115 protein-coding genes and 1 pseudogene (1 of these 116 cut by a window edge) are annotated in these 115,343 nt (G+C 45.6%); 41 read left to right on the top strand and 75 right to left on the bottom strand.

Translation table 11 applies throughout. The features are described from left to right. Positions 1 to 532, top strand: the 3' portion of a protein-coding gene (locus E8Q33_RS03905) for a TIGR01620 family protein (RefSeq protein WP_136552936.1). It extends 506 nt beyond the left edge of the window; the window shows 532 of its 1,038 coding nt (coding positions 507-1,038); the start codon falls outside the window, past its left edge; its stop codon occupies positions 530 to 532. On the opposite strand, the gene E8Q33_RS03900 is transcribed toward E8Q33_RS03905, so the two are convergent. Then, positions 529 to 3,207, bottom strand: coding sequence for a PAS domain S-box protein (locus tag E8Q33_RS03900; protein WP_168800137.1), 2,679 nt, complete (start codon positions 3,205 to 3,207; stop codon positions 529 to 531). The two genes, E8Q33_RS03905 and E8Q33_RS03900, sit on opposite strands and share 4 nt — an antisense overlap. A 385-nt stretch (positions 3,208 to 3,592) precedes the next feature. On the opposite strand from E8Q33_RS03900, the gene E8Q33_RS03895 reads away from it, so the two are divergent. From E8Q33_RS03895 to E8Q33_RS03880, 4 genes are all read left to right on the top strand, one after another. After that, entirely contained in the window at positions 3,593 to 3,970 is a 378-nt protein-coding gene (locus tag E8Q33_RS03895; protein ID WP_069296942.1) for a DUF6627 family protein, read from the top strand. 12 nt (positions 3,971 to 3,982) lie between these two features. After that, entirely contained in the window at positions 3,983 to 4,981 is a 999-nt protein-coding gene (locus tag E8Q33_RS03890) for a PA2778 family cysteine peptidase (RefSeq protein WP_136552932.1), read from the top strand. Positions 4,982 to 5,071: 90 nt separating this feature from the next. After that, positions 5,072 to 5,566 (top strand): BLUF domain-containing protein, encoded by a 495-nt coding sequence (locus E8Q33_RS03885; RefSeq protein ID WP_136552931.1) that lies wholly within the window; start codon positions 5,072 to 5,074, stop codon positions 5,564 to 5,566. A 50-nt stretch (positions 5,567 to 5,616) separates the two neighbouring features. Next, entirely contained in the window at positions 5,617 to 6,387 is a 771-nt protein-coding gene (locus E8Q33_RS03880; protein ID WP_136552929.1) for an EAL domain-containing protein, read from the top strand. A 54-nt stretch (positions 6,388 to 6,441) separates the two neighbouring features. On the opposite strand, the gene azu is transcribed toward E8Q33_RS03880, so the two are convergent. The 4 genes from azu to E8Q33_RS03860 all read right to left on the bottom strand — a co-directional run bounded on the left by azu (position 6,442) and on the right by E8Q33_RS03860 (position 9,448). Then, the gene (gene azu, locus E8Q33_RS03875) at positions 6,442 to 6,891 is read right to left on the bottom strand and encodes an azurin (protein WP_136552927.1); all 450 of its coding nucleotides are present in this window, start codon (positions 6,889 to 6,891) and stop codon (positions 6,442 to 6,444) included. 399 nt (positions 6,892 to 7,290) lie between these two features. Beyond that, on the bottom strand, positions 7,291 to 8,283 hold the full coding sequence (locus E8Q33_RS03870) for a hypothetical protein (protein WP_136552925.1): 993 nt from the start codon (positions 8,281 to 8,283) through the stop codon (positions 7,291 to 7,293). 346 nt (positions 8,284 to 8,629) lie between these two features. Next, positions 8,630 to 8,701: a pyrroloquinoline quinone precursor peptide PqqA gene (gene pqqA / locus E8Q33_RS03865; RefSeq protein ID WP_084003089.1), complete on the bottom strand. Its 72-nt coding sequence runs from the start codon at positions 8,699 to 8,701 to the stop codon at positions 8,630 to 8,632. A 120-nt stretch (positions 8,702 to 8,821) separates the two neighbouring features. Further along, on the bottom strand, positions 8,822 to 9,448 hold the full coding sequence (locus E8Q33_RS03860; RefSeq protein WP_168800136.1) for a hypothetical protein: 627 nt from the start codon (positions 9,446 to 9,448) through the stop codon (positions 8,822 to 8,824). 174 nt (positions 9,449 to 9,622) lie between these two features. Here E8Q33_RS03860 and E8Q33_RS03855 point away from each other — a divergent pair, with 174 nt between their 5' ends. The 5 genes from E8Q33_RS03855 to E8Q33_RS03835 all read left to right on the top strand — a co-directional run bounded on the left by E8Q33_RS03855 (position 9,623) and on the right by E8Q33_RS03835 (position 16,887). Continuing rightward, the gene (locus E8Q33_RS03855; RefSeq protein ID WP_136552923.1) at positions 9,623 to 10,177 is read left to right on the top strand and encodes a sigma-70 family RNA polymerase sigma factor; all 555 of its coding nucleotides are present in this window, start codon (positions 9,623 to 9,625) and stop codon (positions 10,175 to 10,177) included. Between the two features lie 2 nt (positions 10,178 to 10,179). Beyond that, positions 10,180 to 11,154 (top strand): FecR family protein, encoded by a 975-nt coding sequence (locus E8Q33_RS03850; protein ID WP_136552921.1) that lies wholly within the window; start codon positions 10,180 to 10,182, stop codon positions 11,152 to 11,154. A gap of 119 nt (positions 11,155 to 11,273) precedes the next feature. After that, positions 11,274 to 13,709, top strand: coding sequence for a TonB-dependent receptor (locus E8Q33_RS03845; RefSeq protein WP_136552919.1), 2,436 nt, complete (start codon positions 11,274 to 11,276; stop codon positions 13,707 to 13,709). Positions 13,710 to 14,252: 543 nt separating this feature from the next. Next, positions 14,253 to 15,185, top strand: coding sequence for an LLM class oxidoreductase (locus tag E8Q33_RS03840; RefSeq protein ID WP_211116083.1), 933 nt, complete (start codon positions 14,253 to 14,255; stop codon positions 15,183 to 15,185). A gap of 430 nt (positions 15,186 to 15,615) precedes the next feature. Further along, entirely contained in the window at positions 15,616 to 16,887 is a 1,272-nt protein-coding gene (locus E8Q33_RS03835) for an MFS transporter (RefSeq protein ID WP_136552917.1), read from the top strand. Here E8Q33_RS03835 and E8Q33_RS03830 read toward each other — a convergent pair. The 7 genes from E8Q33_RS03830 to E8Q33_RS03800 all read right to left on the bottom strand — a co-directional run bounded on the left by E8Q33_RS03830 (position 16,884) and on the right by E8Q33_RS03800 (position 24,715). Beyond that, positions 16,884 to 17,270, bottom strand: a complete 387-nt coding sequence (locus E8Q33_RS03830) for a DUF2200 domain-containing protein (RefSeq protein ID WP_136552915.1) — start codon at positions 17,268 to 17,270, stop codon at positions 16,884 to 16,886. The genes E8Q33_RS03835 and E8Q33_RS03830 overlap by 4 nt on opposite strands. A 106-nt stretch (positions 17,271 to 17,376) precedes the next feature. Next, a complete protein-coding gene (locus E8Q33_RS03825) occupies positions 17,377 to 18,831 on the bottom strand; it encodes a UvrD-helicase domain-containing protein (protein WP_247869914.1) in 1,455 nt (484 codons plus the stop codon). A gap of 23 nt (positions 18,832 to 18,854) precedes the next feature. Further along, a complete protein-coding gene (locus E8Q33_RS03820) occupies positions 18,855 to 19,256 on the bottom strand; it encodes a UvrD-helicase domain-containing protein (protein WP_136552911.1) in 402 nt (133 codons plus the stop codon). After that, complete coding sequence (locus E8Q33_RS03815; RefSeq protein WP_211116082.1) at positions 19,244 to 21,211, bottom strand: ATP-dependent endonuclease; 1,968 nt, start codon at positions 21,209 to 21,211, stop codon at positions 19,244 to 19,246. Before E8Q33_RS03815 ends, E8Q33_RS03820 begins: the two co-directional genes overlap by 13 nt. Before the next feature lie 186 nt (positions 21,212 to 21,397). Further along, entirely contained in the window at positions 21,398 to 22,042 is a 645-nt protein-coding gene (locus E8Q33_RS03810) for a hypothetical protein (RefSeq protein WP_136552909.1), read from the bottom strand. Positions 22,043 to 22,428: 386 nt separating this feature from the next. Continuing rightward, positions 22,429 to 22,971, bottom strand: a complete 543-nt coding sequence (locus E8Q33_RS03805; protein WP_136552908.1) for a hypothetical protein — start codon at positions 22,969 to 22,971, stop codon at positions 22,429 to 22,431. 376 nt (positions 22,972 to 23,347) lie between these two features. Then, the gene (locus E8Q33_RS03800; protein ID WP_247869907.1) at positions 23,348 to 24,715 is read right to left on the bottom strand and encodes an MBL fold metallo-hydrolase RNA specificity domain-containing protein; all 1,368 of its coding nucleotides are present in this window, start codon (positions 24,713 to 24,715) and stop codon (positions 23,348 to 23,350) included. Between the two features lie 369 nt (positions 24,716 to 25,084). Between E8Q33_RS03800 and E8Q33_RS03795 the strand changes: the two genes are divergently transcribed. After that, positions 25,085 to 25,303, top strand: a complete 219-nt coding sequence (locus E8Q33_RS03795; protein ID WP_069296884.1) for a hypothetical protein — start codon at positions 25,085 to 25,087, stop codon at positions 25,301 to 25,303. Between the two features lie 78 nt (positions 25,304 to 25,381). Here E8Q33_RS03795 and E8Q33_RS03790 read toward each other — a convergent pair whose 3' ends face one another. The 3 genes from E8Q33_RS03790 to E8Q33_RS03780 are packed head-to-tail and all read right to left on the bottom strand — an operon-like array spanning position 25,382 to position 29,818. Beyond that, positions 25,382 to 26,236 (bottom strand): YcnI family protein, encoded by an 855-nt coding sequence (locus tag E8Q33_RS03790; protein ID WP_168800135.1) that lies wholly within the window; start codon positions 26,234 to 26,236, stop codon positions 25,382 to 25,384. A 60-nt stretch (positions 26,237 to 26,296) separates the two neighbouring features. Continuing rightward, positions 26,297 to 28,309: a DNA helicase Rep gene (gene rep / locus E8Q33_RS03785; protein ID WP_069296886.1), complete on the bottom strand. Its 2,013-nt coding sequence runs from the start codon at positions 28,307 to 28,309 to the stop codon at positions 26,297 to 26,299. A 6-nt stretch (positions 28,310 to 28,315) separates the two neighbouring features. Next, positions 28,316 to 29,818: a YifB family Mg chelatase-like AAA ATPase gene (locus E8Q33_RS03780; protein WP_136552904.1), complete on the bottom strand. Its 1,503-nt coding sequence runs from the start codon at positions 29,816 to 29,818 to the stop codon at positions 28,316 to 28,318. A 297-nt stretch (positions 29,819 to 30,115) separates the two neighbouring features. On the opposite strand from E8Q33_RS03780, the gene E8Q33_RS03775 reads away from it, so the two are divergent. Continuing rightward, positions 30,116 to 31,279, top strand: a complete 1,164-nt coding sequence (locus tag E8Q33_RS03775) for a YdiY family protein (RefSeq protein ID WP_247869906.1) — start codon at positions 30,116 to 30,118, stop codon at positions 31,277 to 31,279. 83 nt (positions 31,280 to 31,362) lie between these two features. On the opposite strand, the gene E8Q33_RS03770 is transcribed toward E8Q33_RS03775, so the two are convergent. The 9 genes from E8Q33_RS03770 to E8Q33_RS03730 form a co-directional block, all read right to left on the bottom strand. Further along, positions 31,363 to 31,878 (bottom strand): PepSY domain-containing protein, encoded by a 516-nt coding sequence (locus tag E8Q33_RS03770; RefSeq protein WP_084003082.1) that lies wholly within the window; start codon positions 31,876 to 31,878, stop codon positions 31,363 to 31,365. Positions 31,879 to 32,018: 140 nt separating this feature from the next. Then, the gene (locus E8Q33_RS03765) at positions 32,019 to 32,894 is read right to left on the bottom strand and encodes a LysR family transcriptional regulator (protein WP_136552902.1); all 876 of its coding nucleotides are present in this window, start codon (positions 32,892 to 32,894) and stop codon (positions 32,019 to 32,021) included. After that, complete coding sequence (locus E8Q33_RS03760) at positions 32,882 to 33,898, bottom strand: phosphonate dehydrogenase (protein ID WP_136552900.1); 1,017 nt, start codon at positions 33,896 to 33,898, stop codon at positions 32,882 to 32,884. Before E8Q33_RS03760 ends, E8Q33_RS03765 begins: the two co-directional genes overlap by 13 nt. Positions 33,899 to 33,907: 9 nt before the next feature. After that, complete coding sequence (gene phnE / locus E8Q33_RS03755; protein ID WP_136552898.1) at positions 33,908 to 34,714, bottom strand: phosphonate ABC transporter, permease protein PhnE; 807 nt, start codon at positions 34,712 to 34,714, stop codon at positions 33,908 to 33,910. Positions 34,715 to 34,723: 9 nt separating this feature from the next. Further along, the gene (gene phnD / locus E8Q33_RS03750) at positions 34,724 to 35,587 is read right to left on the bottom strand and encodes a phosphate/phosphite/phosphonate ABC transporter substrate-binding protein (protein WP_136552896.1); all 864 of its coding nucleotides are present in this window, start codon (positions 35,585 to 35,587) and stop codon (positions 34,724 to 34,726) included. After that, entirely contained in the window at positions 35,584 to 36,441 is an 858-nt protein-coding gene (phnC, locus tag E8Q33_RS03745; RefSeq protein WP_136552986.1) for a phosphonate ABC transporter ATP-binding protein, read from the bottom strand. Before phnC ends, phnD begins: the two co-directional genes overlap by 4 nt. A gap of 195 nt (positions 36,442 to 36,636) precedes the next feature. Continuing rightward, positions 36,637 to 36,951 carry a pyrimidine/purine nucleoside phosphorylase gene (locus E8Q33_RS03740; protein ID WP_136552894.1) on the bottom strand — a complete coding sequence of 105 codons (315 nt, stop codon included), beginning with the start codon at positions 36,949 to 36,951 and terminating at the stop codon, positions 36,637 to 36,639. 42 nt (positions 36,952 to 36,993) lie between these two features. Further along, positions 36,994 to 37,749, bottom strand: a complete 756-nt coding sequence (locus E8Q33_RS03735) for a hypothetical protein (protein ID WP_136552891.1) — start codon at positions 37,747 to 37,749, stop codon at positions 36,994 to 36,996. 37 nt (positions 37,750 to 37,786) lie between these two features. Further along, positions 37,787 to 38,035 carry an accessory factor UbiK family protein gene (locus tag E8Q33_RS03730; protein WP_136552890.1) on the bottom strand — a complete coding sequence of 83 codons (249 nt, stop codon included), beginning with the start codon at positions 38,033 to 38,035 and terminating at the stop codon, positions 37,787 to 37,789. A 259-nt stretch (positions 38,036 to 38,294) separates the two neighbouring features. On the opposite strand from E8Q33_RS03730, the gene E8Q33_RS03725 reads away from it, so the two are divergent. Beyond that, entirely contained in the window at positions 38,295 to 39,074 is a 780-nt protein-coding gene (locus E8Q33_RS03725; RefSeq protein WP_247869905.1) for a lipopolysaccharide kinase InaA family protein, read from the top strand. A gap of 6 nt (positions 39,075 to 39,080) precedes the next feature. Here E8Q33_RS03725 and E8Q33_RS03720 read toward each other — a convergent pair whose 3' ends face one another. After that, positions 39,081 to 40,484, bottom strand: coding sequence for a helicase HerA-like C-terminal domain-containing protein (locus E8Q33_RS03720; protein ID WP_136552888.1), 1,404 nt, complete (start codon positions 40,482 to 40,484; stop codon positions 39,081 to 39,083). A 256-nt stretch (positions 40,485 to 40,740) separates the two neighbouring features. Here E8Q33_RS03720 and E8Q33_RS03715 point away from each other — a divergent pair, with 256 nt between their 5' ends. Next, entirely contained in the window at positions 40,741 to 41,172 is a 432-nt protein-coding gene (locus tag E8Q33_RS03715) for a YhcB family protein (RefSeq protein WP_136552886.1), read from the top strand. On the opposite strand, the gene recD is transcribed toward E8Q33_RS03715, so the two are convergent. The 7 genes from recD to E8Q33_RS03680 all read right to left on the bottom strand — a co-directional run bounded on the left by recD (position 41,169) and on the right by E8Q33_RS03680 (position 52,771). Beyond that, positions 41,169 to 42,911 carry an exodeoxyribonuclease V subunit alpha gene (gene recD, locus E8Q33_RS03710; protein WP_136552884.1) on the bottom strand — a complete coding sequence of 581 codons (1,743 nt, stop codon included), beginning with the start codon at positions 42,909 to 42,911 and terminating at the stop codon, positions 41,169 to 41,171. The genes E8Q33_RS03715 and recD overlap by 4 nt on opposite strands. After that, on the bottom strand, positions 42,908 to 46,387 hold the full coding sequence (gene recB, locus E8Q33_RS03705; protein ID WP_136552882.1) for an exodeoxyribonuclease V subunit beta: 3,480 nt from the start codon (positions 46,385 to 46,387) through the stop codon (positions 42,908 to 42,910). Before recB ends, recD begins: the two co-directional genes overlap by 4 nt. After that, on the bottom strand, positions 46,384 to 49,584 hold the full coding sequence (gene recC, locus E8Q33_RS03700) for an exodeoxyribonuclease V subunit gamma (RefSeq protein ID WP_136552880.1): 3,201 nt from the start codon (positions 49,582 to 49,584) through the stop codon (positions 46,384 to 46,386). The genes recB and recC overlap by 4 nt, the downstream gene beginning before the upstream one ends. Positions 49,585 to 49,726: 142 nt before the next feature. After that, complete coding sequence (locus E8Q33_RS03695; protein ID WP_136552878.1) at positions 49,727 to 50,329, bottom strand: HD family hydrolase; 603 nt, start codon at positions 50,327 to 50,329, stop codon at positions 49,727 to 49,729. 15 nt (positions 50,330 to 50,344) lie between these two features. Then, positions 50,345 to 51,145, bottom strand: a complete 801-nt coding sequence (gene blaOXA, locus E8Q33_RS03690) for a class D beta-lactamase (protein ID WP_136552876.1) — start codon at positions 51,143 to 51,145, stop codon at positions 50,345 to 50,347. A 166-nt stretch (positions 51,146 to 51,311) separates the two neighbouring features. Further along, positions 51,312 to 52,127, bottom strand: a complete 816-nt coding sequence (locus tag E8Q33_RS03685) for a lipopolysaccharide kinase InaA family protein (RefSeq protein WP_247869904.1) — start codon at positions 52,125 to 52,127, stop codon at positions 51,312 to 51,314. Beyond that, positions 52,088 to 52,771, bottom strand: a complete 684-nt coding sequence (locus tag E8Q33_RS03680) for a class I SAM-dependent methyltransferase (protein WP_136552874.1) — start codon at positions 52,769 to 52,771, stop codon at positions 52,088 to 52,090. Before E8Q33_RS03680 ends, E8Q33_RS03685 begins: the two co-directional genes overlap by 40 nt. 225 nt (positions 52,772 to 52,996) lie before the next feature. Between E8Q33_RS03680 and E8Q33_RS03675 the strand changes: the two genes are divergently transcribed. Then, positions 52,997 to 53,683 (top strand): VIT family protein, encoded by a 687-nt coding sequence (locus E8Q33_RS03675; RefSeq protein WP_211116081.1) that lies wholly within the window; start codon positions 52,997 to 52,999, stop codon positions 53,681 to 53,683. A gap of 47 nt (positions 53,684 to 53,730) precedes the next feature. On the opposite strand, the gene E8Q33_RS03670 is transcribed toward E8Q33_RS03675, so the two are convergent. From E8Q33_RS03670 to E8Q33_RS03660, 3 genes are all read right to left on the bottom strand, one after another. Next, positions 53,731 to 54,270, bottom strand: a complete 540-nt coding sequence (locus E8Q33_RS03670; RefSeq protein WP_136552870.1) for a HAMP domain-containing sensor histidine kinase — start codon at positions 54,268 to 54,270, stop codon at positions 53,731 to 53,733. Further along, entirely contained in the window at positions 54,258 to 54,923 is a 666-nt protein-coding gene (locus tag E8Q33_RS03665; RefSeq protein WP_168800134.1) for a HAMP domain-containing protein, read from the bottom strand. The genes E8Q33_RS03670 and E8Q33_RS03665 overlap by 13 nt, the downstream gene beginning before the upstream one ends. A gap of 86 nt (positions 54,924 to 55,009) precedes the next feature. Continuing rightward, on the bottom strand, positions 55,010 to 55,693 hold the full coding sequence (locus E8Q33_RS03660) for a response regulator transcription factor (RefSeq protein ID WP_136552867.1): 684 nt from the start codon (positions 55,691 to 55,693) through the stop codon (positions 55,010 to 55,012). Between the two features lie 158 nt (positions 55,694 to 55,851). On the opposite strand from E8Q33_RS03660, the gene E8Q33_RS03655 reads away from it, so the two are divergent. The 5 genes from E8Q33_RS03655 to E8Q33_RS03635 are packed head-to-tail and all read left to right on the top strand — an operon-like array spanning position 55,852 to position 61,607. Then, positions 55,852 to 57,108: a TolC family protein gene (locus E8Q33_RS03655; RefSeq protein WP_136552865.1), complete on the top strand. Its 1,257-nt coding sequence runs from the start codon at positions 55,852 to 55,854 to the stop codon at positions 57,106 to 57,108. Then, positions 57,105 to 57,542, top strand: coding sequence for a hypothetical protein (locus E8Q33_RS03650; protein ID WP_136552864.1), 438 nt, complete (start codon positions 57,105 to 57,107; stop codon positions 57,540 to 57,542). The genes E8Q33_RS03655 and E8Q33_RS03650 overlap by 4 nt, the downstream gene beginning before the upstream one ends. Before the next feature lie 11 nt (positions 57,543 to 57,553). Further along, positions 57,554 to 58,195, top strand: a complete 642-nt coding sequence (locus E8Q33_RS03645) for an efflux RND transporter periplasmic adaptor subunit (protein ID WP_247869903.1) — start codon at positions 57,554 to 57,556, stop codon at positions 58,193 to 58,195. Then, positions 58,195 to 61,281 (top strand): efflux RND transporter permease subunit, encoded by a 3,087-nt coding sequence (locus tag E8Q33_RS03640; protein ID WP_211116080.1) that lies wholly within the window; start codon positions 58,195 to 58,197, stop codon positions 61,279 to 61,281. Before E8Q33_RS03645 ends, E8Q33_RS03640 begins: the two co-directional genes overlap by 1 nt. Further along, positions 61,278 to 61,607: a DUF3240 family protein gene (locus E8Q33_RS03635; protein WP_136552860.1), complete on the top strand. Its 330-nt coding sequence runs from the start codon at positions 61,278 to 61,280 to the stop codon at positions 61,605 to 61,607. Before E8Q33_RS03640 ends, E8Q33_RS03635 begins: the two co-directional genes overlap by 4 nt. Positions 61,608 to 61,787: 180 nt before the next feature. Here the strand turns inward: E8Q33_RS03635 and E8Q33_RS03630 are convergent, their stop codons facing one another. Together E8Q33_RS03630 and E8Q33_RS03625 are read right to left on the bottom strand one after the other, a co-directional pair. Continuing rightward, positions 61,788 to 62,078 carry a hypothetical protein gene (locus tag E8Q33_RS03630; protein WP_136552858.1) on the bottom strand — a complete coding sequence of 97 codons (291 nt, stop codon included), beginning with the start codon at positions 62,076 to 62,078 and terminating at the stop codon, positions 61,788 to 61,790. 11 nt (positions 62,079 to 62,089) lie between these two features. Further along, complete coding sequence (locus E8Q33_RS03625) at positions 62,090 to 62,872, bottom strand: hypothetical protein (RefSeq protein WP_136552857.1); 783 nt, start codon at positions 62,870 to 62,872, stop codon at positions 62,090 to 62,092. A gap of 240 nt (positions 62,873 to 63,112) precedes the next feature. Here E8Q33_RS03625 and E8Q33_RS03620 point away from each other — a divergent pair, with 240 nt between their 5' ends. The 3 genes from E8Q33_RS03620 to E8Q33_RS03610 all read left to right on the top strand — a co-directional run bounded on the left by E8Q33_RS03620 (position 63,113) and on the right by E8Q33_RS03610 (position 65,548). Beyond that, positions 63,113 to 63,568: a DUF4112 domain-containing protein gene (locus E8Q33_RS03620; RefSeq protein ID WP_136552855.1), complete on the top strand. Its 456-nt coding sequence runs from the start codon at positions 63,113 to 63,115 to the stop codon at positions 63,566 to 63,568. A 107-nt stretch (positions 63,569 to 63,675) separates the two neighbouring features. Beyond that, positions 63,676 to 64,611 carry a type 1 glutamine amidotransferase domain-containing protein gene (locus E8Q33_RS03615; RefSeq protein WP_136552853.1) on the top strand — a complete coding sequence of 312 codons (936 nt, stop codon included), beginning with the start codon at positions 63,676 to 63,678 and terminating at the stop codon, positions 64,609 to 64,611. Further along, the gene (locus E8Q33_RS03610) at positions 64,556 to 65,548 is read left to right on the top strand and encodes an alpha/beta fold hydrolase (RefSeq protein ID WP_136552851.1); all 993 of its coding nucleotides are present in this window, start codon (positions 64,556 to 64,558) and stop codon (positions 65,546 to 65,548) included. Before E8Q33_RS03615 ends, E8Q33_RS03610 begins: the two co-directional genes overlap by 56 nt. A 71-nt stretch (positions 65,549 to 65,619) precedes the next feature. On the opposite strand, the gene E8Q33_RS03605 is transcribed toward E8Q33_RS03610, so the two are convergent. Next, positions 65,620 to 66,162 carry a cytochrome b gene (locus E8Q33_RS03605; RefSeq protein ID WP_136552849.1) on the bottom strand — a complete coding sequence of 181 codons (543 nt, stop codon included), beginning with the start codon at positions 66,160 to 66,162 and terminating at the stop codon, positions 65,620 to 65,622. A 30-nt stretch (positions 66,163 to 66,192) separates the two neighbouring features. Next, positions 66,193 to 66,765: a hypothetical protein gene (locus E8Q33_RS03600; protein WP_136552847.1), complete on the bottom strand. Its 573-nt coding sequence runs from the start codon at positions 66,763 to 66,765 to the stop codon at positions 66,193 to 66,195. A gap of 313 nt (positions 66,766 to 67,078) precedes the next feature. Between E8Q33_RS03600 and E8Q33_RS03595 the strand changes: the two genes are divergently transcribed. The 3 genes from E8Q33_RS03595 to E8Q33_RS03585 are packed head-to-tail and all read left to right on the top strand — an operon-like array spanning position 67,079 to position 69,464. Beyond that, positions 67,079 to 67,852, top strand: coding sequence for a 5-oxoprolinase subunit PxpA (locus E8Q33_RS03595; RefSeq protein ID WP_136552845.1), 774 nt, complete (start codon positions 67,079 to 67,081; stop codon positions 67,850 to 67,852). 2 nt (positions 67,853 to 67,854) lie between these two features. Then, complete coding sequence (gene pxpB / locus E8Q33_RS03590) at positions 67,855 to 68,538, top strand: 5-oxoprolinase subunit PxpB (protein ID WP_247869901.1); 684 nt, start codon at positions 67,855 to 67,857, stop codon at positions 68,536 to 68,538. Further along, positions 68,535 to 69,464, top strand: coding sequence for a biotin-dependent carboxyltransferase family protein (locus tag E8Q33_RS03585; RefSeq protein WP_136552841.1), 930 nt, complete (start codon positions 68,535 to 68,537; stop codon positions 69,462 to 69,464). Before pxpB ends, E8Q33_RS03585 begins: the two co-directional genes overlap by 4 nt. 85 nt (positions 69,465 to 69,549) lie before the next feature. On the opposite strand, the gene E8Q33_RS03580 is transcribed toward E8Q33_RS03585, so the two are convergent. From E8Q33_RS03580 to E8Q33_RS03565, 4 genes are all read right to left on the bottom strand, one after another. After that, positions 69,550 to 70,419, bottom strand: a complete 870-nt coding sequence (locus E8Q33_RS03580; RefSeq protein ID WP_136552840.1) for a phosphoribulokinase — start codon at positions 70,417 to 70,419, stop codon at positions 69,550 to 69,552. Between the two features lie 46 nt (positions 70,420 to 70,465). After that, positions 70,466 to 70,744, bottom strand: coding sequence for a hypothetical protein (locus tag E8Q33_RS03575; RefSeq protein ID WP_136552838.1), 279 nt, complete (start codon positions 70,742 to 70,744; stop codon positions 70,466 to 70,468). A gap of 79 nt (positions 70,745 to 70,823) precedes the next feature. Next, positions 70,824 to 71,186, bottom strand: coding sequence for a class II fructose-bisphosphate aldolase (locus tag E8Q33_RS03570; RefSeq protein ID WP_168800133.1), 363 nt, complete (start codon positions 71,184 to 71,186; stop codon positions 70,824 to 70,826). 242 nt (positions 71,187 to 71,428) lie between these two features. Beyond that, positions 71,429 to 71,938 carry a DUF6653 family protein gene (locus E8Q33_RS03565; protein WP_136552835.1) on the bottom strand — a complete coding sequence of 170 codons (510 nt, stop codon included), beginning with the start codon at positions 71,936 to 71,938 and terminating at the stop codon, positions 71,429 to 71,431. Between the two features lie 205 nt (positions 71,939 to 72,143). On the opposite strand from E8Q33_RS03565, the gene E8Q33_RS03560 reads away from it, so the two are divergent. Next, positions 72,144 to 73,760, top strand: a complete 1,617-nt coding sequence (locus E8Q33_RS03560) for a methyl-accepting chemotaxis protein (RefSeq protein WP_136552833.1) — start codon at positions 72,144 to 72,146, stop codon at positions 73,758 to 73,760. Positions 73,761 to 73,863: 103 nt separating this feature from the next. Here E8Q33_RS03560 and E8Q33_RS03555 read toward each other — a convergent pair whose 3' ends face one another. The 3 genes from E8Q33_RS03555 to E8Q33_RS03550 all read right to left on the bottom strand — a co-directional run bounded on the left by E8Q33_RS03555 (position 73,864) and on the right by E8Q33_RS03550 (position 76,109). Beyond that, a complete protein-coding gene (locus E8Q33_RS03555) occupies positions 73,864 to 74,295 on the bottom strand; it encodes an antibiotic biosynthesis monooxygenase (protein ID WP_211116079.1) in 432 nt (143 codons plus the stop codon). Next, a complete protein-coding gene (locus E8Q33_RS15560; RefSeq protein WP_211116078.1) occupies positions 74,292 to 74,438 on the bottom strand; it encodes a hypothetical protein in 147 nt (48 codons plus the stop codon). The genes E8Q33_RS03555 and E8Q33_RS15560 overlap by 4 nt, the downstream gene beginning before the upstream one ends. 216 nt (positions 74,439 to 74,654) lie before the next feature. Continuing rightward, positions 74,655 to 76,109, bottom strand: a complete 1,455-nt coding sequence (locus E8Q33_RS03550) for a hypothetical protein (RefSeq protein ID WP_247869900.1) — start codon at positions 76,107 to 76,109, stop codon at positions 74,655 to 74,657. 236 nt (positions 76,110 to 76,345) lie between these two features. Between E8Q33_RS03550 and E8Q33_RS03545 the strand changes: the two genes are divergently transcribed. Next, positions 76,346 to 77,092 (top strand): glutaredoxin family protein, encoded by a 747-nt coding sequence (locus E8Q33_RS03545; protein WP_136552831.1) that lies wholly within the window; start codon positions 76,346 to 76,348, stop codon positions 77,090 to 77,092. 179 nt (positions 77,093 to 77,271) lie between these two features. On the opposite strand, the gene E8Q33_RS03540 is transcribed toward E8Q33_RS03545, so the two are convergent. Both E8Q33_RS03540 and soxR read right to left on the bottom strand, forming a co-directional pair. Then, on the bottom strand, positions 77,272 to 77,976 hold the full coding sequence (locus tag E8Q33_RS03540) for an NYN domain-containing protein (RefSeq protein WP_136552829.1): 705 nt from the start codon (positions 77,974 to 77,976) through the stop codon (positions 77,272 to 77,274). A 100-nt stretch (positions 77,977 to 78,076) separates the two neighbouring features. Continuing rightward, positions 78,077 to 78,583 carry a redox-sensitive transcriptional activator SoxR gene (gene soxR / locus E8Q33_RS03535; RefSeq protein ID WP_136552827.1) on the bottom strand — a complete coding sequence of 169 codons (507 nt, stop codon included), beginning with the start codon at positions 78,581 to 78,583 and terminating at the stop codon, positions 78,077 to 78,079. 102 nt (positions 78,584 to 78,685) lie between these two features. Between soxR and E8Q33_RS03530 the strand changes: the two genes are divergently transcribed. After that, positions 78,686 to 79,087, top strand: coding sequence for a VOC family protein (locus tag E8Q33_RS03530; RefSeq protein WP_136552826.1), 402 nt, complete (start codon positions 78,686 to 78,688; stop codon positions 79,085 to 79,087). A gap of 61 nt (positions 79,088 to 79,148) precedes the next feature. Further along, positions 79,149 to 79,715, top strand: a complete 567-nt coding sequence (locus E8Q33_RS03525; protein ID WP_211116077.1) for an NAD(P)H-dependent oxidoreductase — start codon at positions 79,149 to 79,151, stop codon at positions 79,713 to 79,715. A 72-nt stretch (positions 79,716 to 79,787) separates the two neighbouring features. Here E8Q33_RS03525 and E8Q33_RS03520 read toward each other — a convergent pair whose 3' ends face one another. From E8Q33_RS03520 to E8Q33_RS03485, 8 genes are all read right to left on the bottom strand, one after another. Beyond that, positions 79,788 to 81,770: a hypothetical protein gene (locus tag E8Q33_RS03520; protein WP_136552822.1), complete on the bottom strand. Its 1,983-nt coding sequence runs from the start codon at positions 81,768 to 81,770 to the stop codon at positions 79,788 to 79,790. Continuing rightward, positions 81,767 to 82,387: a hypothetical protein gene (locus E8Q33_RS03515; RefSeq protein ID WP_136552820.1), complete on the bottom strand. Its 621-nt coding sequence runs from the start codon at positions 82,385 to 82,387 to the stop codon at positions 81,767 to 81,769. Before E8Q33_RS03515 ends, E8Q33_RS03520 begins: the two co-directional genes overlap by 4 nt. Further along, positions 82,384 to 83,844 (bottom strand): VPA1262 family N-terminal domain-containing protein, encoded by a 1,461-nt coding sequence (locus tag E8Q33_RS03510; protein WP_211116076.1) that lies wholly within the window; start codon positions 83,842 to 83,844, stop codon positions 82,384 to 82,386. Before E8Q33_RS03510 ends, E8Q33_RS03515 begins: the two co-directional genes overlap by 4 nt. 269 nt (positions 83,845 to 84,113) lie before the next feature. Continuing rightward, positions 84,114 to 85,346 carry a hypothetical protein gene (locus tag E8Q33_RS03505; RefSeq protein WP_136552817.1) on the bottom strand — a complete coding sequence of 411 codons (1,233 nt, stop codon included), beginning with the start codon at positions 85,344 to 85,346 and terminating at the stop codon, positions 84,114 to 84,116. 386 nt (positions 85,347 to 85,732) lie between these two features. After that, a complete protein-coding gene (locus tag E8Q33_RS03500) occupies positions 85,733 to 86,455 on the bottom strand; it encodes an alpha/beta hydrolase (RefSeq protein WP_168800132.1) in 723 nt (240 codons plus the stop codon). A gap of 183 nt (positions 86,456 to 86,638) precedes the next feature. Then, complete coding sequence (locus tag E8Q33_RS03495; RefSeq protein ID WP_136552813.1) at positions 86,639 to 86,980, bottom strand: hypothetical protein; 342 nt, start codon at positions 86,978 to 86,980, stop codon at positions 86,639 to 86,641. Continuing rightward, positions 86,962 to 87,300 (bottom strand): TorF family putative porin, encoded by a 339-nt coding sequence (locus tag E8Q33_RS03490; RefSeq protein WP_168800131.1) that lies wholly within the window; start codon positions 87,298 to 87,300, stop codon positions 86,962 to 86,964. The genes E8Q33_RS03495 and E8Q33_RS03490 overlap by 19 nt, the downstream gene beginning before the upstream one ends. 195 nt (positions 87,301 to 87,495) lie before the next feature. Next, positions 87,496 to 88,584, bottom strand: coding sequence for a M23 family metallopeptidase (locus E8Q33_RS03485; protein WP_136552809.1), 1,089 nt, complete (start codon positions 88,582 to 88,584; stop codon positions 87,496 to 87,498). A gap of 162 nt (positions 88,585 to 88,746) precedes the next feature. On the opposite strand from E8Q33_RS03485, the gene E8Q33_RS03480 reads away from it, so the two are divergent. Further along, the gene (locus tag E8Q33_RS03480; RefSeq protein ID WP_136552807.1) at positions 88,747 to 88,986 is read left to right on the top strand and encodes a type II toxin-antitoxin system ParD family antitoxin; all 240 of its coding nucleotides are present in this window, start codon (positions 88,747 to 88,749) and stop codon (positions 88,984 to 88,986) included. 11 nt (positions 88,987 to 88,997) lie between these two features. Here E8Q33_RS03480 and E8Q33_RS03475 read toward each other — a convergent pair whose 3' ends face one another. Then, positions 88,998 to 89,300, bottom strand: coding sequence for a DNA-binding transcriptional regulator (locus tag E8Q33_RS03475; protein ID WP_136552805.1), 303 nt, complete (start codon positions 89,298 to 89,300; stop codon positions 88,998 to 89,000). Between the two features lie 256 nt (positions 89,301 to 89,556). Between E8Q33_RS03475 and E8Q33_RS03470 the strand changes: the two genes are divergently transcribed. From E8Q33_RS03470 to E8Q33_RS03450, 5 genes are all read left to right on the top strand, one after another. Then, complete coding sequence (locus E8Q33_RS03470; protein ID WP_136552803.1) at positions 89,557 to 89,910, top strand: hypothetical protein; 354 nt, start codon at positions 89,557 to 89,559, stop codon at positions 89,908 to 89,910. Positions 89,911 to 90,231: 321 nt separating this feature from the next. After that, a complete protein-coding gene (locus E8Q33_RS03465; protein WP_136552801.1) occupies positions 90,232 to 91,932 on the top strand; it encodes a copper resistance system multicopper oxidase in 1,701 nt (566 codons plus the stop codon). Beyond that, entirely contained in the window at positions 91,919 to 92,647 is a 729-nt protein-coding gene (locus E8Q33_RS03460; RefSeq protein WP_136552799.1) for a copper resistance protein B, read from the top strand. The genes E8Q33_RS03465 and E8Q33_RS03460 overlap by 14 nt, the downstream gene beginning before the upstream one ends. A 193-nt stretch (positions 92,648 to 92,840) precedes the next feature. Then, positions 92,841 to 95,057, top strand: a complete 2,217-nt coding sequence (locus E8Q33_RS03455; RefSeq protein WP_136552797.1) for a TonB-dependent siderophore receptor — start codon at positions 92,841 to 92,843, stop codon at positions 95,055 to 95,057. 309 nt (positions 95,058 to 95,366) lie between these two features. Beyond that, positions 95,367 to 96,323: a helix-turn-helix domain-containing protein gene (locus tag E8Q33_RS03450; protein ID WP_136552795.1), complete on the top strand. Its 957-nt coding sequence runs from the start codon at positions 95,367 to 95,369 to the stop codon at positions 96,321 to 96,323. Here the strand turns inward: E8Q33_RS03450 and E8Q33_RS03445 are convergent. From E8Q33_RS03445 to E8Q33_RS03435, 3 genes and pseudogenes are all read right to left on the bottom strand, one after another. Continuing rightward, positions 96,279 to 97,013 carry a cytochrome c oxidase assembly protein gene (locus tag E8Q33_RS03445; protein WP_136552793.1) on the bottom strand — a complete coding sequence of 245 codons (735 nt, stop codon included), beginning with the start codon at positions 97,011 to 97,013 and terminating at the stop codon, positions 96,279 to 96,281. The genes E8Q33_RS03450 and E8Q33_RS03445 overlap by 45 nt on opposite strands. Before the next feature lie 9 nt (positions 97,014 to 97,022). Beyond that, a pseudogene (locus tag E8Q33_RS16530) lies at positions 97,023 to 99,022 on the bottom strand (primary-amine oxidase). 144 nt (positions 99,023 to 99,166) lie between these two features. Further along, positions 99,167 to 99,532 carry a helix-turn-helix domain-containing protein gene (locus E8Q33_RS03435; protein WP_136552791.1) on the bottom strand — a complete coding sequence of 122 codons (366 nt, stop codon included), beginning with the start codon at positions 99,530 to 99,532 and terminating at the stop codon, positions 99,167 to 99,169. Positions 99,533 to 99,684: 152 nt separating this feature from the next. Between E8Q33_RS03435 and E8Q33_RS03430 the strand changes: the two genes are divergently transcribed. The 3 genes from E8Q33_RS03430 (at position 99,685) to E8Q33_RS15900 (ending at position 101,381) form a co-directional block, all read left to right on the top strand. Beyond that, positions 99,685 to 100,527 (top strand): SDR family oxidoreductase, encoded by an 843-nt coding sequence (locus E8Q33_RS03430; RefSeq protein WP_136552790.1) that lies wholly within the window; start codon positions 99,685 to 99,687, stop codon positions 100,525 to 100,527. A 157-nt stretch (positions 100,528 to 100,684) separates the two neighbouring features. Further along, positions 100,685 to 101,035, top strand: a complete 351-nt coding sequence (locus E8Q33_RS15545; RefSeq protein WP_211116073.1) for a helix-turn-helix transcriptional regulator — start codon at positions 100,685 to 100,687, stop codon at positions 101,033 to 101,035. A 1-nt stretch (position 101,036) separates the two neighbouring features. Continuing rightward, complete coding sequence (locus E8Q33_RS15900) at positions 101,037 to 101,381, top strand: hypothetical protein (protein ID WP_247869899.1); 345 nt, start codon at positions 101,037 to 101,039, stop codon at positions 101,379 to 101,381. 82 nt (positions 101,382 to 101,463) lie between these two features. Here the strand turns inward: E8Q33_RS15900 and E8Q33_RS03420 are convergent, their stop codons facing one another. The 4 genes from E8Q33_RS03420 to E8Q33_RS03405 all read right to left on the bottom strand — a co-directional run bounded on the left by E8Q33_RS03420 (position 101,464) and on the right by E8Q33_RS03405 (position 103,728). Further along, on the bottom strand, positions 101,464 to 101,814 hold the full coding sequence (locus E8Q33_RS03420; RefSeq protein ID WP_136552788.1) for a VOC family protein: 351 nt from the start codon (positions 101,812 to 101,814) through the stop codon (positions 101,464 to 101,466). Between the two features lie 49 nt (positions 101,815 to 101,863). Beyond that, positions 101,864 to 102,364: a YqhA family protein gene (locus E8Q33_RS03415; RefSeq protein WP_211116071.1), complete on the bottom strand. Its 501-nt coding sequence runs from the start codon at positions 102,362 to 102,364 to the stop codon at positions 101,864 to 101,866. Between the two features lie 89 nt (positions 102,365 to 102,453). Further along, the gene (locus E8Q33_RS03410; RefSeq protein ID WP_136552784.1) at positions 102,454 to 102,879 is read right to left on the bottom strand and encodes a hypothetical protein; all 426 of its coding nucleotides are present in this window, start codon (positions 102,877 to 102,879) and stop codon (positions 102,454 to 102,456) included. 66 nt (positions 102,880 to 102,945) lie between these two features. Then, a complete protein-coding gene (locus tag E8Q33_RS03405; protein WP_136552782.1) occupies positions 102,946 to 103,728 on the bottom strand; it encodes a hypothetical protein in 783 nt (260 codons plus the stop codon). Between the two features lie 197 nt (positions 103,729 to 103,925). Here E8Q33_RS03405 and E8Q33_RS03400 point away from each other — a divergent pair, with 197 nt between their 5' ends. Further along, a complete protein-coding gene (locus tag E8Q33_RS03400) occupies positions 103,926 to 105,248 on the top strand; it encodes an MFS transporter (protein ID WP_069297012.1) in 1,323 nt (440 codons plus the stop codon). A 485-nt stretch (positions 105,249 to 105,733) separates the two neighbouring features. On the opposite strand, the gene E8Q33_RS03395 is transcribed toward E8Q33_RS03400, so the two are convergent. The 8 genes from E8Q33_RS03395 to E8Q33_RS03360 all read right to left on the bottom strand — a co-directional run bounded on the left by E8Q33_RS03395 (position 105,734) and on the right by E8Q33_RS03360 (position 111,778). Next, positions 105,734 to 106,123, bottom strand: a complete 390-nt coding sequence (locus E8Q33_RS03395) for a DUF1987 domain-containing protein (RefSeq protein WP_136552780.1) — start codon at positions 106,121 to 106,123, stop codon at positions 105,734 to 105,736. Between the two features lie 20 nt (positions 106,124 to 106,143). Further along, positions 106,144 to 106,713 carry a SiaB family protein kinase gene (locus E8Q33_RS03390; protein ID WP_211116070.1) on the bottom strand — a complete coding sequence of 190 codons (570 nt, stop codon included), beginning with the start codon at positions 106,711 to 106,713 and terminating at the stop codon, positions 106,144 to 106,146. A gap of 4 nt (positions 106,714 to 106,717) precedes the next feature. Next, entirely contained in the window at positions 106,718 to 107,956 is a 1,239-nt protein-coding gene (locus E8Q33_RS03385) for a SpoIIE family protein phosphatase (protein WP_136552778.1), read from the bottom strand. A 102-nt stretch (positions 107,957 to 108,058) separates the two neighbouring features. Next, entirely contained in the window at positions 108,059 to 108,865 is an 807-nt protein-coding gene (locus E8Q33_RS03380) for a zinc-dependent peptidase (protein ID WP_136552776.1), read from the bottom strand. A gap of 275 nt (positions 108,866 to 109,140) precedes the next feature. Beyond that, positions 109,141 to 109,572, bottom strand: a complete 432-nt coding sequence (locus E8Q33_RS03375; RefSeq protein WP_168800130.1) for a hypothetical protein — start codon at positions 109,570 to 109,572, stop codon at positions 109,141 to 109,143. Between the two features lies 1 nt (position 109,573). Next, the gene (locus E8Q33_RS03370) at positions 109,574 to 110,476 is read right to left on the bottom strand and encodes a lipid kinase (RefSeq protein ID WP_136552772.1); all 903 of its coding nucleotides are present in this window, start codon (positions 110,474 to 110,476) and stop codon (positions 109,574 to 109,576) included. 219 nt (positions 110,477 to 110,695) lie between these two features. Beyond that, the gene (locus tag E8Q33_RS03365; RefSeq protein WP_136552771.1) at positions 110,696 to 111,055 is read right to left on the bottom strand and encodes a DoxX family protein; all 360 of its coding nucleotides are present in this window, start codon (positions 111,053 to 111,055) and stop codon (positions 110,696 to 110,698) included. Positions 111,056 to 111,121: 66 nt separating this feature from the next. Beyond that, positions 111,122 to 111,778, bottom strand: a complete 657-nt coding sequence (locus tag E8Q33_RS03360; RefSeq protein WP_136552769.1) for a hemolysin III family protein — start codon at positions 111,776 to 111,778, stop codon at positions 111,122 to 111,124. A gap of 312 nt (positions 111,779 to 112,090) precedes the next feature. Here E8Q33_RS03360 and E8Q33_RS03355 point away from each other — a divergent pair, with 312 nt between their 5' ends. Further along, the gene (locus E8Q33_RS03355; protein WP_168800129.1) at positions 112,091 to 112,993 is read left to right on the top strand and encodes a PRC-barrel domain-containing protein; all 903 of its coding nucleotides are present in this window, start codon (positions 112,091 to 112,093) and stop codon (positions 112,991 to 112,993) included. 214 nt (positions 112,994 to 113,207) lie between these two features. Here the strand turns inward: E8Q33_RS03355 and E8Q33_RS03350 are convergent, their stop codons facing one another. From E8Q33_RS03350 to E8Q33_RS03340, 3 genes are read right to left on the bottom strand one after another with little or no spacing between them, the layout of a single operon-like run. Then, complete coding sequence (locus E8Q33_RS03350) at positions 113,208 to 113,669, bottom strand: GNAT family N-acetyltransferase (protein WP_136552765.1); 462 nt, start codon at positions 113,667 to 113,669, stop codon at positions 113,208 to 113,210. Position 113,670: 1 nt separating this feature from the next. Then, positions 113,671 to 114,357 (bottom strand): MFS transporter permease, encoded by a 687-nt coding sequence (locus E8Q33_RS03345; RefSeq protein ID WP_136552763.1) that lies wholly within the window; start codon positions 114,355 to 114,357, stop codon positions 113,671 to 113,673. After that, positions 114,354 to 115,286: an aldo/keto reductase gene (locus E8Q33_RS03340; RefSeq protein ID WP_136552762.1), complete on the bottom strand. Its 933-nt coding sequence runs from the start codon at positions 115,284 to 115,286 to the stop codon at positions 114,354 to 114,356. Before E8Q33_RS03340 ends, E8Q33_RS03345 begins: the two co-directional genes overlap by 4 nt. Positions 115,287 to 115,343: the final 57 nt, after the last annotated feature.

The following is a 115,343-nucleotide window of genomic DNA, read 5'->3' as shown; positions in this document are numbered from 1 at the left end:
CCCGTGCATCCAACGGCTACCCGATTATTTAAATGACGGTGAAGTCGTTAGTCGTATTAGCGAAGACTTTTACAAGCAACTCGACAAACAGGCGATTAATGTCATCGAACGCACCAGCATCAGCAGTGCTGCAATGATTGCCGTCAGTCAGTTGGCGGTGGTGGATTCGCTGCTGGTAGTCTGGAAAACACTGAAAATGATTAATCAGATCAATATGATTTATGGCGTGAGATTAAATCGATTGGCGCAATGGCGGTTGAACTTGCGTGTTGCCAAAATTGCCCTGGGCAGTTATGCCAGTCAGGCAGGTATCAGCTTCTTTTCTGAACAGGTCGGTATTGGCTTGGGAGGAAAAATTCTCGGTAGCGTTGCCCAAGGATTTGGTGTCGGTTTGTATCAGGCCAGAATTGGTATCAGCGCCATGCAGCAAATCCGCCCGGTAGCATTTAACCCGGATGAAAAACCAAAAATCAATATGTTTGCTAACCTGCTAAGACGTAATTTAACCAAATTAACAGCAGACAACGATTAAGCTTTGGTTTTTTTCTGCGCTTTCGGTTCAACCTTGATGTGATTAGAACCAAAGATATGCACACCATTACGTCCGGCAGATTTGACTTCATACAAGGCAAGATCAGCTTTTTTGGTTAGTTCGCTGACGGTCTCAGTTTCCAAATCACCTGAGAAAATCGCTACCCCGATACTCAAGGTAATACGGAAATCATGGGTATGCACATGCAGCGGTTGTGACACGGTTTCCAGAATATGTTCAGCAACGCCTTTGGCATCTTCAGGTTTTTTGATTTCGGTCAGCAGAATCACAAACTCATCACCACCAACTCGGCTCAACGTATCGGTCTGCCGTAAACAATGCGTCATCCTGTCGGCTACCGCTTTAAGGATTTCATCCCCCACATCATGGCCATGTGTATCGTTGATTTGTTTGAAATGATCAACATCCACAAACATCAATGCTATCGGGTAGCCAACTCGTTTAGCATGCGCCAATGTATGGCCGATACGTTCATCAAACAGGCGACGATTCGGCAGGCCTGTCAAAGTGTCGTGATAAGCCATTTGGCGGATGCGATCTGATTCAGACTTACGAGCAGTCACATCTTCAATTTGTGAGATAAAGTGAATAACCTCACCTTTTTCATTACGCACCAGTGAAACGCTCAACAAAACAAAAATAATGTCGCCGGTCTTATGAAAATAGCGTTTTTCCATCTGATAATGCTCAAGATCACCATTGAGCAATTTCTGTACGTATTCTAAATCCAGATCCAAATCATCAGGGTGTGTGACATCCACAAAGGTTTTGCCCATCAACTCTTCTTCACTGTAGCCAAGCATTCGACACAGTGCACCATTCACTTCTAACCAACGGCCGTCCAATCCGACAATAGCCATTCCTATTGCTGCAGTATCAAATGCATTACGAAACCGCTCTTCACTTTGTTGCAAAGCCAATTCCGCCTGTTTACGCCAAGATATATCTGTCTTGGTTCCAATCACTCGAATCGCATTATTATCAGCATCTCGCTCTCCCACCGTGGCGCTACCAAGCATCCACTTCCAGCTACCATCCTTAGAGAGGATACGATGCTCGTTACGGTATTCGGGTTTTTCACCACTAAGCATACGATTAATATCGGCTGTAACCCTTTCGATATCCTGTGGATGAATCAGTTTGAGCAAATTTTCCATTTTGCCAACGATATCGCCCGGCAAGTAACCCAATGTTGAAAGTAATTGCTCTGAAAATACCACCACATTGTTCGGTACATTCCAGTCCCATACACCCGCACCGCTGCCTTCCAGGGCATGCTTCCAGCGCTGCTCAGTCTCCAGAATAGTTTTCTGATGCAACCAGTCTTCAGTAATGTCATAACTGACACCCACTAAAGAAACGCTCTGCCCTGTCTCGTTAAAGTACACCTCAGCAGAAGTATGTAACATCCGAGTTTCGTTGCCATGATGAATTCTGAAACGAATCTCCATGGTTTTATGTTGCTGCATGGCTTGTTCAACAGCGACGCGAAATGCCAGCAAATCCGCTTCATAGATCAGTTTTTCAAATTCGCTATATTCCAGTTGTTCAGTGCCAGACTTCAAGCCAAAAACATTGCTTGCCATTTTATCCAGCAGAATCATGTTGCTTTCAACTTCCCATTCCCAAATAGCAATCTCAGCCGCTTCAGTGGCTAAGGCCAGTCGGCGAGCATTCTGCCGATATGATTTGGTCATTTGCGCGGCGATTCGAAGAGCATTTGCCCGACTATTGGCAATGGCTGCAATCACTAAAGCAAATAATAATGAAATAACACTGCCAATCAGCCAGATTAAAGCTGGGTTACTGCGTGATACATTTTCAGCAAACTGACGATCTGGCTGACCGACAAAAGACCAGGTACGTCCGCCGATGTCATAGCTTTTTTGTAAACTGAAATTTACTTTGGAAGGGGTACCGCTTTGAGAGAACAACAAACCTTCTGACTGTTCGTCAGCATCGTCGTAAATTTTTAACAATCCAACATTGGTATGAGTGGCCAACACATCCTTTAAAACATCATCAATACGGAATACTGCATATACCCAACCAGAGTTAACCGTTCGCAACTCTACTGGTAAATTGGATTCGCTAGGATCAATGAATACCGGCAAATACATTAACAAACCATTTACAGGTGATGCCGAGCCATCCTGTTTTAATAAAACCTTTTCAGTAAGTGTTGCTGCACCACTCACAATGGCACGATCCATTGCTACTTTGCGTGACGAATCTGAATACATATCAAAGCCTAGGGCTCGAATGTTTTTGCTGGTCATGGGTTCGATATAAAGGTTGGCAGAATACTGTTCGCGCTCACCTTCCGGGAAAATATTGTAATCCGTCAATCCCAATTGTTTTACAGCATTGATATGGGCTTGTTTATCTTCTGGAGCTATAGCGGCAACATAACCAAGCCCCTGAATGCCATGATAATTTTCTTCAAGTTTTAAGCTTTGATAAAAATTGGCAAAATCTTCGCGAGATAAATCTGGAGCGACATAAAATAAACCCTGAGTCGCACGTAACATTTCACCATAAGCATTAACTTTACCGACAACGGCATCAGCAGCTTGGTTAAACATTATTGTATAAGCAGATTCGAGCCGGAAATATTCTGTCTCGGCAATTTTCCCTGCAACGAAAAATGTCACTACCAACCCTGACACTAAAGCGACTAACGACGTGACTAATGTAAAAGGCCTGAGGAATAAACTTTGATTAGTGCGAATAATCAGCTCCATTTAAAGCAAATAAATTAAAAAATATGTAGCTCACTATTCTAGTGATTAGCAACGAATTCGAACTAATGATTAACCAAAAACAGTCAAAATATTTATTCAATTCTGCCATCAAGTAACAGATAAGGGAACTCTACTGAAACGGATTTAAATAGCGAAGGTATTTCATCACAATTACAGCCAAATCTGGGAGTTCTTCATAGCTAAATCATGAATACGTTATAGTGCAGTTATGATTCTCATGATAAGCTCAATCTCAGGTCTATTTTGGCCTCTTGCTAAACCAACGGAGGGATGTATGAAACAAAAATTATTCGCCTGGATTGCTTTATTGGGCTTTTTTGGTAGCGTCACCTTACCCGCACAAGCGGCTATGATTAGCACGCCGGATGTCATTCAATCACAACAATCTCAATACGATCGTGAACAGCTGTTTTCAATGCTGGATCGGGATGATGTCCAAGAAAAATTAGTCTCCATGGGTGTTGCGCCAGAATTAGTACAAGAACGTATCAACAGCATGACTGATTTTGAAATTGCTCAGTTAAACCAACAAATTAATGACATGCCTGCTGGCGGTATTCTTGGTGTAATTGTGCTGATATTTGTCGTGTTTGTTATTACCGATGCTATCGGTGCAACTGATATCTTCCCATTTGTTAGACCGGTTAGATAATTTCTTTCAATTATGCAAAAACGTAATAGCTCAACTCACACCCAGCTACGGCTGGGTGTTTTATTACTACTAGGCTTTTTACTTACGGCTTGTAGTCATACTCCTCAAACCAACCAACTCAATCAAACAGCCTTTGAACCTCGGCAGGCTGAGCTGGAAGATGTGCCCTTTTACCCCCAAACCCAATATCAATGCGGACCGGCCGCATTAGCCACTGTTATGCAATATCGCGGCATAGACATTTTGCCCGAAGCATTAACTGATCAGGTTTATATTCCGGAAAGACAAGGCAGCTTACAAATAGAAATGGTTGCAGCAACTCGTAAACAAGGGTTGATGGCCTATCCGTTAGCACCGGATATGGAAGCGTTACTGACTGAAGTTGCTGCCGGAAATCCGGTATTAGTCATGCAGAATTTGGGATTTAACTGGAAACCTTTTTGGCATTACGCTGTGGTGGTGGGGTTTGATATTGATACACAACAGTTGATTTTACGCTCCGGTGAGACCGAACGCTGGCAAACTACTTTAAAAACCTTCGAGCGTACCTGGGCCCGCAGTGAGCATTGGGCGTTAGTGATTGTTCAACCTGAAAACGTTCCCCCCACTGCTCAACTTGCAGCCTGGTTACAGACAGCCTATGACGCTGAAAAAACTGGTCAATACGTAACTGCTGAAACAGCTTATAAAGCGGCAATGGAGCACTGGCCTGACCACAAACAACCTGGCCTTGCATTGGCGAACATGTATTACCAACAAGAAAACTTTATCCAATCGGATGACGTATTTGCCGAATTAACCGACAAATTTCCATTGGAAGCATCACTTAGAAATAACCGCGCTTACACCTTAAAAGCAATCGGTTGTCATCAAACCGCTTTGGCCTCTGCTGCGTGTGCAAAAAAACTGGCACCTGAAGATCAAAACATTCTTTCCACATTTGAAGAAATGCTCACTTTAGAACCAATCACTCATGAAAGCTGCCCAACAATTAATTGTGCAGATAAATGACCCAGCTAAAAAGACTCATAATCAAACCTAATTAGATGCATGATTAAGCTTGTCGGCTGGTGTTCTGTGGCATAGACTAAACTGAAATATATGGCAAAAGGATTTGCATCAAATTGTATGAGATGGTTATCTGGATGCTTTGTTTTGACTAGAAGTTTATTGAGAATTTTATATAGCAGTAAGACTCATGATCGCTTGCCAGAAAACGATTTAACTAAACTGCTCTCACAAAGCCGGAAGAATAATCAACTCGTTAACGTAAACGGTATTCTTTGTTACAGCCATACTGATTTTATTCAGGTGCTTGAAGGACCAGAAAATGTTGTTCTCAGCCTCTACCAAAAAATCCTCACTGATGAACGGCATCATGAATGTAAACTGCTAAATATTTGCCTCAGCAATAAATACATTTTTAATAACTGGTCAATGGGTTACATTGATATCAGTCCTGGCGATATGCAAACCTTACGTCAAGAGCTACCTGAAAAGTTATCCAACGATAATGCCGATAAATTTGCGTATCAGCTTAAAACCTATCTGAATAAACAATCCCGGAAAAAACCTGAAAATATTATTTTCATTTAATAAAAATAACGTTAACGTCGATATAAAAGTACAGAAAGAGAGAATTAAAAATGACCAATCAAATGCCAGATTTCAAACCTTTAGGCTGTGATAAATGTTTAGAAGGTGGTGGACTGGATTTCAGTTTCTCAATGGCTTTTCAGCCCATTGTCGATGTTGAAGAAAAACACATTTTTGGTTATGAAGCCCTGGTCCGTGGGGTAAACAACGAACCCGCTTATACCATTTTGGAAAGACTGAACGACAGCAATCGTTATTCGTTTGATCAGACGATTCGCGTTAAGGCGATTCAACTGGCAAAACAACTTGATTTGCAAGGTATGCTCAGCATCAACTTTTTCCCAAATGCGGTATATCGACCCGAGACCTGCATTAGAGCTACGCTAGAAGCTGCCGCAGTGATGAATTTTCCCACCGAGAATTTAATGTTTGAAGTGACCGAAGTGGAAAAAGTGAATGATAACAATCATCTGAAAAACATTTTCGATGAATACAAACGGCACAATTTCACTACAGCGATTGATGATTTTGGTTCCGGTTATGCAGGTTTGAACCTGCTCGCAGATTGGCAGCCAGATATTATCAAGCTCGATATGGCACTAATCCGTAATATCAGTACTGATAAAGTCAGACAATCGATTGTCCGCTCAATCATCATGACCTGTAAGGATTTAGAGATAAGAGTTATTGCTGAAGGTGTTGAAACGATAGAAGAGTTTGAATTTATTCGTGCTCAAGGCGTTGCATTATTTCAGGGTTACTATTTTGCCAAGCCAGCTTTTGAAGCGTTGCCGGAAGTGGATCCTGCACTTTATAAGTGATAGAAATAAAAAAACCCTCTCACCAATAACTTGTTGGTAAGAGGGTTTGAAGATTTATTTAACTTCAAAACTGCCTTTCATGATTCCGCTATGACCTGGGAATGAACAGAAAAAAGTCAGTTTTTCACCAGCAAGACCAGCGGTAGAAAATTCCACTTCAGTCGTTTCACCACCGCCAATCACTTCGGTGGCAGCAATGATGCGATCATCACCTTGTGGCAAATAATTATTATCTAAGCCTGCAGCAGCACCTTCTTTAACAATGGCCTGCATGTCATCTCTTTTGGTCAACACCCAGTTATGTCCCATCATATCTCTGGCCATTGAACCTGTGTGTTTAAGCACGACTTTCACTGTTTCGCAGCTGGCTGGAGCCGTCATCTTTTTTTCACTGAAATTCATTTGATCAGTGCTTTCAATGGTTAACTCACATTCATCGGCAAACGCAGTAAAAGGTACTAAAGCAAACACTGCAGCCGCGGCTAATAAACGATTTTTCTTCATCTTGATTCTCTCCCAATTGTTCCGGCAACATTGCCTTCTTCACAAGACAAACGCAGTCACGTAATTCACTTGAAATAAGTGGATTGCGTTTGCGTTCATGCATGATTCATCATTAAAGCTTTTCCATCTCACCTGGTTTCAAAACTGCCAACCAATCGCAAACGAATAACATGTCACTTTGAGCAGTTTGTTTGTTTTAACTGACCAGTTTAGATAGAACTTTCAAATTTAATAATAACCATTCTCATTATAGAGAGACGATTTTGACAGTCACAATAGTGCAACATTGATTGAGGAAATCTTCCTGTAGTGATTAAAGACATACAGGTAAATCAAGCAATTTGGCGAGTGACCCTCTATTTAAAATATCGTTGGAACCGATAGTATCTGTTAAAGCAACTAGTCCGCTTTAACCTGGATGTCAAAGAAGCTTTCTAATGCGTTCGGTGACATCATGATTGACATCAATGCCAGCATGATTCCGGTGCCTTGTGGATTTTTTGAATTGATATCCAAAGCTACCTGAGGCGAATCGCTATCGATAAAACGAGTGCTGGCATCGGTTAATTGGTTTTTCAAGTTAGCTGATATGGCTGGCATTGCTGAAAATTGTTGCAGCAATTGCTGTTTTAACTGTTCTTTGAAAACAGCTGGAGTGACGCCGGCTTTTTTGGCACCGTCTTCAATTAAAGGCTGCCACGCACCAAGATCTTCAAAATCAACCGTGGCTTTAATCAAACCAGTTTGCATCCACTCAGCTGAGGCAGTCGTCATATCTGCATCGTCTCTGAGACGCTGCATCTGACTTTCCAAATCAGGAACCTGGCTGAAATCAGTGTGCAGATTCATCGAAAATAATTCCGCAGCTGCTCTTTTTGTCAGCTCAGGATTGTAAAACTTATTCTGTAAATTCAAGCTCAATTGACGTTCTGCAGGTTTGTATCGATAAGCCAATTGTTGATCATGACCAATTTTGTCGTTGTTGATGCCTAAACTTTTTAAGGTATCGGCCAGCGATTGTTCTTGCTCAGCTGTTCCATCGCCACCGGTAACGGTAAATAACGCATCTTTGGTCGAGATATTCATTGCATAAATGAAATCCTGACGTTCATTCAATTCAATTTCACTCAGCGTTAATAAGCCGATTTGATGTTGACGACCAGAATCATCGGTAACCAACACATCTTTAACCGAAATGTTTTTGTTATAGGGATTGGCTTCAACCTCTCCGACTTCAACCAGTCCACCATTTTCATTGATTTTGGAGACCAATTCATCGACTAATTCCTGTGCCGCTTGATTTGCCTGATTATTAGCAACAGCATGGGCTCCGCCGAGTCCAATCAACAGAATTGCGATTGGGATATAGATGATTTTCTTTACTTTAAACACTGTTGTCTCCAACAAGAAATGAATTAAAAACCGAATCGCAGTATGCCTGTATGACCATTAACAAACCAGTTTAGTTTGGTTTTTATCAAGCAAATACAAAGTCATGATCTTGCAGTTATTCAATAAAATGCCATGGATCTCATAAAATTTTCGACCATAAAAAAACCGGTCTATGACCGGCATTTTTATTTGAACAAATCTGACTGGGGTATCAACAAACCTATTAGCGAATGTTCATCTGCAATGTGAAAATCATTAAGCACTGCAAATCGGGCAAGTGCATTTCATCGGATGCCACAACCAGCCCATTATGTGTTTGTCGGTAACGTTAAGTGACGTCATGATGTTATCGATTACAGATATACATAGTCACTTCAAAGCCAAAACGCATATCGTTATATTCTGGTTTAGTCCACATGGCGAACTCCTTGGTTAACTTGGTTGAAATATGTCCTACGATTCAAATATTACTCATTCAACCAATACCGCAATACAGCGTTTTACCCGAACTACCTGAGAAAATTCCTTAAGCAAACCATCACGCTTTATTACAGATTTTCTCCACCCCATGTTTACCATCATGCATACCACGATAAACCAGCCGGCACAGTTGATTATCTTGTTCAATTTTGATGCTTTCACCAACGTTTAAACGTTTTGTTTGATCGTTGATGGTAAAGATAATGCTGCGACTGGTTGCATAATAATCTCTCAATGCCAGCACACCCAGATCGGGATAATAAATAGTTTGATACTCAGGCAAAGCTATCGTCGGAATCAAATCCCCGCCTTTTTTATTCAACAGCTCTTGACGAAGCACTTCACGGTCATATGCAACTGTTTCGAGTTTACTGGTCAATGTTTGATTGGCTTGCATCGCCTGATTCAGATTCTGACTAAGCTGACTGATAACGGTTTGAGCTTCTGCATTACCCACCGTTAGAGCAGATAACTGCTGAATAGAATTTTCCAAAGCACCAAACTGCGTCTGCTGAATATCGATAACCTCCTGAACACTCATATCGAATAAATCAGGAAACATCAGCGCCATGCCCGACTCATAAGCATTTTCAGCAGGTACAGACACCATAAAACCAATTCCGGCGGCCACCAGCGGTTTCTTGATAAAGTTTTTAACAGGGAGCGTAAACCGAGATAAATCCATTTTCATCTGCCCTACCCCCATCTGAATTTATGATGACGAATTTATAGCACATTAACTTGATGCTCAAAACAGGCGTTAGTAAAACGCTCCATTACCATGCTCACTTGCCAGGATTAACTTCAACCACTAGAATGCGATTAATTCTCATTAGCAAATTACATTCAGGAGTCTTTCGTGAGCAGTGCCCAATCTGTCAGTAACTTTAATGTGCAGGTGCTGTATAGCGAACATCATAATTGGCTGAAATCCTGGTTATACCAAAGGTTAGGTAATAGTGCTGAAGCCGCTGATTTGACTCAAGATACCTTTCTCCGTCTGCTTGGTTTGCGTTCCTCACGTCACTTTTCAAGCAGCGACCATGCCCGCAGTTATTTGTGTGCTACCGCCAAAAACCTTTGTATTGATCATTGGCGTCGAAAGGAAATTGAAAAAGCCTGGCACGACACCCTTTCCAGTTACCCAGAAGAAACAGCACCCTCCGCTGAAAAACAGGCATCAGTGCTGGAAGCTTTGGAAGAAATCAATCTGATGTTGAGCGAGTTACCAGCCAAAGTCGCTAAAGCCTTTCTGTTAGCGGTGGTCTGTCAGATGACCGATGCCGAAACCGCAATTCAATTAGGTGTATCAGATCGCATGGTGCGTAAATATGTTGCCAAGGCCATGTTGGCCTGCCTTAAATTGCAGGCATCGCATACCACCCGTGAGCTTATTTCCGAGCCAGAAATGTAACTATGGCTGAGCCATCTCATCAAGCACTCGAACAAGCTGCCGAATGGTTTGCTCTGCTTCGCGATGGACAAGCCAGTAACGAACACAAAATAGCTTGGCATCAATGGCTGGACGCCAAGCCTGAAAATAAAAAGGCCTGGCAATACGTTGAAAAAATCAGCCACAGTTTTGAAACCTTGCAACAAACACCTGATCCACAAACCACGGCGGATAATCTATTCAGTGCCAATCAACGACTCCGCCAACGACGTCGTGTTCTTAGCGGCATACTCAGTATTGGCGCGATAGGTTTAGTCGGTCAGCTTAGCTGGAATAAAAAATGGCTTCCCGAAAGCATCATGGCATTTTCCGCTGACTATCACACTGGGGTTGGTCAACAATCAAATATCACGCTGGCCGATGGCAGCCAAATCTGGTTAAACACGGCTACCGCCATCAATGTTGATTACACAACTCAGCACAGACGTATTCAGTTACTGCATGGCGAAATCTATATTGAAACGGCGAAAGATCTCCGCCGTTCATTTGTGGTGGATACCTCACACGGAAGATTAACCGCTCTGGGTACCCAGTTTAATGTCATCAGCCAGCAAGAGAATATCGAACTTGCCGTCTATGAAGGCGCGGTATCTGTTCAAACCAATAGCGCTCAGCAGGCAGAACTTAGTGCTGGCGAAACAACCCGTTTTAATACCAATCAGATAATGCCAAAACAACGCGCCATAACAGCCCGCCAAGCTTGGCGACAAGGACTGTTAGTGGCAGAAGATATGACGCTTGAAGATCTGATTGCCGAACTAAACCGCTATCAATACGGCTACATCAATATCTCTGATGATGTTGCTCAACTGAAAGTCTATGGCAGTTTCCCACTCAGCGATACCAACCGTGCTTTGGCTATGCTGACCACAGTTTTGCCGATACAGGTTCGTCAGGTTTTTCCGGGGTGGATTAAGGTAGAGTCACTTCGCAATTAAATAATCAATTTAATCAGTACGTTGTGATTATTTCAGTTTTTTATACAAATAATGGTTCCGGGTTTCACACCCTCATCCGTTTATATCGGTATCAACATTAAACGAGATGAGGTAACACAATGGTAAAGCACCGTCCCAAGCAACCAGGTAAAAATCGGTTTAAGCCGCTGGCGCTTTCTATACATATTATTGCTGCTTCCAGCATGGGTGCACTGGCGTGGCTGCCTGCAGCACAGGCAGAAACAAATCAGTCTGTGGCTCAAGCCACACAACAGTTTAATATCCCTTCCGGATCGCTAAGTCAGGTTCTGGCCCGCTTATCTGCCCAAGCCGGAATATATCTGGTTGGTGCTTCGGAATTAGCCAGTGGCAAGAACAGTGCTGGTTTGCAGGGCAGCTATACCGTTGAAAATGCACTTAGCCAGATCCTAAATGGAACCGGTCTGGTGGCCGTCGCTCAGGGTGACAATAGTTACGCTTTGCATGAACAAGCCAATCAGGATGATGGACAAAGTGTCACCTTATCGACTCTGCAAGTTCAAGGTCTGGGGATGGATGGCTCTGCCGCCAATGCGTATCGTGTTGGCGATGCGTTTGCTGGTGCTCTGGGAAATATGTCCAAGCAGAATACGCCGTTTACCATTGAAACCTACTCTGAAGATTACATGGCCAATTTACAGGCACGCTCACTAGGTGAGTTAACCAAATTTGATGCGGCAATCAGTCTATCGGGCAATAATCTGCTCACAGAAAATAATGCTTTTTCGATTCGTGGCATCAGTACGGACTTTGATACCGGACAGAAACTCGACGGTATGAATTTTCGCAGCCGTGCCAAAGATCTTCCTCTTGAACATCTTGAGCGGGTTGAGATTCTAAAAGGCGCAGGTGGTTTCCTTTATGGTTTCGCGGCTCCCGGCGGCATCATCAATTACGTACTCAAACGACCAACAGATGAATTCAAAGCCAGCGTTTCCACACAATTAATGGACAGTGGTCTGTTGATGGTACACGGAGATGTCGGTGGTCGCGTAGGTCCAGAGCAAGTGTTTGGTTACCGGGTTAATGTGGTCAGTGAGGCCGGTGACACCTATGTCGATGACGGTGAGGCTTACCGTAAATCAGCTTCAGTTGCACTCGACTTGCGTATCACACCGGATCTGACCTGGCAGGTCGATGCACTGGTGTCTGAGCGTAAAAGCTATGGTGGCTATTTTTCTATTTCTCCTAACTCTGATGGTTCATTCACTGATCGCACAGTAAGCAATATCGTCAGTCCAATTGACGGTGATAAAAGTCTTGCTCCGGATTGGACGCGTTATGAATCAGAACACATTACCACCGGCAGTGATTTAATCTGGCAGGTTAACGATAACTGGAACAACAAACTCTCTTACCGTTATTCCACCAGCTACCGTAATCCGCTGATGCCCATTTTGTACGTTGATGGCGATGGCAACTACTCCGCTACGCTGTTCAACTACAACAATCTGTTCAAAAGCTATCAGACACAGAATGTGTTGAGTGGTGTCATCGAAACGGGTCCCGTCACGCACAACATGGCATTCGGTTTGTCACATACCCGTACCATCTCATCAAATAGTACCGGTATCGGCACGATGTCGATTCCACTCGGCTCAGGTAATTTATCTTCACCTGTCGACTTCGATCGACCAGTCGGTCATCTTGATAAAAGTGATGCCAGCTTTAATGAATATTCCAGAATCACCCGTAAAGAAGCGTTTATCTCCGATACGCTTAATGTCGGCGACAGCTGGGATTTCATTATCGGAGCCCGTTATGGCAGTCTTGAGGATGACTATGGTAATTACAAAGAGAGCGAAATCACCCCGTCCTTCGCAGCCATCTATCGGCCACTGGAATGGATGTCCATCTACGCCAGTTATGTAGAAGCCTTTGAGCAAGGAGCCACGGCACCCAATACCGCTATCAATGCTGGCGAGGTCTTTGAACCGCTAGTCAGCAAACAATACGAGACAGGTATCAAGCTTGATTATCAAAACTGGTCAGCCAATATGGCTGTATTCCAGCTGCAAAAAGGCCTTACCTACACAGACGGAAATGATGTGTTCAGCCAGGATGGTGAAGCCCGTTACGAAGGAATTGAGCTTTCAACCCGAGGCAAAATCACTGAGCAATGGCTGGTCGGTGCCAGTGCAATGTGGCTCGATGCGACTAACAGAAAAACCACCAATCCAAGTTTGGAAGGTGAACCGATTCAAGGTGTCGCTGATAAACAATTCCGTTTGTACAGTGAGTATCACGTGCCAAATACCCAGTTGACCTTCACTGGCGGCGCACAATACACCAGTAGTGTTCCATTGGACATAGCCAACCAATGGCATGTCGGCTCGGTAACATTATTTGATTTGGGGGCACGCTATGAAATTGACTTCAACAAACAGCTACTGACATTGCGGTTAAATGTTGAAAACCTGACAGATAAAGCCTATTGGTTAACCTCTGCAGGCAGCTCAAGCATTGCCCAAGGTGCGCCACGCACTATCAAACTGGGTGCACAGCTCGACTTTTAATATCCTAAACAACCCGGCAGTGATAACTGCCGGGATTTCTGCATACTATATAAGTAGGAACGCACGCTAAATCAGATTTTTGAGGGTCAAATCTAGATCAATAAACACTAAAGCTAGATTTTCCGTCCTCATGTTCTCCATTCGGTTCTAGTGTTAGATAATGTTTTATCACAACATTAAACCTGAATTTTCATCCGACGATTTATCAGTCAAATCCTAGAGATGTATTGGCAAATGCATGCACCTCAACACAGTACGGTGGACTTGTTGCCGTTTGTGGTATGACCACAGGTCCAGCAAGTGTTGCTCCATTGATATTAAGAAATGTAACAGCAGCCATTAAGAGCATAATGTCTTCTAGATAATAGAGAACAAAGAGCAAAAGCTTGGCTCAGGTTCTCAAGATCTCAATTTCGAAAAAATCGAAGCAATGGTTGAGGATATTTCGTTAGATTAGGTTAAAGAGAAAACAAGCGGCCTCTTGTATGAAAAAGGACGAGGTCGAACAATTGATTCGACAAGAATCTAGTGGAGTATGGTTACATGAAAAATGAACCGACAAATGCAAACAGCATGTTTAATGAAGGAAAATTAAGTTTAGGACTTATGTTTCCCCTTGAATCATATCAGGGAGATGTTCCAACTATGGCCAATCAGGAGTCATTGGCTTGCTTGGCAGAAGAGGCAGGATTTTCTGCACTTTGGTTTAGAGATGTTCCTTTGCGAGATCCATTGTTTGGAGATGTAGGACAAATTTATGATCCCTTAGTCTATATGAGTTGGATTGCAGCACATACTAAGAGAATCAAGCTGGCGACAGGATCGCTCATACTGCCACTAAGACACCCTGTTCACCTGGCTAAATCATTAGCATCACTAAATATACTTAGCAATGGTCGTATCGTAGCAGGTGTTGCATCAGGTGATCGACCAGTTGAGTTTCCAGCGTTTGGGGTTGACCTGGAATCAAGGGGGCAATTGTTTAGAGAGCATTTCGAGACACTTAAAACATTGCTCTACGACACGTTACCACGATACAACAATTCTTATGGAGTCTTGGACGGTCGAGCGGACAGTCTGCCTAAGGCAAAAGAATTGATTCCATTATTTGTCACTGGACATAGCCAACAAAGCTTAGACTGGGTTGCACAAAATGCAGATGGATGGATTACCTACCCTAGACCACTCGCAATTCATGATCGAATTGTCAAAAACTGGTATCGAATATTGGATGAGAATAATCAACCTTTCAAGCCGTTCGCACAGTCTCTCTACGTAGATTTAACTGCAGATCCTAACACGCTACCAACTCCCATCCATTTAGGAATCCGTACTGGCATTAAAGCTCTGTTGAATTATTTATTACATCTTAAGGGGGTAGGTGTTAATCACGTTACAATCAACCTCAAGTATGGAAAACGTCCCGCGAAAGAGGTAATTCAGGAATTGGGAGAATATGTCGTACCTTCAATTTAGAAGAAATTTATACCCACTCCATAGAACACAGATTAATCAGTTATAAACATAATTTACCCAAATCAAGTTTGCTTACCCTCCCTTGAATTTGTATTGAAAATAATCAAAGCAATAGGGTCTATTGACCTTTCATAGGCACCACTGCTGGAGGATATTTTTCCATCCTACAAGGCGGAAATGGTGCGATTGTTCTACATAAGTCATTTGCAACGCAGTAGGACGGAAAAATAGTCCCAGCCCTGCGGGTTGTGGCTGAAAAATGCACCACTCTGCGGTACTCGTCGTTTATTTAGAATGACTAAACGGCACTCCTCGCGTCTTGATTGGTACATTTTCAGTCACAACAGAGGCGCCTATGAAAGGTCAATAGACCCTATAATAGTGGCTTGTTGTTCACCCGCAGTAAGCTATTCTCGTTTCAGGAAACCGCATGTTTTTTAAAAGAGCCTTATTACCAATTTCATCGTTGTTCTTCTCTATTTCACTATTGGCAACGGGTTATGGTTTATTGATGACGTTCATCGGCATATTCCTGAAACAGGAAGGCCTCACTGAGGGCGTCATCGGCTTAATCAATTCCGCTTTTTTCCTGGGCGCGATGTTAGCCGCCATTTTCAGTCAAAAACTCATCGTCACCGTAGGTCATGCACGCAGTTTTTCGGCTTTTTCTGCGATTATGGTCATGGCATTTTTGGGGCACGCCTTATGGTTTGATCCCTGGTTTTGGGCCACATTGCGTTTGGTATCAGGTTTTGCCTTTTATGCCATGCTGATTGTGTTGGAAAGCTGGCTCAATGAAAAAAGCTCAACTGATGACCGCGGCAAAATTCTCGCGATCTATACCATCGTATTCTTCCTGGCATTGGCATTGGGTCAATTGCTATTAATGCTGGAGCTGTCAGCCAATACGATTTTCATTCTGGGTTCAATTCTGGTGCTTTGGTCGCTGGTATTGGTCGCAGTAACACGTGTTTCGCAACCTGTATTAAAACCTTTTGAGCGTTACAGCATGCCAAAATTGTTATCGATCGCCCCGTTGGCATTAGTTGGGAGTTTTATTGGCGGGGTGTTTATTGGCGCGTTTTACACCATGCTGCCGTTGTATGTTTTAAATGTGTTTGATCAGCCTAAGGTGGTCTCATTGTTTATGGCAATTACCATTCTGGGTGGGCTGGTGGCGCAATTGCCTGTGGGTATGCTATCGGATCGATTAGGACGCCGGAAAATGCTGGCTTGGGCTGGATTTTTCGGTGCAGGTGTTTTTCTGCTGATGCTGATTTTGCCTTTGATCTGGCGTGATAGCGTGGTGTTGCTTTATACAGTTGGTTTTTTATTGGGTGTCAGTTTGTTCAGTATTTATCCTCTGAGTGTTGCACGTGCCAATGATGTGTTTGATGAAAACACAGACCTGGTCGAGATTAGCCGAACCTTATTGTTTTCGTATGGCTTCGGGTCATTTATTGCGCCGTTATTTTTAGGTTTTGTACTAGGATTTTCTGCGACCGCATTTTTTATTGTGCTGGCGTTGTTTGCCTTGGCTTTAGGTTATTACTCATTACAGAGCGAGCGTATTCCGGAAGACCATATGAATGTCTATGTGGCCGTTCCGGCGGCATCCGGCAGCGTTCTCGCTGAAATGGATCCACGCATGGATGAAAAATGGGTTGAAGATCATCGGCCTCATCCGGAGCCAACAACTTAATTGATTAGGTATCTAGTTTGTTGATAGCTGGCTTTAATGCCGGAGAATTTTCCCATCGACTTGCCTTTAGCCAGCTCATCAATCAGCTTGTCCAGATAACGAATTTTCTGCATCAACGGATCGTCGACTTCTTCAACCCGTACACCACACACCACGCCTTTAATTAAAGAGCTGTTAGGATGAATTGCTGGGGCTTGAGCAAAAAAGGTTTCAAAATCATTTTCCAATTCAACCTGCTGTTTTAATCCCGTGTCGTCATAACCGGTCAGCCAGAAAATGATTTGATCAACTTCCTCTTCCGTTCGATTTTTACGTCCAGCCTTTTGAATATACAGCGAATAAACCTTTGCAAATGGTATCGTGAAGATAGGATGTTTAGACATTTTTATCCCCAAATTTAGTTGGCCTCATATCAAGTTTGCTGACCCCTTGATTCATTCTGTCACACAGACCTCATTCCGGCCCCAAATTTGAGGATTTTCTCTCTCTTCATACTAGCTGAATTATCCACCCTTGCCGCTCTAACTGAGTCCTTACATCAGACTGAATCCGGTCCTGGTGGGCTGCCATACAGAGGAGCCTACGAGGTCTGCTAGCGGCTACGTAAAGCTGTCTGGCAAATTTTTGCTTCTGCGTTCCGGAAATTGCCCCATTTTCCGTGAATGCCAACCTTCCGGATAGCTTCTCTAGGTCATACTGGCGATTTTTTGTCTCCAGTACCAACGTCGCATCATGTGTTTCACCTTTCACAGAATGGATCGTTCCTATTTCTATTTCACGCCCTGAAGCTGAGCGATATATATTCGCCATTCCGGCCTGGGAGATAACGTTACCGTCGTCATCGCTCTCTGAGTAGGCCAAATATTCTTTCACCGGCCTGTCTTCACCATCAATTCCCAGTAGAGACAACAGCTTAGTGCATTGCTCCTCCCAGAGTTCCTGGGAGGGGACTCCATCCATAATCCAGGACGTGAGCAGACCTTTAAACTCTTCGTGTGCTCCCGTGATCCTTAGATGGCTACCAAGACTGGTCGCGGAATAGTGCCTTGTATAGGCCCCGACGCTTTCAGTAACACCGCCTCGACGTAGCAAATCCAGTACGCACTGCATGAGTAGTGCATATTGAAAGGCCGCATCAGCTTCCGTCGCCCACCACTTGCGTGATACCGCCTCAATGAGCAACTGAGGCCTCGGTGTCTTAACGGATTTTGTTCTATCGTAGCTGGGCCAATACTCGCTGATAAAGCCTCCCTGGCCTTCTGTGCCCCCCACAGCCTTTGCACAACGAGATTGATTGTTTATCCCCAACGCATCGAGCAACTCGCAAAATCTCTCTAACACATTTACTTTTGTAGCATCTGTATAGAGAAATATAGTGTGAGGTGCGTCGTGTTGGGCTTGTTTAAACGACTGAAGTTCGCCTATCCCGGTGATACTCAGACCGGATATTTTGGCAGCTATATCTGCCGGAAATCTATGTGTGCTTTTGAGGGGAGCAAGCGCGCTATTGCCATTGAAAGTCTGATTCGGACTCTCTCCACCCATACTGTCGAAAATGGCCTGGTCAGGATCACCTAGCCTTTGCAGCATAACATCATCGCAAAGGAATAATTCGTTAATGAGATCGTCCTGAAATTTTTGTGTATCTTGCATTTCGTCCACGAGGACATAGGAAAAACGTTTTCTGAGCGTGCTTACAACCTCGCTATTCTCTTGGATGCATTGTTTTGCAAAGTAGTACATCTCTGAGTAAAAAAAGTATCCCCGGTTAATACGCTCACAAAGTACTTGGATAAGATTCTTATAGGAAGCTGAGGTCGATCTATTATTGAAGCCTGGAACCTGAGGCTCCCCTGTTTCACGGTCAATCTTTAGATCGAATATAGATGCATGCTGCCTTCTAGCTAGAAAGGCCCTTGTTCCATCACTAATCCGGCTGCCCATCAACGCGGCGCAGGCCTCATCATCTATGCGGACAGGTTCATCTCGATTGATCGCAAATAGGGTGTTGCAAGGTATCTGTTAACAAACTCCTGAATAGTCCCAATAAAGTTTGGGTACTGCGTAAGCCGAAAGCCCGAAGGGTGGCTCTCAATTCGAGCGATAATTTCATTGCGGGCTACGTTGGTATGCGTCAGAACGCATACTCCCATGTCCGCTGACCTCAGCTTCTTTTCAAGAATGAGGAGCTTGGCCGCAACAATCGTTGTCTTTCCGCTTCCCGGACAGGCCTGAACATCATGCCAAGACTTGATAATAGCCCTCCTGTCGTCGTCAAATTCGAGGGCCATCGACGCATCCGAAAGCCTTTGGTTGTAGTCCTGGAGGAACTCGTCAATATCGTTATCAGTAATCTCTAGTTCAGGCACCTAGTCGCCTCCCGTATCGGCTGTTGCTGTAGTAGCTTCCTCGTCAACGGGAGGAGTGCTGAACGGCTCTGTAACATAAGCGATAGCGGACTTAATGTACGTAGGCATCTTATCCAGAAGCTATCTTTACCTTCCGCGTCGGAATAGTCTTCAATCAGTTTCTGGCTGAGACGGTACGCCACATCGGTCTTGAGACTGCTTGATTCAATAAGCCCGTATATCTTTATAGCCCGCAGTTCTGGATCAGCAGGGAGGCCCGCGAAGGCCGGGTCACCTTCGCCCTTCACGAGGTCATATATATCTTCTGCAAGACCGCTTCGGATAAGGCAGTACTCAAACGTCCATTCATCAGACACAAAAACTTGCGTATTTTGTAAGTCATCGAGGATAAGTCTTTCTCCGTCATGCAAGACTTCGAATGACTGGAGTGACTTTCTTTTGTCAACTGCGGCAGTTCCAAAAGTCACGCCATCAGAGCCTGTCCGGGGCAACCAGAAATGCTTGTTCCTGGACTTGAGCGTCTTGAATCCCACATCGGTATTGACCTCGCTATCAGCGGCCTCTGGCCAAAGGTCAATGTCCCTGAGACAAGCAACGCGAATTGGTATCTTGGAGCCACTGCCACTCAGAACCGCCCTTCGAAGGAATATTTTTGCATATCGCGTGTAAGCAGTGTTGCCAACATTGACCACACTTACCCCGAAATTCTCTAAAGGCCTTCCGAGCAGATTTGAAATAGTGGGGAGCAAGATGTTCTCACCATCACCCTCGACAACGAGAACTGACTTCGCGAAGAATAAATTCGACTTCGTTACGTCTAGAAACTTCTCAAGAAAGACATAGTCTTCCGGATCGAGTAATGTCTCGCTTTTGGTTAGCGGAAACGCAGCCCCATTTGAAACTAGGATCATGCTTTCAAGTGGCGCTTTAGATGCCAGATTGGGGCTATGGGTGGTAAGGATCGTCTGAAATGTGGCTGAGTTGGTGCCCGAATAGCTGTCCCTGATAAATTTTAAAAGCTTCATTTGTAACTGCGGGTGCAAATGGGCTTCGGGCTCTTCGATTAACAAGAGCGGGAAGTCACTTTTCTCCTGCTCGAGCAATATCAACTCTGTAGCCATGAAGAGGATATTGCTATATCCAAGCCCTTGCATGGGCTTGGACTCATCAAGTACCAGGCTCAAGCGTCGCAAAATATCCTGAAACGCACGCTCTCGCTCTAGGGAGTTAAGCGTGTCAAACTCCTGACTGCCAAGCATTTGAATGGACAAATCAAACTTGTCCGTATTGAAAGTAAGCTCTTTAACGTAGCGGTCAATATCTGACCGATTATCTTTTAATCCCTGATTATTCTTCGCTTCACTACTCGCTGCGATCAATCCCTTGAGCAATGTCTCGAAATGGACTCCATCACGTTTGAAGTGCTTCGAAGAGGAAAGTATTTGTGTAAGCCTTGAGCCTCGACCAGAGGACAACTCCGCTTCGGCATCTCTAAGCGGCTTCAAATACGTTGACGAAAGATAATCCCGAATTTCTCTTTCGATAGTGAGACCGTCACCATTTATCCCTGACCTCAACTCCGTCCGTATTAAGCGGCTACCCCGCTGAATCACTTCGGTTCGGCGAGCGGTCAAGGTCACATATAATACAGAATGTCTTACACCTTCATCCCGCTCCTCATGCGTAAGATGCTCTACAAAGGTACGAGCCTGATCCGGCGTAATTTCGTCAAACTTGAGTTTAATTGAAAGCGTGTCAGAAGAGTTTTGGAAATCGGATTCAACTATGCGAGTCCATTCAGCTGAATTCGTATCTAGAGTGAGCCGTATAGCATCAATTAGAGCAGTTTTGCCGGAGTTGTTTTCGCCGATAAGTACATTAAGCCCCGGGTTTAAAGATAATTGTAAACTTTCAAATATCCTAAAGTTCTGAATATGTAGCTCACAAATATACATTACCGATATTCCTATTATTAATTACACCGTCTTTTATTTTATTTGGGTTCACAGTTAGAAGCATGGCTGTTGCTTATAACGTCAGCATTTATGACCAAGTTGTAGTCCACTCAAGGGGGGCATTTCCGCTTGGGTCGAAATTGGACTTATTACGCTCACCGTATAACACTCAAATTAGCGGTGAGTTTACGAGTCCGCTACATTTTCTTGTTGTACGTTCATTTGCGCCCGGACTTCTGAAGGTAAATGATCAAGCCATTCAATGGATTCAGTTTTGGGATTGTAGGAAACGAGAATTGTCCCTCCCGGTGCTCCACTCCTAGAAATTTCCTCTGATGCCGCCGAGGTCAGGCCAAGAGTATGATACTCTGCAATGAAATCCATAAATTTTAAAACTATGGCCTCATAGTTAACACTCGGGGAATATTTGGGGATTAAAAGCTTGAATCTATAGCCATCATTACCCTCGGCCATAATTGAATAAGCCATTGAAAATGGATTATCACTACTTACCTTCCCTGGCGTTCCCATTAGCACAGGCTCGATGCGAGGCTGGCTAATAGTTTTTTGGGTTAGTTTTGCGAGCGACGACTTGAGAGTGTTGTAATGATCTTTGCCCATCTCCTTTAAGAACTCTTCAAAATAGGCTTTTCCTATAAAGGCAATGATCGCCGTAGGAATAAACCACTCGACTGTGGCGAAAGGACCCGGCTCAGGAGTTTCTTGTATTTGAAGATCTAAATTCTCATGCTCTACTTCAGATAGAAAGTCCTCAAAGATAGAGCTATCGAATCTTTCAGTATGAACTATCGCTACTTGTGGTTTCTGCACATTCCCTCCTATGACTTACAACAGTCAGTTAATGAGGTCTGCGTACTCATAATAATTGTTAACGTGAATGGTTCATAAATGAGGCGAACTAAATCCGCGTAAAATAACACATTGAAATACTTAGATTTTATTAGAATGGACTTCACCGTTCTCATTAATCTTGAATGATTCACGATTAATTTTTTGCCTGAAAAGGCTTGGGATAAAGATGCGAGCTGAATATCCATATCGGCCTCAAAATTTGAGATGGCTCACAATTTATACGGTTTTTAAAATTAAAACAAACCTTTGATTTATTTGAGGTATTAACGCTGAATCGAAAATGTGAATTTGTTGCATCTGCTTTCACTATCAAAAGGGGCAGAGTCAATTGAAATTGATTAACCTCAGTCCTTTCTGGCGTCGGTTGCATTTTCTTGTTCAAAGGCTGTTGAGGTCACTTTACTTATAATCTGTGGCACAAATCTCTCAGAAAAGCCCGCCACAAATGACCAAAATAAAAACTTAGCGAGATCTTCACCAGAATTTGGATATGTCTCTGTGAATACGTCAAGAATGTAGGTGGTGTCGGGACCTGATTCTGGTCTTACTGGAAAATGAAACTCGGGGAAAATATGTCCGGAAACGATACCAGACAATAAGATTACATAGAGAACCAGTGCAAACACTCCACCAAATATTGGGACCAGTAATATTTGAAACCAAGATGACGTCAGTAATTCTAATTCTTGATCTGATACTCCCCTAAGTCGTTGCTGGATACTCACGAAACCACCAATGATTCCACATAAGAGACCTGACCAAGTCATCATGAATCTTTGGTCAAAATAATAGGTAATACCGAAGATAACACCAAGGATTAGCAACGCCGCAGCAGTCATTAAGATTAGTCGCTTTGTAACCGTATGAATATGCTTGATGCGTTCCATAGATGCCTCCGACGGCAACATTCAGGGGCTTTTGATCAACTTTCTGCCCGAACAGGCTTTGAATTTAGTTGGTGCAAGCTGGATATCCATATCGACCACCAAAATGTGAGATACATCACAATTTAAACCGTTTTTTTAAATAACACAACCCTCTGATTTACCTCAGATAGTTAATGAAATATAGATGAGATTGAGTTCATCAGATGACGCAAATACCGGTCAGATAACAATTCAAAATAATTCTCTGTGCCCTCTGTGTCGCTGTGGTTATTTTTTAAAGCTGATTAGCTATCAAATCACGAACAAAAAAAATGGCCCAGTTTTAATTCAAAACTGAGCCACTTTTATTTGGCTTAATGTGACTACTGGCCCTATTTTAAATATCAACTTCCTCAAACAGTTCTGGCACTTCGGCATCCCAGCCGAACTTTTCGGTGATGTGTTTACGCATGGTGTCGCTGGCAACGACTTCGCCGTGAGTGACATAAACCTTATCGGGCTTCAGGTTACCTTGCTCCAACCAGGTCAGGATTTCATTGTAGTCACCGTGGGCGGACATGGAATCCAGGTTATGAATTTCGGCTTTTACCGGCCAGTACGCACCGTGGATTTTGACCTTTTGGGCACCATTTACCAACGCATCACCACGAGTACCAGGGGCCTGAAAGCCCGCAAATACAATGCTGTTACGGGGATTGGGTAACAGGGTTTTAAGGTGATGCAACACCCGACCGCCAGAGGCCATTCCACTCGCTGAGACAATCACACATGGGTAACGCATGGTATCCAGTTCGATGGCTTCATCTACAGTGCGGATGTATTGAGTTTGATCATCAATCAGCGCGCACTGGCTTTGATCCAGCTTATGTTCTTTGTGATGTTTGATGAAAGCCTCGGTGGCCTTAATAGCCATCGGGCTGTTCAGGTAGACCGGCATGTCGGGGATTTTGCCTTCTTCCATAAGCTTATGCACCACATACAGCAGCATTTGTGCTCGGCCAACGGCAAAGGCTGGCATCAGCGTGATACCACCTCGGCCTGCAGTTTTGGTAATGATATCTGCAAGTACAGCTTCTGGATCTGATTCACCATGGAGGCGGTCGCCGTAAGTGGATTCACATACCAGTACATCTGCGTGCTGGAGTGGTTCTGGCGGACGCATAATAATGTCGTTTTGTCGTCCTACATCACCGGTAAATACCACTGTGCGGTCTGAGCCTTTGTGATGAACATGCACACAGGATGAGCCCAGAATATGCCCCGCTGGTGTGAAGCTGACTTCAAAGCCTTTTATCGGCTCAAATGTCTCGTGGTAGTGCAGGGATTCGAAATGTTTTAACGCTTCTCTGGCATCTTTTTCGGTAAATAGCGGTTCCGGGCTTTCGTGTTTTGAGAACTTCTTACGAGCAGCATATTTGGCATCTTCTTCCTGCAGATAACCGGCATCTGGTAACAACACATTACACAGCTCATGGGTGGCCTTGGTGCAGTATATTTTGCCTTTGAAGCCGTTTTTTACCAACGCTGGTAAGTAACCGGAATGATCGATATGAGCATGAGTCAGTACCACGGCATTGATTGTTGAAGGATCTACCGGAAACGGTGCCCAGTTACGCCGCCGTAAGGTTTTAACACCTTGGTACAAACCACAATCCACCAGTAATCGGTGATTATCATCAGAAAGCAGATAGCGGGAACCGGTTACTGTGCTGGTACCACCGAGAAAGCGAAGTTTCATATGCATGTGATCCTTGTCTGGCAAATACTGTTTTTAGCTAGAGTATAAGTTTACTGGGGTTAGACTCACCAACAGTTGATGTGGGTCAAATCTTTGGTGGACGTCTTTATTCTCAATTTATACGCTAAACATAGAAATGTTTACCGTATCACTACTTTCATAAACTTGTCAGATATTGACCATATTGATGCAGATTAACTGTAAATCTATTGATTTGTAGTACCGTCTAATTGAAAACAGCATTTACTTGTTGTGATACAAGCGCGTGGTTATTGAACCGTATCTGTTCTGACTAAAATCCACTAATCAAAGCGTTTCACTCTGCTATTACTGCAAGATAGATGTCCTCTTTAATAACCTTAAGGAATCAACATCATGACACTACAGCAAATAAATCAACAAAGATCAGCTAGCATTTCGACTATTATCGCCGCATCTAAAAAGCTCTCTGAAAAAGAGAAGGAATCTGAAAAATCACCTCAGGTTCCAGATCCTTCAGAAGGAACCTATCAGCCGGCAGATGACCCGGATAATGATAAACAGAAAGAGGCCGAAAAGGCTCCACCTATGCCGCAGCCACCCACTCCGCCATAAGCACCTAATCAACAATAATGCATAAAAAAAGGCCCAGTTTTAATTCAAAACTGGGCTTTTTTATTTAGCTAAATAGAATTAGTGGTGGTGATGTTCACCTGTGCCATCAACCACTTTGACAAACGGTGCTGGGTATTGCAGTGTGGTTTGTCCATGACCGGCGTGGACTGAATGATCCATTTCCTGCTCAGCTTCGTCAGTCATATCCATCTGATGATGTTGATGGGCAGAGTGATCAGTTTCATCTTTAGTCTGACCATGTTGATGCTGATGGCTTTTATGTTGACTATGATCCACCGAATGTTCAGATTCACCCATCGTTTTGCCATGCTGGTGTTGATGCTGATGGGCTTTATGCTGACTATGATCAGCTGAATGATCCATTTCCTGATTCATCCCGTGATCATGTTGTTGATGTAATTCCACCTCATCTTCTTCAACATCCATTTCACGATACTGGCCTTGTTGTTGGCCTCTAGGTTTAACTTTAACGGTTTCGTCAATTTGATCCCAATGCAACTCACCGCTTTCACATTTTTGGGTCACCGGAAAATAGAGCACGCTAGTGGCACCGACACCGATACGTCCACGGAAAACAAATTCATCAAAATGACTGTCCCGCAGTAAATTACCTGACCAAGTGATTTGCCGTACGGCTTCAGTTATCTCAATTCCATCTCGAAAGAACGGTCTTTCAATTGGGCTTCTGACTACTTCTAACTGCCAACCCGCTTTAGCCATAGGTTGGACAAATTGCAGACCTTCGGGAATATCCACTGTGATTTGAGTTGTAGCAGAAGTATCGCAGCCTTGAGTAACCAGCAATACACCTTTGTAGTAACTGCCACTTTCGGCCTGCGTTTGTTCAAGAATCACTTGAGCATTTGCCAAACCGGGCACCAACATTGCCAAGAAAAGAAGTTTTGTTTTCATATTTTTTGCCTTCATCGTGGGGCGATGCTTCACCCGCTTATTACTCATCCGATCAATATGTTACTTAAGCATATCGCGAATGTTGGATAAATGCGCTTTGCCACGCTCTTTTCGTTCTTCTGGATCAACCTGAGTTTTTTCGGTCATCCAGATCAAATCTTCTGGGGGTAACTCGCGAAGAAAACGACTTTCTTCACACTCCACCTTTTCACCATAACGTTTACGGGTATTGGCCAGCGTCATCACCAGACTACGCTGTGCTCTTGTGATGCCAACATAAGCCAGACGCCGTTCTTCTTCGATCGAATCCTCTTCAATACTGGTTCGATGTGGCAGAATTTCTTCTTCCATACCGACAATGAATACATGCGGGAATTCCAGCCCTTTAGCGGCATGTAATGTCATCAGATGCACGGCATCGGCCTGATTTTCATCGGCTTGCCGGTCCATGATATCCATCAACGTTAAACGGGCAGCAATATCACCAATCGATTTTTCTTCGGTGTCCTGATCAATCATTCGTTCGATCCAGCCAACCAGTTCATCGACATTTTCCATACGACGATTGGCTTTATTCGGATCGCCACTAACTTCTTCCAGCCAGCCACGGTAATTGATTTCTTCGATCATATCCTTGATGGCGTCCAGTAGATTGCCACGGGCAGCGCGATCAGCAATATCAATTAACCATCGGGTAAAGATTTCCAGATTCTGCACTGATTTAGGCGGCAGACTTTCAGCCAGTCCCATTTCAAAACAGGCTCCAAACATGCTGGTGTTGCGTTTGGCAGCGTATTCACCAAGCGCTTGTAAGGTTGAAGAACCGATACCACGACGTGGCGTATTAATCACCCGTAAAAAGGCATTATCGTCATCCTGATTGGCCAGAAGACGTAGATAGGCCATGATGTCTTTGACTTCAACGCGTGAGAAAAACGAGGTTCCGCCTGTCAGAAAATACGGCACGCTGTGTTCGCGTAATACTTTTTCCAAAGAGCGGGACTGATGGTTACTGCGATACAAAATCGCATAATCCTTAAAACTCGCCTGGTGTTTGAGCTTGTGATATAGCAGCTCGGAAATGACTTTTTCCGATTCATGCTCGTCATCTCGACAACCGATTACCCGAATGGCATCGCCCTCACCCATCGCACTCCATAGTTTCTTTTCAAACACATGCGGGTTATGGCTGATAAGTTTATTGGCAACTCGCAGGATGCGGCCCATCGAACGGTAATTCTGTTCGAGTTTAATCAGATTTAATCTGGGAAAATCGGTTTGCAGCTGCACCAGATTTTCAGGTCGTGCACCACGCCAGGAATAGACCGATTGATCATCGTCCCCTACTACGGTGAGCTTTTCACGGATGCCGACCAGTTGTTTAACCAGCTCATACTGACAACCGTTGGTATCCTGATATTCATCCACCAGCAGATAATGAATTTTCGCCTGCCATTTTTGCAACACATCACGATGTTCACGAAACAGAATCACTGGCTTTAAAATCAGATCATCAAAATCCACGGCGTTGTATGCCTGTAATGCCTGCACATAACGAGGGTAAACCTTGGCTGCGAACTCTTCCTGAGCCCCATCGGCAATCTGAGCAGCCTGCTCGGGCAGAATCAACTGGTTTTTCCAGTTTGAAATCAGGTTTTGCACTTCCTGAGCATGATCGCTGTCAGCAGCAAAATCCCGCCCCATCAAATCGCGAAACACTGCCAGTGAATCCTGTGCATCAAAAATCGAAAACCCCGGACGATAGCCTAATGATTTGCCATCACGACGCAGGATATTCAAACCAAGCGTATGGAATGTCGAAACCATCAAACCGCGTGCAGAGGCTTGTCGGGTAGACATCAAATCAGCAACCCGCTCTTTCATCTCACGAGCGGCTTTGTTGGTAAAGGTAACGGCAGCGATATTGCTGGCTTTGATGCCGCATTGCTCGATCAGATAGGCAATCTTGCGAGTAATAACCCGCGTCTTGCCACTGCCGGCACCGGCTAACACTAACAACGGTCCATCGATGTAACGCACAGCTTCCCGCTGTTGCGGATTGAGATCTTTCACTAAATATTAATTCGCTGTGTCGAGGCGTCGATAGCCGATGGCTTCGGTTAAATGTACCGTTTGAATACTGGGTGAACCGGCCAAATCAGCAATGGTTTGGGCTACTTTTAAAATACGATGATAAGCACGGGCCGACAGACCAAAACGGCTGATGGCTTTTTCTACTAATTGAAAATCCTGATCTGACAAGGTGCAAAAAACCTCTAGTTCTTTATGTTGCAGGGACGCATTGGCTTTGTTGGCGCGCTCAAGTTGAATCTGCCGTGCCTGAATCACCCGCTGACGAACCACTTCACTGGACTCAGGAGGAACAACATCAGGCTGAGGCCGCAACAGTTTTTTATCCACTGCCGGCACCTCCATCAACATATCAATGCGATCCAATAACGGGCCGGAGATCTTACCACGGTAGCGTCTGACTTGCTCTTCTGTGCAATGACATCTTGCCTGCCCCAGATAACCGCAGGGACACGGATTCATCGCAGCAACTAATTGAAAACGTGAGGGAAATTCGGCCTGATTAGCGGCACGAGAAATAGTTATTTTTCCGGATTCAATTGGCTCGCGTAAAACTTCTAAAACTTTGCGGTCGAACTCGGGCAGCTCATCGAGAAATAAAACGCCATTATGAGCCAAAGAAATCTCGCCCGGTTTAGGCTGACTGCCACCGCCCACCAAAGCTACTGCAGATGCTGTGTGATGTGGTGCCCGAAATGGTCGTTGCATCCAGTTTTCAACTTGAAAACCTGTAGATGATATTGAGTGAATGGTGGCCGTTTCAATCGCCTCCTGCTCAGTCATTGGTGGCAAAATTCCGGGAAGCCGACTTGCCAGCATAGTTTTTCCAGTTCCAGGTGGACCTGCGAAAAGAATGCTATGAGATCCGGCAGCAGCAATTTCTAAAGCTCGTCGAGCAGAAGCCTGGCCACGTACATCAGCTAAATCAGCGTAATTGTTTTGAATATGTTGCTGTTTATTCAGATTGGTCGGTAATCGTAATTGATCATGCAAATGTGCACAGACTTCCAATAAGGTCTTCGCAGCAAAGCTCTCACCCTGCTCAGTAAGCGCCGCCTCCTCAGCATTTTCAAACGGTACCATTAATTGTCGGTTGGCTTCAGACGTGGCTAACGCAGTAGGTAATACACCTCGAACAGCCCTTAATTCACCGGTCAGGCCCAACTCACCGATAAACTCCATATTGCTTAACGATTGCACCGGAATTTGATTGGAGGCAGCCAGAATGCCCAACGCAATCGGTAAATCAAACCGACCTCCCTCTTTAGGCAAATCTGCAGGAGCCAGATTAATGGTGATTCGTTGCTGAGGAAAAGTGAACTGAGAGTTTATCAATGCCGACCGAACGCGATCCTTGCTTTCCTTAACCGCCGTTTCGGCCATACCCACAATCGACAGACTGGGCAGGCCATTGGAAAGATGCACTTCAACGGTAACTGCCTGAGCATAAATACCGGTCAAAGCACGACTGTAAACCGTGGCAATACTCATATTCCTTCCCTGGAAAATTAGTGTGTTTTGATTCTAACGGATATGAGTTACCAGATGAAGCTCAAACGGGTCTTAATCAAAACTGGTTATCAGTTTCACGCGATTTTCACGTTTTATTTTTTAGGGTCTTTTGGAGTCGTTTTTCCAGACCGCGAATAAATCGTTTCAAAAATAACGTTTCAGTCAATTTATAAAGCTTCGGTTTCGCATCCTTGGTAAAGCATTTTTGAACCAAAGGTTATCCATCAAATAATCGGCATAGATTCACGGAAGACCTTAATCAAACACGGAGAAATCATGCTTCAACGTCGATTGAGCACCGCTATTTCCACCATGCTTCTTTTCACTTCCACCGGCCTCGCGGCAGATCAGATTCTGCTTGATGATGGCAGTATCCTCAAAGGATCTATCAAACAAATATCTGATGGCAAAGTCATCATGGATACGGCATTTGCCAGTGAAGTTACTGTTGATTTCAGTCGGGTGACGCAAATTAGTACTGATCAGAAACATCTAATCGAACTGGATAGTAGCGATCGGGTTGTGGGGCAGCTGACGGTTAATGAACAAGGTCAGCATCAATTAACCGGAACTGCTTTTGGGACAGTGGATATTGATCCAAAACGTATTAATACACTGTGGGAAACAGATGCTGTGCAACCGCAGAATGCACAACTGGAACAACAGTATCAGCAGGAAATTGAACAAATAAAAACCGCTCAGGAGCAGGAAAAAGCCGAGCTTGAAGAAACTTACACAGCTGAAGTGCAGCAACTTCGAGCAGAACGTGAAGCCTTGCTGGATCCGTGGAGTGGGAATCTGGCATTTGGTGTACAAGGTGCCAGTGGTAACACAGACAGAATGGCGGTCACTGGCCGAGGGGAACTGCATCGGGAAACCGCAAATGAAAGACTGGGCATGTATCTGGAAATAAATTATGCCAAGGAAAATGACGAGCAAACCGAAAACGAAAAACTGGCGGGCATTAAATTAGAACGTGATATCAGTGAAAACTATTTTGCCCGTGGCAGTGCCGATTTTGAAATCGATGATTTTGAAGAGCTGGATTTACGAGCAATTACTACTGCCAGTCTGGGGCGATTTTTTATTCGTGAACCGGATTTAATCTTCAAAGGCTTCGCTGGTGTCGGTTATCGTTTTGAAAGCTATTCCGATGGCACTAATGAAAAAGATCCTACTGCGGTATTTGGCTATGAAACCAATTACAACCTTAATAGTCGTCTAAGTTTGTTCCATGATTTGACCTATTACCCATCGTTTAGCAGCCCTGGGCAAAATTATTTATTGGTAACTAATGTGGGTGCTGAAATGCCTATCACTAATGATGAAGCTTGGAAGCTGCGAGCGAGTCTTAGAAGCCAGTACAACAGTCAACCCGCACTTGATGCAGAAACTACTGACACAAATTATCGTTTAAATTTAGTCTATGACTGGGATTAGAGCTTTAGTATCAGGCAAAAAAAAGCCCCGTTAAATTAACGGCTTTTAAGTTTTGAGGTGTTATCTCAATAAACCATTAAGGCTTATTCACCACCGATTTGGTACAACACTGTTTCAACTGGTTTTAATTCACCAGAAACTGCATCGACTTCAACTTCTAACAATTTTCCATCATCAGTTTTGATATCAAACTCATAACTAGGACCACTGTCTTCGATTTCATATTCAATTTTCATGACCGCACCAGGATAAGCGTCTAATGCTGTTTTTAAAGCTGCATCTAAACGTACTTTTGCCTGTGAAGTAAATTCTTTATCGTCAGCAGCAACTTCACGCTCAGTTTCTAGCACTTTGCCGGTTTTAGAGTCGCATTCTACTTCCCAATTTTTACCGTCATCGCCTTTGATATCCAACTCGAACTGATGATTTTTATCTTCCATTTCAGCACGCAGTGAAACAATCTCACCTGGATGCATTTCCATCGCAGAAGCAACACAAACATCTAGGCCAGAATGTTTATCTGCATGAGCAGCTGTAGAGAAAAGACCCGCCGTCATTAGCGCCAGAATTGTCATTGTAGGGATTGTTTGATTTTTCATTTAAAGCTCCATTTGTGTTCAAAAAATCCATTCTCTACCCACAAGAGCAATGAAAACTAAATATTTATTCCAAGTATAGAATATCTATATAGGAAAAATTCCTGATATAGAATCTCATAATACAGGAAAAATTCCTAGCTCTAGTTTTTCGAATGAAGCAGATATTCAACAAAATCCGGTCGTTTATTTGTGATTAAAGGATCTTGCCGCCAGACTAACTGAATGGATTTTTTAAGCGCATCGCCTTCCAACGGTATCGCACACAAACTGCCATGTTTAACCTCATCTACCACCGCTGATGCAAAAACCAGCGAAATCCCCAATCCAGCCCGCACAGCTTGTTTCACTGCTTCGGTACTGCCTAACTGCATGGTAATAGTCGGCATCTGCTTAAAGCCCTGTAAATACTGTTTCAACAAACGCCCTGTTCCACTACCACTCTCGCCACCAATTAATTCCAGACCGGCCAGCATGGATTTGCTTATCGTTTTCAGCTTTGCCAGAGGATGGCCAACGGGGACTATCATCACTAACGATTCGGTTTTCCACTCCAGCGATTCAAAGCCGACTTTGGGTGACCACCATTCAGTTAAAGCAATATCAATTTCAGCGTTTTCCAGTTTCTCGACGATGTTCGGGTTCGCTTCGATCACCAAGTCCAGATTCTTCAATGCTGTTGGCTGATGGCTGAAATAATCCTGCAAACAGGGTTGCAATAAATAGATACCAATATTCGAGCTGGCCCCAACTTTGACATTAGGTTTTTGCACGGCAGCCAATGCCCTATCGTGGAGACGCAACATGCTCTCAGCGTAAGGTAATAATCGCAAAGCCGATTCGGTCGGTTGGCAACCACTTCGTCCGCGTTGTATCAAAGGAACTGAGAGCATTTCTTCCAGTTTCTGAATATGTTGGGTAATAGTGGGTTGGGCTATTCCCAATGTATTGGCAGCAGCTTGAAAACTCTGCTGTTCTATCAGTGTTATCAAGCTTTTAAGCCAGATTAGATTGAGCATGATGCATCCTTTACTGAGCCAAGATGATTGGCTGGATCTAATGGCTGATCTCCAGCTAATACTCGCAGAATATTTTCGGCAGCACGCTTTTCAATTGCCAAACGTACAGCGCTCACAGCCGAGCCGATATGTGCCGTAAACAAGGTATTGGGATGCGCTAACAGATTTGCATCAATCTCATTGGGTCGATCATTTCGTGCCCAATCTTCCATTTCAAACACATCACTGGCATAGCCGGCTAAGTGACCGCTTTCCAGCAATCGTAAAATGGCGGCCTCATCAACCACCGATCCACGACATGGATTCACCAGAAAAGATCCTGGTTGCATCTGCTGTAATCGCTGTTGATTCATCAGATGCTGGGTTTGCGAATTTAAGGGCAGTGCCATAATGACGATATTTGCCTCAGCGAGCGCTTCATCCAATGACATAAATTCAAGGTTTAAAGCAGCTTGCTGTTCAGAATCTAAAGCTTGTTGATCGGTATAAACTAATCTTGCGTCCCAACCGTTAAGCCGTTGGGCAATGGCCTGTCCAATCGCGCCCATACCGATAATGGCTATGGTCGAACCTTCCACACCCAGTCCATAAAACTGTGGACGCCAACCTTTGAAGTAACCACTTCGCACATGTTCATCAGCCACTCTAATATGTCGAATCAATCCAACCATTAAACCGATGGTCAATTCGGCGGTGGGAACCGTTAATAAATCCGGCACAAAGGTCAGCCAGACATCATTTTCCGTACAGGCATCGACATCAAAATTGTCATAGCCTTTTAACGCCGCACCAATCACTTTTAGGTTTGGACAAGCCTGTAAAAATTCGGCATCCACCTTATCGGGCATAAATACCATCAACGCATCAGCATCATGCGCCAGTTGAATGGTATCGCTGCGTGACAGGCTGAACGTGGTCTGATTGGTTATCAAATCACAATGCGGTGCCAACATTTCCAGCACTTCATCATGCACTTTATGGGTAATTACCAATTTAGGTTTCATCAAAATCCCTTACTTAAATTTTTTGCGTAATACACCGCTTAACGCATCAACTAATGTGACCATCACCAGAATCACCAGCAAAATCGCAAATACTTCCTGATACTGCATAATCCGCAATGAGCCCATCAGCTCAAAACCAATACCACCAGCGCCAACCATGCCCATCACTGTTGATGCTCGGAAGTTATATTCCCAACGATAAATCGCCACATCAGCAAATTGGGGCATAACCTGAGGCAGAATCGCGTGATACAACACTTGCATTGGTGATGCACCTGCCGCACGAGCTGCTTCTACCGGTGCTTCATCCACATGTTCAATCGCTTCGGCAAAGAATTTACCGACCATACCAATAGAATGTAATGCCAACGCCAACACACCTGGCAATGCACCAAAGCCAACAGCAGCAACAAAAATAATACCCATGATCAGTTCAGGCACCGATCGCAGTGCATTTAAAAAAATACGTGCCAGTTGAAACACCACACCATGCGGTGAGGTATTGCGAGCTGCCAGAAAAGCCATTGGCACTGAAAACATCACCGCAATAGCGGTACCGGCAATACTCATTGCCAGGGTATCTAACAGTGGGGAAAACCAGTTACGGATATTGGTAAAGTCAGGGGGAAATGACTCACCGGCTAAGGTACCAATAGCTGGCAAACCATTTGCCAGTAATTCAAAGTTGAGTACATTCACATACCAGGCTGCAAGCAGGATGATGGCCAATAAGGCCACCACCTGCAGAGTTTGTTTTTTCCAGCGCTGACTGTAACGTTTCAGCATATCTTGCTGGGAAATGACTTGCGTGCTCATAAAACGTCCTTACATCTTGGAAAAATCAAGATTGAGCAATTTGCCCATATCTCTAATTACGTCGTAATCAGCATCAGTAATCGGCGCAAAACCCTCGGCTTTGAAAGCTTTCAGTACTTCTTCATCATCTAAACTGACAAATGCATCTCTTATTTTCGCTTTCAGATCGTCATCCAGATTAGAACGCATCGCCCATGGATATTGTGGAAAAGGTTTGCTGTGCCCAATCACTTTCACCTTGGCAGGGTCAATCAGCTTGCGTTCAACTACAAAATTGAAAATCACTTCAGAAAGACCACCGGCATCGGCGTTGCCGTTAGCAACATTCACTGCAACCGCATCATGGGTGCCAACAAAATGTTGTTCATAATCCGTGTCGGCTTCGATACCACCTTCCTCGATTAATACCGTTTTTGGGATGAGGTGGCTAGAAGTTGAAGCCCGGTCGCCATAGGCCATTTTTTTGCCTTTGATATCCGCATAAGACTCAATACCAGAATTCACATTAGCAATGATGATCGAGCGATACGTTGGCACACCATCGATTACCATTGCGGCAAATGGTTCGATATCACTTTTTGATTTGGCCATGACATAAGAAAGCGGTCCGAAATACGCTAAATCAATACGGCCAAAGCGCATGGCTTCAATCATTGACGAATAATCGGTGGTCACTATCAATTGCACTTTTTTATTCAGCGTGGCTTCCAGATAATCTTTCAACGGCTGATTACGCATAATCAACTCGGAAGCATTTTCGTCAGGCAGTAACGCTACTTTTAGCGTATCCGGATCGGCATCAGCAGCCATGCTTGGTGCTACGGCTGTCACCAGCATGGATGTTGCTAACAGTAATTGTTTAAACAGTTTCATCGGGCAATCTCCAGTTGTGTTGCAGTTTTTTGAGGTAATTTTTGTTGAACAGATGGTTGTTGTTTATCTTTGGTAAATTCAGCTTTTCTCTGGCTGGCTGGTTGTTGGTAAATTAATGCCAATTGCTCGTCGTCCAGCTGATCAGGCGCTGCGTCAAACACCACCTGCGCATTGGCTAGGCCAATAATGCGATCAGCAAAGCGTTTGGCGTATTCGAGTTGATGTAAGGAAACGATGGCGGTGATGCCATCTTCTGCACAGATTTGTTTTAATTGAGACAGGACTTTTTCTGAGGTTGATGGATCCAAACTGGCGACCGGTTCATCCGCCAGAATGATGGTGGGTTGTTGAGCCAGTGCACGAGCGATGCCAACACGTTGTTGCTGACCACCGGATAATTGATCGACCCGTGACAAGGCTTTGTCAGCCAGTCCAACCCGTTCCAGACAATGTAAAGCCAGCTCCAAATCAGCTTGCGGCATCGGTAACAGGCTACGCAGGAATGAGTGATAACCGAGTCGGCCCATCAATACATTTTGCAGTGCGGTATGACGCAAGATAAGTTGATGATGTTGAAACACCATGGCGGTTTTACGCCGATGACGACGTAAAGTACGTTGATTATCCAACACACCAAATTCGGCTGAGGTGACTTTGCCCGAGGTGGGTTTCACTAAATGATTAAGTGCTCGTAATAACGAGGATTTTCCGGCACCGGAGAGCCCGAGCAGCACATTAAATTCGCCGCGTTGAAAATCAATTGAAGTTGAACGGAGAGCTTCGATCCCACCGGGATAGGTAATCCCAAGATTCTCAATCGACAGAATCGGCTGAGGTGTTTTGCTAAACGCCATATCATCACCTTTCGCAATATTAAGCACCGCAGTATTGCGGTTCACAATGGAATGCTAAGGTTTAAATATGACTGGCAAATGAAGGTTAGATGACCATTTAGTTACAGTAGGCCGAGTTAATTCCGAATTTTTCTCATAAAAAAACCGCCAGTCCATACCAGACGGCGGTTTTTTATAAATCGATTAAATGAAAACTTAATCGAGATAGCTGCAGCAGTAATCAACCAATTCGGTAATTTCAATATCAAACGATGAATTGGCCGGTACATTGAATGACTGACCATAGGTAATCGGTGTCCATTCAGTGTCACCATCCAGACGGTAACGCAATTGTCCGGCGAGAATTTCCATTAACTCGGCTTTCTCGGTACCAAATTTATATTCGCCCGGCATCATGATGCCAAGGGTCTTATAACTGCCATCCTCAAATGTCACTTTGCGGCTGGTTACTTTGCCATCGAAATAGATATTGGCTTCACGGGTCACCGTGACATTTTCGAATGTAGACATACGGCTCTCTCTAGTAAAAATTTGAAGGAATATACGCCTGAGTTAGCGGGCTGTCATCCAGTCTTTCATCTCTTTATACCCTTTAGGTACTTCATAGACATACAGACTGTCGGTTTTGGTTTCTGACCAGGTGGCACCGTTACGATCGACATAATGAATCGTATCGCCGTCTTTTTTGATAGCGTAATGCACATAAGGGCTGCTTGATTTAGGATCGGTAAAGACAAAACCATGCTGCATTTTTAATGACACATCACGATCCACACCTTTCTGGAAAGTACCCAACGCGGGCGTCACGCGCCACCAGTGATAATCATAGCTGGAAGCATTGTTTTTATATTCCATGGCACGAATATGTTTTGCGCCCTGCATATCGGCTTCTTCATGCCAGTAGCCGTCCAGTTCCTGTTCGCTAATCTGTGGTGGACGCACAAAGTTATAAAGTCCGTTATTGAAACTGAAGCTTTGTTTTTGCCAATCCACCTGCGTCTCGATGGTTTTGTTTGAGGCTTTGCTGCCTTCAGCCGGAGTCATGGTTAACTGACCATCGCCGGATAATTCCACCTGATAAGTATTTTGCGGATCAGCTTCACCGGTCGGTGATAAAAAAGCGATGCCGTTATCAAATGTTAAAACACCACGACCGGACGTATCCACCCAGTGTCCCTGCAAATTCTGCTGCTGGTTTTGACTGATGGTGGTCGCTGATTGTGAAGACGTATCTGCCTGCACAGTTGCTATCATTGGCATGGTTAACATCAACAGGGCTGATGGAATCAGAATAGCTGTTTTTTTCATCTCTCTCTAACTTCCTTATTTAGTTATGGTAAAGCTTTTATTTATTGGTTAACTGCTCCAGCTCTTCGACACGTTTTTCCAACGCTTCGAGTTTTTCACGAGTACGCAATAAAACCTGCGATTGCACTTCAAATTCTTCACGGGTGACTAAGTCCAGTTTATTGAACGTGGAGGTCATCGCAGCACGAATATTCTTTTCGGCATCATCCCGCATCTGCAACAAGCCGGGTGGCAAGGCACGGGTAATGGTGTCGGCAATTTCATCAAGTTTTTTCGGATCAATCATGTTGGTTCCTTTGATCTAGAGTCCAGGGGTCTGTTTATGTTTCATTGTCTATTCTACGGGAAAGGAAAACTTACTGAAATTTTGCTGCTGGACGGGTAGCTGAAAAACTTCCAAGTTCAGACTTACTTCAGGCAAAAATTTGCATAAATAATTGCATGGTTCAGAGATAAAAGTTCAAATATGACAAAAATATTACAAATAACTTGAATAACAATAAAGGTTTGGAATATTCTCACCCCATCTATTCAACTTATTGATAATGATGACGCAGGCAAAATCAGAACGGCTGACCGAAAACCAATCCTGTGAAGGTGTTCTTGATTTTGAATCACTTTGGCATCTTTACACTAATTGGTTTGAAGCCCCCAATATTCGTCGGGGTGGCTGGAGTGGCGTCATCAGGCAAGCTGTCAATACAAATACCGGTGCCGTTGATGCTTTTATAAAGCGCCAGGAAAATCACCTGAGTAAAACATGGCTTCACCCCTTCAAGGGAGAAGCGACGTTCTCCAAGGAATATCGCAATATCCTGAGGTTGACCAAAAAGAACATTCCGACGCTCAAGCCATTGTTCTTTGAACAACAAGGTATGAAAGCCATCTTAGTGACTAAAGCGCTTAATGATTATCAACCTTTGGATATCGCATCACGGAAACTGGATCGTCTGCAGAAACGAGCCTTACTCACCCAGGTAGCCAAAAATTTAAGGCTGATGCATCAGTATCATTTCCAGCATAACTGTCTTTATCCAAAGCATATTTTTGTTAAATACGTGAATGGTGAATGGCGGGTTCGTTTTATTGATCTGGAAAAACTTAAATGGCAACTGTTTAAAACCAGGGCCATTCATCGCGATCTGATTACGCTGTATCGCCACTCTGTTGGAAACTGGTCCGAGAAAGATCGAATATTTTTTTTCCGAACTTATCAGCAGGAAGAAAAGCTTTCACCCAGATCCAAAAAATTATGGCGAAAGTTACAAATAAAAAACGCTACAAAAAGTAAAATCGTTTTTAACCAATTAACTGCCCCAAACTGAAAAAAATCATTTTCCGTTTAATAACGACCCGAATATTCCCCGCACCAAACGTCTGCCAATCTGACTGCCCACCGAGCGCATCGCACTTTTGGCAAACGCTTCGAATACTGACTCGCGATTACTTTTACGAGCCGGTTTGACCGATTCTTTTGCCGCTTCAGTTTGTTCGGCCAGTGCTGCCTTTTGCATTTTTTCAGCGCGTTCGGCAAGAATTTCATGGGCTGATTCACGATCCAGCATTTTTTCATAAACACCCGCCACCAAAGAGCTTTGCATTAATTGCTGACGTTGTTGTGGTGTGATGGGGCCAATCTGTCCCTGTGGTGGTTTAATCATGGTTCGCTGCACAATCTGTGGACGACCTTTTTCATCCAGCATGGAAACCAGCGCTTCACCCACACCCATTTCGGTGATGACTTCCGTGGTCGAAAAGGCTGGATTGTCACGAAAGGTTTCAGCGGCGGCTTTAACCGCTTTCTGATCTTTGGCGGTATAAGCCCGAAGTGCATGTTGAATACGATTACCTAATTGTCCCAGCACGCTGTCAGGAATATCGGTCGGATTCTGGGTCACAAAATAAACGCCAACGCCTTTGGAGCGAATCAGACGCACGACCTGTTCAATCTTATCCAGCAGGGCCTTTGGTGCATCATCAAATAACAAATGCGCTTCATCGAAAAATAACACCAGTTTGGGTTTCTCCGGATCACCCACTTCCGGTAACTGGTCAAATAACTCAGCCATCAGCCATAGTAAAAACGTACTGTATAACTGCGGAGACTGCATTAATTTATCAGCAGCAAGTAAATTGATGATGCCTTTGCCCTGTGCATCGGTTTGCAACAGATCGTCCAGATTCAGAACCGGTTCGGCAAACAGTTTGTCTGCTCCCTGATCTTCCAGTACCAGAAGACGACGTTGGATGGCTCCGACACTGGCCGCTGAAATATTGCCGTATAACGTCTGAAATTCGCTGGCATTTTCTGCAACAAACTGCAGCATGGCACGTAAATCTTTCAGATCCAGCACCAGCCAGCCGTTGTCATCGGCTACACGGAAAATCAGCGTTAATACACCCTGCTGAGTGTCATTGAGATTCATCAGCCGTGACAACAGTAAAGGCCCCATATCCGATATGGTGGTGCGAACCGGATGCCCCTGCTCTCCAAACATATCCCAGAACGTTGTCGGGAAACCTGAAAACTGAAAATCATCCAGCTGCATCAAATTAACGCGCTCAGTGATTTTAGGATGCGTTTTACCGGGTTGACTGATGCCGGACAGGTCACCTTTGATATCCGCCGCAAACACCGGCACACCAATATTACTGAAACCTTCTGCAAGCCCCTGCAAGGTCACTGTTTTACCGGTACCGGTTGCGCCCGCTACCAGTCCGTGGCGATTGGCCATTTGTGGCAGTAAAAAAAACTGCTTGGTCAGCCTGTCCTACAAACATTGGTTGCGCCATGTGCTCTCCTTATCATCAGTCTCTATTGGGTGGGATATTCAACAGCAAAATATGGTCAACTTTATTGTCCTGCAAACACGTTATCTGTTTGCGGACTATTATGATGCAAGCTATGCTGTATCTATCAAAGCGGGTTATCCGCCTCACCGTAACGTTTAATAATAAGCTTTTTTGCAAAGATATCATTAGGGATTTGTCATGACATCAATTGAATTATGGGCCATCGGCATTGTTGCAGTTGTTATCGCAGGGATTGTGGGGTTTCTGGTGGGGCGCCGCCAGCCTGTTGGCAGCCCTGAACAGTTGAAGCAACTGACCCAGGCACATGAACGTCAATTATCGCAGGTTCAGGCTGAACTGGATGCCTATCAGGAAGAAGTACATGCTTATCATGAGAAAACTGCAAATTTATTTGTCTCCATTGCAGCGCCCTACAAAGAGATGTTCGATCATCTGACGGAAGGCTATGACAAATTGGGTAATTTCACTGAACACAAAGTGTTACCGGATCGTGCCGGTGCTTTGTTAGATGGTCCCGATGCAAATAAGCACGTCGTACCCGAGCTGACTGAAGATCTGAAACTGCATGAAGAAAAACTCAAGGCTAAAGCAGCCTTAAAAGACTATTAATTGTTTTCCATAAGTAACTTCGCCAAACCACTTTCACGCTGATGTCGACGTTGCACAGCCTGCTGTAATACAGGCTGTGTCGACAAAATCTGCACGGTTTGCCGCGCTCTGGTCAGCGCGGTATACACCAGCTCCCGGCTCAATACCGCTGAATCTTCTTCCGGTAACAACAAAGCAATCTGGTCAAATTCTGATCCCTGACTTTTATGTACCGTCATCGCAAAGACGGTTTCATGTGCCGGTAAGCGGCTGAGTGGCAACCAACGTAATTCCTCACCAAACAGGAAACAAGCCTGCAATTCGCCATCGACATTGGGCAATATCAGCCCGATATCGCCATTAAACAGATTCTGCCGATAATGATTCTGCGTGATCATAATCGGTCTGCCGGGATAAAACGGCTGTGCTGTTCGCCAGCCCCGTTTCGCCAGCAAATTCATCATCATCTGATTGACTGCATAAACCGACTGGCCTCCCTGTTTAACTGCGCATAACACCCGAAACTGTTCAAATGCCTGAATACAACTGACGGTATCAGCACGCTGTTCAATCGCATTGATATAAAACTGGTAGCCAGTTATTAACTGGTCATGGATATGTTCTGTGGTGGGGCCAACCAAAGCGGAAGGTGTTTGATTGACCAATAAATCCGTGACCTGAGCGGCATCCCCCTGATTAACGGCCAAAGCTAATTGACCAACCTGCCCGCCCGCAGCAAAACGATAGCTGTGCTGTAATTTGACCAGACTATCCTGCAAAGGATTTATGTTGCCTGCAGGGGGTAAATCAATCTGGCTGATGTGTTTGACCCAGGAGCTGAACTCAGCAGAAAAGCTCGGTTGATCGGCACATAAGTTAGCGAGCACTGCGCCGGATTCAACTGAGGCTAATTGATCGCTGTCCCCCAATAAAATCAATCGTGCATGTAACGGTAAGGCTTTCAAGGTAATCGCCATCAGATTGATATCAATCATCGACGCTTCATCAACAATCAATACATCCACCGGTAATGGCCTTTCTGCTGAATAACGTCCCTGGTCAAAACGGGCACTGATGCCCAGTAAACGATGCAAGGTTTTGGCGGCGTATTGTTCGCCAGTATGTTGACTGATGGCCTGCTGCAAACGTGCTGCGGCTTTACCGGTAGGCGCTGCCAACGCAATACGCGGTGTGGACTCCAGTAATTGCAGACACTGCAACACCTTTAACACCACGGTGGTTTTACCGGTACCAGGCCCACCGGAAATGACACACAACTGGCGTTGCAAAGCACTTAATACCGCCACTTTCTGCCAGTCAATATCAGGCAGATCATTCTGCCAATCTGCCATAAACACCTGCAGCTTTGCTGTTTCCGGCAGCACATCCGTTGTTGTCAGTCGTTGCTGTATGGCTGTTGCTACCTGCTGCTCAGACTGCCAGTAGCGATATAGATACAGCAAGCCATCAGCTGTGAGAATCAATGGTTTGAATTCACCCGGCTGCCCCACAACCTCAGTGTTTTGCAATTGTTTTAACCATTGCGAAGACTCAGGTAACGCCTCCTGGATAGCCGGATTCAGTGAATAAAAGTCATGCAGATTCAGACACACATGGCCTTCGCTTATGGTTTCGCTGAGCAATCCTGCGGTTAAAGTCACCAATGGATCTTCTGTTTGCTGTTGACGACAAATGTAAGCCGCAAACTGGTAAGCCAACTCAGAAAACCCGGCTTCCCTCAGCAGTTTCAACGCACTCATAAATCACCTGCCATCAGCTGATCCAGTGCTTCCAATAACTGCCGATCCAGCCGATCAAAATACACCCCGGTTTGTGACCACTCCGGTTGCATACCGCGTAAAAACAGGTAATACACACCACCAAAATGCAACTCCGGATCATAATCCGGCAGGCGCTGTTTTAAATGCCGGTGCAGCGCCAGGCTGTAAATCAGATACTGCAACGGATAACTGTGGCTAAGCATGGCATTTTGCAATGCTTCACCTTGATATTGAGATGGGTCAGATCCCAGATGATTGGATTTGTAATCGGCGATATAAAAGCGGCCTTCAGACTCAAACACCAAATCAATAAAGCCTTTCATAAAGCCGGTCAGAGCCTGAAAAGTCAGATCGTTTGCCAGTTTCTGCCAGACCGAATCCCTGGCGGTTTGCTGCAGGACTTTTTTCAGCGCTGGCATTGTCAAGCCGGCCACCGGAAAATAAAACGCCATTTCATTAATTCGCTGGCTGGCTGGTAAATCACACAGGCGCAGCTTATTGTCAGCATCCAGTGGGGTTTTCAATACGTCCTGCAGCCATTGACTGACAACCTCTGTCCATTGGATATCAAGGCCAAACTGGGGCAATAATCTTTCAACGGTTTGTGATATCTGCTGAGGGTTTGCCGTATCGAACTCAATATTTTCCAGACATTTATGCAGGAAATTACCGGCCTGCCGGCCACGCTCAAAAGCAAAGCGATCTTTCACATTTCGTTTACTCAGCGTTTCAATATCAGCTGTGACCAGTTCGGCATCATAGTCCGGTTGTTCAGAAACATGACCGCGGCTTAATAATGAAAAGCTGCCGATGCGCCAGGGTTTATGGATCACGCCTTCAAAACTTCTGGCTTGATAACCCGTAGTTGCAGATTGATCGCCCTGATAGGCCAGCGGTGTTAGTGGCTGATAATCGGTCACGGCAATGTTGCCGGCACTACTGGCGGCCAACGCCTGTAAATCCTCACGCATACCGGCAGCGTTTTCGGTATGTAATAGCTGATACAACGCGGATTGCTGTATCTCCTTAACATTGCCCCAGACAATAACGCAGCGCTCTCTGGCACGTGTTAAGGCCACGTATAACAAACGCAACGCCTCTGCCTGCTGTTCCTCTTCAGCAACCTGCTGCGCTTCAGATAATAAAGGGTCAGTTAATGCGACACTGGGTTGATACTGATTTTTCGGATCATGAAATTCCACAATATCGGTTTTGTTTTTGGCGGTTCTGGCAGTCCAGCTGAACGGACAGAACACGATGGGATATTCCAGTCCTTTACTCGAATGAATGGTCATGATTTTGACCAGCGCTGCATCACTTTCCAGTCGCAGTTGTGCGGTTTCATCTTCTGCTGCACTGGCTTCCTGCTGTCTGGCAAACCACTGAATCACTGATTCGATATGATGATTCTGCCGTGCCGATTCGGCCTGAACCAGTTCGGCCAGATGCAGAAAGTTGGTCAGTTGCCGTTCACCATCATCCTGTTTAAGCAAACGTTGCAGACCATTATCCAATTGCAATAAAGCACGGAACATTGCCATAAAACCCGATTGCTGCCAGCGTTGCTGTAACAGCTGCAACTGGTCCATCAAAGCATTCCAGCGTAATTCATCCTGCTGAATGGCATACAGTGCCTCAGCAGAATATTGAAATAAGGGTCCGGCTAATAACGTGCTGAGACGTTGCTGATGATCCGGTTGTGCCAATGCCAGCAATAAACAGAAAATATCCGACGCCTGTTTGGAGGCAAACACATTTTCCTTGCCCTGCTGCACACTGTTAATGCCCCGTAACCGTAACGCCTGTTGAATCAACTGGGCTTGCCGGTGATTAGGCACTAACACAGCAATATCACCACCGGTTAACGGTCGTATATGTTTCGTGTCTTCATCCAACAGCCGTGCTTTATTGTCGGCAGCCAGATTTAATAAGCGGGCAATTTCATTGGTTGTTTGTTCAACGGCTACCGCAGTCATTACTTCTTTAGTCAGGGGTTTATCACTGTCTACATAACAGAACTGTAAAGCTGCCTGCTCGCCGTCATCCACTTGTAAAGCGGGCTGTTTATCACGTGACGCATCGACTTCGACAAACGGAATCTGCTCATAGATAAAAGGCGATGGCTTTTGCATAAACAGGCTATTCACTGCTTCAACCAGCGAGATATGTGAGCGCCAGTTTTTGCCTAATGTGTAAGTTTGCTGAGCATCCTGTTTAGCCTGCAGATAGGTGAAAATATCTGCGCCACGGAAACTGTAAATCGCCTGTTTGGGATCGCCAACAAAAAATACCGGTAAGCCGCTGGCTGAAAAGACCCGGCGGAAATTATCGTATTGCACCGGATCAGTATCCTGAAACTCATCAATCAACGCGGCTTTGAACTGTTCCCGCAATCTGGTGACCAGCCACTCTCCTTGTGGACCCTGCAAAGCCTGCGACAGATTAATTAACAGATCATCATAAGACTGCACTTGCTGCTGGGTTTTCTGCTGGGGTAAATGCTCACGGATAAACGTCAGCAACTGCAATCTTAAATGTTGCAGCGCCAGTGCATTTTGATTCTGATAATCGCTAAAGGCCTGATGAAAATCCTGGCAAGCCTGCCAGAACTCGGCATAGGGTAACTCCTGTCCGTCAACCAAAGCCTCTTCAAGTCGACTAACGGTAAACCGGTCAAACTGCTCAAACACCATGGAAGGCAAACTGGTTTCATTGAGCAGGTTCTCCAGCATTTGAACCCAGGATTTAACCCAATCGGCACGATATTTTTTACCGCTAAGGATCTTTTTATTGTTCAGCATCGCAATATAATCATCACGATGTTGTTGCCAGAGTCGTTTAACATTCTCAAAGCTTTGGCTGGCAGCCTGTTTTACCGCGTGAGTATCCACTTCAGGCAAATCCTGAATCTGCAGATACGGTTTGCCTACCAGATTGCGAATCGACTGCAGCAGCGTTTCCGGTGTCTGTTTTTTGGCTAATAAATAAGCGCTGAAATCGTTATCGGCCTGCACCACATTTTTACGCCAGAAATCATCGGTAACAGAAAGTAATAATTCACGGTCATCGCCAATCAAATCCATTTCAAACGGACTGCCGGACTCAAAAGCAAAGTCTTTCAATACCTGCTGACAAAAACTGTGAATGGTAAAAATCGCCGCTTCATCAAAGCTTTGAATCGCTACATCCAATCGTTTTAAATCCGCAGTGCGCTGTGGTTGTTTATCCAGAATCAGCTTGCGTTCATCACTCAGTTTTTTGCGTAACCGATCGCGTAACTCCTGAGTCGCCGCACGGGTATAGGTCACCACCAGAATCTGATCGACATTCAGCTGATGTTCCAGAATCAGACGCAGATACAATCCGGCCAACGTAAAGGTTTTGCCAGTACCAGCACTGGCTTCAATCAGATTGACGTCATGTAACGGGGTGGTATCGAGATCAAACTGCTTCATAGTTTGTCTCCTGCCATGGCATCCCAAATGGGTTGATAAACCCGCAAGCTCAAACTCTGGAACTCATCCGTTAATGGCGACTGTTGAAACAGTAATTGATGGTAAGGATCAGCATCTTCACCTGCAGTAAAACCTGACGTCCATGCCTTATAAGCTTCTTTTTCCGGGTCCGCCTTGCCAGCATTGAGCTCCGCTGCAGCATAAGCCAGACTGGTTTTTGGTAAAAATGGGATAGGTTGATGCAAGCCTTGCCAATAAATATCCAATAACTCAACCAGAAGTTGTTGTGGATTTTCAACTGGCTGCAACATCAGATAATTATCTTCACATTGCAGCTGACTGTGTAAGGCCACGCCTTCCGGTTGCAAGCAGTTCAATACCAGATGTGAACACCACAACCCTAATAAATCCTTGGCTTTCATTTTCGCCAGCCGGTAATGCAAAAGTCCTGATTTTGAAAGCCCTTCAAGCTGTCCGGTGAGCGTAAAGCCCTCACAGTCAAACTCAAATGCCAGTGGCGGTATCGGCTCAGCAGTTCTCAAAGGCTGTAATTTGTCAGTAAAGGCATCCACAGTTTCAAGTTGCTGGTCAAACAGCAGTTCACCAAAATAGCCATGTGGTAATACGCCGCTGGCGTTGATCACCGGTTGAATCTGACTCTGGTCTATTTTCGCTAAACGGCCATCGAGCATTTGCTGACGCATTGACCAGGCTTCCAGTCCATCCAAAGCAAAAGGTTCGCGAATTTCCAGCGTGGCATCCTCATTTTCATAAAAAAGGCCCAGACGATGTTGTGCCAGAAACTTTGCCGGATGACTCAAAAACTGTATCAGTTGCTTGAGACTGACAAAGCGCCAGCTGTCATCGGCATCCGGCAGTTTATTAGTAAACCAGCTTTCGGTTTCAGCCTGTTTTTGTGGTGGCGGACAGGCATCGGCGTTAAAGCTGAACAGTTTGTTATCTTCAGCAGAAAAATATCGTGGACTGAAGGCCTGCAATGGATGCCGTGTGAGTAACTGCTCCCAGATCTCGCCACCCTGCTCTGTCTGAAAGCGTCTGCTCAGTACATCGTTAAAGTCACTGACCAACACCGAAGGTGGAATTACCGCATTATCATGAATGCTGGCCCCGACATAGCTGATATACAGATGCCGGTTAGCCGACAGAATCGCCTCGAGAAACAGATAACGATCATCATCGCGACGTGAGCGATCACCCCGCCGGTAATCATTGGAAAGCAAATCAAAACCTGGTTTGGGTTGGCGACGTGGATAGCTGTTGTCATTCATACCAATCAGGCAAACCACGTCAAACGGTATACTGCGCATCGGCACCATGTCGCAGAATGTGAGGCCACGGCCCATAAACTGATGTTCGGCGCCGGGCAATTCAATATGCAAATCCAGCCAGTCGCGCACCAGATCAATCGATAAAGTTTGTTCAAAGCCGACCTGTTGGGCAGATTCGGTCAATGAATTGATGCCTTTTAAAACGGCATCCAATTGCAGCTGTTCGTTTTCGTCACCAATTTTAAACAACCTGCGAAGCCAATCCGCCAACACAATTTGCCAGTCAGCTGGACTACGCGGTCTGTTTAACACATCGCGTAATTGACTGAGCTGATCAATAAAGGCATTAAGCTGTGCCATTAACTGGGCACGTTCACCGGAGATCCCGCTGATCGGCAGTTGGTTATTAAATAACTGCCATTGATCACGTTCTGCCGGTGGCAAGGCATAGCCCAGCAATAAGCGGTCAAGTCCGGCCCGCCAGGTATTGGCATCCAACGCTGCCAGGCCAAGTTTTTGTTTATCCTGACCGTCCAGTCCCCAACGTATATGAGTTTCCCGTAACCAGCCTCGGATGGTGTCGAGATCAGTATGATCCAGTCGGAACTGTCGTTGAATAGCAGCACATTCCAGCAGACGCATAATGGTTTCAGCATCAAATCGTGACTGTGGCAAAGCCAGCAAATCAGTAAAGGCCGAAATCAGCGTTTGCTGCCGGGCATCACCTCGGTTGGCAATGCTGAAAGGAATAAAACGCTCGGCGGGTTGGCTGCTGAACACTGCTTCTATTACCGGTGCATATTTTTCGATATCCGGCGTCATCACCACCACATCGGTGGGGGATAAATCAGCATGTTTTTCAAACAGATCCAATAATTGATCGTGTAGCACTTCCGCTTCACGCATCGCGCTATGGCAACTGTGGATCTGCACTGAGTCGTCATCGGCAGAAACGGTAAACTTTTGGTTATCACTGTCGAGCTGATAAATATCCTGCTTTAGCTGACTCAGTAAATCGCTGGCTTGGGGTTGCAGGTAGAGCATTTCCGCTTCATGTGGAATGGCCTGCAACTGTTCAAAAAAGGTCTGACCCAGTTTGCCCAGACTGGCCAATAAAGGATGGCCGTTATCAGTGAAATCCTCTTCCTCATCAAATAACAGGCGTTGTTTGGCCTGAGATTTTTGATTCAGCAAATCGCCCCAATAGCCCTCGCTGGGTGACAGAAAATAAATCGAGACGTCAGTAAATTCAGCGATTTCGGCCAGCAAATCCAAATAAATCGGTGGCATCGCTGTCAGACCGAAAATGGCAATTCGTGGCGGTAAGATTGAGCTTGGAAACTGTTTGTTTTTCAGTGCCTGTTGCATCTTCTGTAACAGCCGCGCCCGATGCATCGGTTCGTCATCATCCTGTGTCAGCAATCGCCACAAAGCGCCTTGCCAATTATTTGTTTTACCCGTTTCCCATTGAGCAATCCAGTCCGGGCGATACATCAAATACTGGTCAGAGCTGTCGGCAATACGCTGTGCCAGATCCAGCATTTGACGAGCATCATCAGTTTCACCAAGATAACGACTGATCGCTTCAAATTCTGGTTGTTTTCCGATCGTTGGTAGCAGTTCGAAGATTTTCAGGCTCATCGCATCGGTTGAATACGGCGACTCGCGGGGAATTTCCGGCCAGACCTGGCGGAAAAGCTTCCATAACCATGCAGACGGAAACGGAAATTCAATATGTGCAGCAATCGATTGATTAGAAGCCAGGAATAAATTAAGCCAGCGGGCCAGCTCATTACTCTGCACCATCACGGTTTCAGCTTGTAATGGCGGTAAGGGATTTAACTGCTGGGTTTCAGCCAGATGCGCAGCCAGTTGCGACATCGAATTGCTGTAGATCACATTCAGCATGTTTTGTTTCCCTTAATCCAAAGCTGAAGATGGAATTGTGCTGAAAACTCAATCATTACGCGTTCGCCACATTGAACAAAATGGGTTATTCACAAGAGAATAGTGAGCGAAAAATAAGTCATATCTTCTTCATTATGCTTGGTCAATGATCGAGTAACCAGCCTTTTGCCACTGCCCGTTCGATATTATGTGTTATCCACTGGTGAATCTCCGGAAACAACTCTGCAATGAAAGCATGCGCTCCTGCGACCTGCGACTTTCTTACTTTGTGCTCTTTCCACGGTTTGCCATCATTATTAATATTCAATAAAAATGGCAGTATTCGATCAACAACCTTAAGTAACATTGCCTCGTCGCTGTTACCCAGCTCCTGCTCTTCCCATAAATCAGTCAGATCGTTAATGCTGTTTCCCGGATGAGCGTTTAACCTTTGCAGACAAGTGCGTTCGGCATGGTGGGCAGCACTGCGAACCCTGGCATACAAAAACGTATCGCCTGCATCAATTTCACCCAAATCATGTACCAAAGCCAGTTTGAACACTGTTTCCATATTGAGTTGAAGATTGAAATGTTCGGCGATTGACCAGCATGCCATTGCCAGATGCCAGGAATGTTCTGCCGAGTTCTCACGACGTTTACCACCGGTAATAAAACTACGCCGCTCCACATGTTTAAGTGCGTCCAGTTCAAGAAAAAAGTCTGTGATACTGTTGAGGTTAGTATCTGTTTTATGTTCAGGCGACATTATTTATCTGTTTAATTAAGTTCGGGGTAATGCTTCGATGATTTGCAGCACTTTGCGAGTGATTGCTTCGCGTTTGTATAAGTCCTCAAGCCGGTTTGGTGTATCCATATTCAAGGCAAAAAACACCGGTCCGGTTGGCCATTCAACCCAGCCTACCCACCAGCCGATTTGTCCTTCCCAACCCGTCTTTGCCCGAAGTATCCACTCTCGTCCGGCTTCAACAATCATAATATCTTTCACCAAACGCTGATCCGCTTTATCAAACGGTAATTCGCTCTGGTAAAGCTTTTTGAGAAACTGAATCTGCTCCTGAGCTGTGATTCGCAAATTGCCATCAATCCAGTAAGTGCTGGTCTCGCCAGTCGGCTCGGCATTGCCATAATCAATTCTGGTCAGATAGTCACGCGCCTTTTCCTCACCGATCTGTTCACCAAATTGCTCATAGACCCATACTGCAGAATTGCGCATTGATGAACGCAAATCCTGATCCTGATTATGCGGGGCAAAACTACGTTCCACACCATCCCACGGAAAAACCTGAAATTCATCTTTGATGATACCCGCATCAAGGGCAAACAAAGCATGGGGAATTTTGAATGTCGATGCCGGTGGCAAACGCTGTTGAGATCTCGGCTCATTAAACACCATTAGTTTTGAATTCCCCATGCGCTGATCCAACACAACTATCGTGCCTTGTGCAGCATGGTTATCAAAAATTGTCTGCCAGTCTGGCCGAACTTCTGTATCCACTTCAGCGAATGTATTTGCAGATAAGAATAAGCCACAAAGAATAAAAATCAGCGCTACGCGGTTCATAAAAGTACCTTCATCAGATAAACATGAAAAAGGCGCCAAAGCGCCATTTATTGAAAGTATAATGTTGATTACAAGATATCAGGCAGAAACCATTATCTTTGCACCCAGTATCAGAAGTTTATTGTAAAACGCATCCGCACGGGCAAATCTGTTTTTGTTACCGTCATCAAGAGGTAAACACTGACTGGACATGTTGTTTGGCTTGAGCTTTACGATGGATTTTTTTGCACATCTTATGAATAATTTTTTTTGAATGGAGCGATATTTTAGGTTGGCCGAAATAAGCTTGGAAAAACACCACTATATCCTTGGCACTCCATAGACCATTCAAATGCCGAATAAAGGTTGTTAAATCATGGATCGCAGCACGTTTTTTAAATAACCGATATTTTAATTTCTCAAGATCGATAAGTTTTACATCCCATTCGTTGGCTAGCTGACGAACCATAATATGTTTTGGATAGAGACAATTATGCTGATAGTGGTATTGGTGCAGATGATGGATCAATTTGGCAGTGCTTGTTAGCAGAGCTTTTCTGTCACACGAAGGTAACAGCTGAAAATCAATTTTATCCAGGCTGACATAGCCTTCTAACGCTTTGGTAACCAGAACAGCTTTGGATGCTTTTGTTTCAAAATATAAAACATCCAAAGTTGGGATGTTTTTAGCATTAAGTAATTGAATATTGCGGTATTCACGCAAAAACGTTGGAATGCCTTTAATCGGGTGCATTAGCGTTTTCGTCACATGATTTTCTTGTCTTTTGATAAAGACTTTTTGCGGTTGACCGAAGCTATCAACCACACATTTCACAACACCACTCCAGCCTCCACGACGAATATTGGGTGCTTCAAACCAAGGTGAGTTATTACGCCAAAAGGCATCGAAAGTATCGCTGTTCTGGCCTGCGGCAAAGCCTGATAGACTCATGTTATTTGGCATCACAGGTTCTCGTCTTTTTCGAGAATATAAGTCCGCCACATCGCGTATTTCGGCAGAAAATCCAGATGGGCTTTTATACGAAAACCCGCTTGCGTAAATTCTTTTTCAATAATGTTTTTTGGAATGACAAATCGGTTTTGATAATCTCGATTTGCCCTGTTGGACTCGAGTTTTTTTCGCCGCCATGCTTTAAAATTTCCATCCACCCACAATGAAACAATCACAGTTGATTTGCTGACACGATGAAATTCTTTTAACAGCTTAAGACGGTCTTCGGATTGACCAATATGGTGTAATAAACGGATGCAGAAAATATTATCTACATAACCGTCACTTACCGGTAATGAAAAAGCAGACGCTTTAAAGGTATGTACTTTCTTTGAGAGTTGTTTTTCACGATACTGTAACCCGATATCAATCATCTTCTGACTGTTATCGCTGGCGAAGACAATTCTTTCAGGGTTTTCAGTCAGTACCTTCCAAAAGCGTCCTGTTCCACAAGGTACATCGAGCACGCTAAGTGGATCACCCGCAATTTTTAAGGCTTTTCTGGCGATCTGCTGATCTCGCCAATTTGACAATTTTCTTGCTAAACCATCTGCATGCTTATAAAAGTAGGCTTTGGCATGAAGTTCATTATATTTTTCTGAAAATTCAAGTTGATTGGTATCCAGGTTTGACATCTATGACATGCTCACTCTGATAAGGAAAGGAAGTGGCATTGTCAGTCTTCATGCTTAAGGGAAACTTAAGTTTATTTAGATACATTAAAAAGCAAGAAAATGAATACTGTAGTGATTTTTCCTATCAACAATCTCGCTGAATAACCTCTTTAAAACATAACGTTATCCGTAAAGAGTCTGCTGATTTAATAACCACACACCTGAAAATAAAATCGGAAAATCATAATGAAAAAACATACTGAAGCTCATAAAACGCAACATATTGGTTGGCTTCGTGCTGCGGTAATGGGGGCAAATGATGGCATTGTTTCCACAGCCAGTCTTATTGTTGGTGTAGCAGCTGCAGGCGCATCAACTGAGATCATCTTTATGACAGGTGTAGCAGGCCTGGTTGCAGGTGCTATGTCCATGGCGGCAGGAGAATATGTCTCCGTTAGTTCTCAGGCTGATACTGAAAAAGCCGATATTGAGCGTGAACGCGTCGAGTTAGCAACTGATCCGCTTCATGAGTATGAAGAATTGACCGCGATTTACATTCATCGCGGTCTGGATAAATCGCTTGCTCAACAAGTAGCAAAACAACTGATGGATAAAGATGCGTTAGTTGCTCATACTCGAGATGAGCTTGGCATATCAGAAGACTTCACCGCAAAACCAGTCCAGGCAGCATTTTCATCCGCGGCTACCTTTACGGTTGGCGCGTTATTACCCTTGATGGTGGTGCTTTTGGTCTCAAGTAATCGATTGATAATAAGTGTTTCCATCAGTGCTTTAATAGCATTAGCGATTTTGGGCGCATTATCAGCAATGATTGGGGGAGCATCCGTTACAAAAGCCGTCTCACGTGTTGTGTTTTGGGGGGCATTGGCAATGGGACTGACGGCTTTGGTTGGTCATTTTTTTGGAGTTTGAGATCCTTCTGGGACGCGATTCTTAAGCTGTCCTGCCGAAAAAAAACCTTAAAGTGGATTAGGGATTTCCTTTTCTTTTTGTTGGAAAACCACTGTGACTACTGTTCCGTGACCAAGGGTGCTATCTAAGTTAATAGTCCAGTGCAATCGATCACATATCCTTTTGACGAGATTTAGTCCCAGCCCTGTTCCACCAACCTTGGTACTGTAACTACGTTCAAACACCTGAGTTAGCTTGTCAGCTGGGATACCTTCACCCGTGTCGCTGATCGAAAATTCATTGTCGCTAATGTGAATCCGTATGATTCCTCCCTGAGTATGCTCGATAGCATTTCGCAGTAGATTGCTAACGGTTATCAGCACCAGATTAACGGGCAGAAATAATTGTGGTGAACCCAAATAATTACGTTCAATCAACAATGATTGGTCAGCGATCTGTCCGGCATAATCTTCCAGACATTGCTCTACCAGAGCCGCGAGGTCTATTGAGCTGTCCTGATAGATCTGGCTGCTTTCTTCGCGCGATAAAAGAAGCGTCGCTTCGATGAAGGCAAGCATTTCTGTACAGGCTCGGTTTATACGTTCCAACGCTCGCTGCGACGCCGGGCTATGAGTATCGGCCGAGAGTACATCCAGGCGCCCATCATCACTGTCAGCGGTGTGCGTAGCTCGTGACTTGCCGCTGCAGTAAAAGATCGCTCCCTTTCGACAAATTTCTCCAAACGTTCCTGATATTTATCAAACGAGGAAGCAATCTGACCGATCTCCGTACCGACATAATCATCAGCAATACGTAAGCCCGTTTGTCCCGGCTCAATATCGGTGAGTCGCCGCGACAGATTCTGCACCGGTGCCAATATAGCCCGTGTAGCACTCAAACCCATGGCAATTGCCACGATCAATACCAGAAAAAGGCCATAGAGAAGCATACGTAATACAGCATGTTCCTGTGCTTCCCATTCGGTAATATCGTAGGTCAAATAAACAGGACTCCCATTCCATTCGCCCACTTCAACCTGATAAACCGAACCTCCCATCGAGACCGTGTGATGTGATCCTGGCTCCAACTCAGCGAACTCTGGGGCAATATTTGTGTTTTTACCACCAATAAGAAATTCCCAGCCAGTTAATAATGCATTTTCATGATAAGTGCCATCATCCAGTTGCGCCGTTAGCACCCGCAACTGCTCAGCGACCATGTCACCGAAAACTCTTGCCTCCAGTTGTGACTTGATGAGCAACACGCCTCCTGCAAACAAAAAACTAGTGACGCTGACGATGAGTACAAGTGCAGTGAGTATTCGAAATTTAAGGGATGCTTTAGATTTCATGGAAGTGATGGCTCGGCAACCAGTCGGTAGCCCGCTCCATGAATAGTGTGAATCAGTTTGGTGGCGAACGGTTTATCAACCACATTGCGCAGGCTATAGATATGCATGCGCAACACATCATTATCGGGCAGCATATCTCCCCAGATGTGCTGCTCCAGTTCTTCACGGGTGACAACACGATGCGTATTTCTCATCAACAGCTCCAGCACTTTGCGTTGCACTGGATTGAGTTCCAACAGCTGACCAGCTCTTGTAGCAGCAAGAGTCTGGGGATCGTAGTGTAAATCGCCCACTATCAATGTCCGTGGTGTGTGAGAGCTGCCACGTTTTATGAGTGCCTGCAGCCGCACTTCGAGCTCCTTCACGGAAAAAGGTTTCACAAGATAATCATCGGCCCCCGCCTGAAATCCCTCTAATTTATCGTCAAGCTGATCACGCGCTGTCAGCATCAGCACCGGCACATCGTTGCTGCCTTCATTCCGCAGACGTCTGCATACCTCCATGCCATTAAGTCCTGGCAACATAATGTCAAGGACAATCACGTCATAACGCTCGCTCAGCGCGAGCTTCAAACCATGTGGTCCAGTCGCAGCAAAATCGAGCACATGCCCCTTGGGCTCCAGATAGTCAGCAATGTTTGCTGCGATGTCGCGATTGTCTTCGATTACCAGCACTTTCACTGCCACCTCCTTACACCAATTAATAACTTTGTCAGTGTCAATCGGCCCATGTCAAAAAAAAGTCAACTCAACGGGTTGACAATTTATTTACAACTTCTGACTTAGGCTGACGTAAAAGCTTTCACCCTATCCCAACTGATAAAGGGAAACTTTACAAAGTGAAAAAAACACACCTACAACGCCTTACAACACTAACCATTTTAGTTGCGTTCTTGGCCACGCCAAATCTCCACGCTCAGGAACTCGATCATGCGCCACTTATCACGACTCAAGATTTAAATTTTACTACCCTGCTGGAACAGACGTTGGCACATGCCCCTGAAGCTTTGGAAACCGAAGTACGGACAGAGCAGGCGCAGGCCATGGTAGATGTTGGTGAAAGCTGGATTGCTGGCCGGCCAAGCGCGCAACTAGACTATATCGACGATCAAATGCTCAGTAACCTCGGTGAACGCGAGCTCACTTATGGCATCACTTTACCCCTGTGGCGATCTGGTGAGAGGAACACCATGCAAGCCCGGGGACAACAATACAATGTCCAGGTAGCAGCGTGGCAAGAAGCTTTTACTCTGACGATGGCAGGACGACTACGCCAGGTACTGGCAGACATGCAGGATGCAGATTCTCTGTTGGCAACAGAACAACACGCTACAGCAGATGCCCGGCAATTACTGTCAATTGCTGAGTCCTTGCACTCTGCGGGCGAAACTGCACGGCGTGATGTTTTGCAGGCTCAAACATTGCTGCTGGCCCAGCAACGAAATGAACTGGCAGCAGAGGCAGCCCGTGTTGATGCTGAACGTAAATACCAGATGCTGACTGGTCTGAATATCCGACCAGAAAAGCCGCATATCGAAACCCTTCAAACGACTGAAGAGGTTAGCCCAGAACATCCTCTATTGCGACTGTTAAGAAGCGATATCGATCTGGCAGCCGCCGAAATCAACAAGACAGAATTGGAGGCACTAGGTAACCCCACTATCAGCATTGGCTCACGTCGACAAAGAGCGGGTAATCAGAACGATTATCAAGATGCCTTGGCACTCTCAGTAACCATCCCCTTTGGTGGTCGCGCTCATGTCAATGCATCCACCAGTTCGGCGCGCCGCAATAAGGTCGACGCTGATGTGCGCTACCTCAATACTTACCGTGAATTGAACCTGCAACTTCACGAAGTTGCACACGAGCTTTTCACCTTGAATGAATCTCTGCCACTCAGCAAGGAGCAGGCCCAGCTGGCACGTCAGCAGTGGGAGATGGCAAAAACCGCTTTCGTTTCCGGCGAGACCGATATAAGTCAGGTAGTCATCGCCTTGCAGCAGAAGCGCCGGAGCGCCCGTGATCTTGAAGTGATTACTCTGCGACAAACCCGCCTGATTACTGAATTTAACCAAATCGTTGGAGTCCTGCCATGAGCTTTTTTTCCCGCAAGAAATTCGTTGTGGCTGTTTTGGCAATTTTTTCCGCATCCCTCAATGCTCAGGAAATCGTGCCCATTAACAGCGAAGATGTAACCAGGATGGGCATTGTCTTTGCTCCGGCTATCCCAGTAGACACAAGCACCGGCGCACGATATGCCGCGACAGTCGTCAACTCACCAGACAGCGCCGCAAGTGTGACAACGCCCTGGGCAGGTACACTGGTTTCATGGGCTCTTATACCCGGACAGAGTGCAAGTGCGGGCACTATTCTCGCCACTTTCAGTAGCCCTTCCATCTTGCCACTGCAAAACACCTGGATCGATGCCGTCTCTGCTCTGGAAGGAGCCGACTTCGAACTGCGCAAAGACGAGTCTCTATACACTGAGGGCGTTATCTCGAAACAGCGTCTGACAAAAACCGTCTGCTAAAACAACAGGCGGTGTTCGCTGAACGCACTGCGCGATCACATCTGGCACAAGGCGGTTTCGATACAGCAAAACTCGAGGTGCTGCGAAAGCATGGATCAGGCCTGGGAGAATTCTATTTGGTTGCGCAGGAGGATGGCGTCCTGTCACAGCGCATGTATAACATCGGCAGCTATGTAGAGGCTGGGCAAATCATCGCTACGCTGAATGCAGGCACTCGCCGTTGGGCCAGCACTCATATTCCTGCCAAAGCAGCAGACGCATTGGAGATTGGCCATCAGCTGAGTATTGCTAACAGTGGCGAGACGTTGACCTTGCGCCAGAAGGATCTGGTCATCGACAGCAGTAATCAGACAATTAAGTTGCTGGCGGAGTTTAACGCCGATACTTCCTTCACCACGGGGCAGGTCTTATCTATTGTGCTGCCACCGGTCGGTAAGGGTGTGCTCATCCCTGACCGTGCGGTCGTGCATACTGGCGGTGAGACGATAATTTATGTGCGAACGGCCGCAGGGATTGAAGCACGTGCTCTGGAACTGCAATCTATCGGGGATGACTATCTGGCCTCCGAAGGCATTGCGGTTGGCGAGGAGATCGCCATTCAGGGCACGGCTGTTCTCAAGGGTATTCAACTCGGATTGGGTGGGACTGAGTAATGCTGTCTTCACTGATTCAATGGTCCCTCAGCCAGCGTCTGCTGGTCTTATTGCTGTCAATATTGTTGATTGGTTTTGGTGGTCGAGCACTGCTCAATATACCTATTGATGCCTTCCCCGATATTTCGCCGACACAAGTAAAGATCATCATCAAGGCGCCGGGAATGACCCCGGAAGAAGTAGAATCGCTTATTACGCAACCTGTTGAAGTGGAATTGCTGGGCATCCCGTTCCAAACCATGCTGCGCTCCATCTCCAAGTACGCACTGACCTCCATCACATTGGATTTTGAGGACGGTACCGACATCTACTGGGCTCGCCAACAGGTCACCGAACGACTCAGCAATGTCTGGGACAATCTACCCGGCGGCATCAGCGGTGGACTAGCGCCGATGAGCACACCACTGGGCGACATGTTTATGTTCACCATCGACAATCCATCCATGACCCTGGAGGAAAAGCGCTTCCTGCTGGACTGGACCATTCGTCCGGCGCTGCGTAACGTGCCTGGGGTTGCTGATGTGAACTCGCTCGGCGGCTTTGTTCGCACCTATGAAGTCAAACCTCTTCGCGAAGCCATGAGGGCAATGGGCGTTAACTTGCAGGATATCGCCGACGCACTCAGCGCCAACAACAAAAATGATGGTGCTGGACGGATTGATCAGGGAGAGGAAGTCATTCTGGTTCGCGTAGAAGGTGCGATTAACGGCTTTGAAGACATCAGCAATACCTATGTCGTAAACGCTGAGGGTGATCGCATTCCGCTAGCCGAAGTGGCACATATCACCACGGGGAGTATGGAGCGCTACGGCGCAGTTACGGCGGATGGTGGAGCAGAAGCAGTGCAGGGCCTGGTGATCGGGCTGCGTGGCGCCAATTCCCGTGAAGTTGTGCAAGGCGTTAAATCCAGGCTTCAGGCGTTGCAAGACACCTTACCAGAAGGCACACAGATCAGAGTTTTTTATGACCGTACGGTACTAATTGAAAGTGCCGTAGGTACGGTATCCTCTGCCCTTCTGGAAGCTGTGGTTTTGGTTATTATTCTGCTTGGTCTGTTCCTTGGCAATGTGCGTGCCGCACTCACTGTGGCTATCATCCTGCCCTTATCAGCCTTGTTCACATTTCTCATGATGGGAAATATGGGGATGTCGGCCAATTTGATGAGCCTGGGGGGCTTGGTTATCGCCATCGGTATGCTGGTGGATTCGTCTATCGTAATCGTCGAAAACATTGTCTCCTCACTTGCGCACCAGCGCGGCATACGACGATTGCCACATCTGCATATTATCTACCGTGCGGTGCGTGATGTGGCAGCACCTGTGACCTCCGGCATCATTATCATCGTCATCGTGTTCCTGCCGCTACTGACACTGGAAGGGCTTGAAGGCAAGCTTTTCGGCCCGGTAACGTTAACCATCGTCTTCGCACTGCTGGGATCGCTGCTGTTATCCCTGACATTGATTCCCGTCATTGCGTCATTCCTTGTCCGCTCCGATGCTCATGCCGAACCATGGCTGAGCCGGACCCTGGCAAAAACTTATGAACCTTTGCTGCGCAAGGCATTGCTGCATCCTGCCCTGGTTTTAGGAGCCGCAGGAGTATTGCTGGCTGCCAGCTTTGTGGTGTTTCCACTGGTTGGCAAGACCTTCATGCCTACTATGGATGAGGGTGACATTCTCATCCAGCTGGAAACAATTCCTTCGATCAGTCTCGAGGCAAACACTCGTATCGTGCTTCAGGTAGAACGTGCGATTCTTGATGAGGTTCCGGAAGTAGCACGCATCGTCTCACGTATCGGTTCAGATGAGATGGGCATGGATCCGATGGGACTAAACGAGACTGATATTTTCCTGCAGTTGCGTCCCGTCGAAGAATGGCGTGTCGCGACCAAGACAGAACTTGAACAGCATCTTCGCGAGGTCATGGATCGTTTCGTTGGGTTTAACTATGGATTTACACAGCCGATCGACATGCGTGTATCGGAGATGCTCACCGGCTCGCGTGGTGATGTTGCTATCAAACTGTTCGGTCCAGACCTGGACACCCTAAACTCCATCGCACAGCAGATCGCCACGCAAGTGGAAGCTATTCCCGGTGCTATTGATACCTTTGCAACACTTAATGAGGGCGCTCAATATCTGCAAGTGAGTATCGACCGCATCATGGCCGGGCGGCTGGGACTGGATGCTGATGCACTGCAGACCCGTCTGCGTGCGGAGATTGAAGGCGTCAACGTGGGCAATGTAATTGAAGGCAGCGCGCGTGTTCCCCTGATGTTGCGCTACGAAGCTATTGAAGGTGACGGCCTGACGCGTCTTAGCGACAGCTTTATTGACTTGCCTGATGGTGGCAAGATTCCGCTGTCAGAGATAGCAACCGTTGCCCGTGTCGAAGGCCCAATTATTATCTCCCGTGAATCCGGCCAGCGCTTCAGCGTGATCCGCACTGACGTAGCAGAACGTGATCTGGTGGGCTTTGTAGAAGAGGCACAGAAGCTGATCGCAGATAATGTCGAGATGCCGGATGGATATCGTTTGGAATGGGGCGGTGAGTTCGAAAATCAACAGCGCGCCGCCGCACGTCTAATGCTCGTGGTGCCACTTGCACTTGCATTGATCGCACTGTTGCTATTTTTGACGTTCCATTCCATTAAACAGACGCTAATCATTCTGTCTAACATTCCTTTTGCCCTGACAGGCGGACTAATCGGTTTGTGGCTGACCGGTGAGTTTCTATCTGTGCCAGCTTCGGTGGGATTCATCGCCCTGCTGGGTATTGCAGTATTGAACGGCGTGGTAATGATGACTTACTTCAATCAGTTACGAGCCAAAGGTCTGGATATTGCCACAGTAGTAACCGAGGGAGCACTTCGTCGGCTGCGTCCAGTGATGATGACAGCCACAATCTGTGCGTTCGGACTGGTGCCACTGTTACTGGCTACCGGCCCAGGATCGGAGATTCAGCGACCACTGGCGATCGTAGTGATCAGTGGACTGATAAGCTCCACACTGCTGACACTTTTTATGCTTCCGATCATTTATAAGGCATTTCATCGTCCCCTCAACAGCTCTGGAGACAGTGTATGAACACGTCAACGCATGAACAAACCGCCGAGGAAATCTGCATACTGATGCTCAACATTGCACCGGAGCTTGAGGAAGATCTGGTTGACTACCTGCTTTCCATTGAGCAGATTGTGGGCTTTAGCTCATACACAGTGTACGGACATGGTCAGCAGCATGGGCTTAGCGTGGCAGAGCAGGTCTCGGGGAGGCGCAAGCGTTCTCAATACGAACTGATTGTTAATGTGTCGACCATACCACTGATTCTCTCCGGTCTGGCCGAGGCAGTGGGACGTGATATCGTCTATTGGCAACAGCCTGTCAGTAATTTCGGCAGAATCGAATACTGATGGTGTTTATTTAACAAATAATGGTCAGTCAGTCCCCTTGAAATTCAATATCAATTTGGGCAACTTAGTAGCATGAAACCGAGCAATGTCACTACTGTGATATTCATAAACTTCATTGATATTTAAAGATAAAGGCGCAAAAAAGCGCCTTTTCAAAAGTGCAATTTTAAATTACCGAATTCATTCCTGCTTGATCAAATAAACATTTTTCAACCCTTTAGGTGACAGAGAACCATCCTCGTTAATGACCAAGACCTCTTCGTCCTCTTCACTCAACTCAATTAACACCTCGTCACCATCAACTCTATATTCATATTCCTGCATCTGACCTTTTTCACGAATCATGACTTTGCCATTCGGTTCAAACGTGAAGTGATAGATGCCAAGGTCATCTGTATAAGTGCCTTCAAGCCCTGAGCCGCAGGCTGTCAGCCAGAGAGAAAACAGACTAATAATAAGTATTTTTTTCATCTGCTTATTCCTTATAAAGTAGGTTTACTACTGCCAGCAAGTCTGGCTTCAGTCGCTTCCGTTTGCAGCTGTTCAACCCACTCCATGGATTTCAGGTTGGCTTTCACCCAGGTCGGGGCATCTATCATGGTGGCAGTGACTCTATTTGCGGGTGAATCAGGTTGCAACATGCCCATGTCATAGACCAGATATCCAGCACAATCATCAATACTGGTGAGCTTGGTATTTTGAAACCGATCCAGAAAATAACGTTTACCACTCGACAAAAAGATACCATTCATAATCTGATCAATATCCGGCATCATCACCAGATTGGTAGCGGCATAACAACTCTGTTTTCCCTCTGGAAACCACCAGACCAGTCGACTGCCGATAGTCTGGGGTTCACCATATTTCTCATTAAGGGCCGTCATGTATTGGCCTTTTGTGGTGGGATTATTACGCGTATTAATGGTCCGGATAATCGCCACGACTCTTGACTGTTCAGGCGGGGGTGAAAAAAACACATTGAAACTCTCCTGGTCCCGCCCTTTTTCTCCCATCACATCTTTTCCGGCCGTCACGCTATGCAGGAAGGACTCTGTTTTATGGACCTCTGCTCCGTCGTGGTACTGAAAATATTGATGTTGCTGCTGGATACTTTCCGGTTTTGCTCCGTGCGTTAATAGCGTCTGTTGCACTTCATCAAAACTCATCCCTAATTTAAGACCTACAATATCAAAATCGTCGGCGATTGCTGTTGTCATAAAACTAAAACAAAAAAAGCCGAACATTACTTTTTTGAGCTGTTTCATCCCACGCCCCCCATGCCATTCCTAGTGAATAAACAAATTTACTTTTAAGGTATTTATCCATAAAAGACAAGTACTTAAATCGTATTAAAATTCATGCTTACTGAAATTAAAAAACATTCCGGTAAAAAATGGTTAACTATCACTCAAAGGTGAATTAGTGAAACCTCAGTCACCATTGCGTTATCAGTTTTATCGTCAAGGCTTGAATGAGGTGATGCCAATGGAAAGGGATAGCGGGTCATGAAAACAAAAAGTCGCTTTATCGAACGTTTAAGTTGGTTTCTGGATGAGAGTATTCCCCTGCCCGGTGGCTATAGAATCGGTCTGGATGGTTTTATTGGTCTGATACCGGGTATCGGCGATTTTATTGGTGGACTGTTATCCAGCGTCATTATTTACAAAGCTCACCAACTGGGTGTGCCACGAATGATATTGGGCAGAATGATTATCAATATGGTGATCGACACGGTATTGGGTGCTATTCCTGTTGCTGGTGATGTATTTGACTTTGTCTGGAAAGCCAACAAGCGTAATGTCGTCTTACTGGACGATTATCAGCAACAACCCAAACAGGTTTACCGCAAATCATTGATTCAAAACATCTTGTTTATTGGATTATTACTGGGCATTCTGGTTCTACTGATTGTATTCATCAGCTGGATCATCGGACTGCTGATATCCGCAATCAATAACTAAACCATGAACGTATTTTGTTATAAGTAGTAACTGTTTTGCCGCGACCTGATTTCATTTAATAACAACGATAAAGCGGCTTATACTCAACCAGAGAGAGAGAACTTATCATGACAAATACCATCTATCGTTTTTTTAAGCCCTTGCTGTTTATCGTGTTAGGTATGCTGTCTCTGACAGCCATGGCCAGCGATAAAGTACTTATCGTCGTCACCAGCCATGGCTATATTGGTGAAGATGAAGCCTCCAGTAAAAAGGATACCGGTTACTTCCTGTCTGAAGTCACGCACCCGTATTACGAATTAAAAGCGGCCGGTTTTGAGATTGATATTGCCAGCCCTGAAGGGGGATTACCGCCAATGGATCCCGGTAGCTATAAATTATCGGATGATGACAACAAACGCTTTATGGAAACGCCCGAAGACTGGAGCAAAATGGAAACATCATTGCGACTGGAAGAGATCAAATCAGACGACTATGCTGCGATTGTGTTTGCCGGTGGGCACGGCACCATGTGGGACTTTCCGGACAATGCCGATATTCAACGTCTGACCAGAGAAATATATGAAAATAATGGTGTTGTGGCAGCGGTTTGCCATGGTCCGGCAGCGTTGGTGAATGTCACCTTGTCGGATGGCGAGTACCTGGTTGCCAATCGTGAGGTCAGCACCTTTACCAATATTGAAGAACGCATCGTCAGACTCTACAGTGATATGCCATTTTTACTGGAAACCCGCCTGGAACAACGCGGAGCTAATGTCAGCAAGTCATGGATTCCATTTATGGAAAAAGTCAGTGTTGATGAGCGTCTGGTCACAGGCCAAAACCGAACTCAGCCCGTACTATGGGCAGTGAGGTTGTGCAGTTACTGCAACAACGCTAAGTTCTCAGTCAGCTTCCATTTAAAATGCCCGCCTCGCGGGCATTTTGCTATTTGCATCGAACTCTCGGGCTCACAAGGGTCTATTGAATTTTTGGGAGAAAACAGCAATGTCCCGTTTTATTTACATAGTATTTTTCGTGGTTGCCTTTCCTGTTCTGGCTGAACAGAAAACCTACGGTCCGCAGCTGGAGGGGTTTAACTATCCTTTTCCGGTAAAAATATTTCGACTGGCCTCTCAGGGCCAGCAACTTGAAATGGCTTACATGGATATTCAACCTGAAAAACCTAGTGGAAGTACCGTCGTGTTACTGCATGGTAAAAACTTCTGCGCCGCCACCTGGGAAGGGACTATTCACTTTCTGACAGACAATGGCTACCGTGTTATCGCACCGGATCAGATCGGTTTTTGTAAATCCAGCAAGCCCGAACATTATCAGTTCAGTTTTCATCAACTCTCTGCCAATACCAGCGCCTTACTTGCTCAACTGGATATTGACAACTACATCATCATGGGCCATTCGATGGGTGGCATGCTGGCACCCCGTCATGCATTACTTAATCCTGAAAAGGTTGAACAATTGGTTATGGTCAATCCTATCGGTCTGGAAGACTGGCTGGCCAAAGGTGTGCCCTACCGTGAAATTGATGACTGGTATCAAGGTGAATTAACAACCAATGCCGACGGCATTCACCAATACCAGAAAAGTACTTATTACGCCGGAACCTGGGAACCGGGATATGATCGCTGGGTTAATATGCAGGCCGGACTATTTCAAGGTCCGGGGCAGGAAAGTGTCGCTTGGAATTCAGCGCTGACCTACGACATGGTACTGACTCAGCCGGTATTTTATGAATTCGGGAATCTGCCAGTGCCCACTCTGCTGCTGATTGGCGAAAAAGATAATACGGCGGTCGGTAAAAACCTGGCCCCGGAGGATAAGCGATCTGCACTTGGTAACTATTCTAAAATCAGCCGGGAAGTTGCAGACAGAATTCCGGATGCCACTTTAGTCACGTTTGAGGATTTAGGCCATTCACCCCAAATCCAGGATCCGGATCGATTTCATCAGGCGTTGATTGAACATTTGCAACAACCTTGAAAATTTCGATTGAGCTTGTCCGATAAAAAAAGGCCGCTTAGCGGCCCTTTCTGTTTCACGACGAGTGCTTATTACCAACGCATCATGCGTCTGATAATGCCGTCATTCCGGTAGGAATGGTAAATCGCCCCGCTGACATGCACCGCAATCAATGCCAGCAGAATCCATGCTGAATAGGTATGTAATTCACCCCAGAATTCATTCATATCTTCGTTGGCTTCAGCAATGCGTGGCAGCGTAAATAACCACCAAACAGTTGTATCCCACTTGGTATGTGCCGAAGAGAGATAACCACTGATACAGACAAAAAAGATAAGCCCGTAAATGGCAATGTGCGCCAGTATCGCTGACTTATGCATCCACGGTGTCATATCTTGTGCCGACGGTGGTGCAGGTGGATATTTAAATCGCATGTAAAGCATTACGATCAACAGTACTACCAGCGTCAAGCCGATGTTCTTGTGCAATTGGAACGGGAATGCCCGGAACTGCAGCTCTTCAGAGGGTAATGGCAGGCCCATCATCCACCAGCTGGAAATAAAGAGAAAAAATATTGAAACGGCCAGCAACCAGTGAAGGACAACGACCGCTCTGTTAAAACCTTGTCTTTGCATAATTATCTTCCAATTAATTATTTGTGAGAATCAGGCAACGTCGCGTTGGATGCGTGCCGCTTCGGTATGCCGACCTGCAATAGCGCCGACCAGTAACATCAAGTGCAGAAGGAACCACAGCAGGATGCTCCACAGGTACATATCCCGCAATAAAGGCCCTGTCATCACCACAGCAGCAAACTGCAGCAAATCAACTGCCGCCAGTCCGATAAACACTGCGATGGCGGCCGTCGTAGACCACGGGGTGTAATTCACTAATGCCCCACCAATGATGACTGAGGCAAACGCAAGTGATGTACCGACTAAAGCCAGTTTCATCATCGTGTCGGGAAACCAGTCGGGGGTAGACTGTGCAATACCTTGAACATAATCAACAAGAAATTCACACTGCTCTAGCGTGATACCTTCTTCATCAAGCTCACCTAAAGGACAATCGGCTTCAGGCATTACCCCCGAAACCGGCATATTTGAGGTCATAACAGATTGTTTCATTAACTCTGTACCATGCATCGCCGTCAGAAAGACGCCTAGCATGATCGCCACTACGCCAAGAATACTGGCCCAGTTAGGCGTCGAACTATTATTTAGATCGTTGGATACCATAAGCACCTGCCCTTGATTGTTATCAATTAATTATTTTCGAACAGAAAACAGCCCATCGTTTTGACGTTAGCTACTCTCTCCTGGCAAACGCTTGGCTTGATATTAATCACACTTGTTCAGTTTTTTATGATGCTGACGCCAAGCGAATAAACCTGTGACAAATCGGTTTTTTTATAAGTTCATGCCGCAGGAATTACCTCGCTAAATAAGCAAACCACCTATTAAATGTTATTTCTAACCAAGACTTAATTTCTGTCACTAAAATAAGCGTGTATCCTTTACCTACCGTTTAATTTGCTGAACATGCCAAGCCATGAACCAACGCCAGCCCCCAATCAAAAAACTGCTGCTTAATTGTGATATGGGCGAAAGTCTTGGACCGTGGTCAATGGGGATGGATGAGCAGGTGATGCCCTTGGTGGACATGGCCAATATCGCCTGTGGTTTTCATGCTTCCGATCCGCTCACCATGACGCGGACGGTGCTGTTAGCAAAACAATCCCAAACTCAGATTGGCGCCCATCCAAGTTATCCGGATCTGATTGGTTTTGGCCGTCGCAGTATGCAATGCACACCTCTGGAAATTATCTCGATGGTGCAATATCAGATTGGTGCACTGGATGGAATTTGCAGGGCACATGACAGCCATGTAAGTTACGTCAAACCGCATGGTGCGCTCTACAACGATATGATGCGTGATGCCGATATTCTGCGAGCAGTATTGGAGGCGATAGCGTCCTACGATAGCAATCTGCCCTTAATGGTTCTGGCATCAACTGATAATCGCAAAACCGAATCCATTGCGGCCGAGTTTGGTATCAAATTACTATTCGAAGCCTTTGCTGATCGGGCTTATGAAAATAACGGTCTGTTACGTCCGCGAAATCAGGAAGGCGCTGTGTTTCGTTCGGAGCAGCAAATCCTTGAACAGGCGTTATTACTGGCCACCGAAGGCAGCGTCATCAGCCGCAATGGTCAGCGATTGAAGCTCGATGCCGATACGCTATGCGTCCATGGCGATAATGCCGAATCCGTTAAGGCCGTTCGACATATCCGTAATACGTTCAACAAACTATACCGCTGCTGATCATGTTTCAGATTGAACAGGCAGGCCCTGACGCAGTATTGATTCGCTTTGGTGAACAGATAAACACCGATCTGGTGCCCGTGATTCGCGCCGCGACTAAACGGCTGCATAAAGAATTACAGGAAGAAATTCGGGGCCTTGTACCGAGCTATACTACGTTAATGCTCTGTTACGACCCACGGAAAAATGACTTTCCAGGCATCCAGGATAAAATTCAGCAACACCTTTCAAACTTGAATACCAACCATGCTGAAATGGGCAAATTGATTGAAATTCCGGTTTGGTATCACCCTGATATCGGACCTGATTTGCACCATGTGGCCGACTTTCATCAGATCAGCATTGATGAAGTCATTCAACGCCATAGTGACACCATCTATCAAATTTTTGCCATCGGTTTTGCACCGGGATTTGCTTATATGGGCAATGTCTCCAATCAACTCGCTACACCAAGACTGAAAACGCCCCGCCCCAATGTCATTGCTGGTTCGGTAGCGATTGCCGATCAACAAACAGCGGTATACCCCATTAACACACCCGGCGGTTGGAACATTCTGGGGCGTACCACCATGAAAATGTTTGATCGGCAAAGTCCAAAATTATGCCCTGTGTTACCAGGTGATCGAGTGCAATTTATCCCGGTCAGTAAGGCTGAATTTCTGCTGGCAGGCGGTCAGCTGGAATGAAGCAGCAGGGTTTAAAAGTCCTCAAACCCGGCATCCTGACGCTGGTGCAGGACTTGGGCCGCTTTGCCTATCAACATATTGGCCTCTCCCCCGGCGGTGCAGCTGATGAACATGCGTTTTTATGGGCCAATCGCTTATTGGATAACCGGCCCAATCACCCAGCGCTGGAAATTTGCTTTGGTGGCTTGCAACTTGAAGCATTAACCAATACCAATATCGCCATCACCGGCGCTGATATGCAGGCCAGCATTAATGGCGAGCCTTTGGAAAACTGGCAAACACACCCAATAAGCACCGGCGATATACTCAGCTTTGCTCATGCCAAATCAGGTATCCGCAGCTATCTGGCGATACAGGATGGTTTTCAGTTTGAGCCATGCTTCGGGTCTGTTGCCACGGTGATGCGCGAAAAAATGGGGGGCATTGATGGCGATGGTAATCCCTTAAAAGCAGATGACTTTTTACCGTGCAGTCAAAACCGACCCAGATTAAAAACCCATGTTCCGCCGTTATTTATCCCGGATTATCAACAACCTTTAATTCTCAGTGTGATTCCCACCGACCAAACCGATCACTTTGATATAGCAGAACAGGAAAAGCTCTATCACTGGACCTATCGCATTTCGATGCACAGTAATAACATGGGGATCCGGCTTGAAGGCGAACCGATTATTCCCAATGTACAAGGCATTATTTCCGAAGGCATTGCCTATGGCACTATTCAGCTGCCCCCGGATGGTCAGCCAATTATCCTGCTCAAAGATCGCCAGACCATGGGCGGCTATCCCAAACTGGGTACCTTGTTTGTGCTCGATGCTTTTTTACTGGCGCAACAGCAAGCCAATACCGAAGTGAGATTTACACAGATTTCGCTGGAAGAAGCTCAGGAAAAACTACGTTATTTCTATCGTTTTTTTGGTGTGTAAATTTTAAGTCGATAAAAATTCATAACGTTTCTTAATCCAAATCTTCCTGACTGAAACGCTCTCTTGATCGACCTTTACAAGGACTTTAACCACGCTTGCGTTTCTCCATTATCCTATCGACGAACGGTGTCAGAATGATTTCCATCGCCAGGCCCATTTTTACGCCGGGCACCACCATATTATTGGGACGTGACATAAACGAATCTTTCAACATTGACAGGTAATAGGGGAAATCCGCCATCTCAGGGTTCTTGAAGCGAATCACGCAGAGGCTTTCATCAGCCGACGGGATTTCGCGCATTACAAACGGGTTGGAAGTATCGATTAGCGGCACCCGCTGGAAGTTGATATGGGTACGCGAAAATTGTGGCGTAATATGATGAATATAATCCGGCATCCGTTTGAGGATGACGTCTACCACGGCATCCTGCGAATAGCCACGATTGGCGCAGTCACGTTTGATTTTCTGAATCCATTCGATATTGATAACCGGGACCACACCAATCAACAGATCGGTGTACTGGGCAATATTGACCTCATCAGTGACAACACCACCATGCAACCCCTCATAAAACAGTAAATCGCTGTCATTATCGATTTCTTTCCACTCAGTAAACGTACCAGGTGGTCGGTTATATCTGGCCGCTTCACACTGATCATGAATGTAGTGACGTTTTTCACCACGCCCACTCTCAGAATAGGTCTGGAACAGTTGCTCCAATTTATCCAGACAGTTTGCTTCCGGCCCGAAGTGGGTCAGCGAGCGGCCTTCTGTTTCGGCTTTGATAATTTCAGCAAGCATTTCTTCACGGGTATATTTGTGAAAGCTATCGCCCTCAATAACGGCGGGTTTGATATTCGCCCGGCGAAAGATATCTTCAAAAGCATGTTTTACGGTTGATGTACCGGCTCCTGAAGAACCTGTAACAGCAATAATAGGATGGGAAACAGACATTTAAGCCTTCTCCTTGGAGAGCGTATTGGGGACGGATTTGACTTGCTTACGAGTACAATTTCCGGTCTAGGTAGCCAGTCCACGAGAAGGAATCGACCAGGATGTCATTGGCAATGATATCGGGCTGATATTGGATTTCACCCTGAACAGTGGTTGAGTTCGAGTCGCCCAACATGCCAGTAATGACGACTCGACCAACCTTAAGAGAAAGGTGTTTACATGCTGTTGCCAATTCGTTTTGTAACAGACTTAAATAGCCCGACTCATCAGGCAGCGATTGCTGCAGTTCAGCGATGAACGGGGTTAAGGTTTTATGTGTGCTCATTTATCGCTCCAAATTCTGCGAAATAACAATGAATGGTTTCATGACCTTAAATTGTCGGATTGTTGGTTGTTGCTATGCGCTAGGCATGCTCTCCTATGGTGTATTTGTTTATCTTCAGGCAATGACCATCCATCATTATCAAGCTGAAACTTGCCTGAATTACCCTGGCCCCGACAGCCGGTAATGCACCGTAAACTCGATGCATAGCAACGGAAATACGGGAATAGCTTTCAATGACCACGCGAAACAAGTGGCGGATAAAAGGGTTGCCAGTATGCTTTCTGGCACTCTCAGAATTTTGATTGACAGTCGGGCTGCCACACGGATCTGCTGTCTGCATATCAGCCTGCAGCTGTTCCAGGGTATTAACGTAGAAAACTGCAACTGTAAATTGATGCTCTGCGGCATAACCACGCAGTTGTCGTAATAATTGTAATGCCAAAATATTCATCCTTTCGATTTGCAATTCCATCGGCGGAAAAGCGTGTCACTGATGACCCGTTATTTATGGTTTTTTAATCTAGACCAGCAACGCAATAAATAAAAGACATAAATATTTATGGACGGCATAAACAAAATTTATGGTTCAAGTCGTAACGACTTTTTCATGGCAACACAGGATAGCGTGATCGGCTCCCCTAAACTCGGCACCTTGTTTGTGCTGGATACCTTTTATTGGCTCTGCTAATACTCCCAGCTGCGATAAAGTTCGTTCGCTTCCTTCATATCCTCGTAAAGCCAGACCATTCGATCCAGGAACCAGCTTTTACCAAGATAGGCCAAAGACACACCCAGAATCGCGCCCCAGACAGAAAAATAGACAGTAGCCCAGACCGCTAACAGCAAGCCTGTGAAGGAAATACCATTAAGAAAACCATGTAATGGAATGGTATGCCGATCCGGTATTGGAACCGTATCCCGGTTTAAATAAACGCGCTCGCCCAGAACGGCTTTTGATGCCCAGTTTTTGGTAGATTTCGGTTTTTTGAACAAGATAGGATTGAAAAATAACCACAGAAGCGATGCCAGCCCTGGTACCAAACACCACCAGCCAATCCACTCCCTGCTCCAGAACGCAATGACGATAAAAGGAAGCACAGAATATCTTGTCCAGACACTCACGGGATTGGCGTGTCGCATCCAGTTTTCATCATCAAGCTTAAAAATCCCGGCAATTTTCCGTTCCAATGTCATGTCGTATTACCTCTGGGTAAGTAAAAGTTTTTTTTTAAGATTTAGCTTTGCCTTGAAAGATGAATAAACGTCCGCTTGAGAGTGCGAAGTATGATATTCGGTTTCAAAAATCAAACAGGTAAACCACAAGCAATTTAATGGTAGCCGTCATCGTAATGTCATAACAAATCTGCATCATGATTTCCCATTTGTATGTGGTGGTGTGATGCTTAAAACGGTTCGCAGCAGGATTCTGTTCTTTTCTTCTTTCTCTGTCTTTGCGCTCTCAGCGCTGGCATTTTTGTCCTGGTCAATCATTGGAAAGGCGCAAAATTCCGCTGAACAACTTATCCAAAACAGCCTGACTGAATCCTGGTTATTGACTGATTTGGAACAGGATCTCCGTCACTTGCAAGATCTCTCATTTAAAACCAAGGCTCAGTTACTGCTATGGAGTGAAATTAACCAGCAATTTGAAGTGCTTTCACAATCAATCCCTGCCAAATTGCATGCGATTGAGCAAAATCCACAACTACGTAACTGGTACAACGAAAGCACCGATCTTCGCGAACCGCTGGCGGCTTATCTTGACGAACTGGGCGCAGGAATCGCCGAGCAGAGCTATTATCAGGCGGGGAAAACCGTGGATTTCTCCCTCTTTCCGGTGCTGTCCCCCCTGCTGGAAAAAATAAATATCCGCAAGGAAACCAGTCGCAACCATATCTCCCAGGACTCAGATGAACTGCTAAATTATCTTGGCCGGCAACAGGTTTCATTGATCAGCGGCTTCATATTTTTTCTGACCGTAATTGTGTTGATGACCTTCTGGTTAAGAAAAACCGTTATTTTCCGGCTGCAACGCATCGAGCAGGATATTCAGGCAATGGATAAAAATTCGGATCTGGCCACCCCACCGACTCTGGCTGGTTCCGACGAAGTAGCTGGTGTGGCGACCGCTTTGATTCGACTGGTAGGCCGATTTGAGGGATTTATTGGCGATATCAGAAATGCCTCGAAAATCGTGAATGAGCGTTCCGATCACCTTGATAGCCAGGCAAGAGAACTGGAGTCCGCATCCCGAACGACACATGATCATATTCAGGAAGTCACCCTGTCGATGCAGGCAATGGCCGAACAGGCTTTTACAATTGAAACATCAACGCATGACTCAACTGAGACCCTTCGATCTGCCGTAACAGCGAATGCTGTTATTCAATCAGGCCTCAAAAAAAGCGAAATGGCGGCAGATAATACCGTTGAAGTGATTGCAAGAGTGACGAGCTCAATACAAGAACTAACAGAATCAACCTCAAAAATTGAAAAAGTCATTAGCGTCATCGCCGAAATAGCTGAACAAACCAATCTGCTGGCGCTTAATGCAGCCATTGAAGCCGCCAGAGCTGGCGAACATGGTCGAGGATTTGCCGTTGTTGCCGACGAAGTGCGAACTCTTTCGCAGCGCACCACCGACTCTACGGGACAAATTCGGCAATGGGTACATGATCTGATTCAGGTTGTGGAAGCCGTTGATGACCAAATCACAGAAATGAAACATGCCGGGGATGGCAATCGCCACACTTTAAACGAACTTAAAGAACAGCTTGCCACCATGAATCACTGGTTTGCCGATTTAGAGCAACGGACAACAACCATTAACCAAGCCCTTTCAATGCAACGAGAAGAGATTGACCGGGTCGGTTTGCGATTCGCAACACTTGATAATCATGCATCAACCGTCAGTGAAACCATCGCTGGCAGCAGAGCCATCAGTATCGCATTGAAAACCGAAGCGAATTCGATGAACAACCTCACCGCACGCTTTCGGACTTCTTTTGATAGTTAAAAAACGGGCCGGGCAACGAGATTAATTATTGGGAGGCGGTGTAAAAATCTAACACGTTTCGATTCTTACACGGCCTCAAATTTACCTGTGGCGCAATTCTTATTTAACAACCACGGAACAGCCAGGCATGAATGAGCTTGGTATAGCGTGGCATCACCACATAGACCATCAGCAATACGGCAATGCCGGTGATGATCAGGGTATCCAGATAATGGTTGTCAGGCAGCCCCAGCTGGTGAAGTGGCAGTAGCAGAAACGGCAATATCAATACCAGCGGATAGATAGCCGACCAGGTGACCAATGCCTGTTTCCAGCGAATGGGCACTTTGGTATTCGCTTGCTCCGGGGTAAACCAGAAATCCAGCCCGCTATTGATATAAAAATCATCGCCTTTGACCAGCAATGGTGACACTTTCGCTATCAACTCACTGCGTTTGGCCGACTCCATCCAGCCACGCAAATGTGACTGCGTATCAAAGCGGATAATGATCGTGTAGGTTTCGGTCAACCCCGCAATGGGACGGATAACGTTCAAATCCAGATGCCCCGGGCACTTTTAGATTGCGGGGCAATTTCATTTAGCCAGGCTTCATACTCGGCGTGTTTGTCCTTATCAACCTGATGGGTAATCACCGCCGTCGCGCCCTCGGTTATCGGATCCACACGCTTTTGTTGCATAACTCACTTCCTAAAAATTAAAAAAACTGGACAAACGCTTTAGCCATAAAATATCAAGGCCTGCGTTTTTTATAAAATTCTATCGTAGATATCAAAATGATTTAGGGCCAGTGCAAACATATTGAGTGTTTACACTGACCCTAAATATTAAGCTGATGCCGGAACCAAACCCTAAGTCATAATCGACCTGCTGTTAGTTCGGTCCTTCGTCGATTGTTACCCCAACAGGCGTGCCCGACCAGCCCACAGTCCAAAAAGACCGAAAGCGAAAAGCGGCAATGCCGCTGGTAATGGCACCGGATTCAACTGACTTGCGAGTTGTGCGGTAGAAAAAGTGCCATCATTGCCAAAGGTCCAGGAAGAGAAGTTTTTAAATTGTCCAGAGAACAGTTCATTACTCGCGATCCCAAAGGACATGTATATCAGCGTGTCAGTGATATCAAATGACAAAATATTGGACAGCGAAAAGTCATTAAAGAAAACGCTGTTATTGCCCTGGCCTCCGTCAAAGAAGCCGGTGCTGAGCATTCCTGAGGTCAGCCCTTCTATGATCAGGTTGTCATCGCCGGCACCAAAGATAACATCACCAATAATCTCGCTGTTGCCAGTCAATAACAGGCTGCTGTTACCCTGATTAGGTGCAAACTGGATAGCTGTGCCCGACCGGCCATTCAGAGTGCCGCTGTTCTCAATGGTGATCTCTGAGGTACTTGCCTCATCCATACCAATCGCACGCACACCTTCGATATAGCCTTCGTTAACGATGGTCAATGGACCAGCGTCGCGCACCTCACCCTGTGTGGGCTCGAACAGTGCGTCCACATCGATGCCACTGCCGCCATTCAATGGATCACTTGCAGACCCAGTAGAGACAATCACACCAGTGGCATGGTTATGCACTCTGCCCTCATCAATGTCGATCCCGTCATCGGTGCCAAGAATCACACCATAGTTATCTGCCGTCCCGCTGGCGAATTGCACGCCGTCTTCATCGTCAGTGGCACCGGCATTCGTCCAGGTCTTTGTGTCCGCATCCCAAGACAACCCGTTCAGGGCGACAGTGCCACGGTTTTCAAGAGTGAAATTCTCACGTGCTTCAATGACTTCCTCGCCACCACGAAGCGTACCGTGGTTAATCACGGTGCCACCCGCTCCACGACTCTGGATGGCGCGCCCATCAGTACTTTGGATCAGACCGTAGTTGGTGATATGAGCATTTTCCAGTTCAGCGTCATTGTCCAACCTGACAGCCTGATTTTCTGCAAAGATTTTCCCGCTTTCCCGGTTAATCAATGTGAAATTATCTGCATCGTCCTGAAGACGGATACCGCGGTCACCGCCACGAATGGTGCCGGAATTGTCAATTGTCAGATTCGCGCCCTTGCCGCGAATCGCATCATCATTGCCGCTTTCAATCAGGCCCTGATTGTTGACAGACTGATTCGAACCTTCCAATTGAACCGGACGCCCGTTCGCACGGATAATCTCTGCATCACTCTCGATGGTTACGGACAGATTATTTCGTTTGTCATTGATATTGCCACTGCTTGTCGCGTTACAGAGCAGCGTCGGTGAATCAGCAGCGCCGCCCGGAATACAAGTTGCTGCCATAACGGGCACGTTGGCCAAAGCCAGTGCTGAAGCGAAAATTAATTTGTGTGTATGTCTCACGTTACCTCCAAGTCTGAACATTGATATCAGAAATGAAGGTAGTGGGTTTTTATGACAACTCTATTAATTTTGAAATTAATGTGAACTAAAGCGCTAAAAATAAATTATTGATGTGGTAGGCCATAGAGAATTAAACAGTCTCTATACGAGTTTGTTGAATTGAACTTAAAAAACGAAATAACGTACGATGATGATAAGAAATTGTTTGAAAGTGCCTATTTCATAAGGAGAAACAGATGTCGACTGATTCTGCAAAACAAGCCACGCTCTATCGTATGGTGATGGAAAAGCACCTCTGCCCTTTTGGCTTAAAATCGTTAGATCTACTTGAACGTGAAGGTTATACCATCGAGGATAATTGGCTGACATCACGCGAACAGACCGACGCTTTTAAAGAAAAACATCATGTTGATACCACACCACAAACGTTTATTAACGGCGAGCGGATTGGCGGGTATGACGATTTACGGCGTCACTTCGGCAAAAAGGTAAAAGCCAAAAACGAAACCAGTTATCAGCCGGTAATGGCTGTATTCGGAGTTGCAGCTCTGCTTGCCTTAGCTATTAGCTGGATGATGAGCGGAAGCCTATTCACTCTCCGGAGTGTGGAATTGTTTATCGCCATCAGCATGTGCATCCTCGCATTGCTCAAATTACAAGATGTTGAAAGCTTCTCGACCATGTTTCTCAATTACGACCTGCTGGCCCGAAAAGTGGTGCGTTACGCTTATGTGTATCCCTTTGGTGAATTACTGGCGGGTGTGCTGATGGTAGCGGGAGCAATGTTGTGGTTAGCCATCCCGGTGGCTCTAATTATCGGGTCTATCGGCGCGGCATCCGTTTTTAAAGCCGTTTATATTGATAAACGCGAACTGAAATGTGCCTGTGTTGGCGGAGGCAGCAATGTACCACTGGGATTCGTCTCTCTCACCGAAAATCTGATGATGATAGCGATGGGATTATGGATGATTAGGTACCTTTGAAGCCGTGGCATGTGACCAGCAGCCATAACCACACATATCAAATAATCATGATAAGCCGAAAAACGTTATGCCCAATAAACAAAGGTGATAAAAACAGGAATCATGAAGTTATAAACATATTTTGACGAAATAATGCAAAGGAACACCGAGTAAATTCAGGCCGTGGCCTCAAAGAGCATTTACTTAGTTCGTACATTGCGTACTAAAAACGAATTGCCGGGGCCACGTTTTAATTCAAATAAATCAATCGCTTTAAACAAGCTGCTGAGATTTCTAAAGCCATAGTTTCGAGTATCAAATGAGGTCTTGTTTGAAATGTTTGAACCAACAGGCCCAAGCGCCGCCCAGCCGTCTTCGTCTTCGGTTGCCTCGATGGCCTGCCGCAGCAAATGAATCAATTTGGTATCTGATTTTATGTTCTTGGGTTTCACCGCTGTTTTGGTGACTTCTTTTTCTTGATCCAGGAAAAGAAACTTGGAGCAGGCATTCACAAATGCCGACGGTGTTTTCCGTTCACCGAAGCCCAATACAACTTTCCCTTCCGCTAAGGCCCGGGTCACCATTGGCGTAAAATCACAATCCGATGACACAAAACACATCACATCAATCTGCTTGGTATACATCACATCCATCGCATCAATCACCAATGCAATATCGGATGCATTTTTCCCTTTGGTTAAATCATATTGCTGGATGGGTTGAATGGCATACTCATGCAACAGATCTTCCCAGGCCTTTAGCGTGGGCGACTTCCAATTGCCATACGCTTTCCGGATAGTGACCACACCATAGTTTGCGACCTCACTCAGAACATCTTCAAACTTACTCGCGGGTGCATTATCAGCATCAATAAATAAGGCAATTTTCTGTTTTAATTCATCCATGTTTGCACCTCCAGCCAATATAGATTTGTAGATGATTAGCTATCTATTGATACTAGTATTTTTATTACGACTTTATCACTGATAGCCGGATAAATTTCATTTAGCTCTGACACTCTAGATCGCCAAGCGATTTATCAAAAGCAGTTGTATCCGTCATTGCCTCATGCTCTGCCTGATCCAATATGACGGGGCCGCTACCCGATGCGGCCAGTGTGTCATCAGGGTTATAGAGTGGGCAATTGGTCATACTCAGACAGCCGCAACCTATACAACCAGCCAAGTTATTACGCAATGTTTGCAGATACGCAATCCGGCCATCCAGCATACGTTGCCAGTTTTTTGAAAGCTGTTGCCAGTCCTCGACTGTTGGTGTGCGTTTATTCGGTAATGACAAGAATGCCTGTCTAATCTCTTCCAGGCTAACCCCGACTTTCTGTGCAGCTTTTATCACCGAGATCCGCCTTAGAACTTCGGGTTTATAGCGTCGCTGATTGCCATCATTACGCCAGCTCTGGATAAGGCCTTGTTGCTCATAAAAATGCAAGGTACTGACTTTTACACCGCAGCGTTTTGCTACCGCCCCAACACTCCAGTTTGCCTCTGACATCACTTGCTCCTGAATTTTTTCGTTGAATTTGAAAAAAAAGCTTTACCTCAACCTTTGTTGAGGTTTTAACCTGTCGACTCGATTATTGCAAGGAGATGTTTTATGTACTTGGAGCATGTAAATCTGGTGGTCCCTAATATCGATGACATGTTGAAGTTTTACCGCGCGGCATTTCCACACTGGCATGTACGTGATGAAGGCTTTAGTGATTGGTATGGCAAGTCACGAAAATGGCTGCACTTTGGTGACGATGAACACTATATTGCCTTCTGCGATAACGGCGAAGGAGTCAACCGTGATCTGACAGGCCATAGCGTGGGACTCGCGCATTTTGCTTATGTCACCAATGACCTTGCTGCCGTGATAGACCGATTAACGAACGCTGGCTATGACATTTCTAATCCAGGCGCCACCGAACCATTTCGCAAGAACGTCTACTTTATCGATCCCGCAGGCTTTGAAGTGGAGTTTGTTGAGTATCAGTGGGGGTTGTTATGTACCTGAGTGATATCCAAGTCGAGCAAAATTTAAATCACGAAGCACAGCAACAACAGGAGTTGGTGTGATGAAAATCGCCATAGTATTTCATTCAGCTACGGGCAGTACAAAGCAACTTGCCCAGGCTGTTGCTGCAGGTGCGGCAACACTGTCAGACGTAGAAGTTATTCAGGCAGAGATTGTTGGTACAGACATTGTTGAAGGACGTTTTCGCAACAGCAACCTGCTCCAGCAACTAGACAACGCGGATGCAATAGTTTTTGGCTCACCAACTTATATGGGCTGCGTATCCTCGCAATTTAAGGCCTTCACAGATGCAACGGGTGATCTTTGGGCCGAGAAACGTTGGGCTGACAAGATTGCTGCTGGCTTCACCATTGGGGCAAGTGTAAGTGGTGATCAGCTGAATACGATTCAATACATGCAAGTATTCGCAAGTCAGCATGGCATGCTATGGGTAAGCCTGGACATTCCTGGTAACTTCGATGCAGAACAACGTAATCGCCTCGGAGCACAATCAGGTTTAATTGCCCACTCGATGGATGGTAACGTCCACGAAACAGATTTGATCACCGCGCACTATCTTGGACAAAGGGTCGCCAGCCTTGCGAAACGATTTACAGCAAAACAATAACAGCATTTAGGACTTTATCACTGATGTCCGTATGAATTTCGTATGCTTCTGATGTTTCGATCTTGAGCTTTTTTATACGAGCGCTTCCAGCTTTTGCAGTTGTGCTTCATCAATAGGATATTTGCCTGGATGGTATTCATTCAGTCTCCTATGCGACAGCACGACACTGGACACATCAATTGATGCCGAATGAAGTCCAGCTTTTACCCGTGACATGTCTGAACTGTTTAGCAGAAGGGATTGCAAAATGGCGACTAGTTCAATCGTGTTACCTTTTTCCTCAGAAAGAATCTCGGAAATGGTAGGCCTATCGTTGGACTTGAAAACATTGAAACTCATTGATGCAGTTTCGCCAACAGAAGAATCTTCCCATATGATTCTCCTGATCACCAAGTGTTGGGCGGCCAAGAGCCATTCATCATAGTTCAATGTACTGTCGATTTCCCGCATTTCATTACACGCGGAATTGAGCGTTTTAAATAGGCCAGCCAGAGATCTGGCTTTTGGCGAATTTTTGTCGGAGCTGTGGGCTGCACCTTGATCGAAAATTGCCAGACCGATGCGAAAGAGCAAAAACAACAGCCTACCGGCTTCAGAGCGCGAGCTGTATTCATCCTCTACTGTATCGGCATCACCGAATTCCACAATTTCGCGTAAGGTGATGGTGTTATTCCAAAGACCTGTCCAATCTTCCGTTGAGGATGAAGATTGAGCAATTGGATAAGCCAGTAAGTTTGCGGCAATACCTGGGATATCTTCATTCATGTTGGAGATCAGGTTGGCTCGCTTGCGCAACGACCGTCCTTTATCTCCAGCCCAGTCTTCAGGTGACAAATTCCATTCATCTCCAAAACTCTTCCAAGCAGGTGTCTGGATTTGCTCGTCATAGGCAAAGGACGCCAGTGCGCATCGGTAGCACCAGTCTTCCCATAAGGGCGCGCTATCAGGAACTGTTTGAGGTAAAAAGCGATTTTCCAGCTTTCGGCCAATCGCATCGATCAAGGAATTATCGGCATATGCCGATGATTTCACATCAGATAGATCCTTTTCAGTCTGCGATAGGAGCTGCCGCACTAGCCAAGGCACCCAGCGAACAAAAATGGCGGAGGCATCTTGGCGAGCAGCCAAAGCGTTTACGATAAGTTCTGCAGTGCTGGATATTTCCTGTTTGATCTCATCAAGCTCTCCAGGAGTGAGATCCGGATTGAGGTCTAGTGGCACATGCAATACCTGGTTGCGTGCCTCGACCAGAAGCAACGGCATCAGTACAGAGCCATTCCACTTTCCATCAGCTTCAAAAGCAACAGGAGCTACGACAATCATTCTTTTCCATTCAGAGAATCGTGGAGAGGATGCGCCTATGCCTACCACGAATAACAATGCACTTACCAAATAAGGGTTGGCTGATCTGGATATTGTGCGAATGAACTCGTCCGGCTCCAATTTGTAAAACACGTAGAATAACGGAAGCTCTTCTTGGTAGTTCATGAAACCGTGCCAGCCGCGCAAACCCCACCATATTTTTTCAATTTTGTCTGGTCGTGTGTTCCAGTTATTCCAGGCACCTACTCGTTCTTCGTTGGCGCGCTCCGACCTAGATTGCAATGAGAAGTTTTCCAACGCAGTAAAAGTTTCTTTGGCAAGCTTGGTATAAGAATCACATGCCGAAGGATGGACTTCGGAATACGCTATCATGGCTGCGCTCAACCAATGCCCAAGTTTCCATGAGTCGTATTTTAATGCGTTGACCTTGGACCAAGTTCGCAGCGTCGGCATTTGTGCGAGTGCTGCCGCACAAGCGAGAGTCATCAGCAAAGCATTGCTATCGGGGACTACCTGAGCGAACTCGTCGGCGACTTGGGCCGTACGTTGTTCCAACTCAGAAAGATCGCCACTTTGATTCACTATCCAGCTAATGACGTCATCGAATGCCTTGGTCTGGACGAGAGAAAATAAACTTAAAAGATTGAGGAAATCTAGCGCAGTCTTGAACGAGGATTCTGCAGAGGCTTCCCGTGCTTCTGCACGGCGTTCGCTTGGCCACCGTTCGTTCATTTTCGTTCTCCTGCGTTCCAGATTTCCTCAAAGAAGCTGATAGCGCCATGTTCCGATGCCCGCCAGCCTCGACTGGCGGCACTAACTTTGGAATGAAAACCGCCCACCGTTCCACCAAAATGCCAGAGTTCGTCATCAATGATAGCGAAGCGATCGTGAACAAAGTCGCAATCTCGCGTGAGGTGCCCTCTGATTTCGATGCGACATTCCTTCTCACGCCTCACCGCTTGGTTACTGATTGCCTGCGCACGTAGCTGGAATTTCTTAAGATCATCTTCGTCAATTTCTTGATGGTGTTTCGTTAGCAATCGAATATCGCTTGCAGCAAGCCATAATGGTAGCCATGTCAGGATTTGTTCGATTCGTCTCGCGGGTTTTCCACTGTCGGGTATCAGCAGATATTCGTCAACGATCCAGATGCGCTCTTGAGCATTTGCAACCGCCTTACTAAATTTTTGCATGGGAACAGGATCGTTAGAGTACTTCCGCTCATAGGCAGCAATGGCTGTCGGGAAGAGAGTTTGCCCACCCTCTTGGGATCCCCAAAGAATTTCTTTAGCGGGAAATGGGCGCTCGGCCTTAGGGGCAATTGAGATATGTAGAGAAAACCCTTTCATGATGAGTACCCCTGATTCTTGGCCTGCTGCTTTTTATAATCATCAAAGGATATTGCCTGCTTCAACATGCCTTCAAGCTGTTCAATCACCTCATACGGATTGGGAAGTTTAACGATCAGGGATGCCTTGTCGCCCAAAGTGTTAAGCGAGTTACCAAGAAACCAGACCGTATCGTCTATTACTAGAAAGCGGTCGTGCAGGATAGATGATTGGAGTACGTATGTTTTTGCGGCAACCTTAGCATCGTTCTCCAGTTGCGCGAGCTGCAGACTGAATTCATCGGTCTTCGAGGGCTCTTGCTCCTTCGATTTAAATGCTAGGCTTGAACTAATTAGGGTCACTAAGATGGTCTCTGGATTGACGGCATACAGGAATTGCCCCAATTGCAATCCGGCAAGGTAAGGGTCAGCAATCATCACCTTTGACTTGGCCCGCCTCAGTTCGCTTTGAATAAAGCGCATGGCTTCTTCGCGGGAGCCGTCTGGGAACCAGCGCTGGCCGTATTGTTTGGCATTTGCGAGCTTTTCGCGGCGTGATGCAGCAATGGCGATGCGAGCATCGACATTAGGTATACGCGGCCCTTCTCCTATAAGTTCCTGCGAGGCAAATGTTGGACGTTGAGCTACTGGATATTCCATACGTGGGGAGTTGGCTGATTCGCCTATCGGAACACTGACCGTTGCGCCACCACCTACTACAGGATTTATGTTCAATCCTATTTGGCGTAAAAATGGATATGGTGGGCTATAAGCAAGCACACCATGTTGCTGGTGAGCAACCACATATCCATAAGCTCCTATGCAGTCACCTTTATCGATATCCAAGATGCCATCGGCGGGAATGTCTCGTGTGCTGAAGTCTGTAAGTAGATGGGATTGTTCATCGAAGGTAGTGATCTTAAGGTCAGCCAACGATTCTCCTGCTCGAGGAACGAAACGATAGAAAATGCGTTCACCTCTATCGGCAGAGGCTGGAATCATGAAGCAATCTATTTGCTTGAGCACAGGGTCTGGTACGACCAGAGCAACGCTTCCCAGATACTCCCTGTAAAGCCGAAGATCAACATGCAACCGTCTTGCAACAAAAGCCATGACTTTATCATCAGCTAACATCAAGTCGAACCCATCTTGACTGCCGAAACGGCGATGAATACGAGCGGGCGTGTTGCCAATGAAGGGAGCAGGGTCACTTCGTCCGAAAAAATGTGCAAACAAACCCTCACCTATTGGCAGGCCGAGATACGGCCAGGTTGGGTCATCTGTCAACGTTGATATTTCTATCTTTATTCCATCGTACTTGCTATTACGTTCCTCATGTCTAGTGGGGGTCGGGGACCTATCATCGCCGCAGCCAAGAGCACGATACCAGTCAATCGCTTCTTGAACATTTAAAAGCACACGACGAAAATAAACATTCTCGCCAGTTTTTCCGACGGGAAAACAGTCTAGTCCCTCCATCGGAGGAGGTAGCGGTCTGCCCCGGGGAAGTAGTGATACAGTAGCGAAAAGCAAATGACCCGCTTGGTTTCGTTGTTTTTGTAGGGTCGCTAACCTTATGACAGCGCCCGAGTAGAAGTTTGTGTTTAACACTGAATGTCCCTTGCAATTGGCAATGCATTGCTTACTCAAGTTACTAGCAAGCTACCAGTCCAGTTAACGACGAAGCTCAACCGCCCCGGAGTCTCCCAGAGGTTCCAGTATCGGCTGCAACGCATTGTTGGACGGACTCACTGGTAATCCTCCACGGCCCCATCCGAAAACCTAATCAATACCTCAATGCACAGCGTGCCCGCCTCCATGGCTTGCTGAAATCTTTCAGTCAGATAAGAATCAAACGCCATCAATGGCGTAATCGTGGTCCCACGCTCTGAGATCATCTCACTCGCCTGCACTATACGAAGAAGTTCGCTAACATCGACTATGTGAAGGAATCCACCTGTTGCGGCCGCGAAGTCTCGCATCATCAACACACCAAGTGAGTCTCGATCCTGGACAAGACCAAAATCAGGAATTAGCACGATTGCGTGGAACGGTTGCTCCCGCTCCACGTCGATTACCGCACGAGATTTGGTGGTTACTGGCGTGCCGCGCTTTAGATGGCGAATCCCGCCTCTAAGCTGCTTGACGGCTTTTTCGATGTGGCTAGATAGATCCGCAGCAAGCTTGTTGCGTGAAGGAAGTTTATCGCGACCGATTACTGTCAGAGACTTCGATTCGATTAGAGTAGCACCGTACTTGTGACTGAGGATCACATCAGTTAATTCGCGTGTTCCTTTTCCCTTCGGGATCTGGGGTGAAGCGTGTACGTTAAGCGGGTCTATGCTGTCCGTTAACCAGACTGCCAAGTGCTCTTGCTGGCGCCCTTCGTCAGACGAGAAGATGTCAATTGGGCTGACTTCTGCGTGACTCGTGATTAAACTATTGGATACAGGTGTCCACTTAGACGATATGTTGATATCCGAAACGATTAACGGAACCTGAATTCGTTCATTTAGATGAATTTCCCCTAGGAGATCATCAACCTTTTCTACCCATAACTCGTAGTCAACGCCGCCCACGGTGACGTCACGCAACAACTCGGTCACATCGTCGTTAAAATCGGTACTGCAATATGCCCACGCAACATTTATGGCCAGCTCATTAAACAAAAATACAGGGGCCCTTTGTATCTGCACCATCTGGCACAAGGCCTCTAGTTCTTCGTCGTACTCAAAAACCGACCAAAGGCTAGTGGGATTCGTAGGTTCATCGTAGACTGTTAGCACATACACTATCCGATCATCGATACGTGCGAAGATCAACTTGATCGGTACGCCTTGGAGAATGTATTTCAGTAGGACTGAATTTGCCTTCACCAGTATCGTTGGCTCTAACCCACGCTCCCCTTCTGCATTGGCCAAGCGGAACATCTGTGGCACGGCGAGAAATTCCGAGCGTGTACGGCCCGCTAAAATATGCATAAGTAACCAAACTCCTTGCGGGTCACTGGGCCCGTCCAACAGCATGCTAAAGAAGCCGTTGGCCTAATAATAATTATCAGCAAACAGTCTTTTAATTCATTCCAGCGCAAAATCACAAAATTTGACCGCCGGATTTTATTTCGATTTATTTCTTGTCTTGGGAATATTTCCTCAAAAAAAGCTCGGCCTGATAACGCTGGAATAATTGGGCGTGATTGATTTGATGTTATTTGGGATGGAGTGTTTTCCATAACCTGACTTCCATATTGCCAATCCGTTGCGGATATCGTGGATTGAATATTCCACAGATTCGAATGGCTGGCAAATTCAGCAGGTAGAGCTAATGGATTAATTAGGGTGAAGCAACCTGTTCAGATGTTCAGCCATCAATTACCTTCACTGCCATCCAGAAAATTAATCACCCGATTTAATCGCTCGTTGTGTATTTCATGGGTGCTGTCCATAAAGGGGTGCCCATAATTCCAGCCGATATAAACACTCGCCCCTTTTTGTTCAGCTCGCTCTCTAAACTCAGTGGTCATATCGGGGCCAAGGACAGAATCAATATCACCGGTTATGACCAGTAGGTTTTTCGCATCATCTGGAATATTTTCTGCAGGATCAATACGCTCTGGACATCCGTGAGGTGACAATCTGCTTGGGCTGGAGTCAATCACCGCGCGATCGAACTGTGCTCCACTTCCGATTACGTTTGCCATAACAGCACCACCAAGAGAAATCCCATAAAGCAGCTGTTTCTCATACTGTGAGTTCAGATGAGTCACTAATTCTTTGTAATCTTCGATGATGGCGTTAATCCTGCGTTTGCCTTGTGACTCTCCATAGCCGCGATAATCATAAATATAGATATCGTAACCTCGCTGAGAAAAGCGCTCTAAAGCGGTAATCATCAGGTCGGCTATCATGGCGTTACCCAACGCCACCAGAATGTAGCCTTCAGGTTCTGTTGCCAGGCCATGTTCATCTTGAGACTGATATTTATAACCCCTTAGAACTTTATCATCAGCGGTTGTAAATTCTGTTCTCTGGATAAGGTCGTTTCCAGCAACCCTGGAGGCATCCGGCTCCGGTGCCATCGAACTCCACATGGTAAAACCATCCGCTCTTTGAACCATCCACATACAGTAGCTTCGCGATCGGCTGAAAATGCGACATTTGGCATGACAACCAAGAAAACAAATAAATACGTTTTTGGAGTAACCATAGGATTCATCCTCCGTTAGTCACATTCACAGTGGATGCACTTCAGCCTAGAAGTGACATAAACCGTTTCAGGGCAGACGCATGTTAATGCTGAACCAGACATGGTCGTCCAGTTCTAATCCATTTTGACGCTCACCACCAATCGAGTAATGGAGCCCAAAATCCACTGGCAAACTGGGAACGGCACGCTCAATACTCAATGTGGCATCGCGAAAGGCAAATGATTGCGTCTTCTCAAAAGCGACCCTGCCATCGCTAAAGACCGCATCATCATTAAAATAATAGGCCCCTGCGCTGACAGCAACGCGAAAGTCGGCTGGCAAGGGTTTTACGAAGCCGATATTGGCATAAACATCACCCGCTGAGGTCCAACTAGAATCGTTAAGCGGACTTAACACAATGAAACGCATGCTTCCGAGGGAGCCCGAAAAAAACTTCGAAGGACACCGGCATCCTCATCGGTGGGGCTATCGCCAGTAAAACCGTGCCTGACGAGGCCGGTTTCATAATCAAGCCCACCGAACGAACCGCTGAATCCCGCCTTAACATCAATTTGGTTATTACCGGGATTACTGAAATCCAGCGTGGAAAACATCCCACCAACAAACAGACCGTTTTCAGCAGTGTATTTGAGGTTACCCTGTACGACGGCACCATCACCCATCAGAACACCGCCCCAAATGTACTTCGATTTTAGGATGGTGTTGGCTTGTATTTGTGCCAGGGCCATTCCGGGCACGCTTATCATGATAATGAGTAAGCAGAGTCCTCTCAGTAGTCCGTGTTTTTTAACCAATTTCATATCCGCTCAAATTGTGACGAGTAGCAGGGAGCTTCACTTTAAAAAGTTAGCTCACCAACCCCAGTATTATCCGCATGCAACTGATACTGTTTAAGCATCACTTTGATCTGCCCGTTCAGATGCTCAGGAGTCAGGTAAAACAGGCTCTGGCTTCAGAAATGGTGCAGGATCAACCGGTCCACCTGAGTAAATTCCGAAATGAAGATGCGGTGGTGTGGTAATCGCGTTGCCAGTGTTGCCAACATACCCGAGTATGTCGCCTTTTTTAACCCTATCGCCGGATTCAACTGCGAATGAATCCAGATGGGCGTAATAATAACGAGCACTGCCGAATCCAATCATGCTGCCTGATAGCCAGACGTGTTCGCCACCTCTGGCACCTGTGCCGGTTCGAACATAGCCATCAATCACTGCAGTAACTGGTGTTCCCTTTTCTGCAAAGATATCCACGCCATGATGTTTTCGGGCTCCGCCATCACGATCCACACCGAAAGGGCTACCGATATCCCGTTGCCCTGCTCCTTCTACGGGAAACGGTAATGAACCGCCATTGGCCATTGCCAATGAATACTCTGCATTGGCAAATAACTCTGGTTGAAGAACGATGCGGTAATCGCCCGCTTTCGACACAACCTGACTATTGGTTGCATCATCTGCGTCCAAATCTGTGACAGTTGACCATTCTTGCTCGTTTTTTTCGCGCCGCTCCAGGCTGGCATAAAGCCGACTTTCCGAAGTATCCAGTCGTGAGAATTGCCATATCAGCTTTTCACCTCGCTCAAGCCTCACCTGATAAACATGTGCCTCTACTTCATCACTCGCGAAGGATGCCGTTGTACGGTACTGACCAACTGCTTGAACAGGCTGCTCAGCTGCTCGATCGACAGCATCTGCCCATCGTTGACCCAGTGGACTATCCAATAATCCTGCTACTCGTAAACGCCATATAAATAGATCCCTTGGTGACCAGCCCAACATATCAAAGGCAACATAACGAACTGCGTTTTCACTGCTATCAACTGCGTTCTGCCGAAGGTCGTCACGAACGGTCAGAAGAACGACTAATAAAGCTAACAGACCAAAAAGTAACCAGGCTCGTATGCTTCGTTTCTTTGGATTTATTGCAGACTGATCAGCGCTTTCATATTCTGTCGGGACACTTTCAGGTTCAGACGTTTGCTCGCTATCAGTTGTTTTGGTCGGGTCACTCATACCAACGTTCATCTCTTTAATAGATTATTGATATTACAGACTCTAAGGAAGAATGGTCGTAGGCGATATGATTGAGGTTAAAACGTAACGATTGTATTGGCTTGAATTGTTCAGTTACTTGGATAACGATATACCGATTACGGATTTTTATGAGATGGCGTCATGCATAAGAAAACCAGCGTCTGCCTTGGAGAACATTTTGATACGTTTATTTCTGAACAAATCAAAAGTGGACGATACAGCTCAACTAGCGAGGTTGTCTGTTCAGGACTACGCCTGCTTGAGGAGTATGAGACACGACTGACCACGCTTCGGATATTGCTACAGGAAGGCATAGATAGTGGTTTTGTAGATTATTCTTACGATGACCTTATGCGTGAGCTAGACAATGAATTAAAGTAATGCATTCACTTTTACCTACTGATTGCGAGGTCTTCCCGGATTATTTCCGGGTGTCGAGATGCGATCTCAATCAACGCTTTAGCAGGACCTGAAGGTTTACGCCGCCCCTGCTCCCATTCCTGCAAAGTCCGTGGGGAAATATGAAGCACTTCTGCAAACTCTAACTGTGTCAGGCCCGTTTTACTACGCGCCTCTGCCACTTCATTGGGCTCAACACGACTGACCCCCCGCGCGGCTTTGCCCTCTTTCATTTCTTTGACTGATTGAAGTAGCTTGTTACCAAGCTCTTCCGCGCTCAAGGTTTCGTTACTCATTTTCTACCTTTCGAATGGATTTCAGGATATGTGCGGGGATATTCAATTTAATGGTAAATCTACGTCATTGACGTAGTATTACAAGAAAGATTATTGAGTGAAAAAATTTGATTTGAACCGCTAGGTTAAACAGGCAGAGTTGAATAAGTATTAGGATATGTTTCTCACTCTAATGTTTTATCGCTAGAGTTTGGCATAACAAAAACTTTTGGCTTATCCTGTGTCTAACCAAACGTTATTTATTGGTAATTGTTTAATGACAAAACCACAGTCTCTTTTTCATTATTTGCTTATCGGCTTGTTTATGCTGTCGATGCTGATGCCTGCTGCGCATGCAGAAAATAATGATATGGCTGTACATCATGAGATGAGCGAGCAACAGCATGATTGTCATTCCAATGCTGAACCTCAACCAAAGCACGCTACAAATTCGCATTGCGCCAGTGACAATTGTCAGTGTGCAGCAGCCAATTGTCATGCATCTGGTGTGTTAGGTTTTCAACCGGTTTTTATGGCCTCCCTCTATTCGCAAAGCCGTTTGGCAATTATTGCTGAGCAGCTAGTGAGTCAAAACCCTCCCCAATTCGAACGTCCGCCCAGGGCCTGCTGACCTCTCAAAGCCACCACTGCTGGAGACGATATTTGTCTGCAACAAGGCGGTAATGATGAAGTGTAGCCATCCTACATGAGTCATTTCCAACGCCGTTGAAGGCAAATATAGTCCCAGCCCTTTAGGGTTGTGGCGGAAAAGGCACCACTCTGTGTTGCTCGTCGTTTATTTAGAACGACTAAACTTCACTCCTCGCGCCTTGATTGGTGCCTTTTCAGTCACAACAGAGGCGGCTCTGAGAGGTCAACAGGCCCTAGCTAATTCTCCAGTTCTAAGTGGTATCTACGGATACCCAATCGAAACACTTTGAGGATAGATCTCATGAAACAATTTAGTCGTTGGCTGATCGCTATTTCAGCCGCATTACTCCACTTCTCCGCGATAGCGGATGTGACCGAATATACATTGGTCATTGACCTCGAATCGGTCAATATTACTGGCAAAACCGTCGAAAGAATCACTATCAACGGTGGCATTCCCGGCCCGATAATGGAATTCACCGAAGGTGATGAAGCGGTTATCCATGTAGTAAATAAACTGGATGAACCGACATCGGTACATTGGCATGGTTTGTTACTGCCACCTGCAATGGATGGTGTTCCCGGACTGGGTGGTTTTAAAGCCATCGAAGCTGGTACAACCTTCACCTATCGATTTACCCTTCGTCAAAATGGCACGTACTGGTATCACGCCCATAGTGGCTCTCAAGAACAGGATGGTCATTACGGCGCGTTGGTGATTTACCCAAAAGACGAACCTGTTGTTCAAGCCGATCGGGATTATGTGGTGTTACTGTCTGATTTCAGTAATGAAACCGGTCAGCAAATTCTCGCTAACATCAAAAAAAGCCCGCATTACTACAACTATGCTCAGCGTACTGTCGGTGATTTCTTCGGAGAAGTACGCGAAAAAGGCTTCAAATCTGCTTGGGGTAATGCCCGTGATTGGGGGCAGATGCGTATGTCGCCAACCGATCTGGCAGATGTCAGTTACGATGCGTTTCTGGTTAATGGTCAAACCAATGAAGACAACTGGACCGGAATATTTAAACCCGGTGAACGCGTGCGATTACGCTTTATCAATGCCTCTGCCATGTCGATGTATGACGTGCGAATTCCCGGTTTGCAATTGACGGTGATTCAGGCAGATGGACAATATATCGAACCGGTTACGGTTGATGAATTTCGTTTTGCCGTTGCTGAAACCTACGATGTGATTGTCACACCTCAGGCTGATCGGGCTTACACCATTGCTGCTGAATCCATTGATCGGACTGGTTTTGCTTTGGGCACTCTGGCTCCTAGAGAAGGTATGAAAGGTTTGGTACCAGCACATCGCCCACGTTCGTTATTAACCATGGCCGATATGGGACATGATATGGATCACGGCGAGCATCAGATGAGTCAATCTACAGATTCAATGGATCATAGCGGGCACGATATGCATGGACATGATCATCATGCGATGCAGCACGATGAACCAGCCGAAATACAAAGTGGCTGGGCCGACGCCAGTACGCCAGAAGGTCATAAAGCACTGCAATACAGTGATTTAAGAGCGCTTGGTACACAAACTGATCTACGTCCTGCCGAACGCGAAATTGTGGTGACCTTAGGTGGCACCATGGAACGGTTTATCTGGACCTTAAATGGCCATAAATTCGGTGATCCGGGCTTTGAGCCAATCAAACTCAATTATGGAGAACGGGTAAGGCTGATCTTTAAAAATGAAACCATGATGGCGCATCCGATGCATCTGCATGGCATGTTTGTACAGCTGGAAAATGGTCAACCGGGCGAAAAGTTACCCAACAAACACACGGTTAATGTTGCACCGGGCACCGAATATTCTGTGCTACTGACCGCTGATGAGCCCGGCGAATGGGCGTTTCACTGTCATCTTTTGTATCACATGTCTGCTGGCATGATGTCTACGGTGGTCGTCGCCGAGTTTGATGAAGACGATTTGCCCGCCTCTCAACCAGCACATCACGACATGGGAGGTCACCATGATCATCACTAAATCTAATCTGCTAGTCACATTGCTATTGAGCCTGTTTATTTCCAGCAGCCATGCCGATGATAATCATGATGGGCATGGGCACGAGCATGAATCACACATCTTCCATGCCTTATGGTTTGAAGCCCAACATGGCGGTGGCAGTAAAGGTGATAAAACCCATATTGAATGGGATGGCTGGATCGGTGGAGATACCCACAAACTCTGGCTCAAAGGTGAACTGGAAGGCCACAAAGGCAAGCTGGAAGAGAGTGAAATCTGGGCTTTGTATAGCCGGAATGTGCACGATTTTTGGGATGCCCAGCTTGGCCTGCGTATAGATACTCAACCTGAATCCACCCGTTATTTAACGCTGGGTTTCAATGGGCTGGCACCGTATCTCTTTGAAACTCAGGCACATCTGTTTATCAGTGATTATGGTGATGTGACTGGCCGGTTGAAACAGAAAAACCATCTGCTGTTCACCCAGCGTTTTGGCTTTGAACCCTATTATCAACTGGATTTCACTGCTCAGAATGTTGAACGCCAGGATTTAGGCAGAGGCTTAAGCCAGGGCGAATTGGGCATCAAACTGTTTTATGAAATCACCCGTAAAGTCGTGCCTTATCTGGATCTGAAATACGAACGCAAATTTGGACGTACCGCCTCCATTGCTAGAAATGCTGATGAAAGCGAAGAAGACTGGATTGCGTCAGTAGGTATCAAACTGCTTTTCTAAAACGCTCATAATCAAAGCTCGCTTTAATCCAAAACTCGTTCCCATGCTCCGCGTGGGAACGCCAGTTGACCAGACAGAATCTACAAGTATTCAAAAGTGGGTGATTTCACCCACCCCTGCCCTAAATCCCACACTTTTTATACTGACTTATTGCTTATGCTTGGTTTAACTTTTAAACCGGAATAACAGCACCATGAAAAAACGTCTTTCTCCTTTGGCCCTGATGATTTTGACCGGACTGGCAAGCACTCCTTTATACGCCGTCCATGAACACGATGATGAGATGCTGGATAGAGTGACGGTCACAGCAGCTTCTGTACCAACGGTGGACAGCACTACATTAAGCGAAAACGACATTAGCTCCCAACGTGCTTATAAAAGTGATACCGCCGCATTTCTCAATGATGTGGCTGGCATGTCGATGTATTCGGGTGGTGGTGTGTCGGGTTTACCGTTTATGCGTGGTTTTGCTGATGATCGCCTGCGTATCAAGGTTGATGGCATGGATTTGATTTCCGCCTGTGCAAATCATATGAATCCGCCCCTATCCTATCTTGCTCCCTCGCGTGTTTCAGAGATTCAGGTTTATTCCGGTATCGCCCCGGTGAGTCTTGGTGGTGACAGTATCGGTGGCACCATTATCGCCAAGTCCAAACAACCGGAATTTGCAGCAGATGGCCAGACCCTCACCAAAGGTGAAATTGGCAGTTACTATCGGAGTAATGGCGATGCCCGCGGCGGCCACCTTTCTACCACGCTGGCATCAGAAGATTTCAGTATCACTTATACCGGCTCAACCGCTAAAGCAAATAACTATAATGCCGGCGGCAATTTCAAACCGGCGGGAAATGCTGCCACCGACGGCCGTTCTTTGGATGCTGATGAAGTTGGATCATCCGCTTATGAAAGCCGGAACCATGCGATTGATATGGCTTATAAACTTGATAATCATCAGCTGCAGCTTAAATTTGCCCATCAGGACATCCCCTTCCAAGGCTGGCCAAATCAGCGTATGGATATGACGGAAAACCGCAGCAATCAAATCAACCTGATCTATAACGGCATGTTTGACTGGGGCTCACTGGAAACCTCGCTGTATCGTGAAAAAACCCATCACAAAATGCAGTTTGGTGAAGATAAGCAGTTTCTCTATGGCTCAGGAATGATGATCGCCAACGGTATGCCAATGGAAACCGAAGGTGATAACCGTGGCCTGACATTGAAAGCCGAAATCAATGCAAACAACCGTGATCTGTTCCGTATTGGCACCGAGTTACAACGCTATCGTCTGGATGATTTCTGGGAAGCTTCCGGTGGCATGATGATGGCACCGAATACCTTCCTGAATATCAACAATGGCGAACGGGATCGCTATGGTGTATTTGCCGAATGGGAAGCGGCATGGAACAGTCAGTGGACCACGGTAGCAGGTGTTCGCCATGAAACGGTGAAGATGAATGCAGATGATGTGCAAGGTTACAACGCAATGTATCAGGCAGCTGCGGATGCCTTTAATGCCAGCGACCGTGACATCACCGATCATAATATCGATGCGACATTGCTTGCTCGATTCAAACCTGCGGCTACCCATGATTATGAATTTGGTTACGCTCAGAAAACCCGCTCGCCAAATTTATATGAACGTTTTGCCTGGTCCACCCATGGCATGGCCATGCGGATGGTGAATCTGGTCGGAGATGGTAACGGCTATGTGGGTAATGTCGATCTGGATCCTGAAATTGCCCATACACTGAGCTTCACAGCAAACTTTCACGACGCCAAACAACATGACTGGCATGTCTCACTAACGCCCTATATTTCCTATGTCGACGATTTTATTGATGCCGAGCGTTGCAGCACCGGCGGTGGTGCTTGTACTGCTGCCAACCTGACATCGGAGAATGATTTTGTTTATCTGCAATACCAGAATGTCTCAGCCAAACTCTACGGCGTGGATGTATCTGGTTTCAAAACGCTGTATCAGTCAGAAAAATGGGGACAAATCACCGGAACCGCCACTCTCAGTTATGTAAGAGGTAAAAACCGTGATACCGGCGATGATTTGTATAACATCATGCCGTTGAACTCCACCTTATCGTTAGAGCACAGCAAAAACGGCTGGCGTAATAATGTTGAATGGGTGCTGGTCGCCGGCAAAGATAAGGTCAATAACGAACGTAACGAGATTGAAACGGCTGGTTACGGTTTGGTGAATCTGCGTACCAGTTATGAATGGAAACAAGCCCGCGTGGATTTTGGCATGGAAAACGTGTTTGACCGTCTCTACAGTCACCCGCTTTCCGGTGCCTATGTAGGTCAGGGTGCCACCATGAACACATCGGTTCCATGGGGTGTGACTGTACCCGGCATGGGCAGATCGGTTTATGCCGGTTTGACGTTGAAATTCTGATTTTTAAACAAGCTGAGAGCAGGTCACAAAATCTAAAAAGTGTGACCTGTTAAACAGATATTTTTACCCATAATTTTGAAAGGTTAACTGAACTAAATTGAAGCCTAGTTAATAAATATGCCCCAAATTTGGGCAATATAGCTGATTTCTCTCAAACCAGTTTTAATGACAAAAATTCTCGGTTTCAGCTCAAAGCTGTTGGTTTTACTGAGTTAAGTTTTTAAGACAGGTTGTAAAGCCTGTCTTAAACTGACACGGTGCATTATTTGCTTATACATCAGATTATTAGCTGTAACAGGTGTCAGCATTATGTTCAGTCAATCTGCTGTATTTGATGATGTGAATCAGCATGCCCATTCTTTGCAAAACTGGCCGCAGGAATATAACCAGTTAAGCTCAGGAAAGTTTGAAGGGTTTCTGGAAGATATCCAGCTGGATTCAGTGCGGGTATTTCGTGAACGAATGAAGCAAAGCGTGGTGCAGAATACCCATACACCCACAGGCAAAATCAGTTTAATGATCCCTCACCATATGGATACCAGTGATACTTCGGATCAGGCTCGGCAGATCATGTCGGATGGCGTCACCCTGCTCCCCTACGAAAGTGACTTTGCCTTTGTGGGGCCAGCGGAACTGGATTACAGCGTCATTGCTATTAATCAACAACGTTTAAGTGACTTATTAAGCCATGAAACCTACTCACGGCTCATCGGTTTTAAGAAAAGTCATGGTGTTAAAACCAGTACCGACACCTTAACTCGGTTACGCAATCAGCTTGCCCTGCTTATTGAGCAGTTAAAATCCATTACGGATGATTCGACACTATCAGAAAAACAGATTCAACAACGGTTAAAAGCTGCAGAAGATCACATTATCTTGATTGCATTGACCTTGTACGAGGCTACTGAAACCGGCATCGGCCAACCGAAACGCCTGGGAAATCAACATAACTATATTGTGCAACGCTGTCATGATTATGTGACGTCAAGCGAAGGCAGTTGTGCCAGCGTGGTGGATATTTGTGAGTCGTTACATATCCCACACCGCACGTTGAATTACAGTTTTCATAAAGCCACCGGCACCTCGCCTATGCAATATCTGCGTGCAGTTAAACTGAATGCCGCTCGGCGTGAGTTATTACAAACCGGCTTATCGATTACAGATATCGCAGCCAATTACGGCTTCTTTCATATGGGATATTTTTCGCAGGAATATCGCCGTTTATTTGGCGAAACGCCGAGCATGACGCGTAAGCTTTATGCCTGATGTTCCGGCCTGCCAGTAGGCTAATCCAGCCACTATAAATATCAGACCACCCAAATATTGATCGGCCACCGCAGAAAGCTGCAGCCAGTCCGGTAAGTTGTTCATCATCATATGATGATGGTGTGGCCCTGAGTGAGTCTCGCTGTACATATTTGGGAACACCAGCATCAACAATCCCCAAAGCACTAACGGCATGATCACAGTTAACAAGGTTAAGTTTTGCCAATAACTTGTCTGCTGATGTTTTCGTATCATCATCAAGCACAAGGCGATACCGCTTAACGCCATCAGCCATTTCATTACGCTGTATAACAACGCACTTTGCATAAACAGCGGATGCAACTCCGGTAACATCCAAACCCAGGTTAATACGGCAAAACCACTCATCAATAACGTGAACGGCCAGTGTGATACAGCAACAATATTCGATCTCGGACGAGTTGAATGATGTTGCAACGCACTGATCCATAATAACGGTGCAAGATGATGCACCATCACGCTTTGGGCGCTGTGCAACCAGATGGAATAGCGTGCTAAAGCATCAAACCACGGCAGCATGCCGCTCAAAAACACAACGTTGCCGACAATAAATAACAACGGTCGACTGAGTAATTGATTGGTAACAGCCCATTGATGCAGCGTGATCACAAAGATCACGCTGCATAATAGATCGACCGTGGTCAGCAGCATCGTATCGACTTATTTGGAACAGCAACTGCCAGCAGCAGAAGCCGTATCGACGCTATGACTATCAACATCTTTAGGCAGATCCATCGCCGGATTGCCGTCAAAAAAGTTGTCGGGTTTTAACGAAAAGCCGACGTACTCCACCGGCATAATTGGAAAATCTTCCGGTTTACAGACATGGGTGTGGCCATAGGTATGCCAGACCACAATATCGGTGTTTTCAATCGGACGATTTTTCGCCACGTAATATGGCAGACCATCACCTTTATTCTGGTTGGGATACATGCCTGAGCAATACATTTCCTTGGGATCATAAGGCGTCACCCATAAATGCCTGCTGGCAAAACCGGCCCGTTTGCCAATAAAACTATTTGGGCCAGCCAACATCACCGGATTGTGTTCTGCCACCAATTTATAACTCGGTGGATTGCCGACCGAATTTTTCAGATTTGGATTAATGATCTTCCAAAAACGTCCTGTTGCGCCATTGGCTTCACGGGTCGCTTCGAGTTCGGTTTTGAATAAGGTTGTTTCGGTCTTGAAAACATTACCCCAAGGATTGGTTTCGGCATCTTGAGATGCTGGCGAGAAGTTGGTTTCGACCACCGAGTTGTTTTCACCATCCAACATCATATGCAGCCGTGCATTAAAGAAATGCTGGTGTGTTGGGCCGTAAATTTCAGGGGTGACAATGCCACCAAATTTGGGTTTATCACCAGGCACCATGCCGCTGGTTTGGATAATGCCGGTTAGTTTGGTTTCCTGTTGAATCGTACCGTCCTGATACAGATACCAGTAGAAGCCGTAATCATAGTTGCCCACGGTGCAGAAAAAGCTGACCACTAATCGGCGTGAACGACGCATTTCATAGGTTTCACTTCGAAACTCATAATGTTTCCATAATGTGCCGTAGTCTTCTTCATGCATACACACGGCATTTTTCATCAGAAATGGCAGCCCTGATCATCAACGGCCGGAATATCAAAATAGCGAATCGCGCCCAGACAGTCGCAGCCGAGTTCCAGTTGATTAGCCATACGACCCAGACCATATTCACCGCCATCAAAAGCACATTTCCAGTAATGATTTAGGGCTGTATCGGAATACGGTACGGCCATATCATTGATACTGGCTCGATAGATAATGGGCCGAACCCGTTCGCCATCTTTATAGCTGATTTGATTCAGTACCAAACCTTCACGTGGGGTATATCCCACCCGGAAGGACCAGTTTTGCCAGTCGACTTTCCAGCCATCCACCGAAAAACTCACCCCTTCAGGTTGCACAATATGTAACGGTTTCAGTCCTTCACGGGGTTTGCCTAATGAAGGCGTATCGTAATTGCGTTTGGTTTTGGGCACCGGCGTGTTAATACCATCATCAATGATCTCAATAACCTTTTCTTCATTAAGATCGATAATCGCCATCAGCCCTTCAATCGGGCGGGCATAGCCGTTATCAACAATCTCATCACGCACAAACGCCACACCACGCATCAAGCGCCGACCACGATATTTTTCATCATCGCCGTAATAACCAAATGACCAGGGATCGATTTGAATATTTTCAATATCTTTATCGGTTAAACCACGACGTCTTACCGCAGCTAGAAAGCCTTCATCTGCCTGCACGATATCCACACAACTGAAAAACTCTTCAATCATAATCGGTGGTTGACCGCTCACTTCTGGGTCCAGTTGTTTCCACTCCGTAATCTGCTGGCTAATCAGATCAATTTTTGCCTCGTGAATTAACCCGGTAGCCTTATCCAATACCACAGCAAAAGCCATACGTGAAAAAGGTTTGCCGGCTTCAAACGCCAGCACTTCATCTTTGGGTGGTTCTTCCAGTTGCAGATAGGGAAATCGGCAAGACGGGCTGAGCTGCTTCTCTTTTCTGAGCAGCAATGTGGCTTCGGCTAGCTCGTCAAGGGTCAATGGATCTAGCGGATGAGTAGGTTTAACACCGGGTGTAGTTTCTGGTTTGTAAGCTGTGTGTATTGGGGTATTCATAGCGACCTCGATGGATTAACGTTTCTCAATCCATACTAGTCACTTCAACCATCGGCAATATCACAAACTGGCAAAAGTCGATTTATTTAATTTTGTGTCCTTGGTTCAGCTCATTACACTGCTCTGCCAGCTAACGCTGGTGAATTAATCCAAGGTTTTATCGTAAGACTTTTGTGCTGCTAACACTTCGTCCATATTCCGCTCAGCCCAATGTGCCAGCTCTGATACGCAATCTGTTAAGGTTTTGCCAAGCGGCGTCAGGGCGTATTCCACCGTCACAGGAACGGTGGCAAAGACGGTTCGTGAAATCAATCCGTCCCGCTCCAGTTTCTTCAGGGTTTGCGATAAGACTTTCTGTGAAACGCCTTTTATGTCTCGACGTAACTGATTAAACCGCACTGCTTCATTATCTAATCGATCCAGAATCAATACTGACCACTTGTCAGCTAATCGATCCAAAACCATTCGTGTCGGGCATTTATCTTCATACACGTCATATTCAACTTGCATTATTTCCACCTGTTTAAGCATCAGATTGGTTACTTCAAGGTAACCAGATTACATAAAAGTGCCTTCTTTTCAGTTATTTACCCTTAGGTTAAATTGTTTACCTAGTTTCTTTTGGAAACTTAGCATCAACTTTAACACTGGAGATAAAGAAAATGAAAAATAAAATTTTGGTTTTGGGTGCCACAGGGAATATTGGTCGTCCTCTGGTCGAAAATCTGCTTGCCCGTGGTGAACAGGTCAAAGCCGCTTCACGATCTGGTCAAGATGTTTTGGGTGCAGAAGGTGTTGTATTTGATTACTTCAAACCAGAGAGTTTTGAGCAAGCCTTCGAAGATGTGAATCGGGCCTATATCATGTTGGCTGCCGGATATGTTCAAGCCAAAGATTTGCTGGTTCCGCTTATCGAATTTGCTGCAAGCCGAAACATTAAGGTCGTTTTACAAACTGCACTTGGTGTCGATGCCGATGATGCCATTCCTTATCGTCAAGTTGAATTGGCATTAATTCAGTCTGGAACGCCCTATGTCATTCTTAGACCTAATTGGTTTGCCGACAACTTTCATACTTTTTGGAAGGCTGGCATCGATCATGGAAAACTCGCTATTCCTGCCGGAGATGGCAAATCAAGCTTCATTGATGTGAGAGATATTGCCGAGTCTGCAGCGGCAGCACTGTCGACAGAACAATTTGACGGTCAGGCATTTAATCTGACGGGCCCGGAGGCGTTTAGTTATGCAGAAGCAGCTCAGTTGCTAACTGAAGTCATTGGCAAACCAATAAGCTACAACGCTATTGATGATGACACCTTTATCGACATGCTCACCTCAGCTGGTGTCCCAGCAGACTATGCTGCTTTTCTAAGTTCGATTTTTTATCCAGTAAGGCAAGGTTGGACATCTGTCATTACCGATGATGTTGCCACTCTGACAGGTAAGCCTCCACGTTCACTCAAAACTTATGCTCAGGATCATCGTCAACAATTGGCAAATGGTTAAAATTTAAAGAGATGACTCGTTCCCATGCTCTGCGTGGGAACACCCAAGCTCTTGCTGACTATTCATTAAATCTCTAGTGAAAAAATCGCATTTAATCTTGTATCAGAAAAAGATTCGGACTACAGTTACGACATTACATCGAATATTGGAATATCAAGTGCAGTCATGTAGTGAAGAACATCATCAGCAGAATTGCGGCGGCTACGAACCAAGTATTGATCAACTAGAACGCAGTGCTGCCATGTTTAAGGCATTAGGTGATCCAGCGCGACTGACACTTTTGTATCGTTTACGGCAGGGCGAACTTTGCGTAGGCGATTTGGTAACCCCTGAAGACAAGTTATCTACCGTGTCAGCCCGTTTGCAAACATTACTGAATGCAAACCTGGTAACCCGTAGACGTGATGCTCGACATCTTTATTACCGACTAGCCGATCAACATGTTGTTGAAATGATAGAAAACGCCCTTGAGCATGCCAACGAAAGTAACTCAACCAAAGGAGAATGATATGAGCTGCGATACTCATCATGACCACACACACAAACACGGCCCCGACTGTGGCCATACGCAAATCGAACATGATGGCCACGTCGACTTTTTACACGATGGTCATTTGCACCACCCACATCAGTCGCATATTGACGAACACCAAATCGAAGTAACGGATAAAAACCCAGATGATTGCAATCACCATAATTGTGCCGGACACGATGCGGATCACGTTCATGGCCCTGATTGCGGACATGAAGCAGTTCCACACGGCGACCACACTGATTACCTGGTAGATGGACATTTGCACCATCCCCATGGCGATCACTGCGATAACCATGGCCCTGTTAAAGTGATTGGCTAAATCAAAATCACTTTCTGGTTCACCAATCAGCCCCTGTTGGCTCGTTCCCATGCTCCGCGTGGGAACGGGTCACACCAGATCTTTATTCCGACCAAACCGCATATTCATTGCCATTGGGATCAGTAAAATGAAACCGCCGACCACCGGGGAATGAGAAGATATTCTGGGTGATTTTACCGCCTGCGTTTTTGACTTTCTCGACCGTGTTTTCCAGCTCAGAACTATAAAGCACAACCAGTACACTTCCGTTAGCAGTTGTTGCCACCAAGTCAGATTTAAAAAATCCACCATCCAGCCCGGCATTCTCAATGGCAACATAATCAGGGCCATAATCCACAAACGACCAGCCAAATGCTTCACTGAAAAATTGCTTAGTCACGTCGAGATTTCGCGATGGCATTTCAAGGTAATTAATCTTTCCGGTTTGTTTCATGGTTCGGTTACTTTTGCCTTATGTGTGGTTCTGCAATTAGGTAAAAAAGCTATTTTTTATCGACCTCTATTTTCTTTCCCTGATTCATATTCATCAGATAAACAGACGCTGCCAAAGCCAGAACGGACAGGGCCAGATAAATTGCATCAAGTGGGGTGATGAATTGGATATCCACTACTGCTCTGAAAAACTCGATTATCACTGCCAGAATAACCACCCTGACAATTTTATCCTTCAACTCATCAAAGGTTTGGATATTAAATGGATGAGCGACGCCATTTTCCTCAGACTGATCAATCGGGGAAATAAACAGTCTGTATACACCTGCACCAAACATAAGCAGTACGACCGCTACCAGGTAAATATCAATGGCAAGGATGATATCGGTGACAATGAACTCGTGAATGTCCTGTTCACTCCGCCCCAAATAATAATTCACTGCGGAAAGTCCTACTTTTAATATATCCAGCGTCCCCACAACAAACAAAACCAATGATCCAATTAAGCTTGAAACCACTGCGATTAAGACTAAAAATCGTGATTTCCACAAAAATTGCTCGAAATAATATTCGATTTTTTCATTGATTACTTACTCTTAAAAAAATATTTAAAGATGCTGGCTTGAACAAAATAATGACCTTATTGCACTAGTTTTGCATTCTTTACCTCAATAAACCACTTCGGCTGCATGGCATCAAAGTCGGTTCTGATATTAGCTGGCAGATAGCTTGCTGAATCCAGTACAACAGCTTCACCATTTTCGCGTTTGAAAACCACCCAATGCCAGAAGTTTTTGCCCTCATCCTGATGATATTTAATAGCCAACAAGGCTAAATCCGGTAACGCTTCCCATGATTCAAAAGTAATTTCATCAGAAGAAGTTTCCACTCCTCCATTGACTAACATCTGTCTGACATATTGTGTGTCAGACCAAAGTGATTGATCTTCAGCATAAATCCCCATCGCGTTGGCGATAGACTTCATTTCTGAGTAAGTCTTGCCCAAGATATTGGCTACTGCCGCAATGCCACATCCTGTGGTTTCTTCCTGTATTACTGGTTTCAAAAATGACTATTCCTTACACTGGATAACGATATGATTTTAGTATCTTTAAAATACTCTATGCGATTTTCACATCACCTCTACATTATCTGATTCAGCCTTAGCAGCGTCTTTATTGCCATAGGCTCCTTGAACCATTAACAGCTCGATCAAACTCGTCGGATTGGAGCCATTTCCTTCAGCCTGATGAGTAATGTAATTGAAATCAAGATCAATCCATTGCTGAAGCTGAGACTCATAGTCCTCTGGATATTGTGATTGCTCAATCGCCGGGAGCTCTTTGTAGTGGTTAAGCACCTCGGTAAAGAAGTTAGTGAGCTTGCCGGTGCGGTTATATTCGTCCGTTGCCTGGGCCACGACCTTTCTTCGCCAGACCTGTTCCTGATCATAGGATTCCAACCATGCAGCACGCCGTTCATTGATGGTGAAACTGCCACTTTCATCGTAAGCAATCAGGGATAATTGATCTCGTGACATGCCCTTGAAGGGATTACTCCCCATGCCATTGACGAAATCGGTAGCTTGTTTAGCGCGTGCCAGCAACTCTGGGTCGTCGGTGTTGGGAACCTCATTGTCGTGCTGGAGCTTATTATTATCGTAGCTATTGCCAATGAGCTGATCGATCAGAGTTTTGGCTTTGTGAGCAAGTTCATTGCGACTGAGGCTGGCGTCTCGTGTTTCGGCAAGATTTGCCGCTTCACTCAACTGACGTGCCAGATTAGAAACAATGGTGGTAGTTGTACTAGAGGGCGTTGTTGTGCTGGTCGTGTCTGTAACAGCTTGATACTGGTTTATCGTAGTAGTGGCAAGCCGACTATTGTAAAGCGTTGTGTTATTAGTAATGTCAATCATGACTGTCCTCGTCGTGTATATCCATTTCGCCTCCAGGAAATGTCATAGACCCGAAGCAATAATTGGCAAAGAATCAACTTCAAATACGGTCAAAGCAATTTCTATACCTATCAACAAATAAACATTGAACTTGTATGTAAACCGCTACTCGTCACTTTGATGATATAGTCGGCATTTTTCCAACACACGAAATGACGATGAGCCAACCACGCGCTGACAAAAAGGAAATTTTCGGCTGGGCAATGTTCGATTTTGCCAATCAGGCCTACACATTGCTGATTATTACCGTGGTGTTTGGCGATTTATTTACCCGGGTGATTGTTGGTGATGCCGAAAATGCCTATCGGCTGGGCAATCTGTTGTGGAGCTTGTCACTGGCAGCCGGTTATTTATTGGTGGTCTTAACGGCACCCTTTTTCGGTGCGGTGATGGATCTGACCGCTCGGCGCAAACAGTTTTTGTTCATCAGTTATTTAGTGACAGTATTCGCTACGGCGCTGCTGTATTTTGTGGCGCCCGGCTACATTCTGCTCGGCATGTTGCTGATAGTAATTTCCAACTATGCCTATTCCATTGGTGAGTCGTTTATTGCCAGCTTTTTACCAGATCTGGGACCGCCAGAAGATCTTGGCAAAATCTCCGGTTTTGGCTGGGCACTGGGCTATGTCGGTGGCTTAGTAGCAACTGGTTTGGCTTTATTGTTTCTCGGTGAAGTCAGCCTGGAAAATTTTGAAAATGTGCGTTGGGTTGGACCATTTGCAGCGGGATTTTTCCTGCTGGCTGCCATTCCGACTTTTTTGTTGCTTAAAGAACGTGGCAAAGCCAGTCACATCAGTGGTATCAGTATTTGGCAGCAGGGTTGGCAACGGCTGGAAGGCAGCCTGAAACATCTTCGCGGGTATGAGGATTTAAGTATCTTTCTGCTGTCGGCATTGTTTGCCATGTCGGGTATTTACATCATTATCGCTTTCACATTTATCTACGGTGCACAGGTGGTGCAATGGGATGAAAAAATGCGGGTGCTGACTTTTATCACCGTGCAGGTCACGGCAACCTTGGGAGCAATATTTTTTGGCTGGGCCGAAGATCGTCGCGGCAGTCAGTTTACCTATCAATTTACCCTGCTGTTCTGGATTGGCGCAGTGTTATTGATCTGGCAAACACCCAATATTACTGATGCAATTAACTCACTCGGTTATCAAGCTGAACGGCAGGATATCTTTCTGGTGGTCGCAGTGGCGGCTGGTTTATGTCTCGGTGCCACGCAATCTGCCAGTCGCGCCATTGTCGGCAAATTAACCCCATTGCCAAGAGCAGCTGAGTTTTTTGGCTTCTGGGGTTTATCACACAAACTGGCAGCCATCATTGGTTTGGTTGGTGTGGGCTTAATGCAGGCACTGGTCGGTTTGCAAAATGCGATTTTGCTGTGTGCCGTGTTTTTTGCTCTGGCATTTATTGTCTGCCTAAAAGTGAACTTATCGCGAGGTCAAATCAAGGCAGGACAATATCCGAAAGACTGATACCTCAACAATTAACAAACGGCATCTAAGGCTTGTTGGTCTCTTTGCTGACATCCCCATATAAAGCACAAGACCAAGATAAGCCCATCAACAGCTTTACCCGCTCCAGCCAACGGCACAATCACTAAAACTTAAGAAACAACCAAAATTAAGTCAAGCGAACGATCGGCATAGCGATTGCCCAGACAGTTATCAACACAAAACCCACCCCATACAACACCAGCATTGCCGTGACAAAAGCTGTCGATGCAATTGTTTTATCCTAGGTAAACACCATAAACATAGATGTCACAGGCCGAATTAGTGAGGTCCGTGCCGGCCATGCCGATGCGACTATTCGTTTTGGATAACTGCCTGATAGTGGCCTGCATGCCCGTCGTATCGGGGAAACAGGTCGAGTGATGATTGCTTCGCCAGATTATTTAGCCAGAGCAGGTATTCCACAAATACATGCCGATTTAAAAAAGCCCATTACACAACACGAATTACGCCGTTTCTATAGGGTAACTGTGATAATCCAGTGATCTGAAATCCTCTTTGAGGTCTTCACCAAACTCCAGAATGGTTTCATCTTCATCATCGTAGTACCAATTCAACGTGATGTGATTATTGTCTGAAGCCGCTTTGTTCAATGCATCAAAAAAATTGAAAAGATATTTCGTGCTGGAGCTGTTGAAATAACCCAGTGAAATATTAACCTCTATCATTTTGTTACTGCACTTTTGCAGGTATGCCATTGTTGCTTCAATTATTGGCTGATAGAAAACGCTGGCATTTTCCGGATAAGACTCACCACGCATTGAAAGCCTGTTTTGGTCAAACTGAAGAGAAACTTCTGGAGTGGTAGGTGATGCCGAAATGTAAAGATTGTCCATTTTCCATCCTTAATACGTAATTAAATGCTGGTTTGTATGCAAAAAAAAGTGATCTCCGGATTCTCAGGATCAACAATGAATTCAAAATTCAGTGGCGCGCTGGCGTCTCTTGCAATGGTAAGAAAACCTAGCCCTGCACCTTTGCTTTGATTGGACGTTTCTTCACGAAGGGCTTGCTTATAGGCGAGTTTTATTTGCTCGAGTGACATACTGCGAAGTGGTTCAATACGCGAGCGAATTGTTTCCACATCAGATGAAGCAACGGGATTGGATGAAAGCAGAAAATAGTGGTCGTCATGGTACCCAATACAGACTGAACCTCGGCGTATTTCATCACTTAGCTGACTTGGTGGGGTCAAACTTTCGGCTGAGTAATGGATAATATTTTGCGACAACTCCACAAACGACGAGAAAAGTTTCCGTCGGGTTGGCCCAGCAGCACCAGAAGACTCGAGCCTGGCACGAACGGTTTCGGCCATAGCGGTTACAACATGCTGTGAAAAATATCCCACATAGCAAAACAGAATATTTCCCCGGCGGGCCATGTCACTAAATTGAATCAGGTCGGCATGATACATAGTCATATTCATATTATTAATGGCTTCGAAAACAGAAAAAGGTTAAGTCATCACGACGGGGCTCACTGCCTTGCCAACTATTGAACTGTGCTAGCAGTGATTGGCAAATTTCTTTTGTTGTTTGTTGCTTGCAGAGATGCAAGGTATCTCGAATATGACGTTTGCCAAAAGCGATTTTTTTAGCATCACCGATTTGGTCAATCAAACCATCCGTGGTGATAAAAAATAATGTGTCGTCAGGTGTTTTCAGCTCGCTGTTCTTCCACTGAAAATCTTCAGGTGAATCAATATAGCCCACGCCCATCCTTACACCATCCAGAGTTTGAACCTGATCCTCGTCCGGCGTGATATAGAAAAGCGAGGTTTTTGCACCAGCGTATGTCAGCGTTTTACTATCACTATTGAACCAGATAAAACCAGCATCAAGCCCCTCATCTGATTCTGGGCGCGTGGCAGCATCAGGAAATTGCCCCAACAGACTTTTAATACTTCCATTCACGCAAGCTAACAATTGTGCTGGATTTTCTGGCCCGTAAATTTCTAAGGCCTGCGTCAGGCAAGATGATGCAATCATTGTCATAAAGGCGCCGGGCACACCATGGCCCGTACAATCTGCAATCGCCGCAAACCACCCATTGTTATAACGGCAAAAGTGATAAAAATCGCCTCCGACCACATCTCGTGGCTCCCAAATCATATAGGCATCACGAAATGCTTCCTCAAGGACGCTTTGCGATTGGCGCAACATGGCACGTTGAATAACGCTAGCGTAATCAATGCTGTGAAGGATCTGACGATTTTTCTCTGCCTGGATATCAGCAACCTGGCTCATCAGATCCATCCCTCTCCCCATACCCAGATAGTCACCGTGTTCATTGGTGATGATAAAGCCATCGGCAAATGCCTTTTCACCTGAAGCGACAGCCCTAAATGTTAATTCTTCAATAGACATGGCTTCATCGGCTTGCAACGGTTCCTTATCCATAAAAGCAATGCAGCTTTTCTTACCATAGATTTCGCGGTGAAAAGGCTTGGAAACATGTGACATAAAAATATTACGATTAATCAGCCCAATCGCCCGACCTGCCTCTACAACCGGCAAACTGATCAACGACTTGTTCTGAGCAAAAGTGTTTTGCACATCTTGATTACATGTTTCAGGAGTTACTTTTAGAGAGTGAGACAGAAGATCTCCAGCACATGCTTGGCGAGTACGAGGCAATTGTGTACGGGTTGCGTCAAAGACGGCGTTCATGGGGCTTCCTGAAATTGCGATAACAACTTAAAGACTAAGTTGCTTCAATGACGAGAAGATTACAGAGGGAAAACTCTATGCTCGAATCAAGTTGGGTGGACTTCAATTATTCCCGGCAAGCTGCATTTTGGAAGCTGCCACCGGTAATGGCTGCTGGCGATAAAACTGGCATAACAAACCATATACCTTTGGCATATCTTGTTTCATGGTTTCAGGAGTTTCGAAAAACGTTTCACTGCACACAGCAAAGAACTCTGCCGGACTGGTTAACGCATAATCATCAAGCGGTAACGACCGATGATGTTGCAAGTCATTTTCCAATCGATCCCACGCTGCTGAAAAGATATCGTGCCATTCGCCGGGACGCATATCGGGATGCATCGGTGGCGCACCATTGGCACCATCACGCAACATATCGAGCTTATGTGCTAACTCATGAATCACCACGTTACTGGCTTTGCCATGATGCGTCTTTGCACCGCTTTGGCAAATCGCCTGCCAAGATAAAATCACTGGACCTTGTTCCCATGCTTCGCCGCTGAGCCCCGGACTCTTGGCATGAACAACACCATCTTCAGTGCGATAAGGGCGGTTCGGTACAAAATCCCCTTCGTAAAGAATGATCGTTTGCCAATGGTCATACCAACCCAAGCCAAGATGCAGAATTGGGACACAGGCCATAGTGGCAATCTTCAAACACATTGCATCGGTGAATTGAAACTCGGCACCAGAGAGGAATGTTTTACGAGCGAGAAAATGAAAGCTCATCTCACGCAGAGCATCACGCTCTTCGCCTTGATAACGCTGCATCACCGGCCAATCAGCAATGGCAGACTCCCATTGCTCGGTGGTGAAAGCCAGTTTTTTAATGCGCCGATCTTCCCGCCATTTACGCAATCGCTTAAACACGTTTATGCTTCTCCACTAAAAATTATCAGATTTACAAAGCATAAATTTGATGAACCAGTGTTGAGTTTATTTAAGACCAAGAATATCTGCGATCTTTAAAAAGCCGTGATAAAACGTAAAGGCAATAAAAGATAGTGCTCCTATTACAATGGAGAAAATCATTACGCTGTGTAACTTGTCTTTCAATTTTTTACCTTCCATAACTTCTTTAATTATTTAAACATATCAACGGTTTAGGTGGTTAGACGATAACTAGATCTGAATTCTGACACCCTTTAATCGGATATGCGTTTTTTTGTATGAGCGAGGTGGTCATAAAGAGAATCAAGGAGTTTTCTAAATTCTGTCGATTGATCACCTAATGCCGTTTTGTTGATAACGTCAGCCAAAACTTCATCTTTTTTTAAACATTTTTCTAAAATAGCATGTGTTGAATCAGTAGAAAGCCACTTGGTCATCTTGCCGCCCAGCTCATCGATCCATTCTTTATCGGAATCTGGGGCCTCTGGAAGTTCGCCCAATTCTTTAACAACCTTGCGAAACGGTTCGATATAGGCCTCCCGTTCATTAGCAATTTCAAACAGTTGGTGATTAACGTTTTCTTGCGTTAATAACTCACCCATTGCCCGGTAAAAGTCGGCTGTTTCGATGATTAATTTTAAAATATCCAGAGCTTCAGCTTGCTCATCAGTGCGTATTATCGACATATCAAACTGTTCCTGAGGTTGATGTTGGCATGTCACCAACAATGGCTTCGATAGCATTAGGGATGACTTCAAATTCGGCGGGCGTTGTGGTTTTAAATTCACCATCAGCTTCTAATTGTTTTGGTTTAGACGTCTGAATACTGAATTTGTCAGATGATTTACGAACAATGCGGTCAGTCTTATCCAAAGCGCCTTTACGTAAACTCGGTCCGAGCAACAAAAGTTGCCACCATGGTTGCGGCTTGATAAAAAACAAATTTAGCTCACCCTCAAGCAACGTGGATCGCTGATCAACGATATTCCCACCACCATAAAACCGACCATTACCTATCGCCAGATGAATCACCTTGGTGGAGACGTGCCAGTCATCTGTTTTTATGTGTACTTTAAAGCTTTTATTCTGTTTTATCGCTCTTAAAAATGCGCCAAGATACGCAAACACACCAAAGAACTTTTTGCTATCCGAAGACAGTTCACGTGTCACATCAACACCCAAACCTACGTGCGCCACATTAATAAAAAAGTGTTTATTATTGACCTTACCTAAACTGAGTTGTTCACGCCGACCATCAACGATGACCTGTGCAGCCTCTAACAGATTGGCTGGAACACCAATCGAGCGTGCAAGATCATTAGCCGTTCCCATAGGGAAAATTGCTAATGTGCGCTGACAGGTATGTAAGGCCTCCAAAGCTGAACTGATGGTTCCGTCACCACCACCGATAATCACGATTCCGTCTTTTCGTTCGTAATCTTCAATCAACGAAACCAAATGCGCTTCGCTTTCAGAATCACAAACGGATATCTCCATGCCTGAAGCTTCCAGCAATCGCACCGCATCTTCAAATGCCTCTGCTTGCCCATTTCGGCTGTTCGGATTAATGATTAACAATGCGTGCTGCAAGTATTTATTCCCTTGTGAAGATAGCTTTACTCAAGAACATTATGGGACGCTTTCAGAAAACTATAAGTACTTAATGCAAGCAAGTCGTTAACACTAATCAAGATACCTCGTGTAGTTCAGGTAGTCGTAAAATCAAGTTGGCTGGTCAATGACTCTCATATGCCGTGTTAGCAATTAAATGGCGGGACTGTGACATCCATATCACACGTAAAACTGAACTTACTTGATTAAAAATGCCAGTGAGACCATATTCCGCCATTGCCAGGCAATCCAGCCTGCAAACAGCATGAGGACTAATGCCACTCCCATCATGCCCCATTCGGCATGCAAAACATGCGTCACGATCGGCCCAATCATAAACAAGCTCAACCCCGCGGCTGCAATTGCTCGTAATGGTTTGATCAGCAATACCACAGCCCCTGATACTTCAATAAAACCGACCAGATACATAAACCACAGCGGATACCCCCAACGTTCAAAAGCCTGCAGCTCAAAATCTAAACTCGCCAACTTTGCAGCACCAGACATGAAAAAAATGATCGTTAGAATCACACTACCGTATTTAGAAAATGCATTCATGATAAAACTCCTCGAACAGGTTATAGCTCAAAGACGAATGCAATCGCTAAGTGTTACAAAAAGTGATTAAGCGGCATACCAAAACACGGCAAAAAAATGACAAGTCGTGCCACCAAGCACAAATAAATGCCAGATAAAGTGACCATATTGCAGCTTGTGATCAGTGGCGAAAAACGCCACACCAACGGTATAAGACAAGCCACCGGCGACTAACCATAACAATCCCGCCGTGGGTAAATTTTCCATTAATGGTTTGATAGCAATTACGATCAGCCATCCCATCAATAAATAAAGCACTGTTGAGAGTACAAGATGATGCTGTTTTTGAAATATTTTTAGTGAAATACCAAAAACTGCCAGCCCCCAAACGATGCCAAACAGTGTCCAGCCCCAGACGCCTTTCAAAACCCCAAAGGTAAATGGCGTATAAGTCCCAGCGATTAACAGATAGATTGCAGAGTGTTCAATACGCCGAAAAACCCGCTTTGCTTTGCCCGCGGGTAATGCGTGATACAGCGTTGAGCCCAGATAAAGAATGATCATCGACGCACAAAATATGCTGACCCCGATCAAAAAGGCCGTCTCGCCATAACGTACTGCTTGTGCAATTAAAAAAGGCGTTCCAATCAATGCACCGATAAGTCCTAATCCATGACTAATGGCATTGGCAGTTTCTTCCCCGCCCGTTTGTTCTCGTTTATACGTGTTAAGAGTGTGTTGCATACGCCCTCCTCACGATATTTAACCTGACAATTTTTTTTCATTATGTGCTTTTAACATTACATGATTATTTTTCGCTGATTAGTCACAACAAAACCGCTTTTTTCAAAACGCTGTGTTTATACAAAATCGATCCATGCTAACTATGCAATCTCAGAAGAGTTTAAAACTTGTCCTAACAATTCTTAGTACGACAACGCACAGACACTGTTCTGGATGAGGCGAATACTGAACTTTCGCTATGGTAACTCTGATGCTAATCCGCCGGATTGGGATGAAGATATAAAAACCCATAGTGCGATTAGGAGTACTTTTATGAATTCTATTTTTCGCAAAACATTAATAGCCAGCGCCCTTACCGCCATGTTCAGCACCATGGCCATTGCAGCCGATGATTATTCGAAAACAATCGATGGCTCAGAATCTAATACTCAGGGTGAAATGCAGCAGAATAAATCAACAAATAAGCAGCTAACAACGCCAAATCACGAAGATGAGTTTAATCAAACCATTGATGCTGATGTACCTAAAGCAGGTAATAAAGTGGATCAAGAGATGCAAAACTCTACTGACCGCCCAAATGCCGGTGAGGCAGATTTCAACGAAACGATTGATGCCGATGCGCCTGGAACAGGCAATAAAGCCGACCCAAAGATGCAAAAATCAACCGATAAACCAAATGCCGGTGGTCAATCAAATACCGAGTCAGACCGTCCGTTAACCAAACATCAAAGTAACGTGACTGAGGAAGAAGAAGAGGAAGAAGAACTCGGCAATACTCAAATGGACAAAAGCAGTGACGTTGAAATGAAAGGCCAAATGGATAGAAACAATGATGTTCAGATGGATACGCAACCTCATGGCCCAACCGGTGCAGGCACTCCAGCAAACAGAGGCGGACTATATGATATGTCAGCCGATGATCTGAATGGCATGGACGTCATCACCAGTGACGGAGAAAGTGTCGGTGATGTTCAAAAAATTGTGATCAGCCCAAATAACCAAGACATTCATGCCGTAGTTTCTGTAGGCGGCTTACTTGGTATAGGTGCCAAAACCATCCTGATACCGCTTGACAGTATCACGCTTAAAGACGACGACCTACATGTCAGAGCAACTCAAGCAGAGCTTGAAGCAATGACAGATTATGGTTCAGAGGATTTTGTTGAACTAGAAGGTGATGCCGCGGTAAGCACAGCATTGCGCGCTAAAAACTAATCGGTAATCAGGTTGGCTTTTTTTGTCCTCTAGCCAATTGATAATCATAATTCGCCCGGTGGGACTTTTGTCTCATCGGGTGTTTTTTTGAATAACTAATAAGAGCTGAATCAAGTTTACTGCCAACTTTATTAATGAGTGTGAACAAATTTTTTAAACATATTTCCTAGCCTGCGTCTGACCTATGTGCCGACTTTACTTCTGCATATCAAGCTCAGGCACTCATGTTTTCATGCTTAATCATATCTATATGAGAAATGCCATCTTCATCATACGGTTCCCCGAAAGAATAAAAGCCCAGTGACTCATAGAACTTTTGCAGATAAACCTGTGCTGAGATTTTGATGTCATTCTCTGGGTATTTTTGTTCTGTGAATTTAATGGCCTCTTCCATCAGGGCACGGCCAATCTTTTGACCCCGGAAATTTTTGAGGGTCATGACTCGGCCAATCGAAGGTTGGTTGTTTTTCATTCCCGGATCAACCACTCTAGCGTACGCGGCCAGTTCGCCATTTACCAAGGCAGATAGATGCCAGGCGTGGGGATCCAAATCATCTGTTTCCTGATAAGGGCAGTTCTGTTCAACAACAAATACGGATTCGCGGGCCTTGATGATCTCGTAAAGCTCGAGTGCTGTAAAAGACTCTAATCGAGACCATTTAAACTCAAGCTTCATATTATTTTTGTTCCTGCTTGAACGACTTATATTCAACACTCTTCCAAGCCAATCCGAGTAATGCTATTGCCAATACGGCGAACACAACCATGGCTGCAGTTGTGCCCAGCACCCACAGGGTTAAGCCCGAGATCAGCAGCCAGAGTGCTGGAATAATAGCCATAAGCCACAAACCCCAGCCTCTGAACATTATCAAACTCAGCCCCAGTGTGGTCATGGCAGTGGGATCAGCATGGATACCAAAGACTTCGGACTGATGCCAGGAGCCACCGGTGAGTGGCGCGATAAACGGCAAACCAATTAATCCTACAAGTGCGATGACAATACCAATAACAACAGATGGTCTTTTGTGTATCACGTTGTCGAGGCCAACCCCAGCCATTGATATCAATAGCAACAATATTGCTTGAGCAAGAAAGAAGTAACCAATATAGCCACCCGCCCAGTTCAGTTCAGCATACCGCTGGATAAAAAAGGCCAAGCCCACAAAAGCCCAGACAGGGGCGATCACAAGACAGGTAAGGCGACTGTGGGGTTTGAGTGCCAGCCAAACGGCTGCCAATCCTAAGGCCAGAGTCAACAGATGCAGCGGCCAGAAGTTTTCACTCATGCGTTCAAGCAGACGGAAATAGATATCAGCAGTAAAGGGAATAAAATCCTGCAGCGCGTAGCTGGACCAGCCGTTCATAGCGACTCGAAATATTTTGCCATCTTTTGTCTGGTACTTTCTGAAGGCATGGGGTTCATTCCAGCACGCATATTTTCACGCAAATGTTCGACTTGAGAAGTGGCAGGAATAGCACAGGTAATGGCCGGATGACTGACGATAAATTTCAACAAAAACTCTGACCAGGTCGTGCAACCGCATTCTGCTTCTGCCCACTCTGGTAATGGCGAGTCACGACGTTTCAATGCTTGGATCAAACTACCGCCATCAAATGGCCGATTGGCAATGACTGCAATACCCTTTTCCTCTGCTAGTGGCAGCAGTCGGTTTTCCACCTGACGCTGAGCAATATTGTAAGTCAGCTGAACGAAGTCGATATCCTCAGAAGCCATTATCTTTTCGAACTCTTGGTGACGACGACCATGTGAGGTGGTAATGCCAATATAGTTGATTTTGCCCTCGGCTTTCATCTCTTGTAATGCCGCTAGATGCTCGCGCCAATCTGTCAAATTGTGTACCTGCACTAAATCGAAATGCTCGACATTCCATCGAGATTGAAGATCGGCCACCTGTTCACGTGCTGAACCACCAGCGGGGCTCCAGACTTTTTCTGCTGAAAACAGGCTGTCGGGAATACCCAGCTTTTGCAATGCATAGCCCATTACATCCGGTGCAGAACCATACATTGGCGAGGAATCAATCATGCCACCGCCAAGTTCGAAAAATGTCCTTACCACTTCGGTTCGGGCATCAAGCAACTTTGAATCAGTGCCGACATTGAAGGTACGCCATGTTCCCAAGCCAATGACAGGCAGCTTTTTATCACCTGAATAAGATTTCTGAAGCAGTTCATTGCTTGCTGCAAAGATCGGCATGGATGGCAACAAAGTCGCGGCCAGGCTGGCACCGATCAGCTTGAGACTCTGTCTGCGAGTGAAGCGGTTGTTCATGGTCAGCGCTCCTTGGGATGGTTTTACAACGGCACCGTACCAATATCTACATGTAGG

The sequence above is a fragment of the Methylophaga sp. SB9B genome (assembly GCF_004832235.1).
GTDB classification, from domain to species: domain Bacteria; phylum Pseudomonadota; class Gammaproteobacteria; order Nitrosococcales; family Methylophagaceae; genus Methylophaga; species Methylophaga muralis.
The sequence above is the reverse complement of the archived record's forward strand: the minus strand, read 5'-3'. Positions and strand labels throughout refer to the sequence as shown.

Bases quoted from the DNA above. Each gene is read 5' to 3' on its own strand.
- E8Q33_RS03895 (WP_069296942.1), top strand. From the start codon at position 3,593: ATGAAACAAAAATTATTCGCCTGGATTGCTTTATTGGGCTTTTTTGGT.
- E8Q33_RS03890 (WP_136552932.1), top strand. From the start codon at position 3,983: ATGCAAAAACGTAATAGCTCAACTCACACCCAGCTACGGCTGGGTGTT.
- E8Q33_RS03885 (WP_136552931.1), top strand. From the start codon at position 5,072: ATGGCAAAAGGATTTGCATCAAATTGTATGAGATGGTTATCTGGATGC.
- E8Q33_RS03880 (WP_136552929.1), top strand. From the start codon at position 5,617: ATGACCAATCAAATGCCAGATTTCAAACCTTTAGGCTGTGATAAATGT.
- azu (WP_136552927.1), bottom strand. From the start codon at position 6,891: ATGAAGAAAAATCGTTTATTAGCCGCGGCTGCAGTGTTTGCTTTAGTA.
- E8Q33_RS03860 (WP_168800136.1), bottom strand. From the start codon at position 9,448: ATGGATTTATCTCGGTTTACGCTCCCTGTTAAAAACTTTATCAAGAAA.
- E8Q33_RS03850 (WP_136552921.1), top strand. From the start codon at position 10,180: ATGGCTGAGCCATCTCATCAAGCACTCGAACAAGCTGCCGAATGGTTT.
- E8Q33_RS03845 (WP_136552919.1), top strand. From the start codon at position 11,274: ATGGTAAAGCACCGTCCCAAGCAACCAGGTAAAAATCGGTTTAAGCCG.
- E8Q33_RS03840 (WP_211116083.1), top strand. From the start codon at position 14,253: ATGAAAAATGAACCGACAAATGCAAACAGCATGTTTAATGAAGGAAAA.
- E8Q33_RS03835 (WP_136552917.1), top strand. From the start codon at position 15,616: ATGTTTTTTAAAAGAGCCTTATTACCAATTTCATCGTTGTTCTTCTCT.
- E8Q33_RS03830 (WP_136552915.1), bottom strand. From the start codon at position 17,270: ATGTCTAAACATCCTATCTTCACGATACCATTTGCAAAGGTTTATTCG.
- E8Q33_RS03825 (WP_247869914.1), bottom strand. From the start codon at position 18,831: ATGGGCAGCCGGATTAGTGATGGAACAAGGGCCTTTCTAGCTAGAAGG.
- E8Q33_RS03815 (WP_211116082.1), bottom strand. From the start codon at position 21,211: ATGTATATTTGTGAGCTACATATTCAGAACTTTAGGATATTTGAAAGT.
- E8Q33_RS03805 (WP_136552908.1), bottom strand. From the start codon at position 22,971: ATGGAACGCATCAAGCATATTCATACGGTTACAAAGCGACTAATCTTA.
- E8Q33_RS03800 (WP_247869907.1), bottom strand. From the start codon at position 24,715: ATGCATATGAAACTTCGCTTTCTCGGTGGTACCAGCACAGTAACCGGT.
- E8Q33_RS03795 (WP_069296884.1), top strand. From the start codon at position 25,085: ATGACACTACAGCAAATAAATCAACAAAGATCAGCTAGCATTTCGACT.
- E8Q33_RS03790 (WP_168800135.1), bottom strand. From the start codon at position 26,236: ATGAAAACAAAACTTCTTTTCTTGGCAATGTTGGTGCCCGGTTTGGCA.
- E8Q33_RS03780 (WP_136552904.1), bottom strand. From the start codon at position 29,818: ATGAGTATTGCCACGGTTTACAGTCGTGCTTTGACCGGTATTTATGCT.
- E8Q33_RS03775 (WP_247869906.1), top strand. From the start codon at position 30,116: ATGCTTCAACGTCGATTGAGCACCGCTATTTCCACCATGCTTCTTTTC.
- E8Q33_RS03770 (WP_084003082.1), bottom strand. From the start codon at position 31,878: ATGAAAAATCAAACAATCCCTACAATGACAATTCTGGCGCTAATGACG.
- E8Q33_RS03765 (WP_136552902.1), bottom strand. From the start codon at position 32,894: ATGCTCAATCTAATCTGGCTTAAAAGCTTGATAACACTGATAGAACAG.
- E8Q33_RS03760 (WP_136552900.1), bottom strand. From the start codon at position 33,898: ATGAAACCTAAATTGGTAATTACCCATAAAGTGCATGATGAAGTGCTG.
- phnE (WP_136552898.1), bottom strand. From the start codon at position 34,714: ATGAGCACGCAAGTCATTTCCCAGCAAGATATGCTGAAACGTTACAGT.
- phnD (WP_136552896.1), bottom strand. From the start codon at position 35,587: ATGAAACTGTTTAAACAATTACTGTTAGCAACATCCATGCTGGTGACA.
- phnC (WP_136552986.1), bottom strand. From the start codon at position 36,441: ATGGCGTTTAGCAAAACACCTCAGCCGATTCTGTCGATTGAGAATCTT.
- E8Q33_RS03740 (WP_136552894.1), bottom strand. From the start codon at position 36,951: ATGTCTACATTCGAAAATGTCACGGTGACCCGTGAAGCCAATATCTAT.
- E8Q33_RS03735 (WP_136552891.1), bottom strand. From the start codon at position 37,749: ATGAAAAAAACAGCTATTCTGATTCCATCAGCCCTGTTGATGTTAACC.
- E8Q33_RS03730 (WP_136552890.1), bottom strand. From the start codon at position 38,035: ATGATTGATCCGAAAAAACTTGATGAAATTGCCGACACCATTACCCGT.
- E8Q33_RS03725 (WP_247869905.1), top strand. From the start codon at position 38,295: ATGATGACGCAGGCAAAATCAGAACGGCTGACCGAAAACCAATCCTGT.
- E8Q33_RS03720 (WP_136552888.1), bottom strand. From the start codon at position 40,484: ATGGCCAATCGCCACGGACTGGTAGCGGGCGCAACCGGTACCGGTAAA.
- E8Q33_RS03715 (WP_136552886.1), top strand. From the start codon at position 40,741: ATGACATCAATTGAATTATGGGCCATCGGCATTGTTGCAGTTGTTATC.
- recD (WP_136552884.1), bottom strand. From the start codon at position 42,911: ATGAGTGCGTTGAAACTGCTGAGGGAAGCCGGGTTTTCTGAGTTGGCT.
- recB (WP_136552882.1), bottom strand. From the start codon at position 46,387: ATGAAGCAGTTTGATCTCGATACCACCCCGTTACATGACGTCAATCTG.
- recC (WP_136552880.1), bottom strand. From the start codon at position 49,584: ATGCTGAATGTGATCTACAGCAATTCGATGTCGCAACTGGCTGCGCAT.
- E8Q33_RS03695 (WP_136552878.1), bottom strand. From the start codon at position 50,329: ATGTCGCCTGAACATAAAACAGATACTAACCTCAACAGTATCACAGAC.
- blaOXA (WP_136552876.1), bottom strand. From the start codon at position 51,145: ATGAACCGCGTAGCGCTGATTTTTATTCTTTGTGGCTTATTCTTATCT.
- E8Q33_RS03680 (WP_136552874.1), bottom strand. From the start codon at position 52,771: ATGTCAAACCTGGATACCAATCAACTTGAATTTTCAGAAAAATATAAT.
- E8Q33_RS03675 (WP_211116081.1), top strand. From the start codon at position 52,997: ATGAAAAAACATACTGAAGCTCATAAAACGCAACATATTGGTTGGCTT.
- E8Q33_RS03650 (WP_136552864.1), top strand. From the start codon at position 57,105: ATGAGCTTTTTTTCCCGCAAGAAATTCGTTGTGGCTGTTTTGGCAATT.
- E8Q33_RS03640 (WP_211116080.1), top strand. From the start codon at position 58,195: ATGCTGTCTTCACTGATTCAATGGTCCCTCAGCCAGCGTCTGCTGGTC.
- E8Q33_RS03635 (WP_136552860.1), top strand. From the start codon at position 61,278: ATGAACACGTCAACGCATGAACAAACCGCCGAGGAAATCTGCATACTG.
- E8Q33_RS03630 (WP_136552858.1), bottom strand. From the start codon at position 62,078: ATGAAAAAAATACTTATTATTAGTCTGTTTTCTCTCTGGCTGACAGCC.
- E8Q33_RS03625 (WP_136552857.1), bottom strand. From the start codon at position 62,872: ATGAAACAGCTCAAAAAAGTAATGTTCGGCTTTTTTTGTTTTAGTTTT.
- E8Q33_RS03620 (WP_136552855.1), top strand. From the start codon at position 63,113: ATGAAAACAAAAAGTCGCTTTATCGAACGTTTAAGTTGGTTTCTGGAT.
- E8Q33_RS03615 (WP_136552853.1), top strand. From the start codon at position 63,676: ATGACAAATACCATCTATCGTTTTTTTAAGCCCTTGCTGTTTATCGTG.
- E8Q33_RS03610 (WP_136552851.1), top strand. From the start codon at position 64,556: ATGTCCCGTTTTATTTACATAGTATTTTTCGTGGTTGCCTTTCCTGTT.
- E8Q33_RS03605 (WP_136552849.1), bottom strand. From the start codon at position 66,162: ATGCAAAGACAAGGTTTTAACAGAGCGGTCGTTGTCCTTCACTGGTTG.
- E8Q33_RS03600 (WP_136552847.1), bottom strand. From the start codon at position 66,765: ATGGTATCCAACGATCTAAATAATAGTTCGACGCCTAACTGGGCCAGT.
- E8Q33_RS03595 (WP_136552845.1), top strand. From the start codon at position 67,079: ATGAACCAACGCCAGCCCCCAATCAAAAAACTGCTGCTTAATTGTGAT.
- pxpB (WP_247869901.1), top strand. From the start codon at position 67,855: ATGTTTCAGATTGAACAGGCAGGCCCTGACGCAGTATTGATTCGCTTT.
- E8Q33_RS03585 (WP_136552841.1), top strand. From the start codon at position 68,535: ATGAAGCAGCAGGGTTTAAAAGTCCTCAAACCCGGCATCCTGACGCTG.
- E8Q33_RS03580 (WP_136552840.1), bottom strand. From the start codon at position 70,419: ATGTCTGTTTCCCATCCTATTATTGCTGTTACAGGTTCTTCAGGAGCC.
- E8Q33_RS03575 (WP_136552838.1), bottom strand. From the start codon at position 70,744: ATGAGCACACATAAAACCTTAACCCCGTTCATCGCTGAACTGCAGCAA.
- E8Q33_RS03565 (WP_136552835.1), bottom strand. From the start codon at position 71,938: ATGACATTGGAACGGAAAATTGCCGGGATTTTTAAGCTTGATGATGAA.
- E8Q33_RS03560 (WP_136552833.1), top strand. From the start codon at position 72,144: ATGCTTAAAACGGTTCGCAGCAGGATTCTGTTCTTTTCTTCTTTCTCT.
- E8Q33_RS15560 (WP_211116078.1), bottom strand. From the start codon at position 74,438: ATGCAACAAAAGCGTGTGGATCCGATAACCGAGGGCGCGACGGCGGTG.
- E8Q33_RS03545 (WP_136552831.1), top strand. From the start codon at position 76,346: ATGTCGACTGATTCTGCAAAACAAGCCACGCTCTATCGTATGGTGATG.
- E8Q33_RS03540 (WP_136552829.1), bottom strand. From the start codon at position 77,976: ATGGATGAATTAAAACAGAAAATTGCCTTATTTATTGATGCTGATAAT.
- soxR (WP_136552827.1), bottom strand. From the start codon at position 78,583: ATGTCAGAGGCAAACTGGAGTGTTGGGGCGGTAGCAAAACGCTGCGGT.
- E8Q33_RS03530 (WP_136552826.1), top strand. From the start codon at position 78,686: ATGTACTTGGAGCATGTAAATCTGGTGGTCCCTAATATCGATGACATG.
- E8Q33_RS03525 (WP_211116077.1), top strand. From the start codon at position 79,149: ATGAAAATCGCCATAGTATTTCATTCAGCTACGGGCAGTACAAAGCAA.
- E8Q33_RS03520 (WP_136552822.1), bottom strand. From the start codon at position 81,770: ATGAACGAACGGTGGCCAAGCGAACGCCGTGCAGAAGCACGGGAAGCC.
- E8Q33_RS03515 (WP_136552820.1), bottom strand. From the start codon at position 82,387: ATGAAAGGGTTTTCTCTACATATCTCAATTGCCCCTAAGGCCGAGCGC.
- E8Q33_RS03510 (WP_211116076.1), bottom strand. From the start codon at position 83,844: ATGGAGGGACTAGACTGTTTTCCCGTCGGAAAAACTGGCGAGAATGTT.
- E8Q33_RS03505 (WP_136552817.1), bottom strand. From the start codon at position 85,346: ATGCATATTTTAGCGGGCCGTACACGCTCGGAATTTCTCGCCGTGCCA.
- E8Q33_RS03500 (WP_168800132.1), bottom strand. From the start codon at position 86,455: ATGTGGAGTTCGATGGCACCGGAGCCGGATGCCTCCAGGGTTGCTGGA.
- E8Q33_RS03495 (WP_136552813.1), bottom strand. From the start codon at position 86,980: ATGCGTTTCATTGTGTTAAGTCCGCTTAACGATTCTAGTTGGACCTCA.
- E8Q33_RS03490 (WP_168800131.1), bottom strand. From the start codon at position 87,300: ATGGCCCTGGCACAAATACAAGCCAACACCATCCTAAAATCGAAGTAC.
- E8Q33_RS03485 (WP_136552809.1), bottom strand. From the start codon at position 88,584: ATGAGTGACCCGACCAAAACAACTGATAGCGAGCAAACGTCTGAACCT.
- E8Q33_RS03480 (WP_136552807.1), top strand. From the start codon at position 88,747: ATGCATAAGAAAACCAGCGTCTGCCTTGGAGAACATTTTGATACGTTT.
- E8Q33_RS03475 (WP_136552805.1), bottom strand. From the start codon at position 89,300: ATGAGTAACGAAACCTTGAGCGCGGAAGAGCTTGGTAACAAGCTACTT.
- E8Q33_RS03470 (WP_136552803.1), top strand. From the start codon at position 89,557: ATGACAAAACCACAGTCTCTTTTTCATTATTTGCTTATCGGCTTGTTT.
- E8Q33_RS03465 (WP_136552801.1), top strand. From the start codon at position 90,232: ATGAAACAATTTAGTCGTTGGCTGATCGCTATTTCAGCCGCATTACTC.
- E8Q33_RS03460 (WP_136552799.1), top strand. From the start codon at position 91,919: ATGATCATCACTAAATCTAATCTGCTAGTCACATTGCTATTGAGCCTG.
- E8Q33_RS03455 (WP_136552797.1), top strand. From the start codon at position 92,841: ATGAAAAAACGTCTTTCTCCTTTGGCCCTGATGATTTTGACCGGACTG.
- E8Q33_RS03450 (WP_136552795.1), top strand. From the start codon at position 95,367: ATGTTCAGTCAATCTGCTGTATTTGATGATGTGAATCAGCATGCCCAT.
- E8Q33_RS03445 (WP_136552793.1), bottom strand. From the start codon at position 97,013: ATGCTGCTGACCACGGTCGATCTATTATGCAGCGTGATCTTTGTGATC.
- E8Q33_RS03435 (WP_136552791.1), bottom strand. From the start codon at position 99,532: ATGCAAGTTGAATATGACGTGTATGAAGATAAATGCCCGACACGAATG.
- E8Q33_RS03430 (WP_136552790.1), top strand. From the start codon at position 99,685: ATGAAAAATAAAATTTTGGTTTTGGGTGCCACAGGGAATATTGGTCGT.
- E8Q33_RS15900 (WP_247869899.1), top strand. From the start codon at position 101,037: ATGAGCTGCGATACTCATCATGACCACACACACAAACACGGCCCCGAC.
- E8Q33_RS03420 (WP_136552788.1), bottom strand. From the start codon at position 101,814: ATGAAACAAACCGGAAAGATTAATTACCTTGAAATGCCATCGCGAAAT.
- E8Q33_RS03405 (WP_136552782.1), bottom strand. From the start codon at position 103,728: ATGATTGACATTACTAATAACACAACGCTTTACAATAGTCGGCTTGCC.
- E8Q33_RS03400 (WP_069297012.1), top strand. From the start codon at position 103,926: ATGAGCCAACCACGCGCTGACAAAAAGGAAATTTTCGGCTGGGCAATG.
- E8Q33_RS03395 (WP_136552780.1), bottom strand. From the start codon at position 106,123: ATGGACAATCTTTACATTTCGGCATCACCTACCACTCCAGAAGTTTCT.
- E8Q33_RS03390 (WP_211116070.1), bottom strand. From the start codon at position 106,713: ATGAATATGACTATGTATCATGCCGACCTGATTCAATTTAGTGACATG.
- E8Q33_RS03385 (WP_136552778.1), bottom strand. From the start codon at position 107,956: ATGAACGCCGTCTTTGACGCAACCCGTACACAATTGCCTCGTACTCGC.
- E8Q33_RS03375 (WP_168800130.1), bottom strand. From the start codon at position 109,572: ATGTCGATAATACGCACTGATGAGCAAGCTGAAGCTCTGGATATTTTA.
- E8Q33_RS03365 (WP_136552771.1), bottom strand. From the start codon at position 111,055: ATGAATGCATTTTCTAAATACGGTAGTGTGATTCTAACGATCATTTTT.
- E8Q33_RS03360 (WP_136552769.1), bottom strand. From the start codon at position 111,778: ATGCAACACACTCTTAACACGTATAAACGAGAACAAACGGGCGGGGAA.
- E8Q33_RS03355 (WP_168800129.1), top strand. From the start codon at position 112,091: ATGAATTCTATTTTTCGCAAAACATTAATAGCCAGCGCCCTTACCGCC.
- E8Q33_RS03350 (WP_136552765.1), bottom strand. From the start codon at position 113,669: ATGAAGCTTGAGTTTAAATGGTCTCGATTAGAGTCTTTTACAGCACTC.
- E8Q33_RS03345 (WP_136552763.1), bottom strand. From the start codon at position 114,357: ATGAACGGCTGGTCCAGCTACGCGCTGCAGGATTTTATTCCCTTTACT.
- E8Q33_RS03340 (WP_136552762.1), bottom strand. From the start codon at position 115,286: ATGAACAACCGCTTCACTCGCAGACAGAGTCTCAAGCTGATCGGTGCC.